The 101,294-nt window shown below is 48.4% G+C and carries 93 protein-coding genes and 1 pseudogene (1 of these 94 cut by a window edge); 51 read left to right on the top strand and 43 right to left on the bottom strand.

What is annotated here, in order from left to right; genetic code table 11:
* Positions 1-965: the 3' portion of a fumarylacetoacetase gene (gene fahA, locus LEUMU_RS0122955; protein WP_022954643.1), read on the top strand. The gene continues 376 nt to the left of window position 1, outside the view; the window shows 965 of its 1,341 coding nt (coding positions 377-1,341); the start codon falls outside the window, past its left edge; the stop codon is at positions 963-965.
* 87 nt (positions 966-1,052) lie between these two features.
* Here fahA and LEUMU_RS0122960 read toward each other — a convergent pair whose 3' ends face one another.
* Positions 1,053-1,517 (bottom strand): Lrp/AsnC family transcriptional regulator, encoded by a 465-nt coding sequence (locus tag LEUMU_RS0122960; RefSeq protein WP_022954644.1) that lies wholly within the window; start codon positions 1,515-1,517, stop codon positions 1,053-1,055.
* 25 nt (positions 1,518-1,542) lie between these two features.
* Entirely contained in the window at positions 1,543-1,962 is a 420-nt protein-coding gene (locus LEUMU_RS0122965) for a hypothetical protein (protein ID WP_022954645.1), read from the bottom strand.
* A gap of 349 nt (positions 1,963-2,311) precedes the next feature.
* Between LEUMU_RS0122965 and sthA the strand changes: the two genes are divergently transcribed.
* Entirely contained in the window at positions 2,312-3,796 is a 1,485-nt protein-coding gene (gene sthA, locus LEUMU_RS0122975) for a Si-specific NAD(P)(+) transhydrogenase (protein WP_022954647.1), read from the top strand.
* Positions 3,797-3,978: 182 nt separating this feature from the next.
* On the opposite strand, the gene LEUMU_RS0122980 is transcribed toward sthA, so the two are convergent.
* Both LEUMU_RS0122980 and LEUMU_RS27455 read right to left on the bottom strand, forming a co-directional pair.
* Positions 3,979-4,731, bottom strand: coding sequence for a HesA/MoeB/ThiF family protein (locus LEUMU_RS0122980; protein ID WP_022954648.1), 753 nt, complete (start codon positions 4,729-4,731; stop codon positions 3,979-3,981).
* A gap of 215 nt (positions 4,732-4,946) precedes the next feature.
* Positions 4,947-5,447 carry a hypothetical protein gene (locus tag LEUMU_RS27455; RefSeq protein WP_022954649.1) on the bottom strand — a complete coding sequence of 167 codons (501 nt, stop codon included), beginning with the start codon at positions 5,445-5,447 and terminating at the stop codon, positions 4,947-4,949.
* A 554-nt stretch (positions 5,448-6,001) separates the two neighbouring features.
* Here LEUMU_RS27455 and LEUMU_RS0122990 point away from each other — a divergent pair.
* The 4 genes from LEUMU_RS0122990 (at position 6,002) to LEUMU_RS0123005 (ending at position 10,091) form a co-directional block, all read left to right on the top strand.
* Positions 6,002-6,883 carry a porin gene (locus tag LEUMU_RS0122990; RefSeq protein ID WP_022954650.1) on the top strand — a complete coding sequence of 294 codons (882 nt, stop codon included), beginning with the start codon at positions 6,002-6,004 and terminating at the stop codon, positions 6,881-6,883.
* A gap of 132 nt (positions 6,884-7,015) precedes the next feature.
* On the top strand, positions 7,016-8,158 hold the full coding sequence (locus LEUMU_RS0122995; protein ID WP_022954651.1) for a pyridoxal phosphate-dependent aminotransferase: 1,143 nt from the start codon (positions 7,016-7,018) through the stop codon (positions 8,156-8,158).
* A gap of 14 nt (positions 8,159-8,172) precedes the next feature.
* Positions 8,173-9,063 carry an ABC transporter ATP-binding protein gene (locus LEUMU_RS0123000; protein WP_022954652.1) on the top strand — a complete coding sequence of 297 codons (891 nt, stop codon included), beginning with the start codon at positions 8,173-8,175 and terminating at the stop codon, positions 9,061-9,063.
* Positions 9,060-10,091 (top strand): ABC transporter permease, encoded by a 1,032-nt coding sequence (locus LEUMU_RS0123005; protein WP_022954653.1) that lies wholly within the window; start codon positions 9,060-9,062, stop codon positions 10,089-10,091. The genes LEUMU_RS0123000 and LEUMU_RS0123005 overlap by 4 nt, the downstream gene beginning before the upstream one ends.
* On the opposite strand, the gene glpK is transcribed toward LEUMU_RS0123005, so the two are convergent.
* Positions 10,086-11,570 carry a glycerol kinase GlpK gene (gene glpK / locus LEUMU_RS0123010; RefSeq protein WP_022954654.1) on the bottom strand — a complete coding sequence of 495 codons (1,485 nt, stop codon included), beginning with the start codon at positions 11,568-11,570 and terminating at the stop codon, positions 10,086-10,088. The genes LEUMU_RS0123005 and glpK overlap by 6 nt on opposite strands.
* A 205-nt stretch (positions 11,571-11,775) precedes the next feature.
* On the opposite strand from glpK, the gene LEUMU_RS28400 reads away from it, so the two are divergent.
* Both LEUMU_RS28400 and LEUMU_RS0123025 read left to right on the top strand, forming a co-directional pair.
* Positions 11,776-13,428 (top strand): Ig-like domain-containing protein, encoded by a 1,653-nt coding sequence (locus LEUMU_RS28400; protein ID WP_022954656.1) that lies wholly within the window; start codon positions 11,776-11,778, stop codon positions 13,426-13,428.
* 95 nt (positions 13,429-13,523) lie between these two features.
* The gene (locus LEUMU_RS0123025) at positions 13,524-14,318 is read left to right on the top strand and encodes a MipA/OmpV family protein (RefSeq protein WP_022954657.1); all 795 of its coding nucleotides are present in this window, start codon (positions 13,524-13,526) and stop codon (positions 14,316-14,318) included.
* Here the strand turns inward: LEUMU_RS0123025 and LEUMU_RS0123030 are convergent.
* Genes LEUMU_RS0123030 through LEUMU_RS0123040 form a run of 3 tightly spaced genes read right to left on the bottom strand, consistent with a single transcriptional unit; the run spans position 14,315 to position 17,345 of the window.
* Positions 14,315-15,304: an asparaginase gene (locus LEUMU_RS0123030; RefSeq protein ID WP_022954658.1), complete on the bottom strand. Its 990-nt coding sequence runs from the start codon at positions 15,302-15,304 to the stop codon at positions 14,315-14,317. The genes LEUMU_RS0123025 and LEUMU_RS0123030 overlap by 4 nt on opposite strands.
* 11 nt (positions 15,305-15,315) lie before the next feature.
* Positions 15,316-15,642 (bottom strand): DUF1840 domain-containing protein, encoded by a 327-nt coding sequence (locus LEUMU_RS0123035; RefSeq protein ID WP_022954659.1) that lies wholly within the window; start codon positions 15,640-15,642, stop codon positions 15,316-15,318.
* Positions 15,643-15,677: 35 nt separating this feature from the next.
* Complete coding sequence (locus LEUMU_RS0123040; protein WP_022954660.1) at positions 15,678-17,345, bottom strand: glutamine--tRNA ligase/YqeY domain fusion protein; 1,668 nt, start codon at positions 17,343-17,345, stop codon at positions 15,678-15,680.
* A 166-nt stretch (positions 17,346-17,511) separates the two neighbouring features.
* Here LEUMU_RS0123040 and LEUMU_RS0123045 point away from each other — a divergent pair, with 166 nt between their 5' ends.
* Entirely contained in the window at positions 17,512-18,282 is a 771-nt protein-coding gene (locus LEUMU_RS0123045; RefSeq protein ID WP_022954661.1) for an adenosylcobinamide-GDP ribazoletransferase, read from the top strand.
* 127 nt (positions 18,283-18,409) lie between these two features.
* Positions 18,410-18,634, top strand: coding sequence for a hypothetical protein (locus tag LEUMU_RS0123050; protein ID WP_022954662.1), 225 nt, complete (start codon positions 18,410-18,412; stop codon positions 18,632-18,634).
* Between the two features lie 41 nt (positions 18,635-18,675).
* Here LEUMU_RS0123050 and LEUMU_RS0123055 read toward each other — a convergent pair whose 3' ends face one another.
* Complete coding sequence (locus LEUMU_RS0123055) at positions 18,676-19,518, bottom strand: LysR family transcriptional regulator (protein ID WP_022954663.1); 843 nt, start codon at positions 19,516-19,518, stop codon at positions 18,676-18,678.
* A 233-nt stretch (positions 19,519-19,751) separates the two neighbouring features.
* Here LEUMU_RS0123055 and LEUMU_RS0123060 point away from each other — a divergent pair, with 233 nt between their 5' ends.
* From LEUMU_RS0123060 to LEUMU_RS28405, 5 genes are all read left to right on the top strand, one after another.
* The gene (locus LEUMU_RS0123060; protein WP_022954664.1) at positions 19,752-20,348 is read left to right on the top strand and encodes an RNA polymerase sigma factor; all 597 of its coding nucleotides are present in this window, start codon (positions 19,752-19,754) and stop codon (positions 20,346-20,348) included.
* A gap of 10 nt (positions 20,349-20,358) precedes the next feature.
* Positions 20,359-21,477 carry a formylglycine-generating enzyme family protein gene (locus tag LEUMU_RS27465; RefSeq protein ID WP_022954665.1) on the top strand — a complete coding sequence of 373 codons (1,119 nt, stop codon included), beginning with the start codon at positions 20,359-20,361 and terminating at the stop codon, positions 21,475-21,477.
* 118 nt (positions 21,478-21,595) lie between these two features.
* Entirely contained in the window at positions 21,596-22,009 is a 414-nt protein-coding gene (locus LEUMU_RS0123070; protein WP_022954666.1) for a transposase, read from the top strand.
* A 16-nt stretch (positions 22,010-22,025) separates the two neighbouring features.
* Positions 22,026-22,634, top strand: a complete 609-nt coding sequence (locus LEUMU_RS0123075; protein WP_022954667.1) for an IMPACT family protein — start codon at positions 22,026-22,028, stop codon at positions 22,632-22,634.
* A 114-nt stretch (positions 22,635-22,748) separates the two neighbouring features.
* Positions 22,749-23,204 (top strand): MarR family winged helix-turn-helix transcriptional regulator, encoded by a 456-nt coding sequence (locus tag LEUMU_RS28405; RefSeq protein WP_022954668.1) that lies wholly within the window; start codon positions 22,749-22,751, stop codon positions 23,202-23,204.
* Between the two features lie 66 nt (positions 23,205-23,270).
* Here LEUMU_RS28405 and LEUMU_RS0123085 read toward each other — a convergent pair whose 3' ends face one another.
* The gene (locus tag LEUMU_RS0123085; RefSeq protein ID WP_022954669.1) at positions 23,271-23,633 is read right to left on the bottom strand and encodes a Lin0512 family protein; all 363 of its coding nucleotides are present in this window, start codon (positions 23,631-23,633) and stop codon (positions 23,271-23,273) included.
* Positions 23,630-23,986: a Lin0512 family protein gene (locus LEUMU_RS0123090; RefSeq protein ID WP_022954670.1), complete on the bottom strand. Its 357-nt coding sequence runs from the start codon at positions 23,984-23,986 to the stop codon at positions 23,630-23,632. The genes LEUMU_RS0123085 and LEUMU_RS0123090 overlap by 4 nt, the downstream gene beginning before the upstream one ends.
* 142 nt (positions 23,987-24,128) lie before the next feature.
* Between LEUMU_RS0123090 and LEUMU_RS0123095 the strand changes: the two genes are divergently transcribed.
* Together LEUMU_RS0123095 and LEUMU_RS27475 are read left to right on the top strand one after the other, a co-directional pair.
* Positions 24,129-24,863 carry a pyridoxine 5'-phosphate synthase gene (locus tag LEUMU_RS0123095; protein WP_022954671.1) on the top strand — a complete coding sequence of 245 codons (735 nt, stop codon included), beginning with the start codon at positions 24,129-24,131 and terminating at the stop codon, positions 24,861-24,863.
* Between the two features lie 22 nt (positions 24,864-24,885).
* Positions 24,886-25,107, top strand: a complete 222-nt coding sequence (locus tag LEUMU_RS27475) for a DUF1289 domain-containing protein (protein WP_022954672.1) — start codon at positions 24,886-24,888, stop codon at positions 25,105-25,107.
* Positions 25,108-25,222: 115 nt separating this feature from the next.
* Here LEUMU_RS27475 and ushA read toward each other — a convergent pair whose 3' ends face one another.
* Positions 25,223-27,487 (bottom strand): bifunctional UDP-sugar hydrolase/5'-nucleotidase UshA, encoded by a 2,265-nt coding sequence (gene ushA / locus LEUMU_RS27485; RefSeq protein WP_022954673.1) that lies wholly within the window; start codon positions 27,485-27,487, stop codon positions 25,223-25,225.
* Positions 27,488-27,637: 150 nt separating this feature from the next.
* On the opposite strand from ushA, the gene LEUMU_RS0123110 reads away from it, so the two are divergent.
* Entirely contained in the window at positions 27,638-27,877 is a 240-nt protein-coding gene (locus LEUMU_RS0123110; protein ID WP_022954674.1) for an HP1242/YdcH family protein, read from the top strand.
* A 164-nt stretch (positions 27,878-28,041) separates the two neighbouring features.
* Complete coding sequence (locus tag LEUMU_RS0123115; RefSeq protein ID WP_022954675.1) at positions 28,042-29,865, top strand: tetratricopeptide repeat protein; 1,824 nt, start codon at positions 28,042-28,044, stop codon at positions 29,863-29,865.
* 21 nt (positions 29,866-29,886) lie between these two features.
* Here LEUMU_RS0123115 and LEUMU_RS0123120 read toward each other — a convergent pair whose 3' ends face one another.
* Genes LEUMU_RS0123120 through LEUMU_RS0123135 form a run of 4 tightly spaced genes read right to left on the bottom strand, consistent with a single transcriptional unit; the run spans position 29,887 to position 33,722 of the window.
* Positions 29,887-31,755, bottom strand: a complete 1,869-nt coding sequence (locus LEUMU_RS0123120; RefSeq protein ID WP_022954676.1) for a monovalent cation:proton antiporter-2 (CPA2) family protein — start codon at positions 31,753-31,755, stop codon at positions 29,887-29,889.
* Between the two features lie 3 nt (positions 31,756-31,758).
* Positions 31,759-32,355 (bottom strand): NAD(P)H-dependent oxidoreductase, encoded by a 597-nt coding sequence (locus LEUMU_RS27490; protein ID WP_022954677.1) that lies wholly within the window; start codon positions 32,353-32,355, stop codon positions 31,759-31,761.
* A 28-nt stretch (positions 32,356-32,383) separates the two neighbouring features.
* Positions 32,384-32,968, bottom strand: a complete 585-nt coding sequence (locus LEUMU_RS0123130; RefSeq protein WP_022954678.1) for an FMN-dependent NADH-azoreductase — start codon at positions 32,966-32,968, stop codon at positions 32,384-32,386.
* Positions 32,969-33,020: 52 nt separating this feature from the next.
* A complete protein-coding gene (locus LEUMU_RS0123135) occupies positions 33,021-33,722 on the bottom strand; it encodes a pirin family protein (protein ID WP_022954679.1) in 702 nt (233 codons plus the stop codon).
* A gap of 99 nt (positions 33,723-33,821) precedes the next feature.
* Here LEUMU_RS0123135 and LEUMU_RS0123140 point away from each other — a divergent pair, with 99 nt between their 5' ends.
* Positions 33,822-34,715 carry a LysR family transcriptional regulator gene (locus tag LEUMU_RS0123140; RefSeq protein WP_022954680.1) on the top strand — a complete coding sequence of 298 codons (894 nt, stop codon included), beginning with the start codon at positions 33,822-33,824 and terminating at the stop codon, positions 34,713-34,715.
* 155 nt (positions 34,716-34,870) lie between these two features.
* Here LEUMU_RS0123140 and LEUMU_RS0123145 read toward each other — a convergent pair whose 3' ends face one another.
* From LEUMU_RS0123145 to LEUMU_RS0123160, 4 genes are all read right to left on the bottom strand, one after another.
* Entirely contained in the window at positions 34,871-36,061 is a 1,191-nt protein-coding gene (locus tag LEUMU_RS0123145; RefSeq protein ID WP_022954681.1) for a winged helix-turn-helix domain-containing protein, read from the bottom strand.
* Between the two features lie 9 nt (positions 36,062-36,070).
* Positions 36,071-36,985 (bottom strand): AEC family transporter, encoded by a 915-nt coding sequence (locus LEUMU_RS0123150; RefSeq protein WP_022954682.1) that lies wholly within the window; start codon positions 36,983-36,985, stop codon positions 36,071-36,073.
* Between the two features lie 3 nt (positions 36,986-36,988).
* Positions 36,989-38,566, bottom strand: a complete 1,578-nt coding sequence (locus LEUMU_RS0123155; protein WP_022954683.1) for an inorganic phosphate transporter — start codon at positions 38,564-38,566, stop codon at positions 36,989-36,991.
* Positions 38,567-38,743: 177 nt separating this feature from the next.
* Positions 38,744-39,388: a 7-cyano-7-deazaguanine/7-aminomethyl-7-deazaguanine transporter gene (locus LEUMU_RS0123160; RefSeq protein WP_022954684.1), complete on the bottom strand. Its 645-nt coding sequence runs from the start codon at positions 39,386-39,388 to the stop codon at positions 38,744-38,746.
* 192 nt (positions 39,389-39,580) lie between these two features.
* Here LEUMU_RS0123160 and LEUMU_RS0123165 point away from each other — a divergent pair, with 192 nt between their 5' ends.
* Positions 39,581-39,844 (top strand): DUF4404 family protein, encoded by a 264-nt coding sequence (locus LEUMU_RS0123165; protein ID WP_022954685.1) that lies wholly within the window; start codon positions 39,581-39,583, stop codon positions 39,842-39,844.
* Here the strand turns inward: LEUMU_RS0123165 and LEUMU_RS0123170 are convergent, their stop codons facing one another.
* The 5 genes from LEUMU_RS0123170 to LEUMU_RS0123190 all read right to left on the bottom strand — a co-directional run bounded on the left by LEUMU_RS0123170 (position 39,845) and on the right by LEUMU_RS0123190 (position 43,442).
* Positions 39,845-40,438, bottom strand: coding sequence for an HAD family hydrolase (locus tag LEUMU_RS0123170; protein WP_022954686.1), 594 nt, complete (start codon positions 40,436-40,438; stop codon positions 39,845-39,847).
* Positions 40,439-40,762: 324 nt separating this feature from the next.
* Positions 40,763-41,074 (bottom strand): Dabb family protein, encoded by a 312-nt coding sequence (locus tag LEUMU_RS0123175; protein ID WP_022954687.1) that lies wholly within the window; start codon positions 41,072-41,074, stop codon positions 40,763-40,765.
* A 5-nt stretch (positions 41,075-41,079) separates the two neighbouring features.
* Complete coding sequence (locus LEUMU_RS0123180; RefSeq protein ID WP_022954688.1) at positions 41,080-41,358, bottom strand: hypothetical protein; 279 nt, start codon at positions 41,356-41,358, stop codon at positions 41,080-41,082.
* 123 nt (positions 41,359-41,481) lie between these two features.
* Positions 41,482-42,219 (bottom strand): response regulator transcription factor, encoded by a 738-nt coding sequence (locus LEUMU_RS0123185; protein WP_022954689.1) that lies wholly within the window; start codon positions 42,217-42,219, stop codon positions 41,482-41,484.
* The gene (locus LEUMU_RS0123190) at positions 42,216-43,442 is read right to left on the bottom strand and encodes a sensor histidine kinase (RefSeq protein ID WP_022954690.1); all 1,227 of its coding nucleotides are present in this window, start codon (positions 43,440-43,442) and stop codon (positions 42,216-42,218) included. Before LEUMU_RS0123190 ends, LEUMU_RS0123185 begins: the two co-directional genes overlap by 4 nt.
* A 152-nt stretch (positions 43,443-43,594) precedes the next feature.
* On the opposite strand from LEUMU_RS0123190, the gene LEUMU_RS27495 reads away from it, so the two are divergent.
* The 5 genes from LEUMU_RS27495 (at position 43,595) to LEUMU_RS0123215 (ending at position 49,109) form a co-directional block, all read left to right on the top strand.
* Positions 43,595-44,536, top strand: coding sequence for an SMP-30/gluconolactonase/LRE family protein (locus tag LEUMU_RS27495; RefSeq protein WP_051156168.1), 942 nt, complete (start codon positions 43,595-43,597; stop codon positions 44,534-44,536).
* A 20-nt stretch (positions 44,537-44,556) separates the two neighbouring features.
* The gene (locus LEUMU_RS28410; RefSeq protein WP_022954692.1) at positions 44,557-45,579 is read left to right on the top strand and encodes a sugar ABC transporter substrate-binding protein; all 1,023 of its coding nucleotides are present in this window, start codon (positions 44,557-44,559) and stop codon (positions 45,577-45,579) included.
* 64 nt (positions 45,580-45,643) lie between these two features.
* Positions 45,644-46,645, top strand: coding sequence for an ABC transporter permease (locus tag LEUMU_RS0123205; protein WP_022954693.1), 1,002 nt, complete (start codon positions 45,644-45,646; stop codon positions 46,643-46,645).
* Positions 46,642-48,159 carry a sugar ABC transporter ATP-binding protein gene (locus tag LEUMU_RS27505; protein WP_022954694.1) on the top strand — a complete coding sequence of 506 codons (1,518 nt, stop codon included), beginning with the start codon at positions 46,642-46,644 and terminating at the stop codon, positions 48,157-48,159. Before LEUMU_RS0123205 ends, LEUMU_RS27505 begins: the two co-directional genes overlap by 4 nt.
* Entirely contained in the window at positions 48,159-49,109 is a 951-nt protein-coding gene (locus LEUMU_RS0123215) for an ABC transporter permease (protein WP_022954695.1), read from the top strand. Before LEUMU_RS27505 ends, LEUMU_RS0123215 begins: the two co-directional genes overlap by 1 nt.
* A gap of 634 nt (positions 49,110-49,743) precedes the next feature.
* Here LEUMU_RS0123215 and LEUMU_RS0123220 read toward each other — a convergent pair.
* Entirely contained in the window at positions 49,744-50,706 is a 963-nt protein-coding gene (locus LEUMU_RS0123220; RefSeq protein WP_022954696.1) for a GlxA family transcriptional regulator, read from the bottom strand.
* Positions 50,707-50,803: 97 nt separating this feature from the next.
* On the opposite strand from LEUMU_RS0123220, the gene LEUMU_RS0123225 reads away from it, so the two are divergent.
* The 8 genes from LEUMU_RS0123225 (at position 50,804) to LEUMU_RS0123265 (ending at position 60,393) form a co-directional block, all read left to right on the top strand.
* A complete protein-coding gene (locus LEUMU_RS0123225; protein ID WP_022954697.1) occupies positions 50,804-51,709 on the top strand; it encodes a beta-keto acid cleavage family enzyme in 906 nt (301 codons plus the stop codon).
* A 9-nt stretch (positions 51,710-51,718) separates the two neighbouring features.
* Positions 51,719-53,206, top strand: coding sequence for a carnitine 3-dehydrogenase (locus tag LEUMU_RS0123230; protein ID WP_022954698.1), 1,488 nt, complete (start codon positions 51,719-51,721; stop codon positions 53,204-53,206).
* A complete protein-coding gene (locus tag LEUMU_RS0123235; protein WP_022954699.1) occupies positions 53,203-54,363 on the top strand; it encodes an acyl-CoA dehydrogenase family protein in 1,161 nt (386 codons plus the stop codon). Before LEUMU_RS0123230 ends, LEUMU_RS0123235 begins: the two co-directional genes overlap by 4 nt.
* Before the next feature lie 89 nt (positions 54,364-54,452).
* A complete protein-coding gene (locus LEUMU_RS0123240) occupies positions 54,453-56,657 on the top strand; it encodes an acetate--CoA ligase family protein (RefSeq protein WP_022954700.1) in 2,205 nt (734 codons plus the stop codon).
* Positions 56,658-56,672: 15 nt separating this feature from the next.
* Entirely contained in the window at positions 56,673-57,458 is a 786-nt protein-coding gene (locus LEUMU_RS0123245) for a carnitinyl-CoA dehydratase (protein ID WP_022954701.1), read from the top strand.
* Between the two features lie 116 nt (positions 57,459-57,574).
* The gene (locus tag LEUMU_RS27510; RefSeq protein ID WP_022954703.1) at positions 57,575-58,990 is read left to right on the top strand and encodes an MFS transporter; all 1,416 of its coding nucleotides are present in this window, start codon (positions 57,575-57,577) and stop codon (positions 58,988-58,990) included.
* A gap of 5 nt (positions 58,991-58,995) precedes the next feature.
* Entirely contained in the window at positions 58,996-59,688 is a 693-nt protein-coding gene (locus LEUMU_RS0123260) for an aspartate/glutamate racemase family protein (protein WP_022954704.1), read from the top strand.
* Positions 59,689-59,871: 183 nt separating this feature from the next.
* Positions 59,872-60,393: a hypothetical protein gene (locus LEUMU_RS0123265; protein WP_022954705.1), complete on the top strand. Its 522-nt coding sequence runs from the start codon at positions 59,872-59,874 to the stop codon at positions 60,391-60,393.
* 3 nt (positions 60,394-60,396) lie between these two features.
* Here the strand turns inward: LEUMU_RS0123265 and LEUMU_RS0123270 are convergent, their stop codons facing one another.
* The 9 genes from LEUMU_RS0123270 to LEUMU_RS0123310 all read right to left on the bottom strand — a co-directional run bounded on the left by LEUMU_RS0123270 (position 60,397) and on the right by LEUMU_RS0123310 (position 69,280).
* Positions 60,397-60,882: a PIN domain-containing protein gene (locus LEUMU_RS0123270; protein ID WP_022954706.1), complete on the bottom strand. Its 486-nt coding sequence runs from the start codon at positions 60,880-60,882 to the stop codon at positions 60,397-60,399.
* On the bottom strand, positions 60,867-61,205 hold the full coding sequence (locus LEUMU_RS0123275; protein ID WP_022954707.1) for a UPF0175 family protein: 339 nt from the start codon (positions 61,203-61,205) through the stop codon (positions 60,867-60,869). Before LEUMU_RS0123275 ends, LEUMU_RS0123270 begins: the two co-directional genes overlap by 16 nt.
* 265 nt (positions 61,206-61,470) lie before the next feature.
* On the bottom strand, positions 61,471-62,538 hold the full coding sequence (locus LEUMU_RS0123280) for an ABC transporter ATP-binding protein (RefSeq protein ID WP_022954708.1): 1,068 nt from the start codon (positions 62,536-62,538) through the stop codon (positions 61,471-61,473).
* On the bottom strand, positions 62,525-63,817 hold the full coding sequence (locus LEUMU_RS0123285; RefSeq protein ID WP_022954709.1) for an MGH1-like glycoside hydrolase domain-containing protein: 1,293 nt from the start codon (positions 63,815-63,817) through the stop codon (positions 62,525-62,527). Before LEUMU_RS0123285 ends, LEUMU_RS0123280 begins: the two co-directional genes overlap by 14 nt.
* A 1-nt stretch (position 63,818) precedes the next feature.
* Positions 63,819-65,048 (bottom strand): carbohydrate ABC transporter permease, encoded by a 1,230-nt coding sequence (locus LEUMU_RS0123290; protein ID WP_022954710.1) that lies wholly within the window; start codon positions 65,046-65,048, stop codon positions 63,819-63,821.
* Positions 65,045-66,313: a carbohydrate ABC transporter permease gene (locus LEUMU_RS0123295; protein WP_022954711.1), complete on the bottom strand. Its 1,269-nt coding sequence runs from the start codon at positions 66,311-66,313 to the stop codon at positions 65,045-65,047. Before LEUMU_RS0123295 ends, LEUMU_RS0123290 begins: the two co-directional genes overlap by 4 nt.
* Before the next feature lie 121 nt (positions 66,314-66,434).
* Positions 66,435-67,790, bottom strand: coding sequence for an ABC transporter substrate-binding protein (locus LEUMU_RS0123300; protein WP_022954712.1), 1,356 nt, complete (start codon positions 67,788-67,790; stop codon positions 66,435-66,437).
* Positions 67,791-67,824: 34 nt separating this feature from the next.
* On the bottom strand, positions 67,825-68,850 hold the full coding sequence (locus tag LEUMU_RS0123305) for a LacI family DNA-binding transcriptional regulator (protein ID WP_022954713.1): 1,026 nt from the start codon (positions 68,848-68,850) through the stop codon (positions 67,825-67,827).
* Between the two features lie 199 nt (positions 68,851-69,049).
* Entirely contained in the window at positions 69,050-69,280 is a 231-nt protein-coding gene (locus LEUMU_RS0123310; RefSeq protein ID WP_022954714.1) for a DUF2789 domain-containing protein, read from the bottom strand.
* A 296-nt stretch (positions 69,281-69,576) separates the two neighbouring features.
* Between LEUMU_RS0123310 and LEUMU_RS0123315 the strand changes: the two genes are divergently transcribed.
* The 3 genes from LEUMU_RS0123315 to LEUMU_RS0123325 all read left to right on the top strand — a co-directional run bounded on the left by LEUMU_RS0123315 (position 69,577) and on the right by LEUMU_RS0123325 (position 73,052).
* The gene (locus LEUMU_RS0123315) at positions 69,577-70,356 is read left to right on the top strand and encodes an HAD-IIB family hydrolase (protein ID WP_022954715.1); all 780 of its coding nucleotides are present in this window, start codon (positions 69,577-69,579) and stop codon (positions 70,354-70,356) included.
* 21 nt (positions 70,357-70,377) lie between these two features.
* Positions 70,378-71,592: a glycosyltransferase family protein gene (locus LEUMU_RS0123320; protein ID WP_022954716.1), complete on the top strand. Its 1,215-nt coding sequence runs from the start codon at positions 70,378-70,380 to the stop codon at positions 71,590-71,592.
* A gap of 650 nt (positions 71,593-72,242) precedes the next feature.
* A complete protein-coding gene (locus LEUMU_RS0123325) occupies positions 72,243-73,052 on the top strand; it encodes a porin (RefSeq protein WP_022954717.1) in 810 nt (269 codons plus the stop codon).
* Positions 73,053-73,259: 207 nt separating this feature from the next.
* Here the strand turns inward: LEUMU_RS0123325 and putA are convergent, their stop codons facing one another.
* Complete coding sequence (putA, locus tag LEUMU_RS0123330; protein WP_022954718.1) at positions 73,260-76,832, bottom strand: bifunctional proline dehydrogenase/L-glutamate gamma-semialdehyde dehydrogenase PutA; 3,573 nt, start codon at positions 76,830-76,832, stop codon at positions 73,260-73,262.
* A 120-nt stretch (positions 76,833-76,952) separates the two neighbouring features.
* Between putA and LEUMU_RS0123335 the strand changes: the two genes are divergently transcribed.
* Both LEUMU_RS0123335 and LEUMU_RS0123340 read left to right on the top strand, forming a co-directional pair.
* Positions 76,953-77,435 (top strand): Lrp/AsnC family transcriptional regulator, encoded by a 483-nt coding sequence (locus LEUMU_RS0123335; protein WP_022954719.1) that lies wholly within the window; start codon positions 76,953-76,955, stop codon positions 77,433-77,435.
* An 88-nt stretch (positions 77,436-77,523) separates the two neighbouring features.
* Positions 77,524-77,916 (top strand): hypothetical protein, encoded by a 393-nt coding sequence (locus LEUMU_RS0123340; protein WP_022954720.1) that lies wholly within the window; start codon positions 77,524-77,526, stop codon positions 77,914-77,916.
* A 93-nt stretch (positions 77,917-78,009) separates the two neighbouring features.
* Here the strand turns inward: LEUMU_RS0123340 and LEUMU_RS0123345 are convergent, their stop codons facing one another.
* On the bottom strand, positions 78,010-78,339 hold the full coding sequence (locus LEUMU_RS0123345; RefSeq protein ID WP_022954721.1) for a hypothetical protein: 330 nt from the start codon (positions 78,337-78,339) through the stop codon (positions 78,010-78,012).
* Positions 78,340-78,519: 180 nt separating this feature from the next.
* Complete coding sequence (gene rimI, locus LEUMU_RS0123350) at positions 78,520-79,638, bottom strand: ribosomal protein S18-alanine N-acetyltransferase (protein WP_022954722.1); 1,119 nt, start codon at positions 79,636-79,638, stop codon at positions 78,520-78,522.
* Positions 79,639-79,763: 125 nt separating this feature from the next.
* Here rimI and LEUMU_RS0123355 point away from each other — a divergent pair, with 125 nt between their 5' ends.
* From LEUMU_RS0123355 to LEUMU_RS0123385, 7 genes are all read left to right on the top strand, one after another.
* The gene (locus LEUMU_RS0123355; RefSeq protein WP_022954723.1) at positions 79,764-81,254 is read left to right on the top strand and encodes a RimK family protein; all 1,491 of its coding nucleotides are present in this window, start codon (positions 79,764-79,766) and stop codon (positions 81,252-81,254) included.
* Between the two features lie 24 nt (positions 81,255-81,278).
* Complete coding sequence (locus tag LEUMU_RS0123360; RefSeq protein WP_022954724.1) at positions 81,279-82,202, top strand: DMT family transporter; 924 nt, start codon at positions 81,279-81,281, stop codon at positions 82,200-82,202.
* A gap of 118 nt (positions 82,203-82,320) precedes the next feature.
* Positions 82,321-83,313, top strand: a complete 993-nt coding sequence (locus LEUMU_RS0123365) for a BMP family lipoprotein (protein ID WP_022954725.1) — start codon at positions 82,321-82,323, stop codon at positions 83,311-83,313.
* A gap of 119 nt (positions 83,314-83,432) precedes the next feature.
* Complete coding sequence (locus tag LEUMU_RS0123370; RefSeq protein ID WP_245570712.1) at positions 83,433-84,959, top strand: ABC transporter ATP-binding protein; 1,527 nt, start codon at positions 83,433-83,435, stop codon at positions 84,957-84,959.
* Positions 84,956-86,080, top strand: a complete 1,125-nt coding sequence (locus LEUMU_RS0123375; RefSeq protein ID WP_022954727.1) for an ABC transporter permease — start codon at positions 84,956-84,958, stop codon at positions 86,078-86,080. The genes LEUMU_RS0123370 and LEUMU_RS0123375 overlap by 4 nt, the downstream gene beginning before the upstream one ends.
* Positions 86,077-87,051 carry an ABC transporter permease gene (locus LEUMU_RS0123380; RefSeq protein WP_022954728.1) on the top strand — a complete coding sequence of 325 codons (975 nt, stop codon included), beginning with the start codon at positions 86,077-86,079 and terminating at the stop codon, positions 87,049-87,051. The genes LEUMU_RS0123375 and LEUMU_RS0123380 overlap by 4 nt, the downstream gene beginning before the upstream one ends.
* Before the next feature lie 262 nt (positions 87,052-87,313).
* Positions 87,314-88,000 (top strand): polyamine aminopropyltransferase, encoded by a 687-nt coding sequence (locus LEUMU_RS0123385; RefSeq protein ID WP_022954729.1) that lies wholly within the window; start codon positions 87,314-87,316, stop codon positions 87,998-88,000.
* 139 nt (positions 88,001-88,139) lie between these two features.
* Here LEUMU_RS0123385 and LEUMU_RS28415 read toward each other — a convergent pair whose 3' ends face one another.
* The 3 genes from LEUMU_RS28415 to hglS all read right to left on the bottom strand — a co-directional run bounded on the left by LEUMU_RS28415 (position 88,140) and on the right by hglS (position 91,860).
* Positions 88,140-88,718 carry a dimethylamine monooxygenase subunit DmmA family protein gene (locus LEUMU_RS28415; RefSeq protein ID WP_022954730.1) on the bottom strand — a complete coding sequence of 193 codons (579 nt, stop codon included), beginning with the start codon at positions 88,716-88,718 and terminating at the stop codon, positions 88,140-88,142.
* A 729-nt stretch (positions 88,719-89,447) separates the two neighbouring features.
* Positions 89,448-90,317 (bottom strand): 1-acyl-sn-glycerol-3-phosphate acyltransferase, encoded by an 870-nt coding sequence (locus LEUMU_RS28420; protein WP_022954731.1) that lies wholly within the window; start codon positions 90,315-90,317, stop codon positions 89,448-89,450.
* A gap of 73 nt (positions 90,318-90,390) precedes the next feature.
* The gene (gene hglS / locus LEUMU_RS0123400) at positions 90,391-91,860 is read right to left on the bottom strand and encodes a 2-oxoadipate dioxygenase/decarboxylase HglS (protein WP_022954732.1); all 1,470 of its coding nucleotides are present in this window, start codon (positions 91,858-91,860) and stop codon (positions 90,391-90,393) included.
* A 138-nt stretch (positions 91,861-91,998) separates the two neighbouring features.
* On the opposite strand from hglS, the gene LEUMU_RS0123405 reads away from it, so the two are divergent.
* Positions 91,999-92,943: an ornithine cyclodeaminase family protein gene (locus LEUMU_RS0123405; RefSeq protein WP_022954733.1), complete on the top strand. Its 945-nt coding sequence runs from the start codon at positions 91,999-92,001 to the stop codon at positions 92,941-92,943.
* An 86-nt stretch (positions 92,944-93,029) separates the two neighbouring features.
* Here the strand turns inward: LEUMU_RS0123405 and LEUMU_RS0123410 are convergent, their stop codons facing one another.
* On the bottom strand, positions 93,030-94,325 hold the full coding sequence (locus LEUMU_RS0123410) for a DEAD/DEAH box helicase (protein ID WP_022954734.1): 1,296 nt from the start codon (positions 94,323-94,325) through the stop codon (positions 93,030-93,032).
* A 185-nt stretch (positions 94,326-94,510) separates the two neighbouring features.
* Between LEUMU_RS0123410 and LEUMU_RS0123415 the strand changes: the two genes are divergently transcribed.
* A complete protein-coding gene (locus LEUMU_RS0123415) occupies positions 94,511-96,778 on the top strand; it encodes an arginine/lysine/ornithine decarboxylase (protein WP_026745064.1) in 2,268 nt (755 codons plus the stop codon).
* Positions 96,779-96,786: 8 nt separating this feature from the next.
* Here LEUMU_RS0123415 and LEUMU_RS0123420 read toward each other — a convergent pair whose 3' ends face one another.
* The gene (locus LEUMU_RS0123420) at positions 96,787-97,371 is read right to left on the bottom strand and encodes an NUDIX domain-containing protein (protein ID WP_022954736.1); all 585 of its coding nucleotides are present in this window, start codon (positions 97,369-97,371) and stop codon (positions 96,787-96,789) included.
* 133 nt (positions 97,372-97,504) lie between these two features.
* On the opposite strand from LEUMU_RS0123420, the gene ettA reads away from it, so the two are divergent.
* The 3 genes and pseudogenes from ettA to LEUMU_RS28425 all read left to right on the top strand — a co-directional run.
* On the top strand, positions 97,505-99,175 hold the full coding sequence (ettA, locus tag LEUMU_RS0123425) for an energy-dependent translational throttle protein EttA (protein WP_022954737.1): 1,671 nt from the start codon (positions 97,505-97,507) through the stop codon (positions 99,173-99,175).
* Positions 99,176-99,376: 201 nt separating this feature from the next.
* A pseudogene (locus tag LEUMU_RS27525) lies at positions 99,377-100,100 on the top strand (integrase core domain-containing protein); the annotation flags it as partial.
* Positions 100,101-100,589: 489 nt separating this feature from the next.
* Positions 100,590-101,294: hypothetical protein (locus LEUMU_RS28425; protein ID WP_211223056.1), on the top strand; the 705-nt coding region annotated here is incomplete at its 3' end.

The following is a 101,294-nucleotide window of genomic DNA, read 5'->3' on the forward strand; positions in this document are numbered from 1 at the left end:
TAGTCGCCCAGTCAGATGCGGCATATGCGCTACCCGCCCGAATTGGCGATTACACCGACTTTTATGCCTCTATTCACCATGCCACTAATATTGGTCGCTTATTTCGTCCGGATAATCCATTGCTGCCAAATTATCAGTGGATTCCCATTGGTTATCATGGCCGCAGTTCGTCGATTAATGTGTCTGGTGCAGATTTTCCACGCCCGCACAGTCAGATGAAAGCGCCAGATGCGGAAAAGCCTGTTTACGGTCCTTGTAAGCGTTTGGACTATGAGCTGGAAGTCGGTATTTTTATTGGCCAAGGCAATGCGCAAGGGCAGACGGTGACGATGGATGACGCTGAAGCGCATGTGTTTGGTTTGTGCTTGCTGAATGATTGGTCGGCGCGTGATATTCAGGCGTGGGAATACCAACCATTAGGGCCGTTTTTATCCAAGAATTTTGCCAGCACATTATCGCCTTGGGTGGTGACCATGGAGGCATTGTTGCCTTATCGCAGTGCCTGGACGCGTCCGGAAACTGACCCGCAGCCATTAGATTATCTGGAGTCTGCCCAAAACCGCGCAGCCGGTGGCTTTGATATGCAATTGGAAGTGTTAGTAGAAACGGCACAAATGCGCGAGCAGGGATTAGCGCCTCATCGCTTAGGCCTAAGTAATTTTGACTACTCCTATTGGACCGTTGCTCAAATGGTGACGCATCACACGGTGAATGGTTGTAATTTACAAGCCGGTGATTTGTTTGGTAGTGGCACAATGTCTGGCCCGCATGCGGGTAGCGAGGGTGCGATGATCGAGTTGACCAAAGGGGGTAAAGAGCCTGTGACGCTAAGCAATGGCGAAGTGCGTACCTTTCTGGAAGATGGCGACCGCGTGATTATGCGGGGCTGGTGCGATAGAGCAGGCGCTAAGCGTATCGGCTTTGGTGAAATGAGCAGCACGATTTTGCCAGCGATTAAAGCCTAAGCAAAAGAATGAGTCTGCCTGTTTAGCGAGTCATATTGAGTGAGTGTACTTCTATAGATGCTCCTCAATATTGGTTTGCAGGCATTATTAGGTTCTGCAAACCGGCTGCCCGTATTCTTTAATGCTTTCCAGTACAATGGATGAGGAGGCATCTTTTACACCCGGTAAATACAAAATCTTATTTTCCAGAAACTGACTAAAGCTCGGTAAATCCTTCGCCGTGACATTCAGCATAAAATCGGTATTGCCAGAGATTTTATGGCAAGCCTGTACTTCGGGGTAGGTCAGCACCGCTTGCTTAAACTGCGTGGCTGCTTGGCTATCATGGCGAGTGATTTTTACCTGCACAAACGCGCGAACTTCCTGCCCCAGTGCGGCGCTATCCAAAGCAATCGTAAAGTGACGGATAATGCCAGCTTGCTCTAATGACTGTACTCGGCGCTGAGTGGCCGAGGCGGAGAGGTTTATATGCTCACCGAGTTTTGCCCAGCTAATGCGGGCATCAACGCGCAGGTGGTTGAGAATGGCAATATCAAACGAATCCAAAGTCATGCAGTTGGCCTGTGAGGGTAAGCGTTTAGAGAATCATGCGGAGCGCGGCATAGGTAATGATATTAAAGGCTGCCGCTTTTAATAGTTGGTTTCTAAATGAGATTGTCGTGTTTTTTTCATAGGATTCGCAATAGGTATCCGCGTAAATCCAGTAAATCACATACGACAAGCCCAACAGAAACAGTACAAAACCCACTGTGTCGATAGCATACACAATCGGGTAAACCTTAGGTTGTGGCTGATCTTCAAATAATCCGATGGTCCAACGCCATGCCCAGTGGTGGGTGGTTGAGTCGATATATTTTAGCTGTTCAAGCAGTAACTGCCACAAATGGCCGATCCACAAGAATAATCCAGCGCCATACAGCGTCAGGTATTTCTTAAGGCGCTTAATTTCGAGATGTCCATGTTGCACCTGTTTGAGCTTGCGGTATTTTGAATCCATGTTCGGAGAATGGCTGGGTTTAGTTTTTCTATTCAAAGTCTAAATTTATCTCACTTGATGCGGTGCAGCAAAATCCCTACTATAGGTCCCGTAAGATGATTTCCTCCTCCTCGACCAGTCGGAGACCTTTAACGAAAGCCACTTTGTTATCTGTCTCCCTCTGGTTTTTTAATGCCTGCGATTTGGCAATCCTTGTTTCCCCTCCCATTTAATATCTATTTTCTCAATAGCTTCTGAAGGTTTTCCAGCAATCAAGCGAATCCTGTTAGACTAGCGGCTGAATTTTCGTTAACTTATCGAGAATTGCTATCTTTGTCTAAATCAACGCCTATTGCACGGAATCTTTCTGATGAATGCACCCTCTGAAAAAAAAGCCAAGCCATCTGCTGAAAAGCCTGCCCCAAGTCCGAAGAAGATTACCTTCAAGGTTATTCCTAAAAACCAATACGATCTAATTGTTATTGGTAGTGGTCCGGGAGGACGCAGCGCAGCGATTCAGGGCTCCAAGCTTGGAAAGCGGGTATTGGTGATTGAGAAAGGGCAAAAGATCGGCGGTGTATCTGTGCATACCGGTACCATTCCCAGTAAAACCATGCGCGAGACGGTATTGAACCTGTCGGGTATGCGCGAGCGTGAATTTTACGGCTTGAGCTATCGGGTTAAGGAAAATATTACGGCAACCGATATTTTGGAGCGTTTGAATAAAACCTTGTCGCATGAGGTGGAGATTCAGGAAGTCCAATTTAACCGTAACCAAATTGAGACCATGTACGGCAAGGCCAGCTTTGAAGATGCGAACCACTTAAGTGTAAGCATGGAGCATGGTGAAATCGTAATGGTACGTGGTGCGATGATTGTTATCGCGACCGGAACACGTCCTTATCGCCCGGACTATGTGCCATTTAATGGCCAGACCGTGATTGATAGTGACGAGCTGCTTAAATTAAAGAAAATTCCTAGCTCATTGGCGGTAGTCGGTGCTGGTGTTATCGGGCTGGAATATGCCACGATTTTTAGTGCGCTGGATGTTTCAGTGACGCTGATTGATCCGCGCACCAAGATTCTGGATTTCGTTGATCGGGAGATCATGCAGTACATGGTGAATCAGTTACGTGATCGTGGCGTGACATTCCGCTTGGGCCATAAGGTCGAGCGTATTGAGCGTGACCATGCCAGTGGGCGTCATTTATGCCATTTGCAAAGTGGTCGCTTGGTTAAAGCTGAAATGGTGTTGTTTGCAGCGGGTCGTGTGGGCGCAACGGCTAACCTTGGGCTGGAAAACTGTGGCCTAGAAGTGGATGACCGTGGCCGTGTGACGGTTGATGAAAACTTCCGGACGTCAGTTAGCAATATTTACGCGGTGGGTGATGTAATCGGCTTCCCAAGTCTGGCATCTACGTCGATGGAGCAGGGGCGAGTTGCGGTTTGCCGGGCGTATCAGCAACCAATGAGCGAGACTTCAGAATACTTCCCATATGGAATCTATTCCGTGCCAGAAATTTCTATGGTGGGAATGACTGAAGAAGATGTGCAGAAGCGTGATATTCCTTATGAAGTGGGTGTAGCGCGTTTCCGTGAGACTGCACGTGGTCAGATTATGGGATTAACCAGCGGCTTGATGAAATGTATCTTCTCTATTAAGACGCAGCGTTTGCTTGGTGTGCATATTGTAGGAGAGGGTGCGACGGAGCTAGTACATATTGGTCAGGCAGTTATGGCGCACAAAGGGACGCTGAACTTCTTTATTGATAACACCTTTAACTATCCGACCTTGGCAGAAGCTTACAAAATTGCCGCGCTGGATGCTTTGAGCCGGATGCCGGTTTCTAAGTAAGTATTGATATCAAGATTGCCGGAGCTTTGCTTGTTGCAGGCTCTGGCAATTTAGATGAGGCCTCGTTAGGCTGCCTAACTGCCTAACTGCCTAACTGCCTAACTGCCTAACTGCCTAACTGCCTAACTGCCTAACTGCCTAACTGCCTAACTGCCTAACTGCCTAACTGCCTAACTGCCTAATTAACTACTTTGCTGATTTGAGCAGGCGGTGCAATTTGGATTTTTTGGAAGCTTCATACGTTGCCATTCCAAATATTGAGCATCCAGCATTAACAGCGTTCCTACCAAAGCTGGTCGACCGAGCAATACATTAATTGTTTCCTGAGCTTGCATGGTACCGATAATGCCAACCACTGGCGCTAATACCCCTTCTAACGCACAGGTCACACTTTCAATTCCAGTATCCGGATACAGGCATTGATAACAAGGGCTGCCCGTAACTCGGGAATCAAAGGTACTAACTTGTCCTTCCTGACGAATAGCGGCACCTGAAACCAGAGGCTTGCGTGCTTTTATGCAGGCACGGTTTAACTCAAAACGGCTAGGGAAGTTGTCAGTGCAGTCCACGACCACATCCGCCAACGCAATGTGATGCGCCAAATCCTCATCGCTAAGCTCTCTGGCAACGGTGGTGACTTTGGTTAATGGATTAAGTGACCCTATAAACTGTCGGGCCGAGTCTACTTTAAGCTGGCCAACTGTCTTTTCAGTATGAATCACTTGTCGCTGAAGGTTCGAGCGCTCCACAATATCAAAGTCGCTAAGCACCAAATGCCCCGCACCTGCCGCAGCTAAGTACATGGCAACCGGTGAGCCAAGGCCGCCCATACCAATAATTAAGACTCGGGCATCTAATAGCTGTTGCTGGCCCGACTCGCCAATTGCCGTGAGGCGAATTTGCCGGTCATAGCGTTCACGTTGTTCTGGCGTCATGATTGGATGAGTCCTGACTTGAAGTTGAAACATAGACGCTATTCAAATTCATGAGCACCTGTTTCGACTTGTAATAGAGGGGAATAAGAGCCGATATGCAAACGAGGCAATCGGATCTGTTTGGGTAACTGACTATATTGGATTTTTTGGTAAGCGACAAACGCAAAAAAGGCAACCCGAAGGCTGCCTAAAGGACTATCGCCAAGGCGATTATTTTAGTTGGCAATCCAGATCGTGGCAGAGCCGCCGACTGAGCCACTGTTCCAGGTACTGCTACCATGGATATTGTTACCACGATGACCGTGTGAGTTGTTGTGGTGTCTTTGTGAACCGCACTTCACGTTATTCTTAGTTAAACGATTAATGTTAACGCGAGCGTTGTGTAAGCGACTCTTTAAAGTATTACGCTCCCACTGCGTCAGCCCGCCGCGACGCATTTTTTGCTCTAAGCGTTTAATATCCTGCTGTTCGTTTTGCAGGCGTCGTGCTTCCTTTGGGGTGATACGGCAAGTTTTGATTCCTTGCTTAATCATGGTTGCTTGCTGACGCTGCTCTTGGTTGATCCAGGGTGCCGGAGCATGGTTAGGTTGAGCATTATGATGAGAGTGGTTGGTGTTGGCCCAAGTGGATGACGTTACTAATGTATGTGCACTGGCTTGGCTTGCACCTATGATTAAAGTACCTGCGATACCAGTAAGTAGTAATTGTTTTAACATGAGTGTCTCTCCGTTGTGTTGAAAGATTAATTTATCTAATTTTGTTGTTGTAATTGTTAATGCGCGTGAGGGGCGACAAACGGCTCATATTCCTGAATTCTTTACAAAGCCTTAACAGTTCGGGCGTATTTTGATTGTTTCATGTTGGAAAGCTGCCACAGGGTTGAATGGCTATTCTTTAAAGTGAAGAGATTCATGAGGGCTAAAGAAGACGAGAGGTATCAAAATTAATTTATTTTCTGATTTTAAAAATGAACCCGTGTCGTGACTTGTACGACAGCGGGGAGATTTTTGTAGAGGCCGAGTGATAGAATATTAAGCATTAGCAGGAATGAAAGGTACGTTTATTCGTTATTTGTATGTTTTTTATGCCAAATTTTAGTTTCGATGAACCGCCTGTAGTTTTTTTGTTCGGTTGGTCAGGAAGCAAATAAATTTTGTTGCTTTTTACCAACAGGCATAATAGTCTTACTTCCAAGAACACATTCTTGCCAGATTATTAGATATAATTAATCTGAACAAACCTTAAAAATTTTTATTGTAGGGGAAATACTATGAAATTTAAGACATTAGCAATTGCTATTGCAGCAGCGACAGTTTCTACAGCAGCTATGGCTGACGGCCACATGGGCGCGCCAGAGCTGAAAATCAGTGGTGATGTTACAGTTGGTCTTTTCCAAGATAGCACTGGCGATTCTTCTTTCGGTGGTAACGGAAGTGAAGTTATCTTCAATGCAGAGCAGAAAGTTGGCGGCGTTACTTACTTCGGTAGCATGACTGCAAACGTTGCAGACTCTCAAATCGGTGGTGGCAACATCTCTACTGATGATCTGTATGTTGGTTTCAAAGGTGCATTCGGCGAAGTTCGCATGGGTGATACTGACAACGGTTGTGACGCAGTAGACACAGGTTGGGTTGTTGATGATGAGTTCATCTCTCATAACTCTGGTGGCTGTGCTGCTGGCGACCAGAACAATATCACTTACAAAGGCTCACGTGGCCCTGTGACTTATGCAATTGGTTACAGCCCAGATGTAGGATCAGGTGACGGCGCAACTGTTGCTGGCGAAAACACTGTTTCTTTGGGTATTGTTGGTAAAATTGGTCCTGCAGCAGTTAGCTTGGGTCACGAAGTCGCTGGCGATGACAGCAACACAGTGCTGGGTGTGTCAGGTAACTTTGGTCCTGTAGCTGTTGGTATTCGTGCTAGCAAGTTCGAAGATAACGATACAGATGTAGGTTACACTGCACAGTATTCTGCTCGCGGTAACAAGTTCTACATCGGTTACGGTGATGTTAACGATGATGCGAACACATTGTTCCTAGGCTACCAGCGTTCAATCGGTTCAAACACTACATTCATCACTGAGTATGTAAATACTGACATGTCTGGTGTTGATGATCAGTACGCAATTGCTCTGAAGCACGCATTCTAATATCGCTTAACACGATATAAGAGTTAAAGAGGACAGCTTAGGCTGTCCTTTTTTGTGTCTGTCTTTAATAGGTTTTTGATAATTTTTCTTCTATAGTTGCGGGCATTCTTTTGATACTCAGGGAGCCTGTTAATGCTATTCCATTCTAAGTTGCCAAATGTGAAAACCACGATTTTCACAGTGATGTCTCAGCTGGCATCCGAATATCAGGCTCTCAATCTTTCACAAGGCTTTCCGGACTTTAATGGCCCCGATGAGTTATTAGGCCGTGTGACCGAGCACATGCGCTTGGGTCATAACCAATATGCACCAATGACTGGGGTGCAACCTCTGCGAGAAGCTATTACAGCAAAGGCATTGAGCTTATATCAAGCTAGCGTGGACACTGACCAAGAAATCACAGTGACCTCCGGCGCAACAGATGCCCTGTTCACCGCCATCACAACAATTGTAAGTACTGGCGATGAAGTGATTGTATTTGATCCTGCTTATGATTCTTACGAGCCTGCGATAGAGCTAGCGGGCGGAAAAGCTGTCCATATTCCATTATTAGCTCCAGATTTTAAGATCGATTGGCAGCAAGTTGAAGATAGTATTACGTCAAAGACTCGCGCCATTATTATGAACTCCCCGCATAATCCAACTGGCACCACCTTATCCGAGGCAGATATTCAGGCCCTACAGGCGATTGTCGCTAAGCATGATATTTTGCTGATCTCAGACGAGGTCTACGAGCACATCGTATTTGATGGCGAGCCGCACCTGAGTTTATTGCGCTACCCTGATCTTCGCGAACGCGCTTTTGTAAATTCATCGTTTGGTAAAACGTACCATGTGACAGGTTGGAAAATTGCTTACTGCATAGCGCCAGCAGAGTTAACGGCGGAGTTTCGCAAAGTCCATCAATATGTATCATTTTGCACGGTCTCGCCGATGCAGTTTGCACTCGCAGACTTTATGCAATCCAGTCCTCATCATTTGGAGCTAGCCGATTTTTATCAGGCGAAGCGCGATCGCTTTGTGGCAGGTATACAGGATTCACGGTTTAAGCTATTACCTTGTGCGGGTACCTACTTTCAGTTGTTGGATCACTCCGAAATTAGTGAGCTAGATGATGTAGCCTTGGCGCGTCAGCTGACGATAGAAAAGGGGATTGCCTCTATTCCTATTTCTGTATTTTATCAAACGCCACCTGCTCAGAAGATTCTGAGATTCTGCTTTGCTAAAAACGATGAAACACTCGATCGTGCAACGGAGTTGTTATGCACTATTTAAAGGGTGATCAGTAAATGTCTACCATTATCGAAGTCAAAGGCTTGCACAAACATTACGGTGACATGGTTGCCGTAGCGGGTGTCGATTTTAGCGTTAAGCGCGGCACTTGCTTTGGATTGCTTGGCCCAAATGGTGCGGGTAAAACCACCACCATTGAAATGATGGAGGGTATTAGCAAGCCAACGGCGGGCGAAGTGCTGTACATGGGTAAGCCGCAAGGCAGTGATTTTAAAGAGCAGGCGGGCATTCAATTTCAGTCTACTGCATTGCAGGACTTTCTAACTGTTGCCGAACAGCTTCGTTTGTTTGCCAGCTTTTACCCAAAAACCTTACCGTTCGATGAGTTGGTTGAAGTTTGCGCACTGGGTAGTTACTTAAATCGGGATGCCAGCAAGTTATCAGGCGGCCAACGTCAGCGTTTGTTACTGGCTATTGCGCTAGTGAATGATCCGCAAGTGGTGTTTCTGGATGAGCCAACTACCGGGCTTGATCCCCAGGCACGCCTTAATTTCTGGGAGTTGGTCAATCGTATTAAAGCGCTGGATAAAACTGTGCTGCTCACCACTCACTACATGGAAGAAGCCTACAACCTGTGTGATGAAATTGCGATTATGGATCACGGTAAAATCATTGCCCAAGGCTCTCCGGATGAGTTGTTATCTCAGCACTTTCAGGATGTTATTGTGGAATTACCACAAGCTGATTTCAATGCCGAGGCGACTGCGAAAATTCCTCATCGCGTATTAGATAAAGTCCAGGCGAGCGTGCAAATCGTTACGCAAGACGTTAATGCGACCTTGGCTGAGTTATTGGCACTTGGTGTTTCATTGAAAGGCTTGCAGGTTCGTCCTCGTACCTTGGAAGACTTATTTATACAACTAACCGGCAAGGAGCTTCGGGCATGATTAAGCGTATTTTAGCCATGGTGCATGCTCGTAATCTGGAGTTTGTGCGAGACCGTTCATCGCTGGGTTGGAGTTTATTGCTACCCGTATTGTTGGTGTTTGGATTGGCGTTTATCTTTTCTGATGAAGATAAGGCCTTGTATAAAGTTGCTGTGATCGCGCCAGGCTTAACGCAAAATGCGGCTCCAGATTCTACTTTGCACCCTGTGCTAGGTTTGGATCATATTCAATTTTATGGTGTTGAAGATCAGGATGCGATCGTGGCCAAAGTAGCACGTCATCAGGTCGATATGCTGTTGGATTTGCGTCCGGAGCAGATGCATTACTGGATCAATCACGACTCCGCAACCGGTTATATTATGCAGCAATTACTGGCAGGCAGTGGCGGCCCGGTTGTTAGCGAAAAAACAGTCACTGGCAAGCAAATTCGTTATGTGGATTGGGTTGTGCCTGGCGTGTTAGGTATGAATATCATGTTCGCCTGCTTATTTGGGGTCGGCTATGTAATTGTGCGTTATCGAAAAAGTGGCTATCTGAAGCGGGTGAGTGCAACGCCGATGAGCTCCATGGAGTTTTTGATGGCGCAGATGTTTTCCCGTTTGTTCATTGTATTGGTTACCACGAGCATGGTGTATATCGGTACTAACTTTTTTATGGATTTTACTATGGAGGGGAGCTATTTAGCGCTGTTTTTGGTGTTGATTACAGGTACCTTTGCTTTGCTATCACTGGGATTGTTAGTAGCATCAAGAGTCACTAGTGAAGAGCTGGCAGGTGGTCTGTTGAATATGCTGACCTGGCCAATGATGTTGGTATCTGGCGTTTGGTTTTCAATGGAAGGCGCACATCCTTGGCTGCAAAAGCTGGCAGATCTGTCGCCTTTAACCCACATGATCGGCGCCGCCAGAAGTATTATGCTGGACGGCGCTTCAATCGTTCAGGTCAGTCATCACCTCATTATTTTGTTAGTGATGGGGATGGTATTTATGACCTTGGGTGCACGCTTATTTAAATGGTCTGACTCATAATAAGGTACGTTTTAGTGCTTTATCCCAGCCGTTAAGTAGCTGCCGGCGAGCCGTCTCATTTAAGACTGGCTCAAAGGTGGCTTCACATTGCCAGCCTGCTGAAATATCGCTGAGTGAGTTAAATACACCCGTTTGTAATCCCGCCAAACAAGCTGCACCCAAAGCGGTGGTTTCAGTGACTGCAGGGCGCTGTACACGCAGATGTAAGGTGTCAGCCAGTTGTTGTACCAGCCAGTTGTTTTTCACCATTCCACCATCAACCCTGAGCAGGCCGGGTGTGACGCCGTCTTCACGCATAGCGCGGAACAAATCATTGGTTTGATAACAAATTGACTCCAGCGTCGCGCGCACAATTTCGGCAGGGCCAGTGTCACGGGTTAAGCCATATAGTGCGCCACGTGCCTCTGCATCCCAGTGGGGTGCACCCAGTCCGGTAAAGGCTGGCACAAGATAAACGCCTTTATTGCTATCAAGCCCAGCGGCCATGGCTTCGCTATCGCCCGCCGATTTAATAATGCCCAGCCCATCACGCAACCATTGAATCGCTGCGCCGGCGCTGAATATCGAGCCTTCGATGGCATAGGTCGTTACGCCATCCAGTTGGTAGGCGATGGTGGTCAGTAGGCGATGATCTGACTGGATCGCTCGGGTACCGGTATTAATCAGCATAAAGCAGCCCGTGCCATAGGTGCTTTTGATCATGCCAGGCTCAAAGCAGGCTTGGCCGATAGACGCCGCGTGTTGGTCGCCCGCAATGCCTCCGATGCAGATGGATTCGCCGAATAATTCCTTATCCGTAAAGCCAAACTCGTGAGCGCAATCATGGACCTCTGGCAGAATATTGGCAGGCACATTGAATAGCTCTAAAAGCTCCTCATCCCATGCGCCATCATGGATGTTATAGAGCATGGTGCGTGAGGCATTGGTGGCATCGGTAGCGTGCACTTTGCCGCCAGTGAGTCGCCACAACAAGAAGCTGTCGATGGTACCAAATGCCAACTCACCGTTTGCTGCTTGTTGACGTAAGGCGGGGTCTTGGTCGAGTATCCATGCGACTTTAGTGGCTGAAAAATAAGGATCAAGCAAGAGCCCCGTTTTATTGGTCACCATCTGCTCATAGCCTTCATCGCGCAAAAAATGGCAGGTTTCAGAGGTACGACGATCTTGCCAAACGATCGCATTGTAAACGGCTTTACCTGTTTTGCGATTCCATACGACGCTGGTTTCACGCTGATTGGTAATGCCTAATCCGCGAATAGTGCCGCCCATTTCGTGACTGGCTGCAATGGCTTGTTTACAGACTTGCAACACGGTATCCCAGATCTCATCCGCATCATGCTCAACCCAGCCGTCATGAGGAAATAGCTGGGTAAACTCGGTTTGTGCGGTAAATAACGGCTTTCCCTTGTCATCAAATAAAACGGCACGGGTGCTGGTAGTCCCCTGATCGATGGCTAATAAGTGTTGGGGTGTCGACATGATTCTTCCTCATAGTTTTCAGCGTTTAGCGTTCTATCTTAACGAAGCGAAGCATGCCGCTCAAGCGAATATAAAACCAGCACGGTTTCCATTTGTCCATATAAAGCTACCCTCGGGCGTCATGGGGCTAATGGCAATGTGAGGCGTCTTGTTATTGTCTGCCAATAACCTAAATTCACTTTGCTGGTGTAAAAAAGAAATCATAATGAAAATTTATAATCGTCTCAGTTTAGCGACACTTAGTTGTCTGTTCGCCGTTCAATTTACTCACAATGCCTACGCCAGCCCTTGGCCAACCGCCACGCCAGATAGCGTAACTGTTGGCAGTAATCAGCGTGTGAATTTGCCTGTATTGAGTAACGATATCGGAATTGACTTAAGCTTGATTGAAGTGAATACCGTTACAGTGGCGCTGGGTTCGGTGGAAATGTCTGAAGACAAGCAAACTCTGTATTACACCTCTGCCAGTGATTACTCGGGCGAGGATGCTTTTTGGTATGCATTTACTGATGATGAAGGTCGTACTAACTCGGCCAAGGTGACATTAGATGTTAGAGCGGCGGCGGTTGTGGAGCCAGAGCCAACTGACCCAGTCGATCCGGAACCTGTGGACCCTACACCAGTAGACCCTGTGGATCCTGAGCCAGTTGATCCAACACCAGCGGACCCCGTCGATCCAGAGCCGGTTGACCCAACACCAACCGATCCTGTAGATCCAGAGCCGACAGACCCTGTCGACCCAGCTCCTGAAGAGCCCGCAGATCCAAACTATATTGGTTGGCCAACAGCAACTACTGATGTTGCAGAAACCTTAGTTGATCAGCCGATTACCATTGATGTATTGAGTAATGATATTGGCCAATCTCTGGAAATTATCGCAGTTGATGCTGGAACGGTAAGCGGCGGCGCAGCGGCTATTGATAACGGTAAAGTCACTTACACGCCAAAGGCGGGTTACACGGGCGCAGACTCCTTCTGGTATGCCTTTACCGATGCGCAGGGGAGAACTAATAGTACTGCTGTAAATATCACTGTCAATTTGCAAGCAGAGCCAGTGCCACCAATTGATGTGCCACCTGTAAACCTGAATTTCACCCATGTTCGCATGCATTACGGTTTGCTAGATGCTCGCTCGTTTATCTACGGGGAGAATGGCGGTGTTACCGAGATGGTGTTGTCAGAATATGCTGATGCAGGTGATGACGCGCTAAGAGTTACCAGTGCACCAGCATTAAAAGATGGCCAGCTAATCACCTACCGCGCCAATGACAATGATTACTACACGATTCCGGTAAGCTACGTTCAAGGGCGTACCATTCATCTTGAAAGCTCCTTACCCGCATCCGTTAGCTCGGGTATGAATGTATGGAATTTCTATGATAATGGCTCGCACCCAAATTGGTTTGGCTATACCTCAATCGCTGACTTCGCGTTAAGAAACCTGGATGCCGCCAGTATTAATACCGGCAAGCATGTCATGTTGGGTGATAGTTGGTTCCAGTCCGCGGGTATTGAGCAGCGTTTAGCCTCTAAACTCAGTAATGCGACGGTCGTAAACCGTGGCATTGGCGGCAATACCTCAGCCGATATGTTGGCGCGCTTCGATGCGGATATAGCATCCAGAAATCCAGACTTTGTTTGGCTAATTGCCGGTACCAATGACTACTATTTAAATGTCACTTTGGAAGACTACACCGCTAATATGCAGGCGATTATAGAAAAAATTAATGCGCTGGGTGCACAAGCCATTGTGATTGACTCATCGGTTGCGCCATTAATGCTGGGGAGTGAGGCCTTAACTGACCTATCACATGACTACTCAGTGGCGATTGAGGAACTGTCAGGTGAGGCCGAATAATAGCGTATCTCCGTAAAATCTAGCGGTTTTAAGGAGTTTGCCCGCAGTTTCCTGTGATACAATCGGGCTGAATTCTACGATATTATGCGATGATCATGACAAAGCGACTTTATTTATATTGCGCCTTAGGGCTATTTTCAGGCGTTGCTTTAGCAGCGGATGATAAGCCCGTTGAAACTCGCATTAATACCGTGAAGCTCGGTGCAACACTGAGCTTCAATTACAGCAAGCCAATATTTAAAGGAATCGACTCAACCTCCGGGTATAGTTTGGTTCCTTCATTTCGCCTAGGTGGCTCTGCTGACTCCAAGACAAGCTCATCCTCCGCTAATCCATACCGAGGCCCGTTTAAGTTTGCCCTGAGGCCAAAGGTGAGTGTGTTTAATCTGGGCTATGATGCCAGTGATTCCGCCGCACTAGCCGGTATGAAAGATCGCGATACCATGTTCAGTGTTGGTTTAAAGCTGAGTACTCGCACGACGATGGGCTCATTCATACTATCTGGTGGCTACGATGTCACCGGTAGGAATGATGGCTTTGAAGGCAGTTTGATGTACACCAACTTGGTGTCTGTTCCATCAACGCGTTTGCAGTTTTACCCTGAGGTGGGTGTGAATTACTGGAGTGGTAAAGTTTCAGACTATTATTTTGGTGTGAACTCGGATGAGGTTATTGCTTCTGGTGCAAACCAGCGAAGTGAATACAGTCTTGATGCGACGACGAATTACTTTGTGGGCTATCGTGTGGAATACCCGCTAACCAAGCGTTGGTCTTTAACACACAAATTGCATAAGACTTGGTTTGATGACCAGATCCTGGACTCACCGGTGGTCGATGAAGATAAAGGATCTGATCTGAGAACCAGCTTTGGTATTCGCTTTAGCTACTAGCCAGTATTGAAGCAGGCGCTTATCTGCTGCTGATCATAACCACTAGCGAGTGCCAGCATCAAAATGATACGTGCCTTCTGTGCATTGATCAGTCCCGCACCAGTTCCAAATTTAGCTTGTTTGATTGAAAAACCATTCCCGGTACGCGTTGCAAATACGACGGGAAAGCCTTCAGTTGTTAAGTCTTCTGCTGCAGCTTCCAATGCAGGCGAAGCCCAGCCACCGCCAGATGCGGCAATTACAACTCCTTTAGCACCGCGCTCAATGGCCAGCTCCAGAAGATCCGATGAGGCATCTTGATGGCTATATAAAATATCCACCCGTGGCAGTGACGTGATATTGCTAATATCAAAGTGTGGTTTGTTGCTGACGTGTGCCGGCTCAAAATAGAAAAGTGGCTTAGCATTCAAGAAAAAGCCTAAAGAGCCTTGCTCAACCGCCCGGAAGGTATCCAGTGTATTGGCATGCGTTTTCGACGTATAAAACGCAGATTGAATGCGATCATTGAGCACAATCATCGTGCCACGCCCTCGGCCTTTGCTACTGGCAGCCAATGAAACGCCTTGCAGCAAATTCAGAGGGCCATCGGCGCTAATTGCCGAAGCAGGGCGCATGGCTCCAACCACCACTAAGGGCTGCGGGTGTGACACGGTCAGATCTAGAAAGAATGCGGTTTCTTCCAGCGTATCTGTGCCATGGGTAATGACGACACCATCGGATAAGTTTTCAGCAAACTGCTGATTGACTCGTTTGCTGAGATCTAACAGATCGCTGCTACGAATCTCATGGCTACCCACGTTTAACAACTGCTCCCCGGTAATGCTAGCGTATTGCTTCGCTTCGGGTACCGCATCCAGCAGAGTATCGATCCCAACACTGCCAGCAGTATAAAACAGCAGGTCAGTATTGCTGGTCGAGCCACCGGCGATGGTACCTCCAGTGGCATAGATTGTAACGCGTGGCAGCGGCTTAGCGTGTGTAGCCATGAGGCAGTTTCCTAGTTGTAATCCCACATAAGGAATGATTGATTGTCGATTGCGTGTTTCATCAATTCAATCAGCGGGTAGGCGCGAATACTAATGCCTACTTGCTTGGGTGCATCCTCATCTTCAGTGCTGTTGTCTGCATCCTCTGCTTCTTCAGCAGCCGCTTGCTCAAGCGCTTTTAGCTCTTGTTGCAAGCTTTGTAGTGCTGCAGGCAAATCCTCGGCGCTAATAGCACTAGGCACTGCCTGACGTCGCCCCATCATCTTGATCATATCAAGGGCTACTTTTTCAAACATCTCGACGGTGCCGCCACTCTTATTTGTAAATACAACTAACATGCGTACCTCCTATTGGGTTAAATCGGGCCTGAGTATCAGGCTTGCTTCTCCCACGTATCGCGCAAACCAATCACGCGATTAAAGACCAGGGCCTCTGGTTTACTGTAACGAGAGTCCTGGGTGAAATAACCTTCACGTTCAAACTGAAAACGGTCTTCGATACCGGATTGTGCCAGACTCAGCTCACCTTTACAGTGGCTTAGAATCTCAAGGCTATTCGGATTCAATGACTCCATGTAATCTTTGCCGCCCGCATCTGGCGCAGGGTCGTTAAACAGGCGGTCATACAGGCGTACTTCGCAATCAACATTCTCCGCTGCATCGACCCAATGAATCACGCCCTTTGGCTTAATGCCATCTTCAGGGTCATTACCGACGGTGTTCTCAATAATGCGAGCACGGACTTCAATAATATTGCCAGCCTCATCCTTAACCGCTTCATCCGCTTCGATGATATAGGCATTACGCAGGCGAACCCGCTTGCCGATGACTAAGCGCTTATATTTTTTATTGCCGGTTTCCTGAAAGTCAGACTCATCAATCAACAACTCGCGAGAGAATGGCAGTTCACGAGACCCTAAGTCATCACGGCTCGGGTGGCCCGGTGCTTGCAGCATTTCCTGCTTATCTTCAGGGTAGTTGGTCAGGGTGACTTTCAGCGGCTTCAATACGCACATGGCGCGAGCTGCATTGTTGTTTAAGTCTTCGCGAATGGCGAATTCCAACATGCTGACATCAACAATCCCTTCATTGCGAGAGACGCCGGCTTTGTCGATAAACTCACGAATCGCTTCTGGCGTGTAACCACGACGACGCATGCCCGAAATAGTCGGCATACGTGGGTCGTTCCAGGCATCCACAACCTTTTCATCCACCAACTGCTTAAGCTTACGCTTACTGGTCACGGTGTAGTTTACATTCAGGCGAGAAAACTCGTACTGATGTGGCGTGGAAGGTACTGGCAGGTTAGCCACAAACCAATTGTACAAAGGACGGTGCTCCTCAAACTCCAGCGTACAGATAGAGTGAGTTACGCCTTCAATCGCATCACCTTGGCCATGTGCATAGTCATAAGAGGGGTAAATACACCATTTATCACCGGTTTGGTGATGACTTGCTTTCTTAATCCGGTAAATAATTGGATCACGCAAGTGCATATTCGGTGAAGCCATGTCGATTTTAACGCGTAAAGAACAGGCACCTTCCTCAAACTTACCCAGTCGCATATCTTCAAACAGTGCCAGATTTTCCTCAACGCTACGCTCACGGAATGGGCTATTAGTACCAGCCTCAGTCAAAGAGCCGCGATACGCGCGCGCTTGGTCTCGATCTAAATCACACACATAAGCCTTACCCTCTTTAATCAGGTAAATCGCCCACTGATGTAATTGATCGAAATAATCAGACGTGAAGTGCACATCGCCAGACCATTCAAAGCCCAACCATTTAATGTCGGCTTTGATGGCATCAACGTATTCTTCATCTTCCTTTTCAGGATTGGTGTCATCAAACCGTAAATTACATTGGCCACCGAATTTCTGAGCCAGTCCAAAGTTTAGGCAGATCGACTTCGCATGGCCGATGTGCAGGTATCCGTTTGGCTCAGGAGGGAAGCGGGTCTGGATGCTTGGCACAACGCCATTCTCCAAGTCTTCCTTAATTAGTTTTTCGATAAAATTCAGCGGTCTGGTCGTTTCAGTCATGACGGTAGGATTCTTCTTCTGTTGGGGTGTCTGGCGCAATGCATTGCACTGCAACATGCCACAGATTATACAGAGGGGGTTATGTTTTTCACACTGTTTTAGGGTAAATCATTTTAGGCCTGCGTTAGCGCTTACGTTAAACTTAAGGTCTTTTGGCGAGCTAACCGTGAAACGATTACGACTAGAGCTTGAATACCTGTTTTCAGGGATCGCATTTTATACGCGCCTGCCGATTCCTGCGTGGGTGCCGTACAGTCCAGACCATTTAAATAAATCCCGAAAATACTTGCCGCTGATTGGCTTGCTGGTAGGGGCTATGGGTGCACTGACTTATAGTTTAAGCACACTGGTCTTGCCGGGCTCTGTCAGCGTGCTGCTATCAATGATTGCCACGGTATTTATCACCGGTGCGTTTCATGAAGATGGCTTTGCCGATAGTTGCGATGGCTTTGGTGGCGGCTGGAAGAAAGAGCAAATTCTGCGCATTATGAAAGACAGCTGCATCGGTACTTATGGTGCAATCGGTCTGCTGTTAAGTTTAGGACTTAAGTATCAATTACTGTTAGCGATCCACCAAGTCTCGCCCGACTTGGTAGTGCTGGCATTACTGGCGGGGCATTCAATCAGTCGCTTGATGGCCTCAGTGATCATGCAGTGCTCTGTCTACGTTGCCGATTTAGAAAAAAGTAAGTCTTCCTCGGTCACTTCGATGCGCCTTAGCTTATCGGAAATGCTATACAGCGTGATTCCGGTGATTGTGTTATGGCTGGTGCTACCGGTTCTTTGGTGGAGTACTATCGTTCCAGTCATTATCGTTTCGTTTTGGCTATCTCACTATTTTAAAAAGAAAATTGGTGGCTACACGGGGGATTGCTTGGGCGCTATTCAGCAGATTTCAGAGCTTACCTTTTATCTGAGCGTGGTCGCATTGCTATAGTCTATTCAGTGTAGATTTATCTCTAAATGGACGATCAAAATTTTTCATCGTCACGACGTTTTTTATTTGTTTTCCGCGTGTTTTTTTTCTTGCTATAAAGCAATTACACCAACCGGAGATATGTAAAGTGAGCAAGGACCATAGAGAGACTGACTATTCTGACGATTATGACTGGGATGTTGACACCGATTTTGATGATCGTGAATCAGACAAAGTGAAAGCCAGTGCCAAGAAAGTTAGTCGTAAGCGTAGTGTAAAACGTCGTCTTGATGATTATTTTGAAGGCAAGCGATTGCGTGAAAGAAATCGCACACTTGATTACTTTGATGAGTCATTCGGCAGCGATTACTAATCAAAAACGATGGGCAGTGAACGATCAGTTTGCTGCCCATTTTAGTTTTCAGTAATCACCTGCATAAACTTGTCGATCAAGGCCTGAGAGCTATTATCAGTGCGATAGACTGCAAATAAGTTACGTTCAAATACGGGCGCGCCAGCCACTTCATACAGTGGAATCTGCGCAACGTTATTTGTAATAATTTGCTCGGGTAAATAGGCGGCGCGCCGTTTTATCCGCAATAAATCCAACGCCATCACGCCATAATTGGTACGGATAGAAGCGGCTGGAAATCCTGTAAATGCTCTTGAGTGTTCATGCTCAAATAGCGCCCCCCAATCGACCATCACATAGCCTTTGCCCATTGCATTTTCCAGCAGGGTGTCAGGGTGATTGGCAAATAATTTCAGCTTGAGCGATGCGATATTGACCGACTGCAATACGCCGGAATTAATGGGGTCAAATACAAAGCCAATATCCAGCGAGCCACTCAAAATCAGCTCTTGCACATTATGCCCCGGATGAATCGTGAGATTGAGTGCTGTTTCAGGCATTTCCTCGCGAATTTTATCTACCCAGCCTTTTAAAAATAGGTGCCAAGTATCCGGCAAATAACCGAGAGATAAGGACTGTGTGTACTCCTCCGGCAGCGCAACCATTTGGCGGGCACGTTCCCAACCACTGACTGTCATCTCCGCATATTTGTGAAAACGATGGCCCGCAGGCGTTGGCTCAATGGCATGGCGGTCGCGAGTAAATAACTTAACGCCCAGCCGTTCCTCCAGCAGTTTAATTCGGGCGCTGGCCGCTGACTGAGTGATGCACAGCTTCTCTGCAGACTTTCCGAAATGTCGTGTCTGGTAAATCTCAAGGAACGTTTTTAAATGAGCGATATCCATACAGATTTAATAACCGATAACTGGCTGATTAGGTGGAGGAATGATATGTTTTTTTATCCACTAAATACATTAGTAAGTAGAAGCATTATACTTTTCTTAAGGCGGCGTTGTTTATTTACTGGTATAAGCGTGTGATAAGTAACGTTTTTTGGCTGTCAGACTAAGTATATTAAATGCTATGATATCTTTCGGATAATTTTTACGGAATATTCCGTAAATCTAGTGAGGTTTGTGTGGGTCTGTATGACATTTCATTGCTGAATGGAAAAGAGTGTAGTGAGTTACTTAGTCAGTTTGTTGATCAAAATGGCGACAATGGTAGTGCGTTATTCGGTATTTTAAGCCGATACATTAGCTACTGCAGCCACTCATTCCCCCACATCGGATTTCACGAGCGACAGGACATCCTTCAGGAAGTCGCTGTTAAAATTCTCTGCCATGCTGATGATCTGCGCAAAAGTTGCAGCTTGCCACTGCTGTACACCATGGTTAGAAATCAGTGCATCGACCATATGCGCAAACACAAAACCCAATTAAACGTCTATCAGCACAGCGCTGAGCCGGAAGAGAATCGTGCCTTGCCACCGCCGGGCACTGACCCCAGTTCGCAAGTCGCCATGCTGGATAATATTGATTGTCTGGATAAGGTATTCGATCATATTGAGTCACAGCCAACCGGCAAGATGGATCTCTTAATCTACACCCAGTTTGCCCTAGGCTTGAGCTATGCTGAAATCTCAGTAATGGTTGATCGTACCGTGAGCGCGGTTGGCCGACGTATTTCAATACTGCGCGACAGATTAAAGCAGTTACGCGAAGAGCTGTGCTGAGTTAGCGTTTATGGACGATAAACAATCCAAAGATAAGCAGCCCTTAGACCGCTATTTACAGGTTTATACCCGCGATGAAGTGAAAGTCTTTTTCGATCGTGCAGTGACTGAGCTGGAGCGTCGGGATCAAGCGGCTAAAAAAAGAAAAGACCGCTACTGGCTTTGGGGTTTTATCGGCGCTTTAGCCGTGATCGTGGCAGTTGTGCTCGGGATTAAGCTATCTGGCCAGACCATTGCCGATAAGGCACAACAGTTGGTAGTAAATAATCCTCAATATAAGGTGATCCCTCAAGGTGAAGCGCCGGGTCTATACCCAAATATGCTCCCCATCCCCGGGGGAGAAATGGTCATGGGGTGTAGTGTCGGCAAGGATGATATCGTTGGCTGCCGCGACACTGAGTATCCTGCACATCTGGTCACCGTTAAATCCTTTGAAATCGCTCAACATGAAGTCACCGTTGCCCAATTCCGCCAGTTTATTCTTGAAACCGATTACCTGACGGATTCTGAAAAAGAGTTAGTAGGCTGTGTTTCGTTGAATTTAAACCAAGGTAAACCAAGTTGGTATATGGACCCTGAATATTCATGGCACTCGTCCCGCTTTGAAATGTCGGAAGAGTCCCCCGTGGTCTGTATCAGCTGGGATGATACGCAAGCTTATATCAAATGGATAAACGCCAAGACGGGTCGCCAATACCGACTACCAACGGGTGCCGAGTGGGAATATGCCGCCCGCGCGGGTAGCTCCACCGCATTTGCCTGGGGTGATCGGCCACGTCGGAAGTTTGCCAACTACAAAGGCGTTGGCGGTGCGGATCGTTGGCGATATAGCTCTCCGGTGGGCAGTTTCCCCCCTAATGCCTTTAATCTTTATGATATGGCAGGAAATGTCTGGGAGTGGGTGGAAGATTGTTGGCACGAACGTTACGACGGCGCGCCCAAAGATGGTTCCGCTTGGTTAACTCAGTGCGATAAGTTAAACACGCGAACGCGTCGAGGTGGCGCTTGGGATACTGTTGAAGCCTCCGTACGCCCAGCCATACGCAGTAAGGGCGGCGAAAATGACCGCAGCTATGTCTATGGATTTCGCTTGGCACATGATTTCATCGACACTAAATCAAAAAAATAAAAATAATTTCACACGCCCCCCTAAGCTTTTTGTTTTTCATACGTCTTTATAAGTAAGCCAGTGCGATGTCCTCCTGAGAAAAGGAGGTTTGTAAACACCTGTATGAGTTGTGAGCTTTATGAAACAGACTACAAAAATAAACGTCGAAAATTCCAGTGAATTAATTCCAAGGCTGTTAACCGAGATGATTGGCGCAGATGATCGATTGCATCGTCTGGCTAATCGTATCGATTGGCAGTTTCTTGAGCAGTCATTAGCCTCACGCTTTAACCCGGATATTGATCCATCTCCGCGCCTGATTATTGGCCTGCTTTATTTGCAAGCGCTTGAGAATCTTAGCTATGATGAGGTTCGCGCGCGATGGGCGTCCTCTCCAGCTTGGCAGTACTTCTGCGGAGAAACGTTGTACTGTCGTGAGTATCCATTACACCCTGCAGCTCTGAGTATTTGGAGCCGGGAAATTGGCGCTGCCGGCTGTAAGCTGATGCGTCATGCCTTAACCTTACAACCCATTCGTGAGGTAGTGCATTAAACAATAGAGGAATGCTGTGCGCCTGCCGTACTTAACGATTGCTGAGCCCTGTAGTTTTGAAATAGAACCCATTAAGCACTCACGCTTTCTTGCTTATGCAGCACCGGTTGGTGACGAAGCCGCCGCTCAGGATTTCATTCAAACCATTCGTATTGATCAACCCGACGCCCGGCATCATTGCTGGGCGTATGTGTTACGGGAACCTGAACGCGTAAAATTCAGCGATGATGGCGAGCCGGGCGGCTCTGCCGGTAAGCCCATGCTGATGCAGCTACAAGGGCGAGAGGTCTATGACCTTGCGGTAGTCGTTGTGCGTTATTTTGGCGGAACCAAGCTGGGTGTGGGTGGCTTGATGCGGGCTTACGGCGGCGCAGTTGGTCAGCTGCTGGATCGCGCGACACTGCGAACCGTCACTCCAAGCCTGCCGCTTTGGTTGGAATACGATTATGTGGATACCACCAAGGTTGATATGGCACTGGCTGCATTGGAATTAGCACCGGCTGAAACGGTGTATGCCGAGCGCATTCGAGCCCGCTTACAAGTGCCGGATACCGAGCTGGAAAGCATTGCTGAAACATTGAAAACTCAAGCCAGCGGCCGCATACATATTCTTCCTTATGATTGATTAGATGACTAAGCAATTTGGGCAACGCTGGGTGGAGCAGGCTGACTTTCTATGTGTTAAACTTTTCCTGTTCCATAGCATATAACTATAAAATGTTTTTACGAGGGTACTAGGATGAAAGAGCCTTTGCGGTTGCATGGCTTGCCGGGGTTTTGGTTGCGTTGCTTGCACTCAGCGCTGACCAATAAATTGCAAGCACGCTTAAAGAGTCGGGATGCGGGTGTTGCGGTGTCGGAATGGGTCACGTTGTCAATTTTGCACGAGCGGCCTGGATTGTCTATTAATGAATTGGCGCATTTGGCGGGCATGCATCAAGCGCCTATTTCACGCATTGTTGATAAGCTAACAAAGAAAAACTTGGTGACGCGAGTGACGAGCATCGCCGATCGGCGTTCGGTTAAAGTTGAGCTGACCGCTGAAGGAATGGCTTTGCGAGAGAGTTTGTTGGGCGTTGCTGCGGATAATGCAAAAGAGTCGTTTTCCTGCCTGACTGAGGAAGAGTTCAAAACCTTTATGCACACACTGCAAAAAGTGTTGAGACACAATAACTTCGACAAAGCTGATTTTTGACTGTGTAACCACGCGCCGGCTCCGTAATTAACTTATGGGGCCGGCGCGTTGCGTATAAGCCTGCGATTAAGCCGGCTTGTACTGACCGTCCGGAATATCCAGTCTGGCTGCAACGGCCGCTGAAGCAATCACCGTCACGGTTTGTTGAACTGGATCAGACACATTTAAACCACCAAATACCGTATTCACTTTCACCGACCCAAATGGGATTTGGCTGGCGATGACTTTGGTGTCGACTTTATCCGGCTGCTGAGTGCCGATAGTAACTTCCACCTGCATACTGTCGTGATCAATACCCATTGAGCGAAACAGTGAAATGGAGCTGTGGTGTAAGGCATCTTGCACGGCGCGTACGGCGGCTTTGGTGTAGTCTTCACCGTACAAATCGTTGCCAGTACCCATCTCTAAGATAATTCGTTGCATGGTCATGCCAAGCTCTCCTCTGCAAAGTCTAAATACACCACAGCGGCGGCATTGGCCATTACTGTCGTTTTGGTCCCGCAATCACTCAGAATGTCCAGACCACCTTGCACGACTTCTACGCTGGCTTGGCCGTAAGGAAATACTGCTTTAACTACGTCCTTGTCAACCAGCTCTGGCTTGGCGACGCCGATACTGACTTCGATCAGCATTTTCTCTTTATCAAAGCCAAACGCCGGCGCAATCGTCAGCGAGTTGTGCCATAGGGCATCCTTCACTGCGCGAACCGCTGCTTTTGTATAGTCCTGACCTTGCAGGTCAGTGCCCATACCCATTTCAACCACCATCCGTCTTTTTGCCATGGTTATTTCCTTAGTTAGTCGTTTGTCTGCATAGTGCACCAATTTCTACGCCAATGAAACAGCAGCCCATGACAGGCATTGTCAGTGCTCGCTTAAGCGAATACCATTGGGCCATTAAGGCTTCAAACACAGGATACGCCGAATGACAATGTTGAGTGTAAATGTTAATAAAATTGCGCTACTTAGAAACTCACGCGGACGTGATTTTCCAAGTGTGGTGGAGTTTGCTAAAAAGTTTATCGCATTAGGTGCGCAGGGCATTACCGTGCACCCGCGTCAGGATGAGCGCCATATTACGCGTCAGGACGCTTATGATCTGGCCGAGTTGCTGGTGGATTATCCGGGCGTTGAGTTCAATATCGAAGGCTACCCTTCTGAAGAATTTTTGCAGTTGGTTGAAGACTGTAAGCCAGACCAGTGCACACTCGTGCCGGATGCCGTCGATCAGCTAACTTCTGATCATGGCTGGGATGTAGCATGGCACAGCGAGTTGCTGGAAATGGTTACCACTCGCCTGAAAAAATCAGGGATTCGGGTTGCCGCCTTTTTAGATCCGGATGTGGAGCAGGTGCGCCGCGTGGCTAGCACTGGCGTTGATCGTATTGAGTTATACACTGAAGAATATGCCTCTGCCTACGGCACGCGAGAGCAGGCTGCGGTGCTAGCGAAATATGCTGATGCGGCTGCTGAAGCTCAGCGCTTAGAGCTGGAAGTGAATGCCGGACATGATTTAGACAGCCATAACCTAGCAACTTTCCTGACGATTCCGGGGATTCTGGAAGTGTCGATAGGGCATGTATTAACCGTGGAGTGTATCGAGCAGGGTATGCCAACGGTAATGGCTAAGTATTTGGAAATTTGTCAGGCATCAGCTTGATTGTTCAACACGGATTTAAAGCATGACTGATAGCGCCCGCAGCACCCGACGACGCCGAACCAATCGATCCGAGATTGATTACAGTGTGCCTTCACCCTGTGTAAAACTCTGTGGATTGAATAATGAAACGGGCCGCTGTGACGGTTGTTTTCGCACGATGGATGAAATCCGCGAATGGATGATTATGTCGCGAGAGCAAAAGCTAGACGTGCTGGAGCAAGTGGAGGTTCGTAAAGCAGAATAGGGTGGGTGTTGCTGAAGTTTGCTGAATTTAGCGGGTTGATGGCAATAAGCTAACCATAAAAAAAGCCTGTCAAAGGAGTGATCCTGACAGGCTTTTTGCGTTGGAGCGGAGAGGGTTACTCGCCGGTTACGGCTTTGGTCGCAGCTTCTACCGCTGCGGCAATTGGATCAACTGCGGATTCATCAACGGCTGGTATTTCAGTTGCAGGCACTTCCTCAGTTTCAACAGCAGGAGCTTCAGTCGCAGGTGCTTCTTCTGTTACCGTTTCTTCTGTAGCTTCAGCTTCAACAGCAGGAGTCTCAGCCGCCGGTGCCTCTTCAGTTACCACTTCTTCTGTAGCTTCAGCTTCAACAGCCGGAGTCTCAGTCGCAGGCGCTTCTTCAGTTACGGCTTCTTCTGCAGCTTCAACAGCAGGAGCCTCCGTCGCAGGTGCCTCCTCAGTTGCCGCTTCGGCTTCAACGGCTGGAGTTTCAGCAGCAGGTGCTTCTTCAGTTGCCGCTTCTTCTGTAGCTTCAGCTTCAACAGCAGGAGTTTCAGTCGCAGGCGCTTCCTCCGTTACAGCTTCTTCTGTAGCTTCAGTTTCAACAGCAGGAGTTTCAGTGGCGGATGCTTCTTCAGGCACGGCTTCTTCTGTCGCTTCAGCTTCAACGGCAGGAGTCTCAGCAGCAGGTGCTTCAACCGCAGCAGCTTCAGGAGCGGCTTCTTCAACAGCGGCTTCCTCAACCACATCCATTTTGTAAACAATTTCACCCTTAGGCTCAAATGCATCTGCATCCAGAGGATTGTGCAGTTCTAAATACTCTTTCAGTACATCGGCATCCACAAAGCCAGTATCAACATAGCTTGGCAGGTCAGAGACTTTAGGATAACCATCACCGCCAGCAGCCGAGAAGCTAGGCATTGATATGCGATAGGTTTTCTCTAAATCCAGTGGCTCGCCACCGATTTTCACATCTTCAACACTATCCGCTTTCACGGTCATTGAAATGCCAGCAAACTGCGCATAAGCACCGGTGTCAGTTGGCTTGGTAGCCACTTGAGCTAAATACTCCAGCACTTCCTTACCGGTCATTTCAACCGACACCAACAGGTTGGCAAACGGCTGAACCGTCAGTACTTCTTTGTAAGTGATGTCGCCAGTTTCGATCGATGCGCGCACGCCGCCTGAGTTCATAATACCGAAATCAGCTTTAGCCTTTTCCATCTGTGCCGTCGCAATTAAGCGGCCCAGGTTGGTTTGTCCAAAACGCACTTTATTACGCTCACCAACCAGCAGCTTGTTTGTGCTACCGACTTTAATATTGATCTGCTCTTTACCTTTATTGAGGTAAGGGCCAAGCAGCTTTAGCATTTCTTTGTTTTGTGCAATCTCGTTAGCAATCAATACGCGCTGAGAATTACCTTCAGCATCTTTGATTTTCTTCTTCAGATTGATCGGAATCAGGCGGTAAGACTTCAGTGTCACTTCGCCATTTTTGAACTCAAAGTCAGCGCGGCCAACATACTTGCCCCACTCATGCGCTTGCATAATCCAAGTGCCATTTTGATGCTCAGGAACGCAGGTCGCGCCTGGCTGATAATTGACATCGCGCAGATTTTCCGATTCCATGCAAACCGGCTCTTGAGAGTGGCCACCGATCACTGCCGTAATAGCGCCTTCTGGCATTGCCCGTGCCAGCGATACATCGCCCGGTGCATTGTAGCCGTACTTACCGTCGTCATAGTGACCCATGTGCGTCACGGCCAGAATCATATCCGGCTTTACTTCTTCCTGAAGTTCAGCAACCACTGCTTTAGCTTCTTCTTTAGGATCGCGGAATTCAACGTTCGCCAAGTACTCAGGATTACCGATCTTAGCCGTGTCTTCGGTGGTCAGGCCCATAATCGCAATCTTGATGCCTTGCTTGTCGATTACGCTGTAGGGCTTAAACATGCGCTCGCCGCTATCTTTGGCGTAGATATTCGCAGATAGGAATGGAAAGCCTGCCCACTCTTGTTGCTTAGCCAATACGTCCAGCGAGTTATCAAATTCATGATTACCGAGTGCCATGGCGTCGTAACCAATCTTACGCATACCGACAAAATCCGGCTCGGCATCTTGCAAGTCAGACTCTGGAACGCCGGTATTTATGTCACCACCAGACAGCAGCAATACACTACCACCTTCAGCCTCAACCTGACGACGAATCGCATTAACCACGGTAAAACGAGCAGGCATTCCATACTCACCGTATTTGTTTTGCCAGAAGCGGCCGTGATTGTCGTTGGTGTGCAATATAGTGAATTTATAAGTTTTATCATCTTGCCAGTCTTTAGCAATCACGGGATTGATTGCGCAGCAGGTGGCTAGCACTGGGAGGATGAACGGGCGAACTTTCATGGCGACTCCTAAGTATAAAATTAGTAATCATCTTAATACGAATTTTGAGTTTTTTGGAATAAATTATGAGGACTTGATCTAAATCAATTCGGGTAACCGACCAGCGTGCAACAATACAGTCATCGAATAACAACAGCGGAGCGTCACAGAATGTTTGCAGAACCCCATGACTTGCTACACGAATTCCCAGAGCACAAAGCCCGAATTCACGAGTTAAAAATGGAAGATGGCCATTTCGCGAAAATGTTTGAAGAATATGACGAACTTGACCATGAGTTACGCCGCATTCAGCAAGAGATCGAAACCCCGTCTGACGAGGTGGTTGAGGAGCTTAAAAAGAAGCGCCTACACCTGAAAGACCAGATGTTTAGAATGTTGATTGCTGAATAAACTGTTTTTTCCTCCTAAGTGTGATTTGACCCGGCTTGCTGGGTCTTTTTTTGTCTGCGATTTGGCTAGGGCAGTGGCTTAGCGGGTATTTCACTGATAAGAATTTGCAATGCCCCGTGTCACCCCCGATAATGCGCCCCTAATGCTTCAGGAGGCTTGAAAACATGTCCGCTAATTCTATCCAGATCGCTCTGCAATCCCTACCCGATACTACTCAATCCGCGCTGGCCAAACTGGCTGTGCTGCAAGAGGGTGGAAACTTGGTGGTGATTAGCCACGTGACTCAAGCCGAGTCGGTTGAGGCTGCCAAAGTGATGATGGATGCTGTCGTTGCCGCTGGTTTGGCTGAAGAGCATGACCACACTTATTACCGCTTTGATCCTGAATTACTGGCGCATTTAGTGCTGGATGTCGAAGCTGCCCGCCAAGAAGAATCACAGCAACATTGGATGGCAGCAGTCGATCAGTTACTCGCCTTTTTATATCAGCAGTATTTTGAAGATGAGACCATGGCGCTGCGCTTAGCGGCATTAGAGCGTGCTAATCTGATGGCTTATCTGGAGCATCGTGCGACACCACCTGTTTTGATGAGCGACAACGCCAGTCAGGTGGTTGAGTTATTACGCCGCATGGAAGCCTTATTAGAGAAGGCCGAAGCTGAAGCCGAGCAGGCACAGGTCAAAAACTGGATTGCCACGGCAGAAAGTTTGCAGGGTGATTGGAGCCATGTGCGTTTTGAGCATGACCGCCAAAATGTTGAAAACCTATTCCGCATGCGTGCTTTGCATCCGGCTTCACAAGCTGCGCAAGCCTTGCTGCAACGTTGCCACACCGCTGGCCGTGATGCCTATCCAGGTGCAGTTAACGACTTAGCGCTAGCCAATATCCTAATGGGCCAAGTGTTAAAAGCAGGTCAAGCGGGCGAACAAGCGCTGGGTTGCTTGCAGGAAGCTCAAGCCTTATTAACACCACATGCCAAGACCGACAAAGCAGCCGCAAACCTATTGATTGGTTGCATGATGGAGCAGGGTGATTGCCTGATTGAACAAGGCCAATTGGTTCCGGCAGAAGTGTTGTACTCACAGTGCATTGAGCAGGCGGAATCCTTCGGTGATTTACGCGGCTCTGCAATTGCACAAACACAGCGTTCATCCATTTACTCAATGATGGAGCGTCCGGCAGATGCGTTACGCGGTTATGAAAGCGCATTGGAAGTATTTGAAACGCTGGATGACGAAGTCATGATGGCGAATGTATGGCAGCACATTGCCATGCTGCATAAAGTGAATCAGGCGATGGATGATGCCAAGCAGGCATTTACGGCGTCCTTGGTATTATTGGAAAGCCAAGGCAATACGCGCGGCATGATCAGTACCTTGCTGGAGTTGGGTAATTTAAGCGAAGCCACTGCTGAGATCGTGACTGCGGTTGATTACTACCATCAAGCACTGCAAGTGGCTAAAGATGCGGATGATAAATTCCTGCAATCGGTCGTTGGTAATCGTTTAGCCGATGCGTTGCGTAAGCAGGGCGATTTTGAATTGGCACTGGCTGAGCTGGAAACGGCTGGCACTTTGGGTCAAGAGTTTGGTCATTCGGCAGAGCCATGGAAGAGCTGGAATACCCTAAGCCTGATCGAAACGGCGCAGAATAATCCAGCGGCAGCCCAAGCGGCTAAGCAGCGCGCGATTGAAGCCTATGTGTCTTACCGGATTGATGGTGGTGAGAATATGGAGCGTGACGGTCAGCTATGCACCGCTGTTCAAAGTGCCGCTCAGCAGCAACGCGATGGCGAGTTACGCAAAGTACTGCTTCAGTTAAAAGACGATTTAGGCTGGCAGGATGAGCAAGACCAAGCCCTGTTAGAGGTATTGGCGCAATTACTAAATGGTGAGCGTGGCCTGCCGATTCTGGAAAACAAGCAGTTAGGCTACCGATACGCGGCTGAGCTCATGTTGCTGCAAGACCGCCTACCGGAAAATAGCTAAATCATAAGTAAACCGTCAGGGCTATTCGTGCCCTGACGGGTCCCATGCGTGATCGACTGAGGTTTTTGCAATCTTGCGATCGCGTCGTAATAGCTCCAATACCTCAGTATGCGCAATGCGAGTTTCTGAGATAAAGCGGGTATTATCATCCAGATGCTGCCCGATCCGATCCGTTGACATACGATCGTGCTCTGCAAAGCGTAATGCCTGACGCCGCGCTTGGTAGGCTCGCATTCCCAAGGCTTCCAGCGCTTTCTCGCCGACTTTGAGCGACGATAAAAACACCTCTCGTTCGATATAATCCGCTCCTGCTGCTTTTAACTCATGATAATGAATGGCATCAAAGGCACGCGTGTAGATTTTTAAGTGCGGGTAATTGTGCTTAACGATATCAATGATCTTGCGGGTTTTTTCCTTATCATCAATGGCAATAATTAACAGCTTGGCTTTGTGCGCCCCAGCGGTATGCAGTAAGTCTTCTCGGCTGGCATCGCCATAGAAAATCTTAAAGCCAAAGCGCCGTACCCGCTCAATATGTGCCGCGCTATGATCCAGAACGGTGACCGGAATATCATTGGCAATTAGCAGGCGTCCTGCGACTTGGCCGAAGCGACCGAAGCCGGCAATAATGACCGCATCATCCTGATCTTCCATTTCCTCGTTATTAACGTCGGTGGTGTCTTTGTGTTGGTATTTGGGCTGAATGAATTTCTCATTGAGCACTACGAGTATGGGCGTTAGCACCATTGACAGTGCAATGGCTGCGGTCAGAATATCGACCGTGGCTTTGGGCAGTACCTGGTTCTGCAAACTAAATGAGAGCAGCACAAAGCCAAACTCACCACCTTGCGCCAGCGTAAAGGCAAACCAATATCGTGGGCCGCCTTTAAGGTCAAACAGACCGCCAAGTAGCAGCAGAATCACCAGCTTGATCAGCACTAGTCCGACTACTACGCCGCAAATCAGCAGTGGCTCTAAGGCTAAGAGTTTGAAGTCGATACTGGCACCGACCGATATAAAGAACAGACCCAGTAGCAGGGTTTTAAACGGATCAATATTGGCCTCTAACTCGTGGCGGTATTCGCTATCGGCCAGTACCACGCCGGCGACAAATGCACCCAGGGCTGGTGACAGGCCAACCATATTCATTAATACAGCGATACCCATCACCAGCATGAGCGCCGTGGCGGTAAATAGCTCACGCAAGCGGCTTTCGGCGATATAGCGGAACAATGGACGAGTTAGAAAACGCCCGGCCAAAATAATGCCTAATACCGTTCCGATAACGATGATCGCTTTTTGCCAGCCGGGTAGGTGGAGAATTAAATTAGTACTTTCCGTTGCGTGTGAGGTATCGGTGCCGGTCGTGCTGCCAAGTGTGGCGATTGCGAGTAGTGGTAGCGCGGCAATGACCGGAATAACGGCAATATCTTGAAATAACAACACCGCAAAGCCTGATTTACCACTTTGGGTTTTCATCAGGTTTTTCTCGTCCAGTACCTGCAAGGCAATGGCGGTGGATGACAGTGCCAGAATCAGGCCGATGGCGAGTGAGTTTTCCCAGCTCTGCCCAAGGCTATACGCAACCCCACCAATCGCAGCGGTGGTAATGACCATCTGTAAGCCGCCAAGCCCTAGAATAGGAATACGCATGCGCCATAAGACGGAAGGTTGCAGTTCGATTCCGATCAGGAACAGCATCATCACCACGCCGAATTCGGAGAAGTGCATTAAGCGTTCAGCATCGTCGATAAAGCCCATTGCGAACGGGCCAATTAAAGCGCCGGCGATGAGGTAGCCTAAGACCGAGCCAAGGCCAAGCCGCGTAGCGATCGGGACGGCAATAACACCGGCAGCGAGAAAGATAAAAGCGTGTATCAGTGAATCCATGACTTATCCCTGATTGCTGGTCCAATGATTGAGTGTATGCATCGTTGCTAAGGCTTCTTTGGAAGGGAGCTCCCGCTGTAAATGCCAGAGCACTTGGCGATAGTTTTCCGCATACTCATCGATCTTGGTATTACTGATATCGTGCGCACCGTGTACGGCAAAGGGCGGTAGGTAGTGCATGCCACAGATGGCAGTCGTTTGCTCAAAGGGAATGAGGAATTCACCGATGGTGTGATTGTGACGTTTGCCGGGTTGGTAGTTGTGCGCATCGCCACCGGTACTGATAACATTGCCCAGCGTTTTGCCGTGCAATGTCGTACCTTCGGGGCCGTAGGCATAACCGTATTCCAGCACCAAATCCTGCCATTCTTTAACAATGGCAGGCGCGCTATACCAATAGAACGGATGCTGGAACAGGATAATGTCATGCTCTGAGAGCAGGGCTTGCTCTCGCGGAACATCGATCATGAGATCAGGGTACACCTGATACAGATCGTGAACCGTCACGCCTTCAATGCCTGAGGCCGCTTTCATTAGTCGATACTGGATTCGTGATTTTTCTAGCGCGGGGTGCGCAAATAAAATGAGAATCTGATTCATTAAAGCGGGTCCTCAGGCAGGTGTCGCATTAGGTTGTGAGTGCTGCAATCCTCTGTTGGGCGGCTTGCAAGCGGTCCGGCTTAGCCATTAGGCTGTCGGCGGCAATGACTTCAACATCGAAGATACCAATAAAGCCAAGTAGGTGGCGTAAATACGGCGTGGCGAAGTCAATATCGCTGTCTACCGTTGTGCCACCTGAGGCCGCTACAATAATGGCTTTCTTGCCTTCTAACAATCCTTTAGGGCCGGCCTCAGTATAATTAAATGTAATGCCAACGCGGCTAATTTGGTCAACCCAAGCCTTTAGCGCGGCTGGAATTCCAAAGTTATAGATTGGCATACCGAACACTAAGGTATCGCTGTGCATGATTTCTGCGATTAGTGTATCAGAGAGTGCCAGTAAGTCTTTTTGTGCCGCACTGCGATCAGCTGGCGGCGTGAAATTAGCCCCAATCCAGTCTTCATTGATGGTCGGTACGCCGTCAATGCTAAGGTCGCGGGTAATTACTTCGCTATCGGGCATGGCGGCAATCAGTTGATCTGTTAGTTGGCGTGATACAGAGCCGGTTTGGCGCATGCTGGCGTCGATTCGTAAAATAGTGTGAGTGGTCATTGTTAGCTCCTAAGTGTGAATAATCTTGAGTTTTTTCTTAAGCTTTCAGTGCTTATCGGGGAAGATCGAATAGCAGAATTTCTGCGTCTGCAATCCCCGCAATCTCTATTGCAACACCGGCTTCAAATGTCATTCCGTCACCTGCGTTAAGTGTGTGCTCGCCAATTTGAGCGGTGCCTTTAGCAAGGTGCAGATAGCCAATACGGTCGGCTGCCAGCTGATGGCTCACTTGCTGGTCTTTATCTAGCAGCGTGCCGTACATCAGCGCATCGGTGCTGGCACTTAAGGAGCCATCGCGCCCATCGGGTGACAATAATAGTTTTAGTTGTCCCTGGCGGCTCTCAGGCGCAAAAAACTGCTGTTCATAGTCTGGTTTTACATTCTGCTTATTAGGCAGCAGCCAGATTTGCAGAAAGTGAGCGCCATTGCTCTCCGATGGGTTGAACTCCGAATGCGTGATGCCGCTACCAGCAGACATGCGCTGCACATCGCCAGGGCGAATCACACTGCCATTGCCCATGCTGTCTTTATGCGCCAGTTCGCCATCCAGTACATAACTGATAATTTCCATATTGTTATGTGGGTGGGTTGGGAAACCCGCGCTCGGCGTAATGCGGTCATCATTGATCACACGCAGTACAGAAACACCCATGTGCTCAGGGTCGTAATATTCACCAAAGGAAAAAGTATGGTGGCTATCTAACCAGCCATTTTTGAAATGGCCGCGTTCGTTTGCTTGTCTGATGGTAGGCATAGGAACCTCCTTATTAATCATGGGAGCATCTTAACGTGTGGCTAAAGTTGCAGTAAGGGATATCATGTTCTTACTATATTAACTTGAAGTTGATAATCAATGAGTGGATTTGATGATTTGTTCTGGCTGGTTGAAGTGGTGGAAGCCGGTACGTTAACGGCAGCCGCAGAAAAGCATGAGATTTCAGCAGCGGCGGTGAGTAAGCGGATACGGCTATTGGAGCAGCGCTTGGGTGTGCGTTTATTGGTGCGGACTACTCGCCATTTACGAATGACTGAGGCGGGTGAGATTTACTATCAGCGAGGTAAAGCGCTACTGGCTGAGTTTCAGGAGCTTGAGGATAATGTGGCTTCCACCACGGAGCGCTTATGCGGGCAGATTCGGATTAATGCCCCGATGACCTTTGGCCAACGTCAGCTAGTAAAGCCGATTAGCGAGTTTATGAAGCAATATCCGGAGGTTGAAATCACGCTGCACTTAGATGACCGCGCCATTGATATTATGGGCAGCGATTATGATCTGGTGATGCGTATTGGTGTGTTGGAGGACTCATCCTTGGTTGCGCAGCGCGTGGGTGGTACGGCAATGATGTGTTGTGCATCTCCTCGTTATTTAGAGCAAGCTGGTACGCCAGTCATTCCCGAAGATTTACAGCATCACGAATGCCTGATTTACGAGCAGCAATCGCGGTATTCCAGTTGGGGCTTTGAGCGCGATGGTGAGATCACCAAGGTTTCGGTTAAAGGAAAGCTATCGTCTAATAATGGCGATGTATTGTGCCAGACTGCCTGTAATGATCAGGGCGTTGTGTTGATGCCATTGTTTATTTTGCAGGATGCGTTAAACCGAGGTGAGTTGGTGCAGATATTGCCGAAGTATAGTTTTGAGCCGCTGAATATTTATGCCATGTATCCGACTCGGAATTATTTACCGCTTAAGGTAAAGCGCTTGATTGAGTTTTTGAAAATGCGGCTGGCGTCAGGATACTTGTAAGTAACCCTGAAGAAAATAAACTGGAAGCTAGGAAGCTAGGAAGCTAGGAAGCTAGGAAGCTAGGAAGCTAGGAAGCTAGGAAGCTAGGAAGCTAGGAAGCTAGGAAGCTAGGAAGCTAGGAAGCTAGGAAGCTAGGAAGCTAGGGGAGTTACTGACTAATCTGGAAAATTTGCCTGTAGTTCTGGCTTTAAGCTGGCATCTGAAACCTGATTAAAGATCACCTGTTTGGAGCCGTTGAATGCCATAAAGTGATGTAACTCTTTGCTAAAGGCTGCGATAAGCGCCGCTTTTTTAGTAAGCCATGGCTCCAGCGCAAGATTATGAATATGCAGAATCTGCGTTTTCCGATCAGCCTTGCAATCCATGCGAGCCACCAAGCGACCATCCCATAAAATCGGTAATACAAAATAGCCAAACTTACGTTTCGCAGCGGGTACATAACATTCAATCTGATAATCAAAATCAAATAATGCCTGCATCCGTTTGCGTTGGATAAGTAAATTATCAAAGGGTGATAGAATTTTGAGTTTACTGCGTGGTAGCGGCTTATCCAGTAAGTTGAGCGATTCTGGTAACACATAATAATCCACGCCAGTGATATTGATGGTTTGCAGCTCGCCATCCTCCAGCATGTGTTTAAGCGCTTGAGTAATGAGTGGCTTGGTGTTTTTCAGCAGATAGCTAAACTCCGCCGGCAAGCCAACGCCATGCGCCGATAAAAAGCGACGGATCAAAAACCGCGCATACTCATCGGGTGAGGGCGGTGTATCGTTGATATCTGCGGGTAAGGTGCGCTCGGTCAGATCATAGACTTTGTGAAAATTCTGCCGATAGGGCGTCATTAAGTCACCCTGCATATACAAATATTCCAGCGCTTGCTTGGCGGGTTTACTGTGCCAGTCGCTGGTTTTGGGGCCGGTATGTTCAAAGTCTTTGGCCATTAACGGGCCTTCAGAGCGAATGCGATCATAGACATAGCGCATCAGCTTTTGATCGCGCGGATACCAGTGATCTAATTTTCCGGTAGCCAGAGCGTGTTTACGATGCAGCGAAAAACGATAGTCCCGCATGGGCAAATAAGCTGCCGCATGCCACCAATATTCAAAGACCTGCTTTTGCTCAACCAGCTGTTCTAAATGTTCAGGCTTGTATGCCGGAACCCGATTCCAAAGTGTATGGTGATGCGCTCGCTCAATCACCGAAATAGTGTCGATTTGGATATAGGCTAGTTGCTCTAAAGCATTGAGGGTGTTGGCAATTGCCGAGCCAGACGTTTTGGCTGGCGGCAATTGCTGACTGTGTAGAATGAGTTTACGTGCCTGATCGGGAGAGAGCGATTCAGTCATCACGTGACCTCACTGAGTAGATGCAATCCAGGAAAGAATCACAAACAGCGTGAGCCCGGAAAGTATGGTTTGAATGGTAATAATCTTCGCCATCACGCGCTGATCACCGCCGAGTTGACCGGCTAGGATGTAGGAATTAATCGCGGTTGGCATGGCAAACATCATCACCAATACTTGCAATGGAACAGTCTCCAGTCCGAATGCTGTACCGATTAAGTAAGCCGCAACCGGAAAGACCAGCAGCTTAAAGGCCACTGAAATAACGATCGGATACGACCACCAATCATTAAAGCGAATAATTAATCCCGCCCCAACCGATAGCAAGCCTAAGGTCAGCGCAACTTGGCCCAGCAGCTGACAAGATGCCAGCAACCACTCAGGTAGCGAAATGGATAATGCGTTGAGCAGCAATCCTGTCACGCAGGCGATAATTAGCGGGTTCTTTAATACCACCGCAATTTTGCCGCCCAGCGAAGCCGATTTATTCAGATAAATCGTGAAAATAACCACGCACAAGATATTGATCGACAGCACTTTCACACCAACTGCCAGTGCCACCACATCCATCGCAAGAGGCGAAGTAAAGGCAGTAGCCACCAAGGTCACAGCAATAAATGTGTTGTAGCGAATAGCACCCTGATAGACCGAGGTAAATACCGCTGGGTCTATCGGTCTGATCTTTTGTACTAGCACCAGCGCCGCCGTCATTAGCAATAGCAGCAAAATGATGGCGGTGCTGAGCTTAAGCAATGGCACTTCGGCCAAATCCATCGTCGATATTTTGGAGACAAGCAGGGCTGGGAAAAACACGTAATAGACCATGCGGTCGGAACCGCTCCAAAACGCGTCACTTACAAAGGCTTTGCGTTTTAACGCAAAGCCCAGAAAGATCACCAAAATAATCGGGATGAGAGTGTTACTCATGGCTTAGTAAGGCATCATCATGCCGCGGATCATGAAGTACAGCATAGCCGCCAGTAAGCCAGAAGCCGGTACTGTAATCACCCATGCCGCAGCGATTTTGTACAACATAGAGCGCTGAACCAGTTCCTGCTTGTAAGCCGCTTTCATTTGCTTGCGGTCACGTTTACTCAGGATTTGCTCTGGACCATTTGCAGCCTTCATTTGGCGGATGAATTCACCTTTTTCCTGCAGTGGGGTGTCTTCAAATTCCTGCAGCGTGGCAGCCACTAAAACCGGATCAGAGTCTTCAGCGTGATGCTCTTTAATCTGAGCGATCATGTGCGCCATATTGGCTTCGAAATACTCACGCAAGAAACCAACACCGAATACACCACCAACCGCAATGTGCGTGGAGCTAACCGGTAAACCTAATTGTGTCGCGATAATTACCGTAATGGATGCGGCCATGGCAATACAATACGCACGGGTTTTATCCAGCTCAGTGATTTCAGAGCCAACCGTACGAATCAGTTTTGGTCCGTAGAGTGCTAAACCAATGGCAATACCGATGGCACCAATCACCATAATCCAAAGTGGAATACCAGCTTTACCGGCAACTGCACCAGACATGATCGCTTCATTGATTGCAGCCAATGGGCCGATAGCGTTCGCCACATCATTCGCGCCATGCGCAAAGCTTAGTAGGGCAGCAGAGAAGATCAATGGAATCACAAACATGTCGTTAACTGATTCGCGATTGTTCTCAAGGCTCAGCGCGGCTTTCTTAATTAAAGGACGAGCAATAAACACGACTGCAGCGGCAATCACCAGACCAATAATAGAGGCAGTAAGGAAGTCGATTTTCCACAGCTTTTTCAGGCCTTTCATCATCAGATAAACGCTGAATGCCCACGCCATAATGCCCACTAGCAGCGGGATAATGCGCTCTGAGGCCTTGAGTTTGTCTTTCTGATGGATGACTTGCCGTTCAATGGTATACAAGAATGCTGCTGCAATCAGGCCCCCCATTACCGGTGAGATCACCCAGCTGGCGACGATTTGAATCATCTTGTCCCAGTTGGCAATACCCAGTCCACCAGCTGCGATTCCCGCACCTAATACACCACCAACAATGGAGTGAGTGGTGGAGACTGGCGCGCCAATCATGGTTGCAGCGTTCAGCCACACTGCCGCCGCTAATAGCGCAGCAATCATTAGCCATACAAATACATCCGGATTATTGATTTGTTCCGGATTGATAATGCCGCTTTTAATGGTGCCAACCACACTACCACCGGCAATCAATGCCCCGGCAGCTTCGAAGATGGCGGCGATGACAATAGCGCCCACCAGCGTGATGGCTTTGGAGCCCACCGCCGGGCCGACATTATTGGCGACATCATTCGCACCGATATTCATTGCCATGTAGCCGCCGATAATGGAGGCGACGATCAGCGTCATGCTATTGGGAACGCCAATAAGCTGCGCCTTTACATACAATAGAATACCGATTAGGAAAAGGATGGAGATACTTAAGCGGAAGACATCTTGCCTGCTAAGCAGGTTCAGCCGCGCGATTACAGAGAGTCCGTTGGAGTTCATGGGTAGGTCCCGTATCTGGTTTTGGGTAAGAATCCGCCCTGCATTCGCCGACGTACATGTATGGTGCAGGCTGATTCTTTTGGTGCGGGGATTTGTATCATGTAAAACGTTTCGGGGCCAATAAAAAAGCCCTGAACTGAGGCTCAGGGCTTAATTAAATTCAACAAAATGAATTTTTCAGACTGCTCGTGGCTCGATCCGTTTTACCAGTGTGTTCATTAACAAGCCGTAGGCTGGAACAAACAACGATAAGCTCACTAATAATTTAATGCCGTAATCAACCGCAGCGATTTCAGGCCAGTTGGCCGCCATAAATTCATCGGTGCTTTGATAAAAGGCGATTGCGAAGAACAACAGGGTATCTAAAAAGCCACCAATAACGGTCGATGCCGCTGGTGCAACCCACCATTGGCGAGTCTGGCGTAATTTACTAAATACAGTGACATCTAATAGCTGCCCCAGTGTGTAAGCCACAAAGCTGGCTAATGCGATACGCGCGACAAAGGTATTGAGCTCTGATAGCGCCCCAGTGCCCTGAAATTGTGCTTCAAAGAATAATACAGACAATACATAAGAGATCAGCAGTGCCGGTAGCATTGCCATAAAAATGATTTTACGGGCAGTCGCCGCACCATAGATGCGAATCGTCAGATCGGTTGCCAGAAAGATAAATGGGAAGCTGATGGCGCCCCAAGTGGTATGCAGGCCGAATAAAGTCACCGGAATTTGCACTAAATAGTTGCTAATGGCGATGATAAATAAGTGAAATGCGGCCAAGTACCAAACGGTTCGGTTACTGGCGATAGAGGGTACAGTGTTCATGGTATACCTTTTTGTCAATTGGGGTGCTAGGGAACCCAAGGTTAATCGAATATGAGGAGCGCGATTATACACAGCCAGCGAGTGGGTACAAGCGAAGCCACGCACGATCTGCTGATTGTTTGTGCCAGATCAATGCAAATCGCTCAAATCGGAGTAGAATCAATTTTATTAAAACCAAAGGAGATTGGAGTAATGGCAACTAAACGTTTAGAGCAACTACTCGCGCAACTACAACAAGAAGTTGAGGGCTTGGATGCCGGTAAGGTCGGTGAAAAGGCACGACTGGATGCGTTGATTGCCGAGACTAAGCTGACGTTAGCAGAAGATACCATGGATGCGCAGGCGACCATTCTGGAAGAGTTGCGAACCAAGATCGCTGAGTTTGAGGTTGAGCATCCTACCGCCACGGGTATTGCGCAGCGGTTAATGCAGACCTTAAGCGATATGGGTATCTAATCAGTTAAACAGTTCGGGCAGGCTTTGAATGCAAACATCCGCCAGCGATTTGAATTCAAACCTGCCACTCTCATCCACATATAAGGTATGAGTACCTGCTGCACGACCTGAGGCTAAATCGTGGAAGTAATCACCAACCATCACTGCGTTACTTGGTGTTGCCTGCCACTGGTTGAGTAATTTTAGAATGCCATCGGGTGCCGGTTTTGGTGCGGCGCATTCTCTACTAAGTAAGTTGTCTGGCGTGAAAAAGCCATCCAAGCCCGCCGCTTTGAGCGTGACTTCAATATTAATCGCGTTATTGCGGGTAAGTATGCCGAGCTTGGCACCTTGCTCGGTTAAACGGCTTAGCAATTCAGCCGCACCAGTAGCCGGTTCAGACTGCTTGGCAATCTCCAGCTCGATCTCGTTTAGGCGAATGTGTAAGAGGGCAGCTTCTTCTGCTGGCAATTCATCCAGTGCTTCTAATATCGGCTGACCGAAAGGTAAGCCTAATTCTTTGCGAATTGCATCAAAGTCATGCTTGGAGATGGTCAGCGTGCCATCCATGTCGAAAATCCAGTTTGGATGCTGAAAGAGTGCGTGCTGTGCCATAGTGATTGTCCAGTAAGAAGAGCATACAGATATGCCACAGTGTGCAGCTTAAAAATAGAATTCAACACAAATCGTAACTGTTTTTTGTCTAATTAATAGTCCGTTCATCTGGGATCAGCATAATGGGCATCAGCTTCAAGGGGCTACAACGAAACAAAAATAATAATAAAAATCAAAACAATAAAAATAAATTCGTTGGTCATATCGTAAGAAATAGGGAATTCGTGAATCACTCTCTCCATTCACGAATTCCCATATTCTTCACCGCAGTCTTCGCAATACCTTCAACCGCTTTTCCTACCGTTTCCGGTAAGCTTTAAATCACTACGCTTTAAGATCAAACACGACAATGCCATCTGCGCCGCCGTCTACCGCTGCGACTAATTTTACAGCTGCTGCCTGATGCTCTGGATGGATTAAGTAGGCATCGCGCGTAGCTTCATCTTTAAAGTCGATAATAAATCCGCCGTTATAGCCTTTATCCATGCCCACTTCCGGTGACACATTGTCGCCTGCTGCAAAGCCTAACCAGCCATCAACAACTTGCTCCAGATCCGCAACGGTTTGATACAGCGCTTGGCGCTCATCCGCACTTAAGCTGGCTTTGAATTTCAGTAATACCGCATGCTTAATCATAGAGCTTAATCCTGATCGAATAATTGAATCGCGAAACCGGTTTTCAGCGCTTCTTTGACTTGCTTGTTTTTCTCGCCAAATTTGCCGACTTTGTCTTTAGCCAGTTGGCGGCGTTTGTCGACTACGACATCGCTAAAGCCAGATTTGGTGACATAGTAACGGGCCAAATACTCTGCGCCGGCTAAATCCTGAAAGTCGATATACACAATAAAGGGAGCGGTTGCGCCTTTCTCAAAGCCATCAATGGCTTCTCTGGATTTGGCTGTGACAGAAAAAATGTACATAAAGTTTGCTCGTATGAAGGGAGTAAAAAGCGCACCACAGGTGTTATAGGTGGTGCTATGGGCGCATCTTACAAGATTTCAGCTAAGATTTCAGAGGAAGCGGCGAGGGCTTACTGTCACGATCTAGCCATCCATAAAATGCCCAAGGTCTCTTGCGCGTAATTCTTTTTCTGCCATATCGAGAATTTTGGAGTTGATCTTGCGTCGGGTTAAAGCAATGGCGACAGCGCGCGCTCTTCGGTTCATGGCCGCCGACCCATCTTTAGTGGATGCGACTTCCGCGACGCCAAGCTTTTCATAAACGCCTTTCAAGCGACCCTGAACTGCGCGAACAGATATGGAGCGATATTCAGCAATTGCACTATCAGTTAAGCCGATTGCGATATCGACCAGCACTTCGTATTCTGTGGCATTGAGGTCTAGGTTTTTGTTTGAGCTATTACGTGCAAAGCTTACGGCGCGGTCGATAATGGTCTGGCCTTCAAAAAACACCCCTGCAATCGTGCGCTTCAGTAGCTGGCTGGATGTCGACTTGAGCAAGTAGCCATAGTTAGCATCTTCGGGTGCTACGCGAAAAATACCCCGCACATAGGCTTCATCGGCATAGTTCGACCAAAACAGAATGGGAGTGCTATGGTCCTTTGCCCAAACGACACGCGCCACATCCACCCCTGTTTTGCCCGGCATTTGTAAATCCAGAATGACACTGGAAAAGTCCTGATTTTGCAAAAGCGCAATGGCCTCATCACCATCGCAGGCTTCGGTAATTTCCATCGGGCCAAGGTCACTTTCTTTCAGCGTGTCATGCAAGAAACTGCGATGAAGGTCGTCATCTTCAACAATCAGTACAGAAAAGGTCATAAGTTGGTCTTCTTATCTTGAGAAGGCGAAATCGGGGCGGCCAGAAAAATGCGAGTGCCGGAAGGTTTTAGTGACGTTATTTCAAGCTTTGCACCAAAAAGCGCGGCACGAGTTTGCATATTGTATAAGCCACCTCGGCTGTGAGCTTTTTTGGTATCTAAGCCGCAGCCATTATCACTGACTGATAGTGTCATTGAGCCATTGTGATGAGATAGCTTCACATTAATCTTGGTTGCTTGGGAGTGTTTGAAAGCATTATGAATGGCTTCTTGCGCGATGCGATAAAAGCCAAATTCAATATCTTCAGAGCACTCATTTAAGGTGTCAGGGAGCTCCTCCTCAAAGATCAGCTCAGTATTGGGATAAATGGCGCTTTCTTTTTCGACTTGGTGGCGTACCGCTTCGGCTAAACCAAAGAGTTCCAGCACGGATGGTCGGGCGGCATCAACAATTCTTCGCAACTCAGCCAGGCAGTGTGAAACCTCTGATTTCAATCCATTGAGCTCAACTTTGTTAAGGGTTTGCTTGTCGCTTATGGTCCGTGAAATACGCGATAGGTCAGCCAAGGTTTGGTCATGCAACTCCATGCCCATTTGTGCACGCGTTCTTTCTAAATTTCCGGCCAAGGCGCGGGCACCGCTACGCAATCCTTCCCGCAGTTTTGCTTCATGTTCTGCATCAAGTCGTGCCTGATTGGCTTGGTCGGCTTGGAGTAGGCCGTGCACATAAGGGCTGATTATTCGACTGACCACCAAGGCATTGGCGACATCATCTTCGGTATAAGCCGTGGGCGTGGTTCTTGAGAACGACAAGGCGCCGATTACCCGTCCGGAGATCACCATGGCCACGTGCAAACGTGCCCGCAGATTCGCTTTAAAAATAGGCACGGTATACATGCCTTCTTGCTGGAATTGCTCATCGAACTGAGCATCCGGCGTCACGATATAGTTAATGTTGTTGAGAAAAATCTCACGAATAGGGCTGTCGCTGACCGAGCGCGTTGCACCGCCCCATTCAGTATCCATGCCTGTTTCAAAGGTGCGTAATAACTGACCATCTTCAGATAATATTGCAGCATCAAAATGGTCATGCGCAAGGAAAGGAATCACATCGCCTGAGACTGAGTGAATCACTTCGGTGAGATCCCATCGACCGGCAACCGCAGTTGCAACATCGAGGATTTGGCTGACGCTTAGGGTGCAATTATTAGTAATTATTGACATCGAATCAGGTTAGCACAGTAATATTTTTCTGTGAATTCGTGAACCCGCGCAAGGCTTGCGGGTTCCCGCAAAAGATGAGCGCCTTGCCCCCTGCTAATCGCAGAACCCCTTTGCTACTCTAGCGTTTCAATCGAGGAGAGGGAGGCATAGTGTTGGAAACTGTAGACGCGACAGAGGGTAAAAAGGCTTGCACTAGTCAGGATTTGTTATTGCCGGACGCTAAGTTGGAAAAGCTGCACACCGGAATGACTTGGTGTGAAGGGCCAGTGTATTTTCCAAGCTCCGACACCTTAATGTTTTCAGATATCCCTAATCACCAGCTTTTGCAGTGGGTGCCTGATTTAGGTACCAGAGTTGTCAGTCTCGACTCCAACTATACCAATGGCAATACCCGCGATCAGTCGGGTCGGCGCGTTAGCTGTGAACACCTTAGCAATTCGGTGGTTCGAATTGAAGGAGATGGCTCACGCACTGTTTTAGCCTCAACCTATAATGGAAAACGGCTCAACTCCCCCAATGATGTGGTCGTTTCCAGCGATGGCGCGGTGTGGTTTACTGATCCATCCTACGGCATTATGAGCGACCATGAAGGCCGTGCGCGTGCGTCAGAGCAAGAGGGTTGCTTTGTTTATCGTATTGATCCTGTGTCCGGTGAGTGCAAGGTTGTTTGCGATAGCTTAATCATGCCTAATGGCTTGGCTTTTTCAGCCGATGAGCAAACCCTTTATATTGCCGATTCCAGTCGGTCACATTTTCCCGATGCTAATCACCATGTCTTTGCTTTTGACGTTGAGTCAGGCGGCACGTTGGCTAATCAACGAATTTTCTATGAAGTGGAGCATGGCGTACCAGATGGAATGCGGGTTGATGAGTACGACAACCTGTGGTGTTCATCAGCTCGTGGCGTCGAAATAATCTCGCCTGACGGCCATCAAATCAATCACATTGCTGTGCCTGAAGTAGTTGCCAATCTGACTTTCGGAGGCCCCGAAGGTAACCGGCTCTTTATCACAGCAACATCATCGCTTTACGCCATTTATGTCGGTGTCAGAGGTGTGGATTCACCCTTAGCACAGAGCCATAAGAGTAAATAGCAATCCATTGGAGGATTATCATGACTAAACGTATCAACGACGAATCAAATAACCGACGTAGTTTTCTTAAAACAGCGATGCTTGGAACGGCAGCGGTCGGTGCGGGTGTTGTATTGCCTTCGCTGCCTGTCTCAGAAAATATTGGTGTAGCCAATGCGGCTTCAGATGGAAAAGCTAAGATGGCTTTTATTCAATGGCAGCCACACACGGTGCCGAATGCCTGGAGCAAAGGGATTGAAGAGGTACTCACCGCGCAGCAATCATTTGACTACCAACTGTTGGATGGGCAAAACAAGGTAGAAGTACAGGTGAGCTTGATGGAAACACTCATCAACGACGGTGCTAAAGTCATCTTCTTACAGCCGATTGATTCAGTCGCATTAGCTCCTTCAATTGCTTCCGCTAAGCGCCGTGGTATTTCGGTGATTACCCTAAACATCGACGCCACTGAAGAGCATGCCGCACATGTTGAAATGAATCACTACTTTGGTGCGATGGATATAGCACGAGTGATGGGTGAAAAGATGGGCGGCAAAGGTGAGGTCGCAATTCTCAATGCGCCTCCGGGCATTATTATTCGTGATCAACGCACCAATGGCTTTGTTGAGGGTATGGCTAAATATCATCCGGATATCAAAATCGTGGCTGATGTGAATGCTGAGTGGTCACGCAAAAAAGCGCAGGATGTATTGAGTACCGTACTTGCCTCTAATCCAAACCTAACAGGGGTTTACGGTGTAAACGATTCTATGGCGCTGGGTGCGGTGGATGTTGCCAAGCAAAAGGGCGTTCTGGATAAGATGACCATCTTCGGAAATGACGGCGAGAAAGATGCGCTTGAGTCGATTGAGAAAGGTGAGTTGTCGGGCACTCAATATACCGATGTTTACCAGCAAGGCCGTTTTGCAGCCTCGGTCGCGGCAGTATTAGCCTCTGGTGGAATTTCTGCCAGAGATTTCCAGTCGCAAGGTAAGCTGTTGATGCCATATACGATTGCCACCGCAGATAATGTTGGCGAAATCCAATCTGCACAGCGCTGGTAAGTTATTGATCTAAATAGGGTGGTAAGGGAAACCTTGCCACCTTCGTTTTTGGAGAGCGCTGTCAGTGCCTAACAAACTATTTAAGCATATACCCAACGCAGGCCTAATCTTTTTCTTTGTTCTGCTAACGTCATTCTTTTGTCTATTTGCCAATAATTTCTCTACCTCGATGAATGCTGAAAACATTCTTGCCAGTTATTCCTTTATCGCCATCATCGCACTTGGGCAGATGTTTCCGATCACCGCTCGTGGGATTGATCTAAGCACCGGCTCGATTGTCGCGCTGGCTGGAATGGTGGTTTATGACTGCATGCTGATTTTTGAACTGTCAGGTTGGGTGTCGATCGGGCTGGGTATTTTGGCGGCCACTTTGGCTGGGGTATTGAATGGCATTTTAATTGTCCGCTTCAATTTGCAGCCATTCGTAGCCACACTGGCCACGCTGGCGGGCTATCGCGGCTTGGTTTATGCCATTTCAGGTCGCCAACTCTATCCTGAGCTAGCAACAACGCCGCTGCGCGATCCCGCTGTCAAGGCGCTCAATGAATTCTACGATATCGGCAGTTGGACAGGCTTAGATCAATTCTTTCAAACACCTTGGATACCCGTCTCGTTTTTCGTATTGCTCGGGGTAATGATTGCTCTATTTGTGCTTCTGACGCTCTCACCTTACGGCACTGCACTTAAAGCAACAGGTGGGAACTATGAGGCTGCACGGCTTGCAGGTCTCCCAGTTCGTGCTATCACCATTTCTGCGTATGCAATGTCAGGTTTATTAGCCGGTATTGGGGCGGTGTTATTGGTGTCACGGCTGACCACCTCAACCGAGTCCCTTGGGATTGGCATGGAATTGACAGCCATTGCCGCTGCAGTGATTGGTGGAACGCGCCTACAAGGCGGTAAAGGCAATGTATTAGGGCCAGTACTGGGTGCTTTTTTACTCGGAATAATTCTGGTTGGGCTAACCCTCATGGGTATTTCGCAATTTGTGCAGCAAATGCTAACCGGTGGTATTTTGCTGGCCGCTGTTGGCTATGATTCTTTTCGGACAAGGAAACAGGCATGAGTAACGAGCTTCTTCTGGAAACCATTGAAGTGTCCAAGCGCTTCGGTGAATTTGTCGCGCTTAAGTCTGCCAATATCGAAGTACGCGCTGGAAAAGTGCTGGGTTTCGTCGGCTCAAATGGGGCAGGAAAGTCCACCTTAATTCGGGTAATCACCGGCGCTCATGCACCCAGTAGCGGAACGGTAAAAGTGCGAGGCAAAGTGGTAGAAAAGGCAGATCCAGCATTGATGCGGTCTTTAGGCATTGCTTGTATTTATCAACATTCCAGCCTCGTTTCAACTTTGAGCGTGATTGATAACATTTTTCTGGGACGTCAAATACGCAATCGCTTCGGCTTGGTTAATGGCAAAGCGCAGCGCAAACGTCTGCAGGAGGTTATGACTCAATTTGAGATAACCGTAGACCCTGATGAAGAAGTGGGAAGACTTACGCCGGTCTCACAAAAGGAAGTTGAAATTCTAAAAGCGCTAGTGGCCAGTGCCGATGTGATTTTAATGGATGAGCCAACTGCGTGGCTGAGCCTTTCTGAGGTAAAAACGCTGCACACGACGATTCGTAAGCTATCAGCAGCGGGTAAGGGCGTTGTTTATATTTCTCATGTGCTGGATGAGGTATTTGAGATCTGTGATGACATTACCATTCTCCGGGATGGCACGATGATTTGGACAGGGCCGGAAGCGGATATCGACCGACCTAAGTTAGTTAATCTAATGGTGGGCGAGGCATTGGGTGAAGCAAGCCGTGCAGCAATGACAGCTGAGCGCCATCCACGAGGCAATGGAGAAGTACGCCTTGCGACCAAAGGTTTGACGAAAAATGATGTGTTTCACGATATCTCATTTGAAGCCTATGCGGGTGAGATTCTGTGTTTTGCCGGGTTAATCGGCTCGCGACGCTCTGAAGTGGTCAAATGCTTATTTGGTGATGATAAGCCTAACTCCGGAGAGATCTTATCTGAAGGCAAAGCGATTCGTTTCAAATCACCGAGCGCTGCCATTGCGAGTGGTATTTGTCTGGTACCTGAGGATCGACATGCCGAAGGTCTGTGCCTTCAGCATTCGACACTGGAGAATATTGTGATTCCTTCGCTTGAGACGCTGAGCCAGAAGAGCATTTTGAATCGACAATCGATGGCTGATATGTGCGATCGCCAAATCAAAGGGCTGAATATTTTACCGCCTGATCCCCATAAAGTCGTCGGCCGCATGAGTGGTGGAAACCAACAAAAAGTACTGCTGGGCAAATGGATTGAGAAAAATCCCAAAGTATTAATTTTGGATGAGCCAACCGTTGGTGTGGATGTCGGTGCAAAAGCGGAGATCTACGCGACCATTCGCAAGCTGCGAGATACCGGTACGGCGGTGATCGTGGTGTCTTCCGACTTAGAAGAGGTGATGACGCTGGCCGACCGCATTTTAGTCTTTAACAAAGGGCGCATTACCAGCACGTTTGATGGAGGCGAAGTCGATAACGACACCTTGATACAGGCCATTGGTGGCGAGGAGGTTGCGTGATGAAATCAATGATTCGAAACAATATCGGTGATCTGGCGCTTCCCATTGCGATGGTGGTTTTATGCGCGATATTCACCATTGCAGAACCTGCCTTTTTATCCTTAGATAACTTAAATGGCATTTTACGCCAAGTCGCGCTGACTGGGGTTATGGCTATTTTCATGACCTTTGTGATCATGACGGGCGGGATTGATTTGTCGATTGGTCCGGTGATGGCGTTAGCTGGGCTTGCGGCTTATGCAGTGTATTTTGGTACTGAGCTACCAGTCGGATTCGCACTTGCATTTGGTCTGCTTGCCGGCGCGGCGGTTGGTGCAATTAACGGCTTTGCGATTGCCGTGTTGCGACTTCCTCCCATTATTATGACACTGGGAATGTTGTCTATTGTGCGTGGCTTTGCGCTATTAATGGGTGGGCCAGATCTACACCAGATTCGGGATGAGCCTGTTTATACCTTCCTGGGGAATGGTCGTGTTTTCGGTTTATCGGTGTCAGTGTGGGTATTCCTTGTGCTGACTGCGGTGATGCTATGGGTTCAGAAACGAACGAGCTTTGGATTAATGGTCTCTGCCATTGGGGATAATGCCAGAGCGGTGCATTTATCCGGTCGCTCGGTGGCCAAAACAGTATGCCTCGTTTACATCTTCTGCGGGGTGGGTGCTGCCATCGCAGGCATGCTGCTTTCCAGTCAGGTACATACCGCCTCGGCAACCTATGGCGAGTTTGGAACTGAATTAGATGTCATTGCGGCGGTGGTTTTAGGTGGTGCAAGCCTCATGGGCGGTAAAGGTTCTGTGCTGCGAACTTTCTTTGGAGTGTTATTGCTAGGGGTGATTAATAATGGTTTAAATATTATGAATGTACCTGTAGATCAACAGCTTATGGTCAAGGGTGTCATCATTGTCGCGGCTCTGGCGCTCTCAGAATGGGCTCAGCGCGCAAAAACATAATGCTTAGTTTCAGTTAATTACAGTTAGTTAATATACCGTTCATCCGCCACCCGTAGAATGGGACACAGCTTTAAGGGGCTACAACGAAACAAAATAATAATAATAAAAAAGCCTAACAATAATAAAAAAAGGTTCGTTGTGTTATTCAGTAAGAAACAGGGAATTCGTGAGTCCTCTCCTTCTCACGAATTCCCGTGTTCTTACCTCCCAAAGCATCCCTCTCTGATACACCTCATGCTCCAGTCCAACCAATTTTCACACTCTGTCAAAGCATCAATGCAGTTGGTTTTTAGCTGTGAACTCCTCCCATGGTTGCACTATAAAACTCAGATTTCAGGTTTAGCCACCCGCTAAATAAACTGTGCCAACCTATGAATTCACCCTCAAAAAATGATCTTTTTAGCTAACTGAATCAAGCCTTTCCAGATTGAGGTTTTTGAGACAAATTAGTCTGAAATTAGTTTTTTGGTTAATTAATCGTTCATGCCGAAACCGTAGAATGGTGCTCAGCTTCTAGGGGCTACCAACAACTACTAAACAGAAGAATAAAAAAATCTATAATAATAAAAGTTGTTGTTATTGCTGTAAAAATCAGGGAACCAGTGGGCAGTCCTCGCCTCACGGTTCCCTTTCTTTATTGCTTCCTGCAGAGACTTGGGCTCACTTGAAAATACAGTTTAAACTGCCGTGAAAAAGCAGCCAATGAACTGAACCCGCTGCGTACCGCAATCGCCTGCATTGGCAACCTTGTATCCAATACTAAGCGCCTGGCTGACTGTAAGCGTAGCCGCAAATAATATTTGCCAGGTGATGTCTGCAAATTCTGCTTAAACAAATACTCCAACATGCGTACTGAGAGCCTTAATTGCTCAGCGATCTCACTCACGCTAAGTGGCTCATCAATGTGTTGTTCCATCAGGCGAATGGCTTTGGCAATGCGTGGTTCGGTGCGCTCCAATGCGCCCAGCGAGACAATTGGTTGTGCATCATTTCCGGTGTGAATACCGTCGTAAATAAAGGCACTGGCTACTTCCAAGCCTAAGTGATGGCCATAGCGCGAACGAATTAAGTGCAACATAAAATCAAAGCTGGGTGATGCGCCGCCAGTGGTAAACACATTGCTATCGATCACAAAGCGGTCGGGGCGCACATTCACCTGCGGAAAGCGCAGTGCAAAATCTTCCAGATCCTCCCAGTGCGTGGTGGCTTTTTTATCCGTGAGCTTTCCGGCGCGAGCCATGATCCAACTGCCAGCTTCAATCCCGCCAATCACTTTGAACTGGCGCATATAGCCGCGAAGCTTGATTAGAGTGGCATTATCGACGTGCTTATCTTGATTAAAACCGCCAATCACAATGAGTACATCGCCCGAGCTATTGGCATTTAAGACGCCATCGGAATGAATGGGTAAACCACAACTGAGGGTTGCCGCTTCTCCGTTTAGGGTGAGTAACTCCCAACTAAATAACTTGCGACGCGATAAGCGATTGGCCGCGCGCATCACATCCAGCACGCAAGCTAGCGACATCATGGAAGACTCGGGGATCACTAAAAAAGTGACTCGCAAGGTCTCATTGCTGGGAGCAAAAATATTCATTTCGTATTTTGGTAAATATGTTGCGTAAAGTGTAAATCATAGCGCATTCCTCCATGCCATGATTTATCCAGTTCACACTTAACCACGAGATGTCGCCATGAGCTTACAACCCAATAGAAATGTATTTATCACCTGCGCAGTCACCGGAGCGGGGGCGACCACTGAGCGCTCAAATAAAGTGCCGGTTACGCCTCGCCAAATTGCCGATAGCTGTATTGAAGCGGCTCAGGCTGGTGCGGCGGTCGTGCATATTCATGTACGTGACCCTGAAACCGGTGCGCCAGCGCGTGATCCGGCCTTGTATACCGAAGTGGTGGATTACATTCGCGAATCGGGTGTGGATATGGTGATTAATCTAACCGCTGGCATGGGCGGCGATTTAACGCTGGGTAGCACTGAAAACCCACTGCCACCGTCGATTGAAGGCACCGACATGATTGGCGCAACGGAGCGCTTGGTTCATGTAAAACAAATCCTGCCAGAAATTTGTACGCTGGATTGCGGCACCATGAACTTTGGTGAAGGCGATTACATTATGACTAATAGCCCGGCGATGTTGAAAGACATGGCAGGGCAGATCAAAGCCATGGGTGTACGCCCTGAAATTGAAGCCTTTGATACTGGTCATGTATTGCTGGCGAAATGGTTGCAGGATCAAGGCTTAATCGAGTCACCGACCATGATTCAGCTATGTATGGGTATTCCTTGGGGCGCGCCGGATGATTTCTCCACCTTTATGGCGATGGTAAATGCGGTGCCAGATGACTGGACGTTCTCTGCCTTCTCAATTGGGCGTAATCAACTGCCGTATGTGGCAATGGCGCTCAATGCCGGCGGTAATATCCGTGTCGGTCTGGAAGATAATATCTGGCTGGATAAAGGCGTATTGGCCAGCAATGCGGACTTGGTCTCTCGTGCCGTCACGATTGCAGAAGCCATGGGCTCTAAGATTATGACACCCGCTGAAGTGCGTGAAAAAATGCAATTAGTAAAACGCTGGTAGGAGGCTGACATGATTAGAATTAAACAAGCAGCCATTGTCGGTGGCGGTGTGATTGGGGCGGGCTGGGTGGCGCGGTTAATCGAAAATGGCATTGATGTAAATGTCTATGATCCTGCGCCGGATGCTCGTCAAAAAGTAGAGGCAGTGCTGGAGAACAGCCGCCACGCCTATCGCAAATTGACTATGGCACCCCGAGCCAAAGAGGGTGCCATTCAGTATTGTGACAGCCTTGAGCAAGCCGTGGCCTCGGCGCAATTGATTGTCGAATCCGTGCCTGAACGACTGGACATTAAACAAAGCGTGTATGCACAGATTGAAGAGTTTGCCGCAAATGATGCGCTCATTACCTCATCCACCTCCGGCATCATGCCGACTGATTTACAAGAGAAGATGAAGCACCCGGAGCGCTTGCTGGTCGTGCACCCATTTAACCCCGTTTACTTGCTTCCGTTAGTGGAGTTGGTGGGTGGAAAAGACACGTCTAAAGCGATAATCGCAGAGGCTAAAACGTTTTATACCAGCCTTGGGATGCATCCTTTGGTGGTCAAAAAAGAAATTGAAGCTTTTATCGCCGATCGTTTCTTAGAAGCGGTATGGCGGGAAGCCTTGTGGCTGGTGAAGGATGGTGTCGCGACGACTGAAGATATCGATGATGCGATTCGCTATGGCTTTGGTTTGCGTTGGGCACAGATGGGCTTATTTGAAACTTACCGAATTGCCGGCGGGGAAGCGGGCATGCGTCACTTCATGGAGCAATTTGGGCCCTGCCTGACTTGGCCGTGGACTAAGTTGATGGACGTGCCTGAGTTTAATGATGAATTGGTAGACCTGATTGCTGGTCAGTCCGATGAGCAATCTGGTCACTACAGCATCCGTGAGCTGGAGCGTCATCGCGATGATAATCTGATTGCCATTTTACAAGCGCTAAAAGTCAATGACTGGGGCGCGGGTAAAATTCTCGGCAGTTACGAAAAAATGCGTTACGACCTGACGAGCGCCGATGAAGCCGAAGCGATCGTCGATTACAGCCAGCCGGTTCGCACGCTGGATTTGTTGGTGCCGCCAGATTGGACTGACTATAACAACCACATGAATGAGAGCCGCTATCTGGAGTGTTTTTCACAAGCAACCGATGGCTTTTTGCGAATGATTGGGGTGGATGCCGATTACGTGGCCGCCGGTAATTCCTACTTTACCGTGGAAACCCATATTCGCCATTTGGATGAAGTGGCCGCGTTGCAGCCGGTGTATGCCACCACCCAAGTGATTATGGGCAAAGGCAAAAAACTCCACCTGTTTAATCGCTTATTCCATCAAGACGGACGTTTGCTGGCAACTGGCGAGCACTTATTGCTGCATGTGAATTTAGGTACTCGCAGCTCTTCAGAACCTGAAAGTGCAATCGCCGATAATTTGGTCGCAATCGTTGCCTTGCATTCCAAGTTAGACAAACCAGAAGGTGCTGGAAACAGCATTAAACAACCGGAGGCACTATGAACTTTGGACTCACTTCCGAACAAGACATGATCGTCGATACTGTTCGCGACTTTGTTGAAAAAGAAATTTATCCGCATGAAAACGAAGTGGAGCGTACGGGAATAGTGCCTAAAGAAATAGGCATGGAAATCCGTGATAAGTGTTTGGATGCCGGATTCTTTGCAGCAAACTTGCCGGAGTCGGTGGGTGGTGGCGGCTTAAATCATCTGGATTTCACTTTGCTGGAGCGCGAGTTAGGTCGTGGCTCTATGGCGCTGGGAGTGTTCTTTGGTCGGCCTTCTGGCATTTTGCTGGGCTGTAATGAGGAACAGCGTGAGCGTTATTTGTTGCCAGCGGTTAAAGGCGAAAAGTTTGATGCGCTGGCAATGACTGAGCCTGATGCGGGCTCCGATGTACGCGGTATGAAGTGCATGGCCAAACGCGATGGTGGTGATTGGCTAGTGAATGGCACCAAACACTTTATTAGTCATGCCAATATTGCCGACTTCATCATCGTATTTATTGCGACAGGTGAGGAGGAAACTCCGCGTGGGCCTAAAAAGCTGATCACTTGTTTTCTGGTTGATCGCGGTACGCTGGGTTTTGAAATCCTGCCGGGTTATAACTCGGTCAGTCATCGTGGCTATCAAAACTGCATTCTTAAGTTTGAAGACTGTCGCTTATCCGATGCCCAAGTCTTGGGCGAAGTGCATCACGGTTTCGATTTGGCCAATCAATGGCTGTATGGCACGCGCTTAACCGTCGCCTCCAACTGCGTAGGTCGGGCACGTCGCGTGTTTGAAGAAACCTTGCCCTATGCCGCTGAGCGCAAGCAATTTGGTCAGCAGATCGGGCGTTTTCAGGGCGTGTCATTCAAGTTGGCTGACATGATTACTGAGATTGATGCAGCTGATTGGCTCACGCTTTCGGCGGCTTGGCGACTGGATCAGGAGCTACCGGCTAATCGGGAAATTGCCAGCGCCAAAGTGTACGCCTCGGAGATGCTGGCCAAAGTCACCGATGAAGCACTGCAGATATTCGGCGGAATGGGCTTGATGAGCGATCTGCCAATCGAACGCTTCTGGCGCGATGCGCGGGTTGAGCGGATTTGGGATGGCACCTCGGAGATTCAGCGGCACATTATCTCTCGTGAGTTGCTGCGCCCACTAGGCTGCTAACACCGCTCGTGCGTGGCTGCTAAGGGATTGATTATTCTGTTTTTTAAGCCCTGGCAGACCATCTTTCACTCCGTTCGAAGGAGCGTTGTATGAAATCCGATTTAAGTCGCTTATTGCGGCCGCGTACGATTGCGGTCGTTGGTGGGGCATTTGCGGCAATGGTAATTCGCCAATGTCGCTTAATGAATTTTGACGGTGAAATCTGGCCGGTACATCCAACTAAAGACGCAATCGAAGGCGTGCCAGCATTCCGCAGTATTGATGAATTACCGGCTGCACCCGATGCCACCTTTATTGGTGTAAACCGGCATTTAACTTTAGAGATTGTTGCAGCGCTAGCCAAGCGTGGCGCGGGTGGCGCAGTGTGTTATGCCTCTGGTTTTCTGGAAGCGGATAGCGAAGGCGCTTCATTGCAAGCGGAGTTAGTGAAAGTAGCCGGTGAAATGCCGATACTTGGCCCCAATTGCTATGGTTTTATTAACTATGTGGATGGCGCGTTACTGTGGCCAGACCAGCATGGTGGCCGACGTTTAGCGCCGGATGAGCAGGGCGTTGCCATTATCACGCAGTCGTCCAATATTGCTATTAACCTGAGTATGCAACGTCGCGGTTTACCCATTGCCTTTATGCTAACGGCGGGCAATCAGGCAATGGTGGGTTTATCCGATATGGCATTAGCGGTATTGGATAATCCGCGAGTGACTTGTTTAGGTATGCACATCGAAGGCTTTGATTCGCTGGCGGGTATGGAAGCGGTAGCCCGAAAAGCCCGCCAATTAAACAAGCCGGTGGTAATTTTAAAGGTTGGTAAAAGTGAACAGGCGCAGCAAGCGACGCTCAGCCATACCGCATCCTTAGCGGGCGCTCATGCGGCTTCGCAAGCTTTTATCGAGCGTTTGGGTTTTGGTCGGGTTGAGACCTTACCCGCGTTTTTGGAAACCTTGAAGTTACTGCATGTGCATGGCGCATTGCTCGGTTATCGCTTGGGATCAATGAGCTGCTCTGGCGGTGAGGCGAGCTTGGTGGCCGATGCGGCGCAGGGTAAGAAAATTCACTTTCCTGTGCTGAGTGCCGCTGAGAAATCCGTACTGAATGAGGCGCTAGGGCCAATGGTGACGGTGAATAACCCTCTGGATTACCATACTTATGTTTGGGGTGATGTTGCCAAAATGACTCGGGTTTATGCGGGAATGTTGGCGGTTGATACCGATCTTACCTTGCTGATCATGGATTTGCCCCGTGCCGATCGCTGTACAGCTGAAGGTTGGGAGCCTGCGTTTTTGGCTTTTGAAGCAGCGGTGGCTGAGACGGTGGCGAAGAAAGTCTGTGCGGTGCTGACGGTTAGTTTGCCGGAAAATATTCCCGAGGCGATTATCCAGCGATTTATGGAGCAGGGTATTGCGGTGATTGGTGGGATTGAAGAGACGTTAATTGCCGCTGAGGTTGCTGCGAATATTGGCCAAGCTTGGAAGAGGCCTGAAGCCATGCCGGTGATGAGTTCAGTAAAGAAAGCCGATCAACTGGCTGCTTGTAATCATAATGATCCATCGGGAGAGTTGTGCAGGAGGAGTCCAGGCGAGTCTCTTAATGAGACATCAGCTGAGCTATGCATTGCCCACACAAACAAACCTCTACCCAAATTATCAAAGCCTGTATCAGTAACACTTGATGAAGCAACCGCCAAAGCCGTCTTTAAAGCCAATGGCATCGCGGTCCCGCAAGGTCAAACGGTTCACTCATTAAACGAAGCCACTGCCGCCGCCGAGGCCATCGGCTATCCAATCGCCCTAAAAGCCCTCGGCATAGCCCATAAAACCGAAGCCAACGCAGTACGCCTAAACCTGCAAAACTCGCAGCAGCTCAGCGAAGCATTTGCAGACTTACAGCATTTAAGTGAGGATCTGTATCTGGAAGCCATGGTACAGCGCCCCGTAGCGGAGTTAATTGTTGGCTTAAGCCGAGATCCGTTATTTGGCTTAGTGATGACGATTGGTGCGGGTGGCATCCTCGTTGAGTTACTGCAGGATAACGTCACTCTATTATTACCCAGCAGTCGCGAGGTCATTGATGAGGCGCTGGGTAGCCTAAAAGCCGCCGCTTTATTACGCGGCTATCGTGGCAAACCGGTAGCCGATATGGCCGCGGCGGTGGATGCCATTATCAATATTCAACAATACGCGCTGAGCCATGCGGATCAGTTGCAAGAGTTAGATATTAATCCCTTAATGGTCTGTGAAGCAGGGGCTGGCGCGTATGCCGCCGATGCGCTGATCGTTATCAATTCGGATTCATAAATTCAGGAGAAAGGTATGTCTGAGGTAGTAACAAGCCGCCGTGAGGGTGGTATTTTGGAAGTCACGCTGGATCGCCCCAAAGCCAATGCGCTTGATCTGGCAACCAGCCGCTTATTGGGTGAAGTGTTTCGCGATTTTCGGGATGATCCTGAGTTGCGGGTCGCTATTATTCGCACGGCTGGCGATAAGTTTTTCTGCGCAGGCTGGGATTTAAAAGCCGCAGCCGGTGGTGATGAGGTTGATGGCAATTATGGCGTTGGAGGCTTTGGTGGCTTGCAGGAGTTACGCGATCTTAATAAACCGGTGATTGCCGCCGTTAATGGCATGGCAGTGGGGGGCGGCTTTGAATTGGCCTTATCTGCCGATATGATTTTAGCGACTGAACATAGCAGTTTTGCATTACCTGAAATTCGCGCAGGAACTCTGGCCGATGCGGCGACCGTAAAACTCCCTAAGCGCATGCCCTATCACGTTGCGATGGATTTACTCTTCACCGGCCGTTGGATGGATATTCAGGAAGCCCATCGCTGGGGCTTGGTAAATGAAATCTTAGCCGATGAAGCTGCATTGATGGATCGAGTCTGGGAGCTGGCGCGTCTGTTGGCTGCTGGCCCACCGCTGGTATTTGCGGCAATCAAAGAAGTGGCGCGCGCCTCCGAAGCGATGGCTTTTCAGGATGCCATGAACAAGATTACAAAACGTCAATTTGCAACGGTTGATGTGCTCTACGACAGCGAGGATAATCTTGAGGGCGCAAAAGCCTTCGCTGAGAAGCGAGAGCCAGAGTGGAAAGGCCGTTAATGACTCGCTGAGCCAATACCATAAGTAATGGAAATGCGAATCAATAACTGTTCTACTAGCGTTTCAATATTTCCCCGGCCTGCCATTGCGCAGGCCTCTTTTATGGTAAGACTATTTTGACTCCTCAAGCTACTCGTGAATATTATCGGGATGATGCGACGGCACGCTTTAGCGCTCTCATCGTTGTGTGTATCGGCTCCTTTTTGACGCCTTTATCCTTATCCGCTGCGCTGGTTGCGATCCCTGCCATTGCCGCTGACCTGCATGCTGATGCGGTGTATGTGAGTTGGATTCCTGCAGTATTTTTGATTAGTAATTTAGTGACTTTATTGCCCGCGGGGCGCGCTGCCGATATCTATGGTCGCAAGAAAATCTACCTGATTGGTAACGTGGTTTTCTTAATTGGCAGTGTGTGTGCCGGTTTATCCAATAGCATTGAAACCTTGCTGGTATTTCGGGTAGTGCAGGGCGTGGGCGCAGCCATGTTCTTTGGCTCCGGCATGGCCATTATCAGTAGTGTGTATCAGGATGGCGGGCGAGGTGCGGCGCTTGGCTGGGTGGTCGCCTCGGTGTACTTAGGCTTGAGCGGCGGGCCGGTGATTGGTGGCTATATTACGGATCACTTTGGCTGGCATTATGTCTTCTTTATGCTGATCCCGTTTGTGCTGCTGGGTATGATTTTGATCGTACTTAAGCTAAAAGGCGAATGGCTTAGCCACGAGCCGCAAAAGTTGGATTGGACTGGCGCGGGTTTGTTTTCGCTGTGGATTGTGAGTCTGTTTATTGGTCTGACGAATCTGCCAACGATGACGTCATGGATTGCCCTTCCCATCTCTGCTGTGCTGCTTTATCTATTTGTGACTCACTGCAATCGTATCCCGCAGCCACTGATTAAGCTCAAAGTGGTCTGGAGCAATAAGAATATTTCCTACGCCATTATCGCCTCGATTTTTATGTATTCCAGTAGTTATGGATTGCAGTTTTTGATGGGTTTATACCTGCAATACAATCGCGGATTATCGCCCACTGAGGCGGGTAAAATGCTGTTAGTACAAGCGCTGATGATGGCGATACTGGCCCCAATTAGTGGGCGCTTATCCGACCGTTATCCACCCAATAGCATTGCAGCAGTGGGTTGCTTATTGGTGGCTTCCAGCTTTGTGGTGGTGCTGCAGTTGGATAATGAGTCATCGATGAATTTGGTGCTACTGGCGCTTGGCCTGTTGGGGCTTGGTTTCGGTATGTTCTCCACTCCGAATAATAATGGCGCGCTGAGTAATGTGCCGGAAGCCAGCTTAGGCATTGCCTCGGCGATTATGAATCTGTCACGGATGATTGGTCAGTTACTGGGTACCGCATTGGTCACGCTGCTCATGTCGTTGTATATTGGCAATAACAATATTGATGCTGCGCATTATGACGCCCTGTTATCGGTGTTGATGTGGGTGACGATGGTATCACTGTGTTGTGCCTTGGCAGCGGCTTATGCGTCGTTTGCTATGTCGAGGTTTAAAGCGAAAGCGGCGGCTTAATTATTATGAAAACAATCGGTTTGTTAGGTGGCATGAGTTGGGAAAGTACGGTGGGCTACTACCGCATGATCAATGAAGGCGTGAAGCAATCGCAGGGTGGATTGCACTCAGCGAAGATTGCGATGGTGAGCGTCGATTTCGCTCCGATCGAAGCCATGCAACATGCGGGCGATTGGGATGGTACGGCTGAACTCTTGTCACAAGCGGCAAAAAACATTCAGGCCGCCGGAGCGGATTGTTTGCTGATTTGTACTAATACCATGCATAAAGTCGCCCCGCAGATTGCAGCGGTTTTAGATATTCCATTGCTTCATATTGCAGATGCGACCGCTGAAGTCTTGGTGGCTGAGGGGATTAAAACGGTTGGCCTGCTCGGCACTGGATTCACCATGGAAGAGGGTTTCTATAAAGACCGCCTGAGTGAAAACTATGGCTTAGAGGTGGTTATTCCCAATCCCGAAGACCGGAAAATTATCCATGATGTGATCTATCAGGAGCTGTGTTTGGGTAAAACTGAAGCGGCTTCTAAGCTGGAGTATTTGCGGATTATTCAAGCGCTAAAAGCGCAGGGTGCTGAGGCGGTGATTCTGGGTTGTACTGAGATTGGCATGCTGGTTGAGCAAGCGGATACGGATGTGAAGCTGTTTGATACAACAGCAATTCATGCGGCTAAAGCGGTTGAGTTTGCGGTGGCTTAATGAGCTACTCCTCGTAAGTAGTGGCTAGTTAATATCCATTAGTGGTTGTAATACCTGAGTTTTTTCAGTGCATTAGCCTGTAACTGGCAGAGCGACTAATATGGCTGTGGCTTATAGTGCTTTCTATCATGGTTTTGTAGTGATAGGACGAGCTAACCAATCAATCATCAGGAGTTGCCAATCATGACACGAACCTTTCTATCTTATTCTTGCGGGCTGGCATTACTGTTTAGCGCCACAGCTCAAGCTGATATCGAAGTCCGCTTTTCTGAAGGGGCTCCAAAAGATCGCTTTATCATTACCAATCAAGGCGAATGCGCAATCAGTAATTTGACGGTGGATCTTGATCTCTCGAAAAGTCAGGGTAAGTTGATTTTTGATATCACGGCAGCTGGTTCTGGCGTTGAAGTATTTCAGCCATTTGAAATCACAGAAGGGAATATGAAGCTGGCTTCTGGCGCGGCGGTTAAGGATGGCGATTCCTCGTTATCACTTCAGATTGAATCCATCAATCCCGGTGAGCGCGTGAGCTTTACCATTGATGTGGATGATACGTTACCGGTGAGTTCATTGGGAATGATTCGGGTAGCTGGCTCGGAAATTCAGGGTGGGGAAGTGACTATTAAAAGTGCTGAGATACCTAAGACAAGCGCGGTATTTGGGAATAATAGTCGAGCGATGGTTGCTGTGCCTAAGTGTGCTTAACGCTCACTTTCCCTGTCGAATTTGCTTCAAAATATCAAGCGAGATGCGATAGCCATTTTTTCGGATCTCCTCAATCAAGCGCTCGGCACTGTCAATAAACTGCATATCTTCAGCAATGCTTAGTATACGTACTAAGCCAGCAATTTGTAGACTCAGTGCCAAGGCTTGTTTGCGGGCTAGTCGATCATCGATGATTAGCAATGAACCAGATGATTCCAGTGCCAGCCTGATAGCCTGTTTTTCGCCATCACCTAAACTGCGTTGCAATTTGATTTCGGCTGTTCCTGCCGTTGGCGCATCAGGGACTAGCATGCCGCTATCGATAGCAGCCTGAATTCGTTTACTGCCTTCTTTTGAGTCGCTCAGGCATTCACGTTCCACGGCATCGGGTATTACGACGCTGCCGAATAACGCTTCCAAAATGGCTAGTTGATCAACTTTGGCTAGTGCGATCAGTGGCCCTGCATCAGAAATTACGACTGTAGCCATGCGCTAACATCCTGTGCCTCTTTGTCAGTCGTTTCATCGATTTTAACGATCTCAATTTCCAGCTCGTCTAAATGCTGGATGAAGTCACTTAGGTGTAGGCCACTGACTTTAGCTGCCGCTCCGAGCGATAACACGCCATCACGAAATAATACTGATGCGAGTGCCGGACGCAGGCTCTCTACGGTATTAATTAATGATTTATCCAAGTGCATTAATACGGAGTCAGGCTCATTTCCTTTGAGTATGAGCACCGGTTCTTCAATAGCTTGCCGTAATGCCAGTGATGGATTTTTCTTAAGATTGCGAACATTAGTAGCGTACATGGTATGCTCCAATTTAGTGTGGTTCACCTAGTGTAGTCCACGCTTTGAATCTGAAGCAAGCAAATAATTTGCGCGCAGCTATTGCTTGGTTTCGCGCAACAATTAAGGGCTTTTGCGCAATTAAAAAAGTTTTCGCGCAACATTTACGATCTTTCGCGCAATTAAATCCCGTTTCACGCAAGTTTAAAATATTTCGCGCAATAAAAAGCGGCTACACGCAATATCAATACGCATAGCCGCTTGGCGTTACTTTTACTTCCCCAGATTAAATCGGCGTAGTAATCGTTTCACCTTTCGCATCAAACCAGTACACCATCTCATCGCGACATTGCAGTTGCACTGCTTCACCCGTGCGGTATTCCCGCTCAGGATCAGCACGCACGACAATCGTCCCAACATCCGGCACATCGACATGCACAAAGCTGTCACTACCCAGCAATTCCGCGATTCCAATCACACCGCTGATATGGCCTTTCTCGACAATATCAATGTGTTCAGGGCGAATACCCAGCTGCGTTGCCGTTTCTGGTTTCTCACAGCCACGCGCCGTCGTAATTTCAGAGCCATCACCCAGTAACACAGACGTTGCCGAGCCCGGTTTACAGTCCACAATATTCATACGAGGCGAGCCAATAAAGGTCGCGACGAACATATTAGATGGGTTGCGATACAGCTCCAACGGCTTACCAACCTGCTCAATGGTTCCGGATGAGAACACCACGATACGATCTGCCAAAGTCATTGCTTCGACCTGATCATGGGTTACATAGATCATGGTGGCTTTGAGCTGATGGCGCAGTCTGGCAATCTGTACCCGCATGTCGACCCGTAGCGCAGCATCCAAGTTAGAGAGCGGCTCATCAAACAAGAAAGCTCGTGGATTACGGACAATGCTTCGTCCGATGGCCACACGCTGGCGCTGCCCACCAGAAAGGTCTTTTGGCTTACGGTCCAGCAAGCTATCCAGTTTCAGAATATCTGAGGCAGCTTTAACTTTCGCGTCAATTTCCGCTTTTGGCTTACCCGCAACTTTCAGAGGAAAGCCCATGTTCTCGCCAACCGTTTTGTGCGGGTAAAGCGCGTAAGACTGGAACACCATCGACAAGCCACGCTCTGAGGCGGAGAGGGCGGTGACATCCTCATCATCAATCAGAATCTGACCGTCAGAGGCTTCTTCCAAGCCTGCAATCAGGCGTAACATGGTGGATTTACCGCAGCCCGAAGGCCCGACAAATACCACAAACTCGCGGTCTTCAATGGTGAAGTCGACACCTTTGATAACGTGAATATCACCAAAGCTCTTGTGTATGTTTTGTAGTTTAATCTTGGCCATGATCTGCCTCCTGCATTACCCAATCCAAATAAACGGAAGCGGTCCACGTAAAGTCTTTACCGCCAAGTCCATCACCGGTAATCGGGTTAAAGTATTCGTAAAAACTGCTCTGTGCGATCAAATCCTCAGAGTCCTTGCGAATGCGCTTTGCACGCTCATGCTCGCCCACTTCGCTAAAGCCTAAGCCGATGCGGTTGTTGATTACGTGCCACACCGGTCCACGCCAATAACGCTTCGCATCAAAATCCGCATGCTCAGGGTCAAAGCTCGGTACCATAAATTTCACCTTATTGGCGATGCGATCAAACTGATCCATCAAGTGACCATGGTGTAAGTCGTTGTGCATGCTGGCGTAGCAAGACAAGAAGCTCGCCGCTGACACACTGTCGATTGGCTGTTGCAGTACCGGATCGTACGCTGTGTAAGCTTGTACTTTCGGATTCCACAAGTTAATCCAACCCAGCTCCAGCGTATTAATGTGCGACTGGATTAGCTCGATTGAGTCGGTGTCTTCCGGTAAGTACTTGTTCAGCAGCACGATCAGATCGCGGTTGGCGCGCAATAAGAACGCCGTCATACCAGGGTCAACCATGCGGAATGGGGAGTTTTGTCCCAGATACGCTTGTGGCCAATGGCGGTCGCGACCAAATTTCACCAAAGTGAGGTAGCGGTCATACTGTTCTTTAGTCGGGCGCTGGCTGCTGTCTACATGGTCTAAGTCGCGACGGGTATACGGTGGCAGGTCAGCAATTTCAACGCGTGCCATGCCCTGATCCCAATCGGTGAGGTTGTCACGGCCAGATTCCCAGGGGTGGATAATTTGGATGCCGAGTGATTGTGGATCAAGCCGCGCTTTCATAAACCAGTCATGCCAGCGGACTAAGCGACGCAACATGTCGTACATGCCGTTAACATCGCGATAAGGCCCAGCCTCATCCAACTGACGAACCACGCTCGCCAATACCGGCGGCTGAGTGATACCAGAGGTTTCAATAAATTGACCGGTATTCCAGATATCCGGACCGGGGAAATAACCATCATGATCACCACGGAACATGATGTGAGGAATCATGCCATCCGGCCATTGTGAAGAGGCCAGTTGCATGACTTCCTGCCAAGCACGGTGTTGGTTAATAAACCGATAACCTAAGGCGGCAAAGGCCGAGTCCCAGTTAAATTGCACGGGATACAAACCATGGGTTGGCAACGAGTATGTGCCACGGTCGTTTTGTTTTAGCACGTCAATGGCGCGCTGATACAGTGAGTTTGAAGTTGCCATATTATCCTTTAACGCTACCAGCGGTGAGCCCTTGCACAAGGAAGCGTTCCGCCCATAAGAAAATTACCAGAATTGGTGCCGTGGCTATCACAGCGCCAGCCATTAAATGTTGTCTCGGGACTTCCGAGGAGTTCAGCGATACCACACCACGTGATAGGGTGAACTTTTGCGGGTCATCCAAAAACATAAACGCAAACAGAAATTCATTCCAAGCAATCATAAAGACGTACAAAGCAACGGATGCCATGGCCGGCAAGCTGAGCGGCAGGGTAATGGTTAAGATCACGCGTAGGCGTGAACAGCCATCCATCATGCCGGCTTCTTCAAGCTCGCGAGGCAAGCCACGGAAGTAACCTTGCAGCATATACAGCGCCACTGGCAGTGTGGTTGCAGGGTAGACCAGTAACAGGCCGGTGAGGCTATTACGCAGGCCTAATTGTGAGAACACGGCGTATAGCGGGATAACCAATACAATCGCTGGCACCAGATAAATCATCAGGATTGAGCGAGACAGCACCACGCGACCAGGGAAGTTTAAGCGAGAGACCGCATAAGCACCCGGAATGGCAAAGGCCAGTGTAATGATGACGGTGAGTACGGAGACTAGCGCTGCATTCCACAAGTACACATCGAAGTTAAACTTGGTGAACAGCTCAATGTAAGAGCGGAACAAGTCAGGCATCGACTGGCTGAAGTCTGGCATTAAATCCAAAGGATTCATTAGCAGGGCTTGCTGGCTTTTCAAACTACTCATCACCAGTACATACAGCGGTAATAACACCATGACGCCGAAGAACAGGAAGCCGAAGTAGCGCATGGAGGTGATAAACGACAGCTCCAGATTGCGGCGCTTAATGCTATTGCGATCCAGTTTGGCCAGTATGTTTTGCATCATCCAGCTTTGCACAACCGCAAAACCAATCAAGGCCAGTAGCTGCCAGAGCGTGCTTTCGCCAAATGACAGGGTAAAGGGCTGAAACAAGGAAAACAGCAATACCCCAATGGCGTGAACGGCAATGGTAATCAGGCGATGGCGTTGATCTCGCTGAATAATCGGGCGTAAACCAATCCAGGCGGCACCGACTATTCCGGTCAATAGAAACGCCCAAAGCACGGGTTTAATCGCAAGGCCGGTTAACAAGGCCAGCGTCACGGCAATGGTGATACCGGTGAGAATAGACCAGATAGCACCGGTCAATAGCGCATAAAGCGGCGTGAAGACCTTAATCATAATCCTTCCTCCTTCGGAATGCTGCGGAAGTACAGCAACGACAGAATCAATAACAGTGCAAAGATGACCACAGCAACCGCCGCACCAGCACCCAAGTTACTTAAGGCGAAGGCTTGCTCGTACACGTCCACGGTGAGGGTACGGGTTCCAGCGTTACCACCAGTGAGCAGGAAGATGTCGTCGAATTTGTTAAACGTCCAGATAAAGCGGAGCAGGAACAATACCGCGATAATTCCGAACAACTGAGGCAGTGACAAGTGCCAGAACTGTTGGAGTGGCGATGCCCCATCCATTTCAGCGGCTTCGTACATATCGGTCGGGATAGATTGCATCCGCGCCATAATGAACATGAAAGCCAGTGGGAAATAACGCCAGATCTCAAAGGCGATAACCATTGAGAGTGCGACTGGGAAGTTGAACTCCATGCCCAGAAATTCAATCGGTGTACTGCGAATTCCAAAGAAGTTAATGGATTGCTCAATGACGCTCATTTGCTTGAGCAGGGCGTTGACCGCACCGGAGTAGGGGTCAAACAGTACCAGCCACGTAAACGCCATGGCGATAACGGGAGCCACATAGGGGAATAGAAATAATCCCCGCGCCACTGCGCGACCACGGAACTCTTTTTGTAGTAATTGGGCGGCAAATAAACCCATCACCAGCGCACCGATCGTGCCACCAAAGGTGTAAATCAGCGTGACCCACAGCACATCCCAAAAATGGGCACCATCGAAGACTTTCGCAAAGTTCTCAGTGGTGAAATCAAGGTTGGTCAGTACATTGTCTGAGCCACCACCCATGCTCGGTTCGAGTGATTTAAGCGGTATCGGGTTGTTGATATAGGCTTCACCAGCCGTCACTGGGATCTTTAAGCGCTCGCTAAATTTGGCGGGGATATCACCAAACTCACAGCTTAACTGAGAGGCGGCTAGTTGGCAGCGGCTATCCAGCTCAGTAATCGTAATGCCATCCGGTAGTGTGGTCCGGAGTGAAGCGTCTGTTACTTGCTTTTGTTGCGAACTGTTGCGTATTCGAAATTCGAGGGTTGCGGTGTCTCCAACGTTTTCCAGTGAGCCACGCAAGCGGGTATTGACCGTTGCTTCGGGCGCACGTAGATCATTTAAAGTAACCGGCTTCACGCTAATCCAGAAGGTCGCTACCAAGGGTAGCAACACGATCGCGAAGACGATGAAAATGGTTGGCAGCAGCATACTGTAGGCGAGTTTTGCCTCGCGCCGCGCCATTGGTCCGGCTGTAGTACTCATGCTATGAATGCTCGTGATTGGGTAGGGGTTAACCTGTAAAAGTTGGGGTGGCAAGTCCGGTGTGTGAAGCCGGACCTACCCACTCAGGCCTGGTAGCCTGATCGCTCGTTAAATCAATGGCTTAATCGATTTTACCTAGCTCTTCGTTCATCGCTTTAACGGTTGCGGCTGCATCGCGGGCACCATCAACGTATTCACGCACTAAACGATTGATCACTTGTGAGTTGATGATCTTAGAAGCAGCACCCAGCTGACCTTCTTTTACACCCCAGCGATCAGCTGTTGCCAAGCCTTCTGTGATTGAAGCGATGGTTTCTGCATCGTACAACTCAGACAGTGGCTTTTTACGATCAACACCCACTGGCAGCTTTGCCCAAGCGTCTAAGAACTTAGTCGGCTCATCTTTAGTACCGCGACGGATTGGGAATTTACCCTCTGGCGCGATAGCTAACGTGTTGGTGTAGCCTTCATCCATTGAGAAGCTGATGAATTTCTCTGCTGCTTCAGTATCGGCGTCATTGGTTACACCAAAGTAACGGATATCCGCCCATGCTGCGCCATCTGGGTTGCTAGGGCCCATAAAGCGAGTCACTACGCCCGTTTTGGATGCCAGTTCAGTAGACTCAGGATCGCTGTTCAAGGTTGGTGGCGCAGAGTCACGCAAACCCGCCAGTTCATCCAGAATAAACGGAGACCAGATGATCATCGCTGCTTTACCCGCAAAATACATTTCACGAGACTGCTTCCAGTAGAGGTCACCCGGAGGAGAGGCTTTTACCAAGGTCTTGTAGAAGTCTAATACTTCAGTGGTTTTCTTCTCATCCAGCGGCGAGAAGCCATCGTTGTTTACGGGTGATACGCCATTGGCCAGGAACACATGCTCCAGTACTTGGCTCATGAAGTTTTCATCAATCTTAGTCGGTGCAACAAAGCCGTAAAGCTCAGGTGGGTTGTGCAGCGCTTCGATAGCTTTAGCGATGCTTGCGTAGCTGGTTGGAGCCTCAAGGCCTTTCTCTTTGAACAGGTCTTTACGGTACAGCACTAACTGAGTCCAGCCATCAACCGGAACGGCTGCGTAGCCTTCTGGTAGCTTAGCCATATTCAGTGCGCCCGGTGCGAACGTATCCACGCCCAGTGCATTGATCAGGTCAGTGTTGATTTCGGTATCCAAAATACCGGCTTCACTCCATGGCAGTGCGTACTGCAGCGGGAAGTAAATCACATCCGGTAGATCGCCAGCAGCCAATGCAGCCGTTGCACGAGTTCCCAGATCTTTCTCAGTCACTGGAATGATTTGTACTTCAATGCCGCTAGTGGCTTTGAATTTATCCGCAGTTTCTTGCTGCTTGGCTAGGCGCTCAGGTTGCTCTTCTGTGGTCCAAAAGCGCAGTGTGTCAGCAGATGCCATGCTGCTCATCATCAGCGTGGCGGCCAGTGCCAGTGCAATTTTCTTCATCGATGGTTTCATACTCGTCATCTCTTATTTCCTCCTAAAGTGTCAAGAGACTTGCTCAATCGATTCTACGGTCAGAATCACGTTCAATCAGTTGTAGCGGTAATAACATATGCTCCGGTTCGCAATCGGGCGTTTCCAGCAAGCGTAATAACATGCGGGACACTTGCTCACCGGCATCTTTCAGCGGTTGGCGTAAAGTGGTTAATGAGGGCGACACATAAGCCGCCAAGTGGAAATCGCCATAACCAATCACGGCAATATCCGGGCCCACTCTCAGGCCATGTTGCTGAATGGCATTCATCGCGCCAATCGCCATGGCATCACTGCCACAAAAAATCGCATCGGGAATGGATTTGGTATCTTTTAACCACGCCTCGGTAATTTTAAACCCGGAGGCTTCGCTCATATCGCCTTCTTGCAGTTGCAAGCTAATGCCTTCGCTGCGCTCAATAATGTGTTTGTAGCCTTGTACCAGTAGGCGCGAGAAGTTAAACATTTCTGGCGGCGTGATCAGTGCCAGACGTTTGCGGTCTTGCGCGATAAAGCGCTTAGCGACTAACTTGGCGCCAGCCAGCATATCCATATCAAACCAGCTGTAGCTTTTGGAGCGGCTGGTGCGGCCATGGCACACAAAGGGAATGTTATTGTCTTGCAGTAACTTGATGCGCTCATCCTGTGGTCGGGTACGGGCAACGATAAAGGCATTTGCCTTATTCTCACGTAACAGACGACGGTAAACCTCAATTTCAGAGCGTTCACAAGCGGGCATGGTAATGAGTAGGTCGCGTTCGGCGGCGGTGAGGGTGTCACCAATACCGGCAATAAAGCTGGCAAAGAACGGATCGGAAAAACGGTGTACGCCCGGTGGCATAACATAGGCAACGGTATCGACGCGGGATTTACCACGGGCCAGTTGCTGAGCCACACGAGAAGGGCGGTAATTGAGTGCTTCGGCAGCAGCTTGTACGCGTTGACGAGTGGTGGGGCTAATATCCTGATAATTATTCAGCGCGCGCGATACGGTGCTAGGCGTAAGCCCTACATGTTCAGCCAACTGCTTCAGATTGATATTTGATGCCATCTGGACCTCCTCCATTCGAAAATGTGCTCCGAAAGCGATTTTGATATTACCGAAATCGCTTTCGTAGATCAATACTATTTTGCGACTAATCTAATACGCTATTGTTTTTTGGTGTGGAAAATAAGACAGGGAACTGCAATGAGTCCCCTGTCGGTTAGCGAGTGTTGAGCCGCGTTTTCGCGGCTTTTAGCAATGATATTTAGCGCAGCATGGCGTTTAAGTGATCGACTACTTCTGCCCAATCGGCATCTTCAGTAATCGACTCTTTTAGAAAAGCGGCCTGTGAGTCGCTCCAGCAGTCGGCTTCGTGCAGCTCTACGCTGGCAGGAATCGGCTTGTGGGATGAGACAAATTGCTCAATCGCTGCATCGTCATCGGCTAAGCCCAGCTGGGCGAATAATGAATTGAGAGAATGTACGGGTGAATCCATGATTATCTCCTTAGTTGTGTCTATAAAGTCAGCCGAACTTTCATATTGGTGCAAGCTCGGCTTCGGTAAAACGCGGTCACTTTCGGTAATGCTGCGCTGATCTTATCGGAATGTAAACTGCCTGCATAAATTTGCGGGTATAAAGCAGGCACGCCCATTTGGTTTAAAGTGTGATAGCATTAACCGACCCCGCACTGAGCCTAAGGCGACTATTTATTAGTGCTCAGCGCAGTGTGAAAGGTCTGGAGGAAATGCAATAAAAACAACTTATTAGCCGCTTCCGGAGGTATGGTTTTATGCAGAAAAACTGTTTGGTCTTTACAGACCTGGACGGAACCTTGCTCGATCATCACAATTATAGTCACGCCGCCGCACAAACTGCGCTGGACGCGCTGGCTGCTTTGCACATCCCCGTTATATTAAACTCCAGCAAAACCCTCAGCGAAATTGAATTTATCGCAGCCGATATCGGGCTCGACTCTCCTCGTATTGCCGAAAATGGCAGCTTAATTGCTTACCCAAAAACCGGTGAAATTAAGATATTGGGCGCAGACTATGCTTCGATTTGCGACTGCCTCAAGCGCTTGCGCGACACTTACGATTATCAATTTACCGGCTTTAATGACTGGAGCGCGGAAGATATTGCCGAGGTAACCGGTTTAGATATTGACGCGGCGGCTCGGGCCAAACAGCGCGAAGCCAGCGAGCCGTTAATTTGGCAGGATAATGCGGAGGAGCTGGAAGCATTTAAAGCGCAATTAGCTGAAAACGGCTTGAGCTTAAAACGCGGCGGGCGTTTCTGGCATGTCATGGGGCAGGCCGATAAAGTGATGGCGATGCAGTATCTGGTCGATGCGCAGCAAGCAAGGCAATCTGAAAAGCCCTTAGTGATCGCGCTGGGCGATGGGCCCAATGATAAAGATATGCTGGCAGCGGCCGATATTGCAGTCATTGTGTACAACCCCGATGGCACCGTGTTTGATCTGCCGGAGCGCGATACGCAACGCCAAATTCGCACCAAACTGGCTGGCCCCACCGGCTGGAATGCCACGATTATGCAGTTACTTAACGAATAATAAATCAACTTAAGGGAATTTATGTCTGACTTTAAACAAAATGGACCAATAACCACGTTACATCGTCTGCCGGGTTATTCGTTAGAAAAGATTGAGAATGACTTGCGTCGATTTGCGAAGCGCTCGCCCATGACGCTGATTTTGCCTTCCTTGTTCTCCGAGCTGGAAGGTCCAGCTTTGGCCAATATTCTCGAAGAGCTGAAAGGTGCTGATTACATTAATGAAATCGTGATTGGTTTGGATCAGGCTAATGAGGAGCAGTTTCATTACGCCAAAGAGTTCTTCTCCTGCCTGCCACAAAAAACACGCATTTTATGGAATGACGGCCCACGCCTGCGCGCCATTGCCGATGAGTTAGAGGCCCGTAAACTAGGACCAAGTCAAGCCGGTAAAGGTCGCAATGTGTGGTACTGCATGGGCTATATTCTTTCGGAAAATAACAGCAAGGCCGTAGCGCTGCATGACTGCGATATTCTGACCTACACCCGTGATATTCCGGCGCGCTTGTTCTATCCCATTGTAAACCCCGCACTCGATTTTGAGTTTTGCAAAGGCTATTACACGCGGGTGAATGATAAGGGGCAGTTGAGTGGTCGCGTCACGCGTTTGTTTGTTCAGCCTCTAATTACCTCGCTGCAAAAAGTGTTGGGTCATACGGAGTATCTCGACTTTTTAGATGCCTTCCGCTATCCACTATCCGGTGAGTTTTCCTTAAGTACTGACCTGATTAATGCCATGCGCATTCCCAGTGATTGGGGGCTTGAGGTCGGGATTTTGTCGGAGGCTTATCGCAATACCACCAGCCGCCGTGTCTGTCAGGTAGACATTGCCGATAACTACGATCATAAGCATCAGGAAATGGGTGAGGAAGACCATAAAGGCGGCCTCTCTCGCATGAGTTATGAAATTGCTAAGGCGATTTTCCGTAAGCTCGGCACCGAAGGCACGATTATGGATAAGGCCTTTTTCAGAGCATTGAAAGCGGTTTATCTGCGTGAAGCCTTGGATATGCTGGAGCGTTATGATGCGGATGCGCATATCAACGGGCTAACGCTTGACCTACATGCTGAAGAAAAGTCGGTAGAGTTTTTCTCTGGTAGCATTTTAGATGCCGGTGAAAAGTACCTGAAAAACCCACTCGAAACGCCATTTATTCCAAATTGGATGCGGGTATTTAGTGCAGTGCCTGATTTGCCAGAGCGCTTGTTAGAAGCGGTTAAGCAGGATAATGCTTAGATTTTAATGAATGGTTAGGGCGTTTTTTAAATACCGCATCAGTCGGTTTTTAGCTGCTAAGCCATCATTGAGCAAAAAATAGGGAAGTAGCTGATTCATTTCAGCACTTCCCGAGCCTCGGCCAACTCTCTGTTGGCCTTTTTTATTTCATAAATTTTCCACCTTGTTTGTTACATTCTAACGGGCCATTTGAAGGTTTTATTTTGTTTAAAATAAAGTCAAATCATCATTGTTATTTTATGTTCTTTTTGGCCCCGTTATTGGTGTTTTATTCCTCGTTTTTATGGCTATAGACTAAAGCTGAGCTGCTGGCTAAGAAAAAATAGTGGGCTTTATGTCATCTAAAAACGCTTAAAAATCACCCGAAATACATCCCTGAAATAACCTATTCATTACCCGAAAATCGATGGTTTTTTATTGTTGATTTGTTCTCGGTAAAAAACTTTTTGTTGATTTTTACAAAATGGTAATGTAATTTTGTCGCCGAAATTAATCTTACAAATATTACAAATTAAGGTTTGCTTGTGGCAAGTTAACCAATTTTAAACGTTAAGAGTGTGTTCCTGGCGTTGAAAAACGTGATTTTGTAAGCGTTACAAATGTTACAAATGTTACAAATATTGCAAATTTACATAGGATGGGGAAATCAAATGAAGTTAGTAACACTAGCAGCCGCGATCGCGGTAGCGTCTCTCTCTGTGTCTGCTCAGGCATACGAATTCAAAATTTCAGGTGATATCAATATAGGCTATTTCTCTAAGGCTGATGAAGTTCAGGAGAATGGTTCGGAGCTTAACTTTGATGTAAAAACCAAAAAACACAATGGCGTGGTATTTATGGCTCATACTGAACTAGATATCAACGGTATCTACAGTGACGATGATGAGCCTCGTTTTGAAGAAATTCGTGCCGGTGCCAAAGGTAAGTTTGGTGAAATTTGGTTTGGTGACCAGAGCAACGCTTGCGACAAACTCCAGAAGGGTGGTGATTTTCATAAATTGCTGGGCGCGAGCACCAATGGCTGCAAAAACACCCCAAAAGGCACCGTGCTTTATATGCGCAAGTTCGGCGGTACCCGCGTGGGTGTTTCCCATAACCCACGTGAAGATGAAAGCGCGATTGCTGTGCGCCATCACGTGACCAAAAAGACGGTTGTTGCTGCAGGTTATGTGGTTTCAGATGGTGATAAGTTTGTGTCGGTATCGGGAACCACTCATATTGGCCCTGCAACGCTAAAAACGCGTATCAGAAATCAGCAGGATGGCGATACGATCTGGAGCGTGCATGCCAAATACAATGTGGGCAAAAACGACTTTTATGGTGCACTGGAAGACGACGATACCTTGTCTCTGGGTTATAAGCGCAAATTCGGAAGATCAGGCTTCTTAGTTGAAGCAAGAAACAAGGATGGAGAGGGTGATATCGAATATGCAGTTGGTGTTACCACTGAATGGAAGTAAGGCTTAAGTAAGAAGCGAATAAGCGGAAACGCTTAGGAAAGTCCCCTACGGTCTCTGGCCGGAGTATTCTGGCCGGGGATTTTTTTATTGTTAGAGGCATTACAAACGGGCTTTGCTATCTCTGAGCAAAGTAGCCAGACAACAAAAAGCCGGATAATGAAACTAAAGAATACTTAGTCCATCACCCGGCTTTTCTATATCAGCTGATTAAGCCTGAGTAGCGGCCAGCAACGAGGCATTACCACCCGCCGCCGTTGTATCAATACACACATGGCGCTCCAGTACGCAACGCTCAGTCAATTTCGCCTCAGTCACTAGCGGAATCAATGCACCTTTACGAGAAGCCAATGCTTGTCTTGCAACGCGCAAATCATCCGTTCCAGCCCAGGAAGCCACCACATCAATGCCATCCAGCAGCTTCAGATCTTTAAGATCCATTGTGCCATCTAGCGTTGCAATCGCTGGCGAACCAGAGTCTGCGATGCCGGGTGCAATGGCCAATACTGCACAACCCACACTGGCTGCCTGCTTAGCCTGATCCATAGCCGCTTCCGCGGTTGGGCCAAGGCACAGCACTGTACCGCGTGCATAGCTTGAAAGACGGTTAGATTCACCGGTTGGTCCAGGTAAATCCAAGACTTCCAGCAAGTTCTCACTTGGGTTTGGCAGTTTGTTCAGGCTAGCCTGAATCGCTTCAACTGACAGTGTTGGGGTAGCGTCATCCGCCGCAGCCGTTGCGCTACCATTTTCAGCCTGCATAAAGCGAGGTACATAACGTGGGCCACCGGCTTTAGGGCCAGTTCCAGATAAGCCTTCACCACCAAACGGCTGAGAGCCAACCACCGCACCAATCTGGTTACGGTTGATGTACATATTACCGACTTTAAGCTTGGTTGTGATCTCTTCAACACGGTCATCAATACGCGTGTGCAAGCCGAAGGTTAAGCCATAGCCACTGCCATTGATGTCTTGAATAACCTTATCCAGCTCTTCTGCTTTAAAGGTTGCAACGTGCAATACCGGACCAAAGATCTCACGCGCCAAATCATTGATGCTATCGATTTTAATCACCGTTGGTGCAACAAAGAAACCGGCCTTTGGTACGTCCATTTGTTTGAGCAAACGGCCTTCTGAGCGAGCCGTTTCGATGTGATTGTTGATCTGTGTTTGAGCATCTTCATCGATAACCGGGCCAACGTCTGTGGCGTAATCCCATGGCGCGCCAATCACTAATTCTTCCATTGCGCCGTAGAGCATTTTCAGAATGATATCAGCCGTGTCTTTCTGTACATACAGCACACGCAATGCAGAACAACGCTGACCAGCAGACTGGAATGAAGAGTTCACAATGTCGCGAACCGCTTGCTCTGGCAGGGCAGTACTGTCAACGATCATGGCATTCAAACCACCCGTTTCAGCGATCAGGCTAGCTTGTGGGTCAAGGTTAGCCGCCATTGAGCGGTTGATCAGCTGTGCTGTATCGGTAGAGCCCGTAAAGCAGATACCACTAATGCGCTTATCAGAACTCAAGCGAGCACCAACAACCGAACCTTCACCCGGCAACAGTTGCAATGCGCTAACCGGTACGCCTGCTTCGTGCAGTAATTTCACCGCAACGTAAGCGGTAATTGGCGCTTGCTCAGCAGGCTTAGCAACCACTGCGTTTCCAGCGGCTAATGCGGCAGAAAGTTGGCCGGTAAAGATTGCCAATGGGAAGTTCCAAGGCGAAATACAAGCAATCACACCGCGTGGCGTCGCAGCGGGTGTTTCTTTTTCGATGCGAACAGATTCAGCCGCGTAATAGCGTAGGAAATCCACTGCTTCACGCAACTCGGCAATCACGTCCATTGGAATCTTGCCGGCTTCACGAGCTAGTACCGCAAACAACTCACCGAAGTTTTCTTCGTATAAGTCTGCTGCGCGATTCAAAATAGTGGCGCGCTCAACGGCTGAAACATCCGTCCAAGTTTTAGCAGAAGCCAATGCCGCTTCAACTACTTCAGAAGAGGCTTCCAAAACTGTTCCAACAATATCTTCTGGATTAGCAGGGTTGCGAATAGTGGTGCCGGTCAGGTCAGCATCGTCAACTTCAGCGGCAATTAAGTAGCCTGCTTCCCACGTGGTGCCAGCGAATGGTGTACGCGCGGCTTCGATCTCATCCAAATCGTCCAGATTGTGCAAATCCCAACCGCGCGAGTTAATCCGCTGTGGCTGGTAAATTTGTGATGGCTTAGCGATTTCGCCTTTTGCGTTGACGCCAGCCATATCCGTTGGGATATCCGCTGAGTTAATCAGCTTGTTTTCTACTTTAACAAATGGGTCCGCGGCAACATCACGAGCGGCAATATTGGTATCGACGATTTGGTTTACAAAGGAGCTGTTCGCGCCGTTTTCCAGCAAACGACGAACCAAGTAAGCCAATAAGTCGCGATGTGCTCCAACCGGTGCATAAATACGGCAGCGGGTTTTCGCTTGCTTTAATACGGTTAAGTGCAGTGCTTCACCCATGCCGTGCAGGCGTTGGAATTCAAACGCGCTGTTATCGGTTGCCAGCTCTAAAATAGCGGCAACGGTGTGTGCGTTGTGTGTTGCAAACTGTGGGTAAATGCGGTCAGTCATGCCTAGCAGCTTTTTGGAGCAGCTAATGTAAGCCGCATCGGTGTTTGGCTTGTGAGTGTAAACCGGGAAGCCAGCCAAGCCTTCAGCTTGTGACAGTTTGATCTCGGTATCCCAGTACGCGCCTTTAACCAAGCGCACCATGATTTTACGATCCAGCTCAGTCGCCAGTGCATTCAACCAATCAATGACTTGTGGGCAACGCTTGCCGTATGCCTGTACCACCACACCGAAGCCATCCCAGCCTGCCAGTGTTGGATCACGCAAAACCGCTTCGATAATATCCAGCGATAAATCCAGACGATCGGCTTCTTCGGCGTCAATGTTAAAGCCCATACCAGCGGCTTTAGCTTGATGCGCTAATTTACTAGTGCTGGCCACCAGCTCAGTCATTACGCGATCACGCTGGCCCACTTCATAACGTGGGTGCAGGGCAGATAGCTTAATTGAGATACCGGGGTTTTCACGGATGTCGTCAGATTTGCATTCTTTTGCCAAGTCAGCGATCGCTTTTTCATAAGCATCAAAGAATTTTTGTGCATCGCTGGAGGTCAGCGCTGCTTCACCTAACATGTCGTAGGAGAATGTGAAGCCCATTTTCTGCTGCTTCTGGCCGCGTTCGATGGCTTCTTTAATAGTACGGCCTAATACGAACTCGCTACCCAGTTCTTTCATCGCTTGCTTAACCGCAACACGAATGACTGGCTCGCCCAGGCGTTTGACCGCCCCGAACAAGATGTTAGCAATTCCTTTGGTTTCGTCTTCTTTAAGGATCTTACCGGTGATCATTAAGGCCCATGTTGAAGCATTGACCAGTGAGGAGCTGGATTGACCCAAATGCTCACCCCAAGAAGACGGAGCGATCTTATCTTCAATCAGTGCATCCATAGTGTCAGCGTCAGGCACGCGTAGCAGCGCCTCTGCCAAGCACATCAATGCCACGCCTTCATCAGTGGATAAGCCATATTCCGCTAAGAATGCTTCCATTAGACCGGGTTTGTCTGAGGCACGAATATCTTCTACCAAACGCGTCGCGCGTTCGACAATGCGTTCACGAACGTCAGGTGCAATCGGGGCGGACTGCATCAAATTTTTCAAAACTAGTTGCTCATCTGCAAGGTGTGCAGTGCGCATCGATTGACGAATGGTATTGAGATGGTTCATGGGCTTAGCTCCTCAGGGGTCAAGTGAATGATCAATGTATCACTGGTGTAATCACCAAAAATCCTTTATTTTGATAATTAACGGGAAAAATGAGCTGTTTTTTTAAAGAGTAATAGAAAAATGAGTTTAAATCATCAAATACTAAGGCAATTAGACCAATTTGACCTGCATATACTCAAAGTGCTGTCGCATGATGGGCGAATTTCAGTGACTGAGTTGTCTGATCGGGTAGGCCTAAGCAAGAGTCCCTGCCAGGTACGGCTGAAACGCCTGCAGTCTGAGGGCTATATTAAAGGGTTTCGTGCTGAATTAAACGCACAAATGCTGGGATTGGAGCATGTCGCCTTTGCTGAGGTGAAGTTGCGCGATACATCTGAGCGCTCGTTGAATGCCTTTAATGCGGCTGTGGGTAAGATTACGGAGGTCGAGCAATGTCATATGATTGCAGGGCAGTTTGATTACTTACTTAAAGTACGCACTAAAGATATCCAAGCCTATCGCCGCGTGCTGGGTGAGCAAATCTCAACGCTGCCTAATGTATTAAGCACTTCAACTTATGTGAGTATGCAGTCCGTAAAAGAAAGCGGCATGTTAGTGGTTTAGGTTTAGCTGCTAAGTTGGCCGACGATTATTAAGAAACTTACGATAGGCTCGCGGTGAGCCTGTTTACCCAATCAGTTCCGGAGACGACGTGAACGAAAAAAATGCAATTAACGCACTGGTCAGTGGTATTTATGCCGCCTTTGCCGGAAGTCTGGTGGTGTTCCTCGGTATGATGCTTAACTTTCTATGGGTAGGTGGCTTTGGGCATTTTATGAATGCATTGGGCGGTTCGCTGTTGTTCTACTTCTTCACAGCCATTAGCTCGATGTTTTTGACTATTTTTGTGTGTGCGCCGGTTTATCTGTGGCTGGCCAGGCGTGGCAGAGCAAATTATGTGAGTGCCAGCCTAGTCGGGTTGCTATTGAGTTTGGTGCTATTTGGCTTTTTCCCGGCGTGGGAGAATCTTTATTGGGCGATCGCAGGGGCGGCAACCGGCGCGTTGTTTCATTACTACTTTAATAAAACTAAAGATCTGGCCTGAGTTATTTAGAGTGTGAGCTTGGCCGCTCTAAACTGCAGGCATAAAAAAAGGTGGTTAGGGCTAGCCCAACCACCTTGGTCAAATTCGGACTAATTAGCCGTTATTTGCTGGTACTTCTTCTTCAGCTTCTTCTGCTGGCATTTCGTCGTCAGCTGTTGCTTCATCAGCAGCTTCTTCGTCCATTGCTTCTTCGCCAGTTGCTGTGTTTTCAGCAACACAGCTGCTAATCGCTTCTTCCATGTCTTCTTCAGCAACTTCTGCTTCAGTCGCAGCATTGCGGCAAGACTCAATCAACTCATCCATTTCTTCCTGAGCCATTTCACTGCTAGGCGCTGCTTCTTCTGCATGAGACTCAGCAAACGTTGGGCTTACTGCGAAAGTCAAAGTAGAAGCCAATAACAGCATGAATAACTTGTTGTTCATTTATTAATTTCCTAATTGAAATAAGTTGGTGTTCGGGTTCGGGGGATATCCCGACTTCAGGTGCGATTTATACGCGCTCTGATTGAACTCATCCAACAATATAAACAGGTGGTTTCGATCATAAAAATCGATCGTAAAGCCACCTGATTCAGGTAACTAATGGCGGCTGAAGCTTGCGCTTTATGTCGATGATTGACGATGCTTTAAAATCACTGCTGTACGTAAGCGACTTTGGCCAAACTGCGCCATTTTATCGAAGTTTTTACGGCTGATGGGTAGGTACTGATTATCCAGCTCAAAGCGGTAAAACTCTTCGTCGATTAGCGGGTCGTGCAGATAAATAAAGCGATCATCCATTGCCGTTACTAATACCCAGTGCGGCGTTTTCTGCCCATCAAAGCGATAGGTGCTGATTAGGATTAGCGGGATGTCGCCTTGTTTAAGGGCCGCCTCAAGATCATCTTGCGTAATGTTCTTATAATGTATGGTGCCGCCTTTGGCTTGCAGGCGTTCCAGATAATCGTTATGCACCAGCTCGATCACCTGTTTCTTCTTATCATCGCGCACCGAATCAATAAACGGAGTGCTTTGGGTTGAGAGGTAGGTTTCGGTAATTACGCCGCGCTCAATGGCTGCCAGTGCCAAACCCACCGGACTGCAGCCGCCGTGGCCTGCCATCATATAAATAGTGGTGGCTTCACGCCAGATGCTCAACTCTTCAGTAAGGGTCAGTGCTTGCTCAGGGTTTAAAGCTGACATAGCCATCATCAACGCCGCTGGGCCGCAGGTAAAATCAGTATGCTGCGGGTAATAGGGCACATTGACATGCGTGGTGCGCTCGCCGGGGTACAAAATACGCTTTTGCAGGCGCAATGCATCCTCGTGATCTTCGTAATAATCCTTGTATTCACCAAAGCTAAAATAGCCGCGCTTCTTATACAGCGCAATCGCACTTTCATTGTCACGGCGTACTTCGAGGCGCATACTAATGCGTCCGCTTTGTGCGCAGATTTGCTCGGCTTTACTCAGCAGCTGCTGTGCCACACCTAGGCCTCGACACTCAGGGTTTACGGCAATAGAATACAGGCGCGCCAGCTGGGTGCCTTCATGTAATAATACCAGTATGTACCCCAACACTTTTTGCTCTTGTTCGCAAACAAGGAAGCAGTTGCTGGTGGTACTTAAAAAATGCCGGAAGCTTCGGCGACTGAGTAAGTCGCTGGTAAAGCACAGGTGTTCAAGGTTTAATAGATCCTTCAAGTCGGTTAAGACGGCGGGACGAACGAGCGGGGCAGACATAGTGCTTCCTTCGCAAAGAAAATATAGGCTGTCTGACGGTTTCAGGCAGATTCTTGATAGTTCACACAGGTCTTAATCTGTGGTGAAGCGATGATTATTGCACGTTGTATGGAGTGTGCGAATAGATGCCTGAATATTTACTGTTGGTGGATGATTTAAAACATTGGAAGTCGGATTATCCCGAGTATCCGGTGGTTGCGGTAAACGATTATCTGACCGGCGATGACTGGTTGAAGAAGCGCAATTTACGGGTGATTAACCTATGCCGCAATCTGTCTTATCAGAGCTTGGGCTATTATGCCTCGATGCTGGCAGAAGCGCGTGGCCATCGGGTGCAGCCATCGGTTAGTACCTTGCAGGATCTCACGCGTAAAGCGTTGTATGGCCCGGTCGTGGATGATCTGGATGCGACGGTGAATAAAGTGCTGGCTCAGCAATCTGGCAATGAAGATGCGGCAAAGCTAAGCATCATGCTGCACTTCGGTAGCTGTGAAAATGAAGCCTTCAAACCGCTGGCGCGTAAATTATATGAAGCCTTTCGTGCGCCATTAATTCAAGTCGAATTTAAGCGTGGCGGACGCTGGCGCATTCATTCGCTGAAATTGGCGAACATATCAGACCTGACCACTGATCAATTGGCATTCTTCTTTAAGACTTTAGAGAAGCGTTCTAACACCCATTGGAAGCCCAGTGCCAATGCTAAGACGGCTCGCTACGATCTGGCTATTCTGCATAACCCTGAAGATAAATTGCCGCCGTCGGATGATAAGGCGCTGCAATTATTTATTCGTGCTGCGGCTAAATTAGACATCAATGCCGAGCTGATTGTGCCAAAGGATTTTGGGCGCTTGCTGGAATACGATGCGCTGTTTATTCGTGAGACGACTTCGTTAAATCATCACACGTATCGTTTTGCGCGTAAAGCCGCTAACGAAGGTTTGGTGGTGATTGATGATCCGGATTCCATTCGTCGCTGTGTGAATAAAATATTCCTGAGTGAATTGTTAGCGGCTAATAAAGTACCGACACCGGCCAGCGTGATCGTGAGCAAGGGTGGATTAGAGCGTGCGGAAGAGAAGTTAGGCTTCCCAATGGTGCTGAAAGTGCCCGATGGCTCGTTCTCCCGAGGCATGTTTAAGGTTAAAGATCGCGCAGAAATGCAAAGCGGTGCAGCGACCTTATTTAAGCATTCCGAATTGATTCTGGCGCAGGCCTATACCTATACCGAATTTGACTGGCGCATTGGCGTGCTCAATGGCGAGGCTTTGTATGCTTGTCGTTATTATATGTCGCGCGGCCATTGGCAGATCATCAACCACGGCGGCGGCAAAATCAAACAAGGCAAATGGGATACCTTGCCGATGGATGAAGTGCCAAAGCAGGTGTTGGATATCGCCATGAAAGCGGCGGGCTTAATTGGTAATGGCTTGTACGGCGTTGACTTGAAGCAAACTGACAAAGGCGTGGTGGTGATCGAGGTGAACGACAACCCGAGTATCGAAACCACGGTGGAAGATAAAGTGATTGGCAAAGAGCTGTACCATAAGGTCATGGCTGAGTTTTTGCGCCGGCTTGATCTGAAGCAAAATCCCGGTACTCGCAAGTCCGGTTCCTGATAGACGATTTACGATAGGTTTTTTATGCACGCGAATATTTTTCTCCTGTTCACGGCGGCGATCTGGGGTTCGGCTTTTGTCGCCCAGCGTTTGGGGATGGATTACATTGGGCCACACACGTTTAATGGCATCCGTTTCCTGATTGGTGGTTTGGCGCTGATTCCACTGAGTATTTGGTTGAGTCAGCGATTGGCAAAACAAACGGCAGCCGGTGTGCCACCACCGGTTTCGCCAAAATCAAATTCGGTGCGTGGTTTAATCATCGGTGGCGTGATTGCGGGCTGTTTTCTGTTTGGTGGCGCGGCTTTGCAGCAAGTAGGGCTAATCTATACTACCGCCGGAAAAGCCGGATTTATCACCAGTTTGTACATTGTTTTAGTGCCAATCGCAGGGCTGGCACTGAAGCATAATAATGGCCCCGGAATTTGGTTGGGGGCCTTTATTGCACTCATTGGTTTATATTTATTAAGTATTAAATCTGACTGGTCTTTAGATTATGGTGACCTATTAGTCTTAATTGGAGCCTTTTTCTGGACCGGTCATGTCTTGGTGATTGGTTGGCTGGCACCGCAGTACGACCCGTTGAAGTTATCCATACTGCAGTTCCTGTTTTGTGGGGTGCTGAGCACCGCAATTGGTCTTGGCTTTGAGCCATGGGATTGGGAAGGCATTAAGCTGGCCATGCCCGCCATTCTTTACACCGCGCTGATGTCGACAGCGATTGGTTATACCCTGCAAGTGGTGGCGCAGCAAAAAGCCAAACCTTCACATGCAGCGATTATTTTAAGTGCCGAGGCCGTTTTTGCGGTCGCTGCGGGCTGGCTGGTTTTAGATGAAGTTTTAACCGTTCGGGCGGCAATGGGTTGCGTTCTGATTATGTTGGGTATGCTGATTTCACAGCTGATGCCGGAGTTACGCTTTGGTCGTCGGGCGCGTCAGGCAAGTTAGCGCTTGGCTGGTTGAAATCGTTGCACCTGAGGTCGGCTTATGCTATTTCTAATATTAAGAATAATGAATAGATATACTATTCCTTATTAAATTTACAACAGACTCTTAGAGGTAGTTCATGAAGCGATTAATTCCAACGCTGGCGATTGCAGGTTTAATGTGTGCCAATGCGTGGGCAGACGATATAACTCCAGCGGTTATTTATGATAAAGCTGGTAAGAACGATAAGTCCTTCAATGAAGCGGTTTATAATGGCATTCTGAAGTTCGGAAAAGACACGGGTATTAAAGTCCGTGAAGTTGAGCCAACAAACGAAGCACAGGTTGGCCAAGGTCTGAGTAAATTAGCGAAGCGTAAAGCGGACCCGATTGTTGCGGTTGGTTTCTCAATGGCCAATGCCGTTGAAACTGCGGCTAAGGAATTCCCTGATACGCGTTTTACAATCATCGACATGGTTGTAAACCAGCCAAACGTTCAGTCGGTCGTCTTTGCTGAGCACGAAGGCTCTTTCTTGGTTGGTGCATTGGCGGCAATGAAGTCTAAAAGTGCTAAAGTTGGCTTTATTGGTGGAATGGATATTCCGTTGATTCGTCGTTTCGCTTGTGGCTTTGAGCAAGGCGCGATGTACCAGAATAAAGACGCTGAGGTGATGCAGAACATGATCGGTTCTACCGGTGCTGCGTTTAACAACCCAAGTAAGGGCGGCGAGTTGGCTAAGAGCCAGTTCGATAAGGGCGCAGATGTAATCTTTGCTGCTGCTGGCGGATCAGGTGCTGGTGTATACCAAGCGGCTAAAGACACAGGCAACTTCGCCATTGGTGTTGATAGCAACCAAAACCATTTACAGCCAGGCACTATGTTGACCTCTATGGTTAAGAAAGTGGGCGAAGCGGCTTACGCATCATTCACTGATGCTAAAGACGGTAACTGGAAGCCAGAGATTAAGGTAATGGATCTGAAAGCGGGCGGTGTTGACTGGGCGTTGGACGAGCATAACCGTGATTTGATTACACCTGAAATGGAAGCTCGCATGGGTGAGTTGAAGGAATTGATCTCCTCTGGCGAAATCAAAGTTCATGACTACATGAGTGATAACACCTGTACTTATTAATAGCTCGGTGATTTTATCACCGTCTATTTAGTCAGTCATAAAGGTGGCCAGGACCCAGTCCAGCCACCTTTTTTAATGTAAAAAACCATCAGGGCAGAAAAGTCTCTATGCAGTTAGGCATGGCAATTGAACTCACTGATGTGAGTAAGCGATTTGGCGCAGTGCGCGCTAACGATAAAGTCTCCCTCTCGATTGAGGCGGGTACCATCCACGGGATTGTCGGCGAAAATGGCGCGGGCAAATCAACCCTGATGAGTATTTTGTACGGCTTTTATCAATACGATAGCGGCAAGGTCGAGGTGTTCGGCGAACCGCATTACTTTAATAATTCGCGGGAAGCATTAGCCGCCGGTATCGGAATGGTGCATCAGCATTTTATGTTGGTCGACCCCTTTACCGTGCTGGAAAACGTGACCCTAGGTAACGAAGGTGGAAAGCTGCTCAAGGCCGGCCGCGAACAAGCTCGGACCGAGCTGAAGCGACTGGCTAAAGAATATGGCCTATCGGTTGATTTGGATGCGCGGGTATCGACCTTATCCGTGGGTTTGCAGCAGCGGGTGGAAATTCTTAAAGCGCTATACCGTGGTGCAAAAATCCTGATTTTGGATGAGCCAACGGGTGTACTCACACCACAAGAAACCACCGAGCTATTTCGTATCTTCCAAGCACTGAAAGATCAGGGTGTGACCATTATCCTGATTACCCATAAGTTGCAGGAAATCATGGCGATTACCGATAACGTGTCAGTTATGCGAGCCGGTAAAATGGTTGCTCACCGACACACTGCCGATACCAGTAAGGAAGATATTGCTGAGTTGATGGTCGGGCGCAAGGTATTGCTGCAGGTTGATAAAGAGACTGCAACAGTTGGCGAGCCACTGGTTCAGGTCAAAAACTTGAGCGTGCGCGATAACTTAGGCGTAGAGCGGGTTAAAAAGATCAGCTTTGATATTCGTGCCGGTGAAGTGGTGGGTATTGCGGGTGTTTCGGGTAATGGCCAGAGTGAGTTATTAGAAGCGCTCTCAGGCATCTGCAAGGTGAGCGAGGGTAGCATTGATATCAATGGCACGCTAGTCACTAAACAGCAGCCGGTGAGCCCGTCTAAAATGCGTCGGATTGGTTTGGCCCATGTGCCGGAAGACCGTCATAAGATGGGGATGGTCAATAGCTTTGCCGCGTATGAATCTGCCGCGCTTGGCTATCACAATGACAAAGAATACAACGGCCGTTTCATTATGAGCCGCAGCAAAGTTCGTGACTACTGCCGCAAACTGATGGATGCCTTTGATGTGCGCCCACGTGATCCTGATCTGAAATCGGCTAACTTCTCCGGTGGTAACCAGCAGAAGCTGATTCTGGCGCGTGAGATGGAGCGTGATCCGGATATTCTATTGGTTGGTCAGCCAACTCGTGGTGTGGATATCGGAGCAATTGAGTTTATTCACAAACGGGTTATCGAAATGCGCGATGCTGGAAAAGCGGTGTTACTGGTGTCGGTTGAGCTAGAGGAAATTATTTCGGTGAGTGATCGGATATTGGTGATGTGTGATGGCTTTATTACCGGTGAAGTCGCGGCTTCTGAAGCCGATGAACGAACACTTGGATTAATGATGACGAATACCGACTTGGCGGAGGCAACGGAATGAGCCAGCAAGGCCACGAAATGCCATTTTGGATGGACGCAATTTTATTGCCATTCCTGAATATTGTGACTGCTTTTGCAGCCACGGCAGGAATATTTTTGCTGATCGGTGTTGATCCGGTTGAAGCAACTCAAATCCTAATTTACGGAGCTTTTGGCTACGAAGAAGGGATTGGTTTTACGCTGTACTACACCACGAACTTTATTTTTACTGGCTTAGCGGTTGCGGTCGCGTTCCATGCCGGTTTATTTAATATCGGTGGGGAAGGGCAGGCGTATATCGGTGGCTTGGGTGCCGGTTTAGTGTGCTTGCTACTGGCGCAATGGTTGCCGGGTTTACTGGTTATTCCTATTGCGATTGTGGCATCTGCTGTGTTTGGTGCAGCCTGGGCTTACATTCCAGCTTACTTGCAGGCGTATCGCGGTAGTCACATCGTTATCACCACCATTATGTTTAACTTCTTAGCCTCATCGCTAATGGTTTATATGATGGTGAATGTGCTGAATGAGCCGGGCCAAATGTCACCACAGAGTGCGGAGTTCTCGGAGGCTGTTTGGCTGCCTTTCATGCATGAAGCACTGGCGTGGTTTGGGATTACAGTTGAAGCATCGCCACTGAATCTATCCATCTTCCTTGCTTTATTAGCGGCGGTATTTGTTTGGGTATTTATCTGGCACACACGCTGGGGTTACCAGCTGCGTACTACGGGTAGTAATGCCTCAGCGGCAATCTATGCTGGCATCAAGCCTGCTCGCGTTATCGTGTTGAGTATGTGCATCTCCGGAGCACTGGCTGGCATGGTGGGTGTGAATGAAATCCTTGGGGTAAATCATCGCCTGTTGCTGGACTTCAACCTAGGCTATGGCTTTGCAGGAATTGCGGTTGCGTTGATGGGTCGAAATCATCCTGTTGGTATTATTCTGGCATCGCTGTTATTTGGTGTGTTGTATCAAGGTGGTGCTGAGCTGGCCTTTGAAATGTCCAATATTACGCGTGATATCGTGGTGGTGATGCAGGGTCTGGTTATTTTGTTTAGTGGTGCTTTAGAGTTTATGTATCGTCCTTGGTTGATGAAGCTCTACCAGTCAGTTAGCGGTGTAAACCGTCGGGAGTTGGAAGCATGAATGAGTGGTTTGATATTGCGATTTTGGCACTGGATGCCACGATGCGGGTGTCTGCGCCGCTGATTCTGGCCGCTTTGGCTGGCTTGTTTTCAGAGCGCGCGGGTGTGGTCGATATTAGTCTGGAAGGTAAGATGTTGGCCGGTGGCTTCGCAGCTGCAGCAGCCGCTTCTGTAACTGGCTCAGCATGGTTAGGCTTAGGCGCTGCGATTTTAGTGTCCTTGGCGCTGGCGTTACTGCATGGCTTTGCCTGTATTACGCACCGTGGTAATCAGGTGGTTAGCGGCGTTGCGATTAACATCCTAGCCGCTGGCTTGACGATGATTATGGGCTTGCACTGGTTTAACCAAGGTGGGCAAACGCCACGTTTGGATAATGAAGCACGTTTTCTCTCATTAGATTTACCGGGTGCGCAAGCCATCGCTGATGTGCCTTATATTGGCAAGATCTACGAAGAGCTGATTAGTGGTCATAACATTCTCGTGTATGTTGCGTTTTTGGCGGTGCCGTTTACCTATTGGGTGATTTATAAAACCCGTTTTGGTTTGCGCTTACGAGCGGTGGGTGAGAATCCAAATGCGGTAGACACCGCCGGTATTTCCGTGACTAAAATGCGCTACTTAGCGGTGCTTTGCTGTGGTGTGCTGTGTGGTATTGCAGGCGCTTATATCTCCACTGCACACAATGCGCAGTTCGTACGGGATATGACGGCAGGGCAAGGCTTTATCGCGCTGGCAGCACTGATCTTTGGTAAGTGGCGTCCGGTACCGGTGATGTTTGCTTGTCTGCTATTTGGCTTCCTGGATGCACTGGCAGTACGTTTGCAAGGCGTTAAGATTGCAGGCATTGGTGAGATCCCAGTACAATTTATTGAAGCGTTACCGTACTTGCTCACAGTGATCTTGCTGGCCGGCTTTATTGGTCGAGCAGTTGCACCAAAAGCCAGTGGCGTTCCTTACGTAAAAGAACGCTAAGGTAAATAGTTTGAACCTCAAAAGCTTTTGGGGACACTTAGTTACCGTGATTTGCAGAATTACGTGTCATAAAGTTTATGGATAAGCTCAAGGATGTGGCGCTGCGAATTTCTAGGTAACCATAAAAATAAGTGTTCGCAAAACGACAATAATTATAATAATTTTAGTGCCGGCTTTCCTTCTGGGAAGCCGGCATTTTCGTTTTTATCCTATGGCTAATCTCATGCTATGCTAGGCTTTTTTCTAATGGATTGTTTACAGCATGGATGAAGCGACTCTTCTCGGGACCGCCGAGCTGCCCCGTCAACAAGGTACCCTACATTTATTTACCTTGGGTGATACGTTTACTCTGACGACAGATCCGGCCGCCCCAGACTGGATGAACTCGGTCAATGTGAAGTCGCGCCAAGAGCTGGCAAAACTCCCCTGTAAAGTCATTAGCAAAAGGCTTCAGCCTAAAGTACTGATTGGTGGCTTAGGGCTTTCCATTACGCTGGTTGAAGCACTCAAGCAGTTGAACCTCCAAGCTAAAGTTGAAGTCGCTGAATGGTTGCCTGAAGTTGTAGAGTGGAACGAGGGGGTTGTTGGTGAGGCTTTAGGCTTCCCGCTAAAAGACGAGCGAGTCACTGTTAATTCATTGGATGTTGCGCGGATTTTACGCTCCCGAAAAGGGCGCTATGATGCGATCTTATTAGATACCGATAACGGCCCTGAAGACCTGCTATTTAAAGAAAATGATTGGCTGTATACCTTTGGTGGTTTAAAGGCCTGCCTTGAAGCACTTGAGCCAATGGGCGTGCTGGCTATTTGGTCGCGAGTCGCAGACGATCGCCTTAAAGGTAAATTAATTCGTGCCGGATTTATGGTGGAGCAGTTTAATGTGCCCGGAAATGAGGATGGCAGCGAAGAGCATGTTATCTGGGTTGCTGAGAAATTACAGCGCGACTAAGGCTCCAGGTCCACGGTGCTGCTGGCATCGTTATACTAGCCACTGACTTTATACTGTGACGTAAATATAAGACATACAGAGGGTATGCACGCAATTCGGGTAATTGCGGCTTATCCGCTTCTGCTTCAGTGTCATTCGCTTAGAACAGATCCTTCTCTATCACAGCAGGTGGCTTTGAGTCCTTCTTCTTCACCTGTACGCCTGCATAAGCCCCATGCAACTCCGAAAACTGATCCTGAACTTCCAGCGAACGCTGACAGCCAGAGCAATGGATTAGCTCATGGTTGATATTGTCCATAATCGTAAAGCAGTGTGTGCAGATCACGCGACGCGTATTGGAGATCGGTGGCAACAGCCGGATATTTTGTTGTGAATACCCCGCTTGCGTGACCAATTTTTGGATATCCCAAATAAAGCTCTCAGTCCCTGCAATATAAACCGTTGAGTGATTATTGTATTTCGCCAGAAAGCGGGTCACGTAATGGGATGTTTTGGCTCTGGGGATCAGCTGATACGTATCCGTCGTGATCGCGCTGATATCCAGGTCAGCCACGACCAAGGAGTGCTTCGTGTGCTTCTCACAGGCTCTTAGCAAGGGCTCCAGTAACTCCAGACTTGCCTCCTCTGAAATAAACAAATGACACTTGGCCTGACGGTCTAGTCTGACAGTGTTGTAGGTCGGTCGGCTATGGCTCTTTTGTATGGTTTGAATTTGCATTGGATGTCTCCCGAAAAGCATTATTTTTTTGAATGTTTTAGTTACCACCTAAAATACAAAGCAAGCAGTATGCCAAATCGTGCTTTTGAGGAGGGGGAAGGTTATTGGTGTGGGGAGGGTTGTTATTGGGGGAGTTTACTGCACTTTTTTTGCCCATAGATGAGGGAGGGCTGCATCGTACTAGTGCATGGCTTATCAGCGATATTGATACTGAATAAGATTTACTGGTTTTAATAATGGAATGTTTTTTAGTTGGCTAATTTGTCCTAATATATAATTAATTTATCTCATTTTTATTAGTATATAGTGTTATATTCTACAGTCGTCAATCGTAGGTTCATGAGTGATGTTATATTTTATGATTGTCAGTCGCAGATTTATAAATGATGCCATAGCTATGTTGGAGGATGGTTCGCAGGAAAATTAGACTATTGCAGGGGAGTCCGTAATTATGTCTGAAGAATATAGTAATGTTGTTTCGCAACAATATTGCCCGGAGTGTGAGAGCTTTGATTTAAAGCGAGTCCATAGAGGCTTCATAAAGAAGAAAATCTTACATTCTCCGCCGCAATATGTATGTCGGCGCTGTGGAGTATCGATTAAAGAAAATCAGTTCGCAGTACAGTCGGTTAAAAAAGTACCCGCCCTGCTAAGATAAGGGCGCCTCTCCAATGTGGGTATTGCATTGGAGAGTATTGCATTGGAGAGTTAGTGCCTCTGACTAGCTGCTTATTGAGCTAGCGTAGGAAATAAGTGCAGCAAATACCCTTTGCCCACAAATGTCAGCATATACGTAGGTTCGCCGTGCTTGTCAGACCGCTGCACAATATTCTTTTGCAGTAAAAACTCCAACATCGTCGATGAAAGCTCACCCAGCTTAGTTTTAGCCGCGAGATCCACTTGAGTGGCTTTTCCTTTAAGTGAATATAGCGCACGCATGATCGCCGCTTCTTCTGCGGATATTTCAGGCAATGGCCCAACATACGCTGGAAACTGGTCATTTGGAAATTTGCCATAAATCGTCGTGTAAGACTCTTGAATGGCATGGATATCTTCCTCTTTATTACCGGTAAGCTGATAGCTGTGGAATACGCCAGACTCTTTAAGCTGGTAGTCCACCTTGGCTAAGAAGATTGGTAAGCCAGTATCTTCGGCGACGTGATAAAAGCCTGTTTTCCAGCTCTGTGTTTTGCCGCGCGTGCCTTCCGGAGTGAATAGGAAGAAAATATGGCTGTCTTTATGCTTATCGACAAAGGCTTTGATTTGCTCAACCTGGCCTTTGGAACCCGCAGTGCGGTTAATCGGAATCGCACCGAGCCACATGATAAAGCTGCCGATGACCGGAGGGCGGCACCAACTGTCTTTGATTGAGAAATAAATCTTAATATCCAGCAGGATGGCTGCACCCAGCGCATAGAAAAAATCCCAATTCGAGGTATGCGGTGCAGCGATAGTAACGCCTGCGCCCGGCGATACAGAATTCATCGCTTTCCAGCCGGTTAATTTAAACCAGATACGAAAAAAGAACTTCAATAAATATTTGACAAAAACGCCATCAAAGATTGTTTTATCACGAATTTCTAGTGTGTTTTTAGCCATAAGTATTTATTCCACCACGATTAGGTTGCTGGTGAATTATATCACACACTAGCTGTCTCGCAGGTGACTGAAATTACTTTCTAGCTAATTGTTTTAGCGAGTTTTGTTGCACATTCTCATACCACTCAAATGGGTCTGAAACGCTCGTTCCTAAGGCTTGCTCAAAGCTCGTTTGATTGGCGCTTTGGGTGAAATCCTGAGCGGCTTCTTGTCCGAGGTTTGATTGAAAAATTCCCGCAGCACTGACCGGTAGAAAATCTTCGTAGGTAATCGGCAATGCAGTCACTAAGCCCAATGCAATCAAGCCATCAATCTCTGTTGATAACTCACCTTGTTTTAAGTTATCCAATAAGTCTGGGGATTGCTCACACATCAGCGTTAATAGTGAATTGGTGGTTTCTGGTAGGCCAGTGCCAGCATGGTATTCAAAGTAAGCGAGTTCTTGTTTGCGCAGGGTTTCAATATCATCCGGAAACTCGCTAAATACCGAAACTAGTACTTGCTGATAGCCTGCGGGATTTGACTCAGGATGTGGCACTTGCAAGCGCACATCATCCAGCAATCGATCATAAAGCTCACGGCCTTTGGGTGTCAGCGCCATGCCACGCTGTTCGATTTCACCAAAGCGTGCGGTATGCGCACCCGTTTTACTCTCGCCATCCGTTTGTTTAAACGCGACCGTTTCTTGCAACGCTTTAAAGCTGGTTTGGCGCAGTAAAATAGGGTGCTGCCGAGTCGGAGGGCCTTCGATAATGGCTTTAGCCGACATATTAGCCGCGATCATTTTTTCCTGCGCCATATCAATATCTAAGGTACGCGGCGTCAGGTGATTAATGTGCGGGCCTTTAAACGAGACAATATCGGCAATCAAGCGATGACTATCATGGAGTTGCTGGTAGGTATCACTATCCACCAATGCCTCAGAGTGCCAGCGGAAGGTCTCCAGTGATTCGGTGACAAAGCTTGCAGCATCCGATTCGCTCAGGCCGCCATCTTGCTCAAAGCGCTCGATCAGCGTTAGTGCATGTGGTGTGAAAATCTGGCGACTGCCAATAACAGACTCAGCCTGTTCACGAAGCGCTGGATCACTAATCAGGTCAGTACACAGCAGCGAGGTAAATACCCGAAATGGATTGGCCCGAAGCGCTTCCATCGACAGCGGACGAAAAGCGGTTGAGTGTACCGGAATGCCAGCTTCCGTCAGATCATAATAACCCACGGGATACATGCCCATCACCGCAAACAGGCGGCGCATGGTACTTAACTCCTCAGCACTGCCCAAACGAATCGCGCCGTGGCGTTCCTCGCTCAAGGCTTCCAGCGACTCGCCACGATCAAGCTGCTGCAACGTCTGAGGGTTTGTCTCCAATACGGCTGCATTCACCTCCCCAACCAATTCAATCAAATCGCCATATAACGGGACTTCCTTGCGGTACATCGCCGACATGGCTTGTGAAAACTGGCTACGAATCTGGTCGGGTGAAACAAAGGCTGTGCTGCTCATGCGCTGCGGCTCCGGAACGGCGAAAAATAGTGCATTCATTAAAGCCTATGTGCCGCTCGCTGGAAAGTGATATCTCGGTAGCTTCCCATGAGTAATCGGAATGATGGCTGCTTGTGGCATAGTAGCGATGGTGCTTTAATGACGGCCACTATTGTCATCTAACTGGAGCCACAGACCATGCTGTACCTGTCAAAGCAAACACTGGAATCACTGGATATCTCAACAGATGCCATGCTGAATAAACTAGAGCAGCTGATTCGTGAGCAAGGTCAGGGCAATGTGTACTCAGCGCCTAAAGCGGCGATCAGCACGGCAGACAGCCGTTATCTAATGGCAACCCTCTCGGCAACCGACAACCCGCCTTACATGGCGGTTAAGGCGCTGGTGGTGAATCAAAAAAACAGCGAACAGGGTTTGGATGCAATCAATGCCACGATCACCTTGCTCAATAGCCAAACGGGTCTACCGGACGCGGTAATGGATGGCAACTGGATTACGGCAATTCGTACCGCAGCAGCCAGTGCAGTCGCTGCAAGGCGCATGGCAAACCCAGACTCCTCAGTGCTAACGTTTATTGGCTGCGGCGTCCAAGCCTTTAGCCACTTGCAACTATTCTCTGAAATGTTCCCATTGCGCGAAGTGCGTCTACTTGGCCGCGGCTTAAAGAACCGTCAGGCATTGATCGCTAAAGTCGAGTCGATGGGCTTAACAGCGGTCGATTGTGAGAGTGCAGAGCAAGCGGTTACCGGTGCCGATTTAGTGGTTTCCTCAATCCCATTAACCACCAAAGTTGAGCCCTTTATTGATGCAGCTTGGATTGCTGAGGGCGCATTTGTGTGTTCGGTTGATTTAGGAATCCCATGGATGCCAGAGAGCTTATCCATATTCGATCGAATTTTGGTGGATGACTTGCAGCAGGAAGCCGCAATGCCTCAGCCTCTGGTGAACCCTGAGCTGGTGAATGGCGATGTGAATGGCTTGTTGTGCGGCGATGTGAGCGGGCGGGAGTCATCCAAAGAGCGCACGGCATTTATGTTTAGAGCCGTGCCATTAGGTGATTTAGCCTTGGCAACTTTAGCGTATGAAAGCGCCAAAGCTCAAAACGTGGGCACCGAAATTTAAGCGCCTGCTAGGCTAAATCCCAGACCAAAAAAAACCTGCTTCCCAATTGATTGGGAGCAGGTTCAGATGTCGTGCATTAAGCCGGATTAGCGATTTCCGCTACTAGCACCAGTAGTGCTTTTTGGCTTAGGGCGACGGCGTCTGGCAGGCTTGTCACCACGAGGAATATCGCGGTTGCCTGAGCCACCTGGCTTCTTCGGCTTTCTCGGACGTTGCTGCTTCTCGCCAAAGCGGGAAGGTGGAACGTCATGAGTTGGCTCAAAGCCATCAATCAGTTTGCGTTCCAGTTCGGTATTGATCAGTTTCTCAATATCTTGCAACAGATTAATTTCATCTGCAGAGACTAAAGACACTGCCAAACCAGATGCGCCAGCGCGACCGGTACGACCGATGCGATGCACATAATCTTCCGGCACGTTAGGCAGGTCGAAATTCACCACATACGGCAGATCGATAATATCGATACCACGTGCAGCAATATCCGTCGCCACCAGTGTTTGCACTGCGCCAGCTTTAAAGTCAGCCAGTGCTTTAGTACGCGCGCCTTGGCTCTTATTGCCGTGGATCGCCGTTGCCGGAATGCCAGCTGCATCTAATTGCTTAGCCAAGCGGTTTGCACCGTGCTTAGTCTTAGAGAATACCAACACTTGATGCCATTGGTTTTCTTTAATCAGATTCGCCAGTAATGGAGACTTCTTGCTCTTATCGACCGGGCAAATGTACTGCTCAACCGCTTTAGCTGTTGTATTGCGTGGGCTAACCGAAATCTCAACGGGGTCATTCACAATGCTTTTAGCCAAGCTGCGAATAGAATCAGAGAAGGTTGCGGAGAACATCAGGTTCTGACGCTCTTTAGGCATAAACGACAGAATTTTACGAATGTCGTGAATGAATCCCATATCCAACATGCGATCGGCTTCATCTAAGATCAGGACTTCTACCTGATTAAAGCGAACTGCATTTTGGTTGTACAAATCCAGCAAACGGCCCGGTGTTGCCACCAAGATATCCACGCCTTTGCGCAGCTTCATCATTTGAGGATTAATTTTTACGCCACCGAATACCACGGCAGAGCGTAATGGCAAGTTTTTGCCGTATGTTTCAACGCTATCGCCAACCTGAGCGGCTAGCTCACGCGTTGGAGTCAACACCAGTGCGCGTATTTGATTAGGCTTGGCACGCTCACCAGTTGAAAGAATTTCTAATAAAGGCAGGGTAAAACCTGCAGTTTTTCCGGTTCCGGTTTGAGCCGCAGCCATAACATCCCTACCTGAAAGTACGAGTGGGATGGCTTTTTCTTGGATCGGTGAAGGTGTGTCGTATCCTTGTTCCTTAACGGCTTCAAGGATAGGGGCAGATAAGCCCAGTGAGGCAAAGCTCATATTTTTTCTCTTTTTACTGCGTAATAAGTGTATGTCGCCATAATCAGCGGGCCTGAAGCTTACAGGATCTATAGCTTAAGTACCATCAATGCTTTGTGTACTGTGCGGGTTAGTTTTGTTAACAGTTCGCGCGTAAGCATAGTATTATCAAGGCTATTCTTACCATGCCTGAGGCTATTTCTATTATGCGGTTTCGTTTTCCTGTCGTTATTATTGATGAAGATTTTCGTTCCGAGAACACCTCGGGTTTAGGTATCCGCGCACTGGCCGACGCTATTGAAGCAAATGGCACTGAAGTACTGGGTGTAACCAGCTATGGCGACCTCTCAACCTTTGCCCAACAACAAAGCCGCGCCTGCGCATTTATTCTGGCAATTGATGATGAAGAGTTCGCAGCCGCCAGCGAAGCGGATGAAAATGGTAAGACCGAGCCTCAAGTGATTCGCTCCTTGCGGGCCTTTGTTGAAGAAATCCGCTGGCGCAATGCGGAAATCCCGATTTTCCTGCATGGTGAAACCCGTACAGCCCGCCACCTTCCCAATGATATTTTGCGGGAATTGAACGGCTTTATTCATATGTTTGAAGACACGCCAGACTTTGTGGCGCGTTATATCCTGCGTGAAGCGAAGTCGTATCTGGATAGTCTGGCACCGCCATTTTTCCGCGCACTGACTAACTACGCCGCCGATGGCTCCTACTCTTGGCATTGCCCGGGGCATTCTGGTGGTGTGGCATTTCTAAAATCCCCCGTTGGCCAAATGTTCCACCAGTTCTTTGGTGAAAACTTACTGCGTGCCGATGTGTGTAATGCGGTGGATGAGTTAGGTCAGTTACTGGATCACACCGGCCCTGTTGCAGCCTCTGAGCGTAATGCCGCGCGTATTTTTGATGTGGATCACCTGTACTTTGTTACTAACGGTACCTCGACTTCTAACAAGATGGTTTGGCACTCGTGTGTTGCGGATAATGACATCGTCGTCGTTGACCGTAACTGCCATAAGTCGATTTTGCATGCGATCACCATGATTGGTGCCATTCCGGTATTTTTAACCCCAACGCGTAACCATTACGGCATTATCGGCCCAATTCCACTGGCGTCTTTTGAGCGTGAAGCGATTGAAGCGAAGATTGCCGCGCATCCGATTGCCAGCAAGCTGGGCACTAACCCACGTATTCTAACGCTGACTCAAAGTACCTATGATGGTGTCATTTACAATACCGGCATGATCAAAGAGCGCTTGGATGGCTGGGTTGCTAACTTGCTATTTGATGAAGCATGGTTGCCACATGCGACGTTCCACCCGTTCTACAAAGGCATGCATGCTATGTCGCGCGATGGTGGCCGTACTGATAAGTCCATGGTTTTCGCCACGCAATCAACTCACAAGCTGCTTGCGGGTTTGTCGCAAGCCTCACAAATTTTGGTGCAGGATGCCAAAGAGACTAAGCTGGATTTGAATATCTTCAATGAAGCCTATTTGATGCACAGCTCCACCAGCCCGCAGTACGCGATTATTGCCAGCTGTGATGTGGCTGCCTCGATGATGGAAGCGCCAGCGGGTACCGCATTGGTTGAAGAGTCGATTTCAGAATCCTTACATTTCCGCCGTGCAATGAGCAAAGTGGATGAGGAATATGGAGACTCTTGGTGGTTCTCCGTGTGGGGTCCAAAAGTCGTGGATGAAGAAACCATCGGCGAGCGCGATGTGTGGATGCTGAAACCGAATGACCGCTGGCATGGCTTTGGTGATCTGGCCGACGGCTTTAATATGCTGGACCCGGTTAAGGCAACCATTATCACCCCAGGCTTGGATGTGGATGGTGCCTTTAGCGAAGACGTTGGTATTCCGGCAGCGATCGTTACACGCTACTTATCGGAGCATGGCGTTATCGTTGAAAAGTGCGGGCTTTACAGCTTCTTCGTGATGTTCACCATCGGTATCACCAAAGGGCGCTGGAATACGCTGTTAACGGCACTGCAACAGTTTAAAGATGACTTTGATAAGAACCAGCCTTTGTGGCGTGTGCTGCCCGAGTTTGTTGGTCGCAATCCACGTTATGAAAAAATGGGCCTGCGTGACTTATGTGATCAGCTGCATGCTTTCTATGCCGAAAATGATGTGGCGCGCTTAACCACTGAAATGTATCTGTCGGATATGGAATGTGCCATGAAACCAGCCGATGCCTTCGCCATGATGACGCATCGCAAGATTGAGCGCGTTGCGGTTGATCAGTTGGAAGGACGCATTACCGCCAGCTTAGTGACGCCATACCCACCGGGCATTCCATTGCTGATTCCCGGTGAGCGCTTCAATAAGATTATCGTGGATTACCTGAAATTCTCACGCGTATTTAATGAGAAATTCCCAGGCTTTGAAACCGATGTACACGGCTTAGGCGTTGAAGAGATTGATGGTGTTAATCGCTACTATGTGGACTGCGTCGAGCAATAATCACTGACTTATGTGTTGGCGTTGGGCTTTTCCAGCGCCAGCCATTGCAAGGCAATAATCGCTAATGAGGCTTTAATCTTGCCTTGTTTCAAATACTGCATCGCGGTTTCACGTGGCACAATCGAGGTACGAATATCCTCGTTTTCGGTATCCAGTCCATGAATGCCCGTTTTAATATTCGATAAATCCACCGCCGCGTAATACAGGGCAATCAACTCGGTTGAGCCGCCTGCGCTAGGGTAGTAGTCCATAATGAACTCCATGTCCGTCACTTCGCAATTGGCTTCTTCCATCGCTTCACGGCGCGCCACGTCCTGATCTTCTTCGCCTTCCTCGACCATTCCAGCTACAATTTCCAGCATCCACGGCCCATCGGGATCTTTAATGGCACCGGGGCGGAATTGCTCAACCATTAATAGCGTATCGGCTACCGGATCGTGCAATAACACGGCCACGGCACGGCCACGTTCAAAAACTTCCCGCGTGACAGTATTTGACCAGCCGCCGGCATATAACTCATGCTGAAACTGGTAAATATCAATCTGAAAGAAGCGCTTAAAGGGTGTCTGTTTTTCGAGGATTTTAAATTTCATGCAGTAATTGTGGCATGAAGCTTGAGGGATGCAAAGCTTCCGCTGTTTGAAGGACTATCCTAGAGCGCACTAGGAACCACCACCGCGATACGGCATAATCTTGTTCATATTCATAACAGGAAGTACGCTGCAAATGGCCCAATACATTTACACAATGAATGGGGTGGGCAAAGTTGTCCCACCCGGTAAGCACATCCTCAAAGACATCTACCTTAACTTTTTCCCCGGTGCCAAAATTGGTGTGCTCGGTTATAACGGCGCGGGTAAGTCGACTTTGCTGCGCATTATGGCGGGACTGGACACCGACATCATCGGTGAGGCTCGCCCACAACCCGGTATTAACATCGGTTATCTGGCACAGGAGCCACAGCTAAACCCCGACAAAGACGTGCGGGGAAATGTTGAAGAAGGCTTAGCGGTGATCTTAGAAGCACAGGCAAAGCTGGATGCGGTTTACGCGGCTTATGCTGAGCCTGATGCAGATTTTGATGCACTGGCTGCTGAGCAGGGCCGTCTGGAAAATATCCTACAAGCATCTGATGTGCAAAACCTTGAGCATACGCTTGAAGTCGCAGCGGATGCTTTACGTCTACCGCCTTGGGATGCTGATGTCAGCACGCTATCGGGTGGTGAGAAGCGCCGTGTTGCGCTGTGCCGATTGTTATTGTCATCGCCTGATATGTTGATTCTCGATGAGCCAACCAACCACCTTGATGCAGAGTCAGTGGCGTGGTTGGAGCGCTTCCTACAGGACTTCGCGGGTACGGTGGTTGCGGTAACGCATGATCGTTATTTCTTGGATAATGTAGCTGGCTGGATTCTGGAACTAGATCGCGGACAAGGTATTCCGTGGGAAGGCAATTATTCCTCTTGGCTTGATCAAAAGGAAACGCGCCTCACGCTGGAAAAGAAATCCGAGCAAGGTCGCCTCAAAGCCATCAAAGAAGAACTGGAATGGGTGCGCTCAAATCCTAAGGGACGTCAGGCGAAAAGCAAAGCGCGTATGCAACGCTTCGAAGAATTGTCTTCCAGCGATTATCAGGCTCGCTCAGAAACCAATGAGATTTACATTGCGCCCGGCCCACGTCTGGGTGATTTGGTGATTGAAGCCAAAGGCATTAGTAAATCGTTTGGTGATCGGGTGTTGTATGAAGACCTCAACTTCAATCTACCCCGTGGTGGCATCGTCGGGATTATCGGACCTAATGGTGCGGGTAAAACCACGCTATTTCGTATGATTACCGGTGAAGAAACGCCGGATAAAGGTGAGTTTATCGTCGGTGAAAGTGTGCAGATTGGTTATGTCGATCAATCACGCGACTCGCTTGCTGATGATCGATCGGTCTGGGAAGAAATTGCCGATGGCCAAGAGGTCATCACCGTAGGCGGTTATCAGATCTCGTCCCGTGCTTATTGCGGACGTTTCAACTTTAAGGGTGACTCTCAACAGAAACGCGTTGGCGACCTGTCCGGTGGTGAACGTAACCGAGTGCATTTGGCGAAACTGCTTAAATCCGGCGGCAACTTAATGCTGCTCGATGAGCCGACCAATGACCTTGATGTGGAAACCTTGCGCGCACTGGAAGAAGCACTGTTGAACTTCCCCGGTTGTGCGGTCGTTATCTCGCATGATCGCTGGTTCTTAGATCGAATTGCGACTCATATTCTGGCGTTTGAAGGTGACTCGCAAGCGGTGTGGTTTGAGGGTAACTATAGTGACTATGAAGAGGACTATAAGCGTCGTCACGGAAACAAAGAGCTGAACCCTGAGCGGATTAAGTATAAGAAGCTAAAAACGGCCTGATACATCCCGATACGTTGAAAGGTGTGTGTGGAAGACATGGGTGTTTGATATGGGTTGGTGAGTGGCAAAGTTCAGGGGTGAAGTATCCTTGGATTTTGCTACTGTCTGCCTCGTTCCTAAGTGGTATCTCAGTCATATATGGTAGTCATGATCTATAATTGAAAAAAATAGTCATTATTTGGTCTTGATGAATTCCGTATAGTGTTGGCAAGTCTTGTGCGCTCCATTTGGGTCCGTCATAACCTGGAGAACTTTAAAAAACGCCTCAAAGCGCTGGAAGCAAAAGTCGCGCAGGAAGGGATTATTTTAAATGATGCTCAGGTCGCTGCGTTGGAAAAGAAACAGCACGATGATGAGGACTGTGGTGAGATAGAAACGGCTCATCCCGGCTACCTGGGATCGCAAGATACCTTTTATGTTGGCAACCTCAAGGGCGTTGGTCGTATTTACCAGTAGACATTCGTGGATACGTATAGCAAAGTCGCCTTTGCGAAGCTGTATACAACGAAAACGCCGATCACGGCGGCCGATATGCTGAATGATAAAGTCTTACCGTTCTTCGAGCAGTATGAGTTGCCCATGCTAAGAATACTGACCGATAGAGGGACTGAGTACTGCGGTCGCATCGACCAGCATGACTATCAGTTGTATCTGGCTCACACCAAAACTAAGGCGATGTCGCCGCAGACTAATGGCATTTGTGAACGCTTCCACAAAACGATTCTGAATGAGTTTTACCAGATCACTTTCAGGAAAAAGTTGTATGATTCGATAGAGGCGCTACAAAAAGATCTGGACGAATGGATCAGCTACTATAACAATGACTGAACCCATCAGGGTAAAATGTGCTTAGGGCGAACCCCCCATAGAGACATTGCTTGATGGAAAAACGATTTGGGTTGAAAAGAACTTAGCTCAAATCTAACCTGACAGACACCTGTAAAAGACGGGTAACTGTCAGATCAAGTCTGAGCTAGTACAACTAAAATGAGGTGCAATATGCTTCTCCAGCTGCGCCCAATCTATCTGATAAGCCAAACGACAGAGCGCATGATTCGGATTGACCAGGAGTCAGAATCTCATCTTTATCACCAAGGTCACGACATTTGAGAAGGGTCTTAAGGGTGGCTTTCATGTCGAAATTAATTTTGTCTGTCATGTGTCATCCTGTTTTGAGTTAGTTTGGAGGATTGATAGAGAGTTTTGAGCATTACCTAGTTGTTTTCTAATGTCATTATTCAGTGATTCAATGTACAGAATGTTGATGAATCTGCCGCTAAAACTAATATGCTTGATGGTTTTTTCTGGCTTAAAAAAAATGATACTTAGTAAAATCGATTTAGATGGATTTCAAGACATGCTGTGTTAGGATCATGTTAATAGACCTGTAAATGCATGTACTGTGGGGCGTCTGGTGACAATAAATACTAAATGTTACAAAATAATTGAGTACAAAGGTATAGAAGTTGATTTTGAAAGTGTACGGGCTCTTGAATCTCCGGCTATCAAAGATCAAGTGCTAAGTTCCGAATCCTCGCAATTTATTCTACTAAATTCTAAAGCTTCTTTGGGGCGGTACCTTGCTAGACCCGTTGACTTCAATGTTAACAAACGGTTTGTTCAGTTTAGTTTTTACGATTCAAATAATGAAGACATATTGTCACGAAGTACACCTGTTAACTTCCCCTTCTATCCAAAGCCTCTTTTTGACGAATTCAAAGAAGCTGTAGAAAACTTTGTAGAATTACAAAACGACTCCACTTTGCCAAAAGAACAACGAGCTATTGCTAAGGGGTTTGTTCTTCCGGATCCTCGTATATTTCCAGAAGCGTATAGAATTTATAAGCCGTCAGGACTTTTTAAGCTGACAGCTGAAAATCGCTTACTTGTTTTGTGGGGTATTGAGCCTACTTCTGTGGAAAAAGCATCTCTTCCTGCATTAGACGTCTTTGGTGTTTTAAATCAAACTGGGAATTCGACTTATGATGTTGACTTGCCAATATACTTGAAGGAAGAGAAGGAAGAGAAGGAAGAGAAGGAAGAGAAGGAAGAGAAGGAAGAGAAGGAAGAGAAGGAAGAGAAGGAAGAGAAGGAAGAGAAGGAAGAGAAGGAAGAGAAG

The organism is Leucothrix mucor DSM 2157, from assembly GCF_000419525.1.
In the GTDB taxonomy this organism is placed as follows: Bacteria; Pseudomonadota; Gammaproteobacteria; order Thiotrichales; family Thiotrichaceae; genus Leucothrix; species Leucothrix mucor.

Bases quoted from the DNA above. Each gene is read 5' to 3' on its own strand.
- LEUMU_RS0122960 (WP_022954644.1), bottom strand. From the start codon at position 1,517: ATGACTTTGGATTCGTTTGATATTGCCATTCTCAACCACCTGCGCGTT.
- LEUMU_RS0122965 (WP_022954645.1), bottom strand. From the start codon at position 1,962: ATGGATTCAAAATACCGCAAGCTCAAACAGGTGCAACATGGACATCTC.
- sthA (WP_022954647.1), top strand. From the start codon at position 2,312: ATGAATGCACCCTCTGAAAAAAAAGCCAAGCCATCTGCTGAAAAGCCT.
- LEUMU_RS0122980 (WP_022954648.1), bottom strand. From the start codon at position 4,731: ATGACGCCAGAACAACGTGAACGCTATGACCGGCAAATTCGCCTCACG.
- LEUMU_RS27455 (WP_022954649.1), bottom strand. From the start codon at position 5,447: ATGTTAAAACAATTACTACTTACTGGTATCGCAGGTACTTTAATCATA.
- LEUMU_RS0122990 (WP_022954650.1), top strand. From the start codon at position 6,002: ATGAAATTTAAGACATTAGCAATTGCTATTGCAGCAGCGACAGTTTCT.
- LEUMU_RS0122995 (WP_022954651.1), top strand. From the start codon at position 7,016: ATGCTATTCCATTCTAAGTTGCCAAATGTGAAAACCACGATTTTCACA.
- LEUMU_RS0123000 (WP_022954652.1), top strand. From the start codon at position 8,173: ATGTCTACCATTATCGAAGTCAAAGGCTTGCACAAACATTACGGTGAC.
- LEUMU_RS0123005 (WP_022954653.1), top strand. From the start codon at position 9,060: ATGATTAAGCGTATTTTAGCCATGGTGCATGCTCGTAATCTGGAGTTT.
- glpK (WP_022954654.1), bottom strand. From the start codon at position 11,570: ATGTCGACACCCCAACACTTATTAGCCATCGATCAGGGGACTACCAGC.
- LEUMU_RS28400 (WP_022954656.1), top strand. From the start codon at position 11,776: ATGAAAATTTATAATCGTCTCAGTTTAGCGACACTTAGTTGTCTGTTC.
- LEUMU_RS0123025 (WP_022954657.1), top strand. From the start codon at position 13,524: ATGACAAAGCGACTTTATTTATATTGCGCCTTAGGGCTATTTTCAGGC.
- LEUMU_RS0123030 (WP_022954658.1), bottom strand. From the start codon at position 15,304: ATGGCTACACACGCTAAGCCGCTGCCACGCGTTACAATCTATGCCACT.
- LEUMU_RS0123035 (WP_022954659.1), bottom strand. From the start codon at position 15,642: ATGTTAGTTGTATTTACAAATAAGAGTGGCGGCACCGTCGAGATGTTT.
- LEUMU_RS0123040 (WP_022954660.1), bottom strand. From the start codon at position 17,345: ATGACTGAAACGACCAGACCGCTGAATTTTATCGAAAAACTAATTAAG.
- LEUMU_RS0123055 (WP_022954663.1), bottom strand. From the start codon at position 19,518: ATGGATATCGCTCATTTAAAAACGTTCCTTGAGATTTACCAGACACGA.
- LEUMU_RS27465 (WP_022954665.1), top strand. From the start codon at position 20,359: ATGGACGATAAACAATCCAAAGATAAGCAGCCCTTAGACCGCTATTTA.
- LEUMU_RS0123070 (WP_022954666.1), top strand. From the start codon at position 21,596: ATGAAACAGACTACAAAAATAAACGTCGAAAATTCCAGTGAATTAATT.
- LEUMU_RS28405 (WP_022954668.1), top strand. From the start codon at position 22,749: ATGAAAGAGCCTTTGCGGTTGCATGGCTTGCCGGGGTTTTGGTTGCGT.
- LEUMU_RS0123085 (WP_022954669.1), bottom strand. From the start codon at position 23,633: ATGACCATGCAACGAATTATCTTAGAGATGGGTACTGGCAACGATTTG.
- LEUMU_RS0123090 (WP_022954670.1), bottom strand. From the start codon at position 23,986: ATGGCAAAAAGACGGATGGTGGTTGAAATGGGTATGGGCACTGACCTG.
- LEUMU_RS0123095 (WP_022954671.1), top strand. From the start codon at position 24,129: ATGACAATGTTGAGTGTAAATGTTAATAAAATTGCGCTACTTAGAAAC.
- LEUMU_RS27475 (WP_022954672.1), top strand. From the start codon at position 24,886: ATGACTGATAGCGCCCGCAGCACCCGACGACGCCGAACCAATCGATCC.
- ushA (WP_022954673.1), bottom strand. From the start codon at position 27,487: ATGAAAGTTCGCCCGTTCATCCTCCCAGTGCTAGCCACCTGCTGCGCA.
- LEUMU_RS0123110 (WP_022954674.1), top strand. From the start codon at position 27,638: ATGTTTGCAGAACCCCATGACTTGCTACACGAATTCCCAGAGCACAAA.
- LEUMU_RS0123115 (WP_022954675.1), top strand. From the start codon at position 28,042: ATGTCCGCTAATTCTATCCAGATCGCTCTGCAATCCCTACCCGATACT.
- LEUMU_RS0123120 (WP_022954676.1), bottom strand. From the start codon at position 31,755: ATGGATTCACTGATACACGCTTTTATCTTTCTCGCTGCCGGTGTTATT.
- LEUMU_RS27490 (WP_022954677.1), bottom strand. From the start codon at position 32,355: ATGAATCAGATTCTCATTTTATTTGCGCACCCCGCGCTAGAAAAATCA.
- LEUMU_RS0123130 (WP_022954678.1), bottom strand. From the start codon at position 32,968: ATGACCACTCACACTATTTTACGAATCGACGCCAGCATGCGCCAAACC.
- LEUMU_RS0123135 (WP_022954679.1), bottom strand. From the start codon at position 33,722: ATGCCTACCATCAGACAAGCAAACGAACGCGGCCATTTCAAAAATGGC.
- LEUMU_RS0123140 (WP_022954680.1), top strand. From the start codon at position 33,822: ATGAGTGGATTTGATGATTTGTTCTGGCTGGTTGAAGTGGTGGAAGCC.
- LEUMU_RS0123145 (WP_022954681.1), bottom strand. From the start codon at position 36,061: ATGACTGAATCGCTCTCTCCCGATCAGGCACGTAAACTCATTCTACAC.
- LEUMU_RS0123150 (WP_022954682.1), bottom strand. From the start codon at position 36,985: ATGAGTAACACTCTCATCCCGATTATTTTGGTGATCTTTCTGGGCTTT.
- LEUMU_RS0123155 (WP_022954683.1), bottom strand. From the start codon at position 38,566: ATGAACTCCAACGGACTCTCTGTAATCGCGCGGCTGAACCTGCTTAGC.
- LEUMU_RS0123160 (WP_022954684.1), bottom strand. From the start codon at position 39,388: ATGAACACTGTACCCTCTATCGCCAGTAACCGAACCGTTTGGTACTTG.
- LEUMU_RS0123165 (WP_022954685.1), top strand. From the start codon at position 39,581: ATGGCAACTAAACGTTTAGAGCAACTACTCGCGCAACTACAACAAGAA.
- LEUMU_RS0123170 (WP_022954686.1), bottom strand. From the start codon at position 40,438: ATGGCACAGCACGCACTCTTTCAGCATCCAAACTGGATTTTCGACATG.
- LEUMU_RS0123175 (WP_022954687.1), bottom strand. From the start codon at position 41,074: ATGATTAAGCATGCGGTATTACTGAAATTCAAAGCCAGCTTAAGTGCG.
- LEUMU_RS0123180 (WP_022954688.1), bottom strand. From the start codon at position 41,358: ATGTACATTTTTTCTGTCACAGCCAAATCCAGAGAAGCCATTGATGGC.
- LEUMU_RS0123185 (WP_022954689.1), bottom strand. From the start codon at position 42,219: ATGACCTTTTCTGTACTGATTGTTGAAGATGACGACCTTCATCGCAGT.
- LEUMU_RS0123190 (WP_022954690.1), bottom strand. From the start codon at position 43,442: ATGTCAATAATTACTAATAATTGCACCCTAAGCGTCAGCCAAATCCTC.
- LEUMU_RS28410 (WP_022954692.1), top strand. From the start codon at position 44,557: ATGACTAAACGTATCAACGACGAATCAAATAACCGACGTAGTTTTCTT.
- LEUMU_RS27505 (WP_022954694.1), top strand. From the start codon at position 46,642: ATGAGTAACGAGCTTCTTCTGGAAACCATTGAAGTGTCCAAGCGCTTC.
- LEUMU_RS0123215 (WP_022954695.1), top strand. From the start codon at position 48,159: ATGAAATCAATGATTCGAAACAATATCGGTGATCTGGCGCTTCCCATT.
- LEUMU_RS0123220 (WP_022954696.1), bottom strand. From the start codon at position 50,706: ATGAATATTTTTGCTCCCAGCAATGAGACCTTGCGAGTCACTTTTTTA.
- LEUMU_RS0123225 (WP_022954697.1), top strand. From the start codon at position 50,804: ATGAGCTTACAACCCAATAGAAATGTATTTATCACCTGCGCAGTCACC.
- LEUMU_RS0123230 (WP_022954698.1), top strand. From the start codon at position 51,719: ATGATTAGAATTAAACAAGCAGCCATTGTCGGTGGCGGTGTGATTGGG.
- LEUMU_RS0123235 (WP_022954699.1), top strand. From the start codon at position 53,203: ATGAACTTTGGACTCACTTCCGAACAAGACATGATCGTCGATACTGTT.
- LEUMU_RS0123240 (WP_022954700.1), top strand. From the start codon at position 54,453: ATGAAATCCGATTTAAGTCGCTTATTGCGGCCGCGTACGATTGCGGTC.
- LEUMU_RS0123245 (WP_022954701.1), top strand. From the start codon at position 56,673: ATGTCTGAGGTAGTAACAAGCCGCCGTGAGGGTGGTATTTTGGAAGTC.
- LEUMU_RS0123260 (WP_022954704.1), top strand. From the start codon at position 58,996: ATGAAAACAATCGGTTTGTTAGGTGGCATGAGTTGGGAAAGTACGGTG.
- LEUMU_RS0123265 (WP_022954705.1), top strand. From the start codon at position 59,872: ATGACACGAACCTTTCTATCTTATTCTTGCGGGCTGGCATTACTGTTT.
- LEUMU_RS0123270 (WP_022954706.1), bottom strand. From the start codon at position 60,882: ATGGCTACAGTCGTAATTTCTGATGCAGGGCCACTGATCGCACTAGCC.
- LEUMU_RS0123275 (WP_022954707.1), bottom strand. From the start codon at position 61,205: ATGTACGCTACTAATGTTCGCAATCTTAAGAAAAATCCATCACTGGCA.
- LEUMU_RS0123280 (WP_022954708.1), bottom strand. From the start codon at position 62,538: ATGGCCAAGATTAAACTACAAAACATACACAAGAGCTTTGGTGATATT.
- LEUMU_RS0123285 (WP_022954709.1), bottom strand. From the start codon at position 63,817: ATGGCAACTTCAAACTCACTGTATCAGCGCGCCATTGACGTGCTAAAA.
- LEUMU_RS0123290 (WP_022954710.1), bottom strand. From the start codon at position 65,048: ATGATTAAGGTCTTCACGCCGCTTTATGCGCTATTGACCGGTGCTATC.
- LEUMU_RS0123295 (WP_022954711.1), bottom strand. From the start codon at position 66,313: ATGAGTACTACAGCCGGACCAATGGCGCGGCGCGAGGCAAAACTCGCC.
- LEUMU_RS0123300 (WP_022954712.1), bottom strand. From the start codon at position 67,790: ATGACGAGTATGAAACCATCGATGAAGAAAATTGCACTGGCACTGGCC.
- LEUMU_RS0123305 (WP_022954713.1), bottom strand. From the start codon at position 68,850: ATGGCATCAAATATCAATCTGAAGCAGTTGGCTGAACATGTAGGGCTT.
- LEUMU_RS0123310 (WP_022954714.1), bottom strand. From the start codon at position 69,280: ATGGATTCACCCGTACATTCTCTCAATTCATTATTCGCCCAGCTGGGC.
- LEUMU_RS0123315 (WP_022954715.1), top strand. From the start codon at position 69,577: ATGCAGAAAAACTGTTTGGTCTTTACAGACCTGGACGGAACCTTGCTC.
- LEUMU_RS0123320 (WP_022954716.1), top strand. From the start codon at position 70,378: ATGTCTGACTTTAAACAAAATGGACCAATAACCACGTTACATCGTCTG.
- LEUMU_RS0123325 (WP_022954717.1), top strand. From the start codon at position 72,243: ATGAAGTTAGTAACACTAGCAGCCGCGATCGCGGTAGCGTCTCTCTCT.
- putA (WP_022954718.1), bottom strand. From the start codon at position 76,832: ATGAACCATCTCAATACCATTCGTCAATCGATGCGCACTGCACACCTT.
- LEUMU_RS0123335 (WP_022954719.1), top strand. From the start codon at position 76,953: ATGAGTTTAAATCATCAAATACTAAGGCAATTAGACCAATTTGACCTG.
- LEUMU_RS0123345 (WP_022954721.1), bottom strand. From the start codon at position 78,339: ATGAACAACAAGTTATTCATGCTGTTATTGGCTTCTACTTTGACTTTC.
- rimI (WP_022954722.1), bottom strand. From the start codon at position 79,638: ATGTCTGCCCCGCTCGTTCGTCCCGCCGTCTTAACCGACTTGAAGGAT.
- LEUMU_RS0123355 (WP_022954723.1), top strand. From the start codon at position 79,764: ATGCCTGAATATTTACTGTTGGTGGATGATTTAAAACATTGGAAGTCG.
- LEUMU_RS0123360 (WP_022954724.1), top strand. From the start codon at position 81,279: ATGCACGCGAATATTTTTCTCCTGTTCACGGCGGCGATCTGGGGTTCG.
- LEUMU_RS0123365 (WP_022954725.1), top strand. From the start codon at position 82,321: ATGAAGCGATTAATTCCAACGCTGGCGATTGCAGGTTTAATGTGTGCC.
- LEUMU_RS0123370 (WP_245570712.1), top strand. From the start codon at position 83,433: ATGGCAATTGAACTCACTGATGTGAGTAAGCGATTTGGCGCAGTGCGC.
- LEUMU_RS0123375 (WP_022954727.1), top strand. From the start codon at position 84,956: ATGAGCCAGCAAGGCCACGAAATGCCATTTTGGATGGACGCAATTTTA.
- LEUMU_RS0123380 (WP_022954728.1), top strand. From the start codon at position 86,077: ATGAATGAGTGGTTTGATATTGCGATTTTGGCACTGGATGCCACGATG.
- LEUMU_RS0123385 (WP_022954729.1), top strand. From the start codon at position 87,314: ATGGATGAAGCGACTCTTCTCGGGACCGCCGAGCTGCCCCGTCAACAA.
- LEUMU_RS28415 (WP_022954730.1), bottom strand. From the start codon at position 88,718: ATGCAAATTCAAACCATACAAAAGAGCCATAGCCGACCGACCTACAAC.
- LEUMU_RS28420 (WP_022954731.1), bottom strand. From the start codon at position 90,317: ATGGCTAAAAACACACTAGAAATTCGTGATAAAACAATCTTTGATGGC.
- hglS (WP_022954732.1), bottom strand. From the start codon at position 91,860: ATGAATGCACTATTTTTCGCCGTTCCGGAGCCGCAGCGCATGAGCAGC.
- LEUMU_RS0123405 (WP_022954733.1), top strand. From the start codon at position 91,999: ATGCTGTACCTGTCAAAGCAAACACTGGAATCACTGGATATCTCAACA.
- LEUMU_RS0123410 (WP_022954734.1), bottom strand. From the start codon at position 94,325: ATGAGCTTTGCCTCACTGGGCTTATCTGCCCCTATCCTTGAAGCCGTT.
- LEUMU_RS0123415 (WP_026745064.1), top strand. From the start codon at position 94,511: ATGCGGTTTCGTTTTCCTGTCGTTATTATTGATGAAGATTTTCGTTCC.
- LEUMU_RS0123420 (WP_022954736.1), bottom strand. From the start codon at position 97,371: ATGAAATTTAAAATCCTCGAAAAACAGACACCCTTTAAGCGCTTCTTT.
- ettA (WP_022954737.1), top strand. From the start codon at position 97,505: ATGGCCCAATACATTTACACAATGAATGGGGTGGGCAAAGTTGTCCCA.